Here is a 115,343-nt window from a genome sequence, read left to right as displayed (position 1 = left end):
CGACTGGTTCCTGTCGACCGACCTCGGCCTGTCGATCCAGGCCACCGGCAACAACGAGCAGATGATCCGCAGCTTCGGTGTAAACACCGATGGCACCAAGATCCTGACTCTCGCGCTCTCGAACGGCCTCGTCGGCCTCGGCGGCGCGGTCGTCGCTCAGTACCAGGGCTTCGCCGACATCAGCATGGGCGTCGGCCTCATCCTCGTCGGCCTCGCCTCGGTCATCCTCGGCCAGGCGGTGCTGGGCCACCGCGGCCTCTTCATGGCGAGCCTCGCCGTCGTCTTCGGCGCCGTGCTCTACCGCATCATCATCTTCGGCGCGCTCAAGGTCGGGCTCGACCCGCAGGACATGAAGGCGATCACCGCGATCCTCGTGATCCTCGCGCTGCTGTTGCCGCGCTGGGGCTTCCTCAAGAAGATCCCGTCGCTGCGAAACCGCGGCGGGCGCGTACCTCCGAAAGAGGCCGCGACCGAGACGACCGCCCCCGCGACGGCACAGGGTTAAGGAGCGATCGCCATGCTGAGTATCGACACCATCTCGAAGACCTTCTTCCCCGGCACGATCAACGAGCGCCGCGCGCTCGCCGACATCTCGCTGCACCTCGAGGAGGGTGACTTCGTCACCGTCATCGGCTCGAACGGCGCCGGGAAGTCCACGCTGCTGAACTCGGTCGCCGGCCGCATCCTCGTCGATTCTGGCGAGATCAAGATCGACGGCAACCGGGTGAACAAGCTCAAGGAGTTCCAGCGCGCCCGCTATGTGGGCCGCGTCTTCCAGGATCCGATGGCCGGCACCGCCCCTGACCTCACGATCGAGCAGAACCTGGCCCTCGCCCTGAAGCGTGGGCAGACCCGCGGCCTGAGCCGCGGCGTCACCAAGGCGCGTCGCGCGCGGTTCGCCGAAGAGCTGCGGGCGCTCGAACTGGGCCTCGAGAACCGGTTGAGCGCGAAGGTCGGACTGCTTTCGGGTGGCCAGCGCCAGGCGCTGTCGCTGCTCATGGCCGGGTTCACCGAGCCCCGCATTCTCTTGCTCGACGAGCACACTGCGGCGCTCGACCCGCAGCGGGCGGCGCTCGTGACCGCACTCACTGAGCGCATCGTCTCCCAGGGCGGCCTCACCACGCTCATGGTCACGCACAACATGGAGCAGGCGATCGCGCTCGGCAATCGCCTCATCATGATGCACGACGGGCGTATCGTCTTCGAGGCGAGCGCCGAACAGAAGCAGCAGCTGACCGTGCCGATGCTGCTCGCCGAGTTCGCCAAGATCAAGGGCGCGAGCTTCGACGACCGGGCGCTGCTCACGTAGCTCCCGGCTCGCCGCGGCTCTGCAGGATCCCGTCGCCATCGGCCAATACAGTGGGCGTATGACGAGCGAATTGGGCAGCGCACCGCACACCGACGCAGGCCTCTCAGGCCTCGCAGACGAGGCGAATGCCCTGGTCGGCACGTGGATCGAGAGCGTCGCAGAGGCGCGTGCCGCGGGCGTGAGCACCGCCTCGCCCACCGCGGCACTGCTGAACGAGGCCGAGGGCTTCGACTTTGGGCGAGACTTTGTCGACCTTGTGGCGAGCCCCGACGACGCGTTCGTGGCCGCCGAGGGCCTCCGGCAGGTCTCGCGCGAGGTGCCCGAGACACTTCCGGTGCCGCTCAGGCTTGCGCTCCGCGCCGGCGGACTCGTGTCGCTCGGGTTGCCGTGGGCGATCGTCCCACTCGCGAAGCGCCGCTTGCGGCGCCTCATCTCGCCGCTCGTGGTGACGGCCGAGCCACGAGGGCTTTCCGCGCGCCGCGAGTTGACGCGCGACCCGATCGCCCGGGTGCTCGCAGAGACGCTCGAGCTCGGCTGCGAACCCGGGGCTTCCCTGCTCGGCGACCCCGTACTCGGCCCGGACGCCGCCGCGGCCAGGGTCGCCGGGATGACGCGCTTGCTCGAGACCCCCGGGCTTGCGGCCCTCTCGATCGATCCTGCCGGGGTGCTGCCCGAGCTGGGTGACCCGCGCGACGCGGGCTGGTCGCAGGACAGCGCGGCGTCGCGCGCGGCGGAGTTGCTGGCCCCGCTCGTTGCTCGGGCCGCTGAGCTCGGCGTCGCCATCACCCTCGAGGCCCACTCGTACCGGGCGGCGCTGCTTGTCCCCGAGCTCGCCGAACGGCTGCTGGCCGCCACTGAAGCGGACGTTGACCTCGGCATCACCGTGCTCGCCCAGCTGCCCGAGTCGCTCGGCATCATGGAGGGTTACGCGGGGCTGGCCCATGCCCGCGCTGAGGAAGGCAGGGCCCCCCTGCACGTGCGCGTCACCCGAGGCAGGATCGCGGCCGAGGAGGTCGCTGCGGCGATCATTTCCGGGCTCAGCGTGCCCAATCTCGACACGCGTGAGGCCGTCGACGCGCAATTGGTGCGCCTGCTCGAGTTCGCCCTCGCGCCCGAGCGCGCAGCAGTCCTGCGGCCCGTTCTTGCGACGCGAGAGCCGCACACGATCGCCCTCGCTCTCGCGCTGGCCGAGCGACGCGGAACCGCGCAGCACCTGATCATCGAACAGACCCGGGGCAGCGGCGCGGCCACCCTGCAGGCGCTCGTGGACTCGGGCGCGCGGCCACGGCTGCTTGCGCCCGTCGTGCCCCCGGGGGAGTTTCGTGGAGCACTCGCGCTGCTGCGCGACCTGCTCGAGTTGCGGGCCGCGGACGGCTCGGCGTTCGAACGCGCCGACGCCGCGCTGTTCGACCCGGCGGCGCGGGAGGCGGGCAATGAGCGTGCCGAGGCCGCACTCGCGGCGGCGCAGGAGGCGCCGCCCGAGACGCACCGCCTGCAGCAACGGGCGCGCGAGTGGGACCCGTCCGAGCGCGACAGCGCCCTGTTCTACCGGCCCCCGGCCGACGCCGACCGCTTCGACACCGGCGGACTCACGGCCGCCGTGCTCGGCCTGACTCGTGGTTCGACGGGTGCGGTGCGTCTCGAGGCGGCCGGCCCCCCGATCCGTGTGCCGGCGATCTCGGTGACGGGGTTCGCGAACGAGCCGATCACTGATGCGACCCGCCCCGAAAATCGCGCGTGGATGCGCGAGGTGCTTGCCGGCGCGGCCGACAGCTTCGACGGCGAGGACCGCGTCGCCGAGGCGCGCGAGGCCGCGGGAGACATCGATGCCCTGGTGGGCGGCGCCTTCGCGAGCGGTCACGCCTGGCGCCAGACGCCGCCGCACGAGCGGGCGACGCGCCTGCGGCGGGCGGCGCTCGGCACGGTCGCCGCCCGCGATCGACTGTTCCAGGTCCTGGCGGCCACCACCGGCCGTCCCGCGAACGAGCTCGACGCGGAGGTGAACGACGCGGTCGACGCGGCGCGCTACCTCGGCCAGCTGGCCGACGGACTGGGTGCCGTGCGCGGCGCCGAGTTCCAGCCAGACACCCTCGCCCTCGTGGTGACCGCGCCCGAGGCGCCGCTCGCCCGCGCCGCCGAGGCCGTCGCCGCCCTGCTCGCCGCGGGCAGCGCCGTCGTGCTCGTCGCGCACCCGGCCGTCGCGCGGGCCTCAGCGGTCCTGCTCGAGGAGTGGGAGGCGACGGGGCTGCCCGAGGGCCTCGTGCGCCTCGCCGTGGCGGAGGCCGCGGACGGCGCGCACTCGGATCTCGCGGCCGCCCTTGCGGCGGACGAACGCTTCGACCGCGCCCTGTTCTTCGGGACCGCGGCGGATGCCCGTGCGCTCGTGCGTCGTCGGCCGTCGCTGCGGATCGCCGCCCAGCTCGCCGCCCGGGGCTCGATCCTCGTCACCCCGAGCGCGGACTTCGCTCTCGCGGCGCGAGACATCGCCGCCTCCGCCTTCGCGGGTGCCGGCCGTGACCCGGACGCCGCGCGCCTCGTGATCCTGCTCGGCAGCGTGGCCCGCTCGCCGAGATTTGCCGAGCTTCTGGCCGACGCGGTGCGCGCCATCGAGGTCGGCGACACCGCTCACCCGGGCGACGTAGACCCCCTCACGTTCCGGATGGGCCCGATGCCCGCCGAGCCGACCAACTCCGAATGGGCGGCGCTCACGGCGCTCGATCCGGGCGAGAAGTGGCTCGTGCAGCCCAAGCCGCTGGACGAGTCGGGGCGACTCTGGAGCCCCGGGGTGCGCACCGGAACCCAGAAGAGTTCGGTCTTTGTGCGCGACTACCCGGGTGTGCCGGTGATCGCGGTACTCACGGCGCACACGCTCGGCGAGGCCATCGCGCTGCAGAACGCACACGGCACCGGCGCTGTGGCTGGCCTGCACTCCACCGACCCCGACGAGATCGGGGCCTGGGTCGACCAGGTCGAGGCCGCGACGCTCGCCGTCGGCCGGCCGACCACGGGCCTCCGTGTCGAGCGCCAGCCGAGCGGGGGCTGGAACGAAGCCGGGATGGGCGCTCAGCCACTTGCCGGGGGTCCCTCCCGGCTCATCCCGCTCGGCTCGTGGACCGCGCGCGAGGGCACGCAGAGCAGCACCCTGCACCTGCGGGGCCTCGACCCAGAGGTGCAGCTGTTGATCGAGGCGGCGCAGGCGTCGCTCGACTACGACGCCTTCGACCGCGTGCGCCGTGCCGCCCTGAGCGACGCGCTCACCTGGCGTACTTCACTTGGGCTCGTCACTGATCGGGTCGGACTCGGCGTCGAGGGAAACCTCTTGCGGTACTGGCCGGTCGCCTCGCACATCCGCATCGCCGAAGGCGCCGAGCTGGCCTCGCTCGTGCGCGTACTTGCCGCGGCCTTCATCGTGGGGGCCCCGTTCACCCTCTCGACCGGCGACCCGTTGCCGCGCGAGATCGCCGAGGTGCTGGCCACGCAGGGCATCGAGGTGAGTCTCGAACGCGATGCCGACTGGCTCGAGCGCCTCGCGGCGTCCGGCGCCCCCGGCCCGGGTGTGCCCGCGTTGCGCATCCGCCTGATCGGGGGAAACCCTGTCCAGGTTGCCGAGTGGCTCGGGGGGCTCGAGCGCACAGCGGTCTGGGCGGAACCGGTCACGATGGCCGGCCCCGTCGAGCTGCTGAGCTTTTTGCGCGAACAGTCCATCTCGATCTCGGCGCACCAGCGCGGCATCGGCACGGGCATCACGCTCGCGCTCTTCCCCGCCGGCGCAGTCGCCGGTGCGCCGCGATGATTGGCCGATCAGGGCGTGCGGTGGCCGGCGCCGCGATCCTGCTCGCGGGGGTGCTTTCGGTGATGCCGGGGTGTGCCGCCGAGACACCGGCGCCCGAACCCAGCCCGAAGGCCTTGCCGAGTCCCGAGCCGACCCCGCCGCCCGAGCCGTCGTTCGACACGTCGGCCCACTCAATCGACGACCCGAACTCGATCTGGGTGGTCTCGAACAAGCTGCGCCCGCTGCAGCCCGTGGACTTCGCCCCGGCTGACCTGTCGATGCCCGCGGGCGTCGGCAACCAGTATGCGCAGCCGCTGCGCGAGCCCGCAGCGCGCGCGGCCGAGGCGCTCATCGGGGCCGCCGCGGCCGCGGGCCACGACGTGTGGATCATCTCCGCCTACCGCGACTACGCGACCCAGATATCGCTCTACCAGGGATACGTCGATCGCGACGGCCAGGCGGCCGCCGACACCTACTCGGCGCGCCCCGGCCACTCCGAACACCAGACGGGCCTCGTGATCGACCTCGACGATCATGGATCCTGCTACCTCGAGGCCTGCTTCGGCCAGACCCCCGCGGGGATGTGGCTCGCCGAGCACGCCGCCGAGTACGGCTTCATCATTCGCTACCCCGAGGGGAAGACGGACGTGACCGGGTTCATCCCCGAGCCGTGGCATTTCCGCTACGTCGGCACCGAGCTGGCGACCGAGATGCGGGCCACCGGTATCGCGACGCTCGAGGAGTTCTTCGGGCTGCCGCCGGCGCCGGGATACGCGCAGTAGCGGCGACCCGCCATAGCTTCGCGGACTAGGGTATTTGCATGAGTGGCCGCGATTTTGACCCGTTCGGTTCCTTGGGACCGATCAACCCCCAGGACCCGACCGATCCCGACGCACCCGTCGACCCGCGCGCGGTGGAACTGCCGCGAAGCTCCGATGCGGGGCAGGATCCGGGCGCCCAGGGCGTCGGCGATCTCGCGCCCTGGAAGCCGCCGGCCCGCCCGGCCCGTTCGCCGTTCACCCCCGTGCCGGGCGCGCCCGAGGGTCGCACCGCCCGGGTGTACCCCGCGGCAGGATCCGTCGGGACGGGGGAGCCGTCCGCTCCCAGACCCGAAGCCCCGGCGCCGGGCATCGTGCCCGAGGCCGTGGCAACACCTGAGCCCGACCTCATATTCTTCCCGGTCCCCGCGGCGGCCGACGCGGGTGCGTCGCCCGAACCGACCGGTTTCGACGCCGCGCTGGACGGCCCGGCCGAGCCGGAGAACGAACTGAATGTGGCGCCCGACACCGCATCAGTGCCCGAGGCAGAGCCCGAGCTCGCTATCGGCGAGACCGTGGCGCCCGCGTCCGCCGAGGCCGAGCCGTCCGCGGACCCCGAGTTCGAGGACGCGGCCGAGTTCCTGAGGTCGCTGACCGAGGAGCTCGAGATCGATCCCGCCGGTCTCGACGACCCGCGCTGGGCGAGCGACGCGGTGAGCGACCAGGCGGTCGACCCGGTCGCCGAGTCCGAGGCAGAGCTCGAACCCGAGCCGCCGCTGGTCGCCCCGGTGGCTCTCGTCGTGCCGGTTGCCGCGGAGCCCGAGCCTCGGTCGGCGGTTGCCGCGGAGCCCGCCCGCGCAGCGGTCGCGCCCGCACTCGCCGCTGATGCCGGCGCCGAGCCCCGCGCAGGAGACGCGGACACCCCTCCGACTCAGGGGGCCCGTCGTTGGCTGCCCTACGCGGCGGCTGTCGTGATCCCGCTCTTGTTCGGCGGCGCCGTCTGGGCGACCTCCGGTGGGCAAACGGCCGCGACGAACCCGCCCGCGGCCCAGCCCTCCGCCGAGGCTGCGCCCGCCCCCACGGACGAAGGGCCGATCCGGGTGCTGGCCATGGGCGACATGCTGCCGCACGACTCGGTAAACCAGAACGCCGTGCAGGCCGATGGCAGCGTCAATTTTTCGCCGTTCTTCGACGGCATTCAGCCCAACCTCGCGGGTGCGGACGCCGTGTTCTGCAACCAGGAGGTGCCCAGCGCCGGCGTCGACTTCGGCATCAGCGGCTACCCGACTTTCAACACCTACGCGGAGTTCTCGCGCGACCTGCGCCAGGGCGTCGGCTGCAATCTGGTGAACCTGGCGACGAACCACTCGGCCGACAAGGGTCCCGAGGGCATCGCGGCGACGCGCGGTCAATGGGAAGGCCTTGAGGCGCTCTCCGTCTCGGGCGCGAACCGCTCGGCGGAGGAGCAGAACGCGATCCAGTACGGCGAGGTGCGCGGCGTCAAGACGGCCCTCGTCTCGTTCGCCGAGTACTCGAATGCGTCGATCGACGACGTGTCACTGAATTTCATGGGCGACGACGCGCTCGTCGAGCGGCTGCTCACCGAGGCGCGCGCGAACGCGCAGCTCGTTCTCGTCTCGGCCCACTGGGGCACGGAGGACTCGCACGAGGTGAACGACGCGCAGCGAGCCTTCGCGCAGCGCGTGGCCGATCTCGGCGCCGACGTCGTGCTCGGCACCGGGCCCCACGTGTTGCAGCCGGTCGAGTGGGTGCCGCGCGCGGACGGCGGTCAGACCCTCGTCTGGTACTCGCTCGGCAACATGCTCAACACCCAGCTCGGCCTCGACCAGCGCACCGGCATCATCGCCTCGTTCGAGGTTGTGCCGGGCGCGGACGGCGGCCCCGCGACGGTGGCGAACCCCGCCGGCGTGCTCACCTGGATGCACTACGACTGGACGCCCGAGGAAGAGGCTGCGCTGCAGCTCGATGCGCGCCACGCGCTGAGCATCCAGCCGCTCGCCGCCTCGGCCGACCTGCTCGCGCGCACCACCTACGGCGTTTCGGTCGAGCAGATCGCCGAGCAGTCGGCCGCGATCCTGGGCCCGCTCGTCGCGTTGAGCCCCGGGGTTTAGCTTCGCGCGATAGCCTCTAATGGTCGGGCGCCCAATTCGCGCCCAAACGCACCCGCACCGCAGCGGCCACGGCCGCGCCCAGACACAGGAGGACCCCATGGTCGCCACCGTTTACCGCAACGCCGTCGTCTTCACCGGCGATCCGGCCGCCGAGACCGCCGAGGCGTTTGCGGTGGAGGACGGCAAATTCACCGCGGTGGGCTCGCTCGCGTCGGTGCGGGGCGCTGTGGCGGATGCGACCGAGGTCGACCTTGCCGGAGCGTTCGTGGCCCCCGGCGCGATCGAAACCCACGCCCACCTCATGATGTTCGGCGAGTCGCTGAGCAAGGTGCAGCTGCGCGATTGCAACACGGTGGCAGAGATCCAGGATCGCCTCGTCGCGGCCCGGAACGCCGCCCCCGAGGCGAAGCGGATCCTGGGGGTGAGCTGGCGCTTCGAGCCCATCTCGGCCGCAGGCGCGGATCAGCCCACCGCCGCAATGCTCGACGCGGTGCTGCCCGACGTGCCGGTGTACCTCGACGCGAACGACCTGCACTCGGCCTGGGTGAACTCGGCGGCGCTCGCCGAGATGGGCATCACGCGCGACACCCCGAACCCGGTCGGCGGCGAGATCGTCCGCGACGAGAACGGCGACGCCACCGGCTTCCTCCTCGAGACCGCGGCAGTGCAGTACGTATGGGGCTTCCTGCAGGAAGCAGCCACCGACGCCGATCGCGACCACGCGCTCGACCTGGCGTTTGACGCCTACCTGGCTACCGGTGTCACGGGGGCCGTCGACATGGCGCTTATGGAGCCCGACTTCGACGCGGTCATGCGCCGCCTCGACCGCGACGGCAAGCTGCCGTTCCCGTACTACGCGCACTGGATGCTGACCGCCACCGGCGAGGAGGCGACCGACGTCGCGCAGATCGAGACCGTGGTGCGGATGCGCGACAAGGTTGAGGCCGCAGGCTACAGCGAGTGGTTCCGCATCATCGGCGTGAAGTTCATCCTCGACGGCGTGATCGACGCCTGCACGGCCGCGATGCGCGCGCCCTACAAGAACGGCGACGAGCCCGGCCCCATCTGGACCGCCGAGCGCGCCCGCCCAGTCGCCGTGGCCGCAGACAAAGCGGGCCTGCAGATCGCGATGCACGCGATCGGCGACGCGGCGAGCGACATCGCCCTCGACGCCCTCGCCCTCGTCGCAGAGGTCAACGGACCGAACGAGAACCGCCGCCACCGGATCGAGCACCTCGAGTACGTCGCCGAGGACTCCATCCCGCGCCTCGCCGAGATCGGCGTGATCGCCTCGATGCAGCCCGTGCACTGCGACCCCGCCGTGCTCGAGAACTGGAAGGCCGTGCTCGGCGACGAGCGCGCCGAGAACGGCTTCCCGTGGCGCAAGCTCCGCGAGTCCGGCGCCCACATGGCGCTCGGTACGGACGCCCCGACGGCGCCGTACCAAATGCCTCAGAACCTCTACATCGCGCTGACTGGCGGCTCGGCCATCGACCCGACGCTTGCGCCGTACCACCCGGAGCGCGCGTTCGCGCCGGGCGAGGCCATCGCGGCGCAGACCTCGGGGGCCGCCTACGCGTCGCGCATCGAGCACGAGGTCGGTCGCATCGCGCCGGGCCTCATTGCCAATGCATACGTGCTCGACGTGAACCCGCTGGTGGCCGCGCCCGAGGCGCTGCTCACCGCTCGCGTGCTGCGCACCCTGGTCGCGGGTGACGAGGCGTTCGCGCTCTAGCGCCCAAGATCGACCCGGAACGGGCCACACCGCGAGGAGATTCGCGGTGTGGCCCGTTTTCGTTGGGTGGACACGCGCCAGTCTCGATTTGACAGTCAAGAGCCTTGTCATGCACGCTGACAATGCAGGTGATTTTGATTCACCTGCAGATCGGGCCGGAACGAGCCGGTTCGAGAGGCGGCAGTGGTGCCGCACCAGAGAGGATCCTGGTGAGCAACGTAGCAACGAACCAGCGCACAATTGAAAATCCGCGAGTGACGTTGGGGCTGCGCAACGGCAGTGCCACGTTCGTCATCGCCATGGTGGGATTGCTGACGGCAAATATCGTCCCCCTCGTCATCACGGTGTTCACCGATCGGCTGGGCTTCGGCCTCGTGAAGACTGGCGAAATCGTCACCTGGAGCCTCGCGGGCTCGGCGGTCGTCGGTCTGTCCACCGCGCGCTGGGCCTCGGGATCCCGCCGCCGCCTCGTCGCCCTCATAGGGCTCTCAATCTCCGTACTGGGCTTTGGAGCCGCGGCCCTCGTGCCCGACCCGGCGGTCGTCGTCGCTGGCTTCATCGCCGGCGGCATCGGGGCGGGCGGGGCACTGTCGAGCTCGGGCGCGGCGATGGCCGCGATTCAGAACCCGAACCGCGTCTCGGCCACCTCGGGCTTCGTCAACCGCGTGGTCGTCATGATCGCGCTCGTGTTGCTGCCCCTCATCGGCCTCGCGCAGGTGACCGTGTTTGGCGCCCTTGCCCTGATCGCCGCAATCGGCCTCGCCCTCATTCCCTGGCTGCCGAACACCCCCGAGCTCGCCGAGCCCGCCGACGTCACGGCCACGCTGACCCTCGCTGCCCCGCGTCGCATCACCATCGCGGGCATCGCGCTGCTCATTGTCTTCCCGTTCTGGGGCATGAGCGAGGACTCGGTCTACGCGATGACCGGCGTCATGACCGTCCAGCTCGGCATTAGCGAGGCCCAGTTCGGCGCGATCCTGGGAGCCGCTTCCATCGTGGGCGCGGTCATGACCGGCCTTCTGCTTATTGTGGGCAACAGGATCGGCCGGGCGCTGCCGCTCGGCATCTCGCTCGGGATCGCCGGGTTCACGAAGCTCCTGATCGGAACGGCGACCGACCCGACGGCGCTCTCGGTGCTCATCGTCGTGGACAACGCGAACTTCGGCGTCGCCATGGTGTTCTTCCTCGCGGCGGCGGCGGGCCTCGATGCGCGCGGCCGCTGGTCGGCGCCCCTGCTGAGCGCCTACATCGTCGGCTCGAGCTTCGCTCCGCTCTTCGGCGCATTCCTGGCCGAGACGTTCGGGGTGCGGGGGTTCGGCATCGTCGCGGCGATCATCTGCTGGAGCGTCCTCATCCCTGCGGTCATCATCGCGCGCGTCTCAACCGGGGCCGAGCGCGCCCTCGTTCGCGCCGCTGAGCGCGCGGCCGAAGAAGAGGCGAATTTCACCGAGCGTAACCGCGAGCGGGAGTTGGCGAGCGAGGCCCAGTAGTTCAGGCAGGATCCTGCCCGCCGAGCACCACGTTCTCGGGCGTCTCGCCCGCGAGCAGGTGCCCGATCTGGCGCCGCACGAGGCGCGCCATCCGCGGGATCATCGCCGTGGAGGCGCCGCCGACGTGCGGGCTGACGAGCAGGTTCGGGCAGCCCCACAGCGGGTGCTCCGCTGGCAGCGGCTCCGGGTCGGTCACGTCGAGGGCCGCCCGGATCCGGCCGCGGGAGAGTTCGGCGACGAGCGCCCCGGTGTCGACCACGGGTCCGCGCGCGACGTTCACGAGCAGTGCGCCGTCGGAAAGTCGCGCGAGTGCGGCCGCGTCGAACAGGCCGCGGGTCTCGGCGGACAGCGGCACCGCGACGATCACGATCTCAGCCGCGGCAAGGAGCGCGGGCAGCTCGTCGATGCCGTGCACCGGCACCTCCTCACCAGCATCGTTGTGCGTCGTACGCGCCGTCCGGGCGACCCGGGTGAGCTCGACCTCGAACCCGGCGAGACGCGCCTCGATGGCCCGCGACACCCCGCCGTAGCCCACGAGCAGCACGCGTCGGTCGGCGAGGCTCGCGTGGCGTGCCGGGGCCCAGCGCCCCTCGTCGCCCGCGCGCACGAAGTCAGGAAGTCCTCGCTGCATCGCGAGCGTGAGGCCGATCGCGAGCTCCGCGGTCGACGTCTCGTGCACCGTCGCGGCGTTCGCGAATGGCATCCCGTCGGGCAGGAAGTCGGCGACGCCGTCGAAGCCGATCGACTGGCTCTGCACGAGCCCGACCGAGACCCCCGCGAGCGCGCGCAGCACGGCCGGGCCGTCCATGTATGGCGGCACGACGATGTCGAAGCGGTCGCGCGGGGGCGGGGTCGATAGGTCCCAGCGCACGATCTCGGCGCCCGCGATCTCGCCCACGGCGCGCTCGAGCGTGGCCCCGGGAAGGGCGACGACGAGGCGAGGCGCCGCCGCGCCGGGCCGGGCCGCGCCGGCAGGATCCTGCCGGAGTGCGCGCAGCGCCGTGACGAACCGCGCAATCGTGTCGGCGCACGCGCGGGCCGCCGCGGGCGACTCGGTGGGCCGATTGAGGTAGCCGTGCACTGTGCCGGGTTCGAGCTGCAGATCGACAAAGACGCCCGCCGCGCGCAGCTGCTCGGCGAACTGTTCGCCCGAGGCCCGCAGCTCGTCAAGCTCGGCGTTCACGATGATGGTCGGGGGGAGCGTGCTGAGGCGCTCGGCACCCTGCTCGCCCACCACGATGGCGTCAGCGGGCGGCGCCTCGCCCAGGTAGTCGGCGTAGATCGCCGCGATCCTGCTGGGCGAAAAGCGCCGCGCCTCGGGCAGCGCCGCGGTGAGGGCCTGAATCGCGGGGTCGGGCCGCTGTGCGCGGTGCAGGGTGGGGTAGAGCAGGAGGAGCGCCGCCGCCCCCGGGCACGTGAGGGCCGCCTGCACGGCCAGGTTGCCACCCGCGCTCGCGCCGCCGACGAAGACGGGGGCGTCGTGCCGCGCGAGGGCCCAGGCGAGCACCGCCGCGACGTCTCGTGCGGGGGCGGGGGCCGAGACCTGCGGCCCCGCGAGCACGTAGTCGACTGAGTAGACGCGAATGCCGGCCTCGGCGAAGCGCCGGGACACCCAATCGGCCTCGGGCCAGTCGAGCGTGCCGCGCACGAACGAGCCACCGTGGGCCCAGACGAGCGTCGCCCAGGCGTCGCCAGCGGGTTCGTAGCATCGCACGGGGACCTCGGCGCTGCCGAGGCGGTTCGTGCCGCCGCCGGCCGCGGAGCGGGGCTCAGCAGCTCCGGCAGCGGGGCCGGGAACGCGCAGGTCGGTGGGGGAAATCGGGGCGGCGGCTGGGTTCGACACGCGGCCAGTCTACGGCGGAGCGGCTCGGGGGCGCCGAAGCCGTCGCATTAGGCTCGACCCATGAAGCAGCGCGCGCAGCAGCCCCGGGACCGCCTGCCGCCGCCCGACTTCTTTGACCTCGCGGGCTCGGACCCCGAGCTGCTGAATTCGCAGCGCATCCCCGACCCGCAGCCCGCGCACACGCCGCTCTTCCGCTGGCTCGCGAGGGTGCTCACCGCGATCGAAGCGCGCCTGCGTGCGCGCGGTGCGCCCGCGCTTCGCGGCACCATTCGGTTCGCGTGGCTGGGGGTCATGGCGATTGGCCTCCTGCTCATTTTCGGCCCGATCATCAACAAGCCCATGGACTTCGACGACGTCATCGCCGCGGCCGACGTCCACGAGGTGGATTGGGTCGCCCGCGACACGAAGATCGACTATTCGGTCGAGCGCGCGGCGGATGGCACCTTCGTCACCGCGGTGTCCGAGCGGTTCAACGCCGACTTTATCAACGGGCCAGAGACCGCCGTGACGCGCACCCTCGTGACCGAGTTCGAGGGGCACGATGTCGAGTTCGCGCTGCGCGGCGCGACCATCGATGGAGTCGATGCGGAGGCCGCCACCGTGCGCCGCCCGACCACAACTGAGCTGCGGCTCACTCGACCGGACGGGGCGCAGCTCGAGGGCACGCAAGAGGTGGTGCTCACATACGAACTGCATCACCTCATCGCGGTCGAGCCCGATGCCGCGACCGGCCAGCGTGCCGACCGCTTCGATTGGCCCCTGTTCGCCCCGACCTGGCCGCAGGCGACGAAGGGGATCGAGGTCTCGCTCACCCTCACGCCCGAACTCAACGACGCGCTCGTGCGGCCGCCGAAGGGCAGCGTCGGATGGTTGTTGCTGAGCAGCTCGGCCTGGTTGAGCGTTGAAGGCACGACCGCCGAGGGCGTGCGGTACGCGTTCGAGAACGATCAGGCGCTGCCGCCCAACGCGGATGTCTGGCTCACCGCCACGTTCGAGCCCGGAACCTTCGCGCTTCCGCCCAAAACGGCGCTGTTCTGGGTGCAGACCTACGGGCCGATCCTGCCGATGCTGTTGCTTGCGGCACTGCTGCTCGCCGCACTCGCAGCCCGCCGGGTGGTCTGGGCGGACAGCGCCGGCGAACCGTGGTTCTTGCCGCGGAGCACACCGCCGGCCGGTTGCAGCCCCGAGCAGGCCGCACGGCTGCGCGGGAAGGCGCGCCACGCGGAGCTCGTGCAGGCGCTCGCCGAGAAACCGAAAGGTTCCCGGAAGAAGCCGGCCACGAAGCTCAGCGTGCCCCGGGGGCTCTGGATGTACGACCTCGCCCGCGCGGCAGCCCGGGCCGGGCGCCTCGGCAACATGCCGACGGTTTGGAGCTGGCGGAGCAAGTGGTCCAAGGACGACACGGTCGTCGAGGAAAAGCTGCGCTGGGTGCCGGACGGCTACGTCCGCCAGGCACTGCGCCTGGCTCCGATCGGGCTCGTGCTCGTGCAGTGGGGCCTGCTGCGCCAGCTTTCGGAGCAGGTCATTCTCTCGGTCGTCTGGTGGCCCTTTGCCTTTGTCGTGATCTCGACGGCGCTCGCGCTCGCGATCCTGCTCGTCACGGGCCGTCCGCGTCCGCTGACCCCTAAGGGTGCGCGCCTCATGCAACAACTTCGGGGCATCGACGTCTACGCCGAGACGACGCGGCTGCTTGAGCGCGGCCCCCTCACCGATCCCGTGCTGCCGTACGCGCTGCTCGGGGTCAGCCCGCGCCGCGCCGGCGACGCGATCGCCCAGCAGGTGGTCGCCGAGACGGGGGAGCGGAACCCTCGCCGGGGCTGGCGCACCGCGAACTTCGTGTCGGTGCCGGCGCTCGCCGCCTTCGCCGCCGCCCTCGCGGTGTTCGCCGGCTCAATCCTGCTCGTCTCGACGACCTCGCCGCCGTACGACTCCGATCGGTCGCTCATCTCTGAGAGCGGCGACCTGCCTGGGACGGTGTCGACCCAGATCGAGGGGTTTACGGCGGAGGCCGCTCTGAGCCGTGACGCCGAAGGCCGCGGACTGCTTCGGGTGACTGAGCGCACCACCGTGAACTTCGCCTCGAACGGGAGCGTGCCGCAGTTGGTCCGGGAATGGCCGAGCGAGCGGGCCGATCAAGACCTCGGCCTCACCGTTTTCTCGGTGCGTATCGACGGGGCACCCGTGCCGTACCGGGAGATTCCGCAGGAGTGGAGCCTCGCGGTCGTCACGCAGCTCGCAGAGGTACTGCAGGGCCCGCACGAGGTCGAGATTGTCTACGAGCTGGCGGCGCCCGCGGTGGACCCGGTGGACGGTACTCACCCGGGCCAGCAGGTGCGCTGGGCGGCGTGGCTCTCGAACTGGGAAGACGAGTTCTGGGTGAACCCGCTGAACCCCTACGACGGGCGTGAGCCGCTGCGTCCGCTGAGCGTCCAGCTCACGCTGAGTGAGGATTTGGCGGGTGAACTCGTCTCCGGGGGATGGATCGACTCTGACTACGATCGCCCCGAGCCGCCGGTAGAGGTGCAGTACGAGGTGGGGAATTGGTTCGCGCCCTGGGTGCACGACTTTACGTACGCGGGGGAGACGCTCGAAGACGGCCTGCAGGAGGGCTCGATCGGGTCGCGCACGGTCCAGGCTGACGGCTCCATCGTCATGACGCTCGACTTTTCCGACACTGACGCGGCGGCGGGAACCACCGTCGGCAAGTACGACGTCGGCCTGTCGCAAGACCTCGGGGTCCTGCTCAACTTCGCGCCGGGGACCTTCGCCGGGGTCGATCCCGGCGGCCACGAGCAGTATCAACGCAGCTACGACCTGCCGAACTGGCTGGCGCTTGGCCTCGCGGCGTTCGTGACGCTCGCCGCGCTCGCCTCGGCCGCGTTCGCGTTCGCGTCCCGCCGGCCCGCCAGTAGCTCGCAGACGCTCGTCGCGTTCGGGGCCATCCCGCTCGCCGCCATCGCGCAGACCATCCTGTTTTTCTGGACGTACATGTCGATGGACGGGGACGACGTGCGGATGATCCCGGCCCTGCTGCTCGACGCACCCATGTGGGTCGCGGTCGTGGCCCAGTGGGTGATGGTCTCCAAGCGCGGCTCATCGCGGCCGGGCAGCTAGGAAATCGAGCTGCTAAGCTGGGATTTTGCTGGGGACTTTCGCCAACGTTGACGCTTCTGCACGGTGCCCGGCACATTGACCAGAAAGGAGCCGCACCCCGGGCCACTCGCTGCAGCACGCACGCACGCAGTAGCCCAGGTTCGTATCTACCCAGTGACTACTGAACAGAATTTCTCGGCGCCCGCGACTGCGGCCCGTCTTATTCCCTCGACTTCCCTCCGACTCGTACGCTGCGGTCCCGCGACCGAGCTCCCGCTTCCGACCTAGCGACTCTCTCGTCTCCGTGATCCGCGATTTCATCGCATCCCAACGAGAAAGAGAGACTCCCACTTGGATACGTTCCAATTACTTTCAGGGCCCGTGACGGTCCTGCTCATGCTGTTGTTCTTCGGCGGCAGCCTGTACATGTCGATCCGCATCTCCAAGAAGAAGGAGAACGCCGACGGCTTCATGACGGGCGGCGGCAAGATCGGCTTCGGCATCTCCGCGGCCTCGATGACCGCGACCTGGATCTGGGCGTCGTCGATGTACGCCTCGGCCACGTCCGGCTACACCTACGGCATCTCCGGCCCCGTCCACTACGGGCTCTGGGGTGCCCTCATGATCCTGCTGATCTACCCCTTTGGGCGCAGGATCCGCGCGGTGGCACCGCGCGCCCACACCATCGCCGAGGTCATGTTCGCGCGGCACGGCCGTTCGAGCCAGCTCATGCTCGCCGGCTCGAACGTGCTCGGCAGCCTGATCAGCCTCACGTCGAACCTCATCGCGGGCGGCGCGCTGATCTCGATGCTCTCGCCGTTCAGCTTCACGCAGGGCATCATCGCGATCGCCGCGGGCGTGCTGCTCTACACGCTGTGGTCGGGTTTCCGCGCCTCGGTGCTCACCGACTTCGCGCAGGTGCTCGCGATGCTGGGTGCCGTCGCGGTCATCATTCCCGTGGTGTTCTTCGCCGCGGGCGGCCCCGGGCTCTTTGAAGCGGGCGCCGAGAATCTCACGCGCGAGCAGCAGAACTTCTTCTCGTCTGACGCGTTCTTCAACCAGGGTGCGCCCTACATCGCCGCGGTGCTCGCCTACGCGATCGGCAACCAGACGATCGCGCAGCGCCTCTTCGCGGTCCGCGAGGACCTCATCAAGAAGACGTTCGTCACGGCGACGGTGGGCTACGGCGCGACCATCATCGGCATTGGCATGCTCGGCGTGATCGGGCTTTACGCCGGGGTCACTCCCGCGGGCGGCGACCTGAACAACCTGATCCCGCAGATGGCGTCGATGTACCTCGGCCCGATCCTGATCTGCGTGTTCTTCGTGATGATCATGGGCTCGCTTGCCTCAACCGCCGACTCGGACATGACGGCGCTCGCGTCGATCATGATGGCCGACGTGTACGGTCAGAACATCGCGGGGAAGAGCCGCGCAAACCCGCGGACCATGATCCTGGTGGGCCGCATCACGATGATCGTCGCCACCGCGATCGCGCTGGGCTTCGCCTCGATGCAGTTCAACATTCTCGACCTGCTCGTGTTCGTTGGTGCACTGTGGGGCGCGCTCGTGTTCCCGGTCATCGCGAGCTTCTACTGGGGCCGCGTGACCAACCTGGCCTTCGTGTCGGCGGTGCTTGCCGCGCTCGCGCTCTTCCTCCCGGTGCGGTTCGAGTGGATCGAGCTCTCGGGCGGCGTCGGCATCTTCATCGACGTGCTTGCGGTGCTGGGCGTCGGGGTCGTGCTCGCGCTCATGGCGTTTGGGTTCTTCGGGATGAAGCCCGCGATCGTCATCGGCGTCGTCTCGACGCTCGCGGTCGCGCCGTTCGGCATCGGCTTCCTGCACACCTACCCGGTGCTCGCGGGATCGCTTGTCGCCTACGCCGTGAGCACTCTGGTCTGCGTCGCCCTCACGATGGCGAACCGCGGGCCGGCGTTCGACTTCGCGCTGATCAAGGAGCGCACGGGAGATTTCGACCCGGCGAGCGCGGCAGCGCGGGACGAGGCGGAACTGCGTGACCTCGAGCGCGACCTCGACCCAGACCCGACGATGGAAAGGAAGTTCTGATGGAAACGATTTGGCTGACGATCTATGTCCTCATCTGGCCCGTGGTGGTCGCGGGCACGCTCTTCGTAATCGTGCGCGCGTTTTACCGTGACTGGAAAGAGTCGCGCCGCGAGGGCCGCGACCTGATTTAGTGCCCGGGGGTGTCCGAGTGATCGGGCACCCCGCGTGCCGGAAGCGTGCGCCGACGTGTCCCAGGCCCCACAATGGGGGCATGGCGAACGAATCGGGCAAGACACAGGTCACGCGGCAGGACTCGAGCTTCATCGACGCGCACGGCGTCGAGATCCGCACCTACTCGTGGGTGCCGCAGCAGCCGCACGCCGTCGTGCAGATCGCGCACGGCATCGGCGAGCACGCGAAGCGCTACGAGCACGTGGCGCAGGCGCTCGCCGCCAACGGGTTCGCGGTCTACGCCGACGATCACCGCGGGCACGGCGAGACCGGCCGTCTGCAGACGGGAGGGGTGCTCGAGAACCTCGGCAAGCTCGGGCCCGGGGGCCTGCGCGCCGCCGAGGCCGCGATCCTGCAGTTCTCACATGCGATCAAGCAGGCGCACCCGGATCTGCCCCTCACATACCTGGGGCACTCGTGGGGCTCGCTCATGGGGCAGCGCATTCTCAACCGCCACCCGCGCGAATACGCCGCGGTGATCCTGTCGGGCAGCGCCTACCGGGTGCCGGGCTCGATGGAATCGGGCGACCTGAACAAGCACCACAAGCACCTCGGCACCACCGGGTTCGAATGGCTGAGTCGCGATCCCGAGGTCGCGCGCCGGTTCGCCGCCGACCCGCTCTGCTTCGACGCCGACGTACTGAAACTGCTCGGCCTCCGCGACGGACTGCGCCTGTTCGGCAGGCCCGCAGGCGGCCTCGACCCGAGCATGCCTCTGCTCATCGTCTCGGGGACCGACGACCCGCTGTCGGTCGGCGACTCGATCCGCAAGCTGGCCGACGCGTACCGCGGGCGCGGGCTCAGGGACGTCACGCTGCGCACCTACGCGGGGGCGCGGCACGAGATCTTCAACGAGACCAATCGCGACGAGGTGATCGCCGACGTCGTGACCTGGCTGCTCGAACGGTTCCCCAGCCGTTAGGGCCGAGCTGCACTAGCCTGAAACCATGGCGATGCACGGTGAGTACAAGGTTCCAGGCGGCAAGCTGGTCGTCGTCGATTTCGACGTCGTGGATGGGCTGATCCGCGAGTTCCGGCTGTCGGGCGACTTCTTCCTCGAGCCCGACGAGGCCCTCGACGACATCAACCTGGCGGTCGAAGGGCTGCCCGCGAACTCGAGCATCGAGCACGTGGCGACCGCGATCCGCTCGGGAATCGACCCTGGGGCGCAACTGCTTGGCTTCGCGCCGGACTCGGTCGGCGTCGCGGTGCGTCGCGCGATGACGGGGGCCGCCCAGTGGCGCGACTACGACTGGCAGATCGTGCACGAGCCGCCGTTGTCGCCGGCCCTGCACCTGGCGCTGGACGAGGTCCTTACCGCCGCGGTCGGGCAGGGCGAGCGTCAGCCGACCCTGCGCATCTGGGAGTGGGCAGAACCCGCAGTCATCGTCGGCAGCTTCCAGTCGATGCGCAACGAGGTCGATGAGGTGGCGGCTGAGGCGGAGGGTGTCCGCGTCGTGCGGCGCATTTCGGGAGGCGGCGCCATGTTCGTCGAGCCCGATTCGGCCATCACGTACTCGCTCTACGTGCCCGGCGAGCTTGTGCGGGGCATGAGCTTCGAGGCGTCGTACGCCTTCCTCGACGAGTGGGTGCTGGAGGCGCTGCAGTCCTTTGGCATCGACGCGGTGTACAAGCCGCTCAACGACATCACGAGCCCGCAGGGCAAGATCGGGGGCGCCGCGCAGAAGCGGCTCGGCTCGGGCGCGGTGCTGCACCACGTCACAATGTCGTACGACATGGACGCCGAGAAGATGACGCGCGTGCTGCGTATCGGGCGCGAGAAGCTCTCGGACAAGGGCACGACGAGCGCCCAGAAGCGGGTCGACCCGCTGCGCTCGCAAACGGGCGAGACGCGCGCCGCGATCATCGAGCGCCTGATTCAGACGTTCAAGCAGCGCCACGGCGGCACAATGGGCTCTGTGACCGACGCCGAGTACGCGGCAGCGGAACTTCTGGTCGCCGAGAAATTTTTGACCGAGCAGTGGCTGCGGCGGGTGCCGTAGGCCTCACCTTTCCGTTCGGCCGCGCGGCGCAGGCAGGATCCTGCCGTCAGCGCTTGGCTGCGGGCTCGAGGAGGACTTTGCCGGTGGTGCGCCGTCCCTCGAGCGCCGCGTGCGCGAGCCCGGCATCGGCGAGGGGGAAACGGGCGCCAATGCGCACGTCGAGCGCGCCAGCCTGGACCGCTGTGAAGAGCTCGCGATAGCGCCAGGCCCGCTCTTCAGGCGTGGCCAGGAAATGGGCGAGGGTGGGGCGCGTGAGGCTGAGGGAGCCTCCCGCGTTGAGTCGCTGTGGGTCGACGGGCGGCACCTGCCCGCTCGCGCCGCCAAACAGCACGAGGCTGCCGCGGATGCGGAGGGCCGCGAGGGATCCGTCGAACGTGTCTCGGCCCACGCCGTCGTAGACGACCGAGACCCCGGAGCCGCCCGTGAGCTCGCGGGCCCGCTCGGCGAAGTCGGCGTAGCCGAGCACCTCCTCGGCCCCGGCCGTGCGACTGAGTGCGGCCTTCGCGGGGGATGATGCGGTGCTGAGCACGCGCACGCCCTGCGCGGTGAGCAGTTGCGTGAGCAGCAGCCCAACGCCGCCCGCCCCGGCGTGCACGAGCACGGTATCGCCAGCCTCGGGCTGCGCGATTGAGCGGGCGAGGTAGTGGGCGGTGAGGCCTTGGAGGGGGAGCGCGGCCGCCGTTTCGAGCGACACTCCCGTCGGCACACGGGCCGCTCGCTCGGCGGCGATGACGAACTGCTCGGCATAGGTCGCGTGACCCTCTGCGGTACAGACGCGGTCCCCCGGCGCAAACCGAGTGACGCCCGCGCCGACCGCGAGGACGGTCCCCGATGCCTCGCCGCCGGGGATGAACGGCAGCGGCAGCGGGTAGACGCCCGCGCGCTGATAGGTCTCGATGAAGTTCAGTCCCGTGGCGTGCGTCTGCACGAGCAGCTCCCCGGGGCCGGCCGCGGGGGCGGCGGCGTCGAACAGCCCCAGCTTCTCGGGGCCACCGGTCTCGTGAACGTATATCGCGCGCATGGGCACTCCCTGCTTGGCCTCTGTACAGTCTATGGAGAACTCGCCGGATCCGGGCCGGGTGCTTCGCGCGGGATGCCCGCGACGCGCCGTAAAATATTTGGTCACAAAACGGTAACGCGTCTCAGTATGCTGGAGCCACCGCGCGACGAGGCGTGGCACGACGTCCGGGCAAGGGGGCCCCGCATGGCACAGTTTGGGGACACCCAGGGCAGCGGCGTCGTCCGCGTGGGCCTGCTTGCCTGGTTGCTGGCCACGCTGCTCGTGGTGGTTCCCGGCGCGACGCCGTATGCCACCCCTGCGAGCGCGCTGCAGGTGCACGGGGCGCTGCAGCGGGAGTCCGGGGTGGGCATCATCTCGCACCGTGGGGCGGCCGCTCAGGCCCCCGAGAACTCCCTCGCAGCGATGCGCCTCGCGATCGCGGAGGGCGCCGAATTCGTGGAGACCGACGTGCGGTTGACCTCGGACGGCGAGCCGGTGCTGATGCACGACCCGAGGGTGGACCGCACGACCAACGGGACCGGGCGGGTTGCCTTCCTCTCGCTCGCCGAAATCCGCGCGCTTGACGCCGGCAGCTGGTTCGATCCGTCCTTCGCGGGAGAGCCGGTGCCGACGCTCGCCGAGTTCATCGGGGTGCTCGACCCGACCCCGACGCGGGCGTTGATTGAGTTAAAGGGAAAGTGGACGCCCGAACGCATTGACGATGTGCTGGCGCTCCTGCGCGAGCACCAGATGGTCAACCGGGTCGTGCTGCAGTCGTTTGAGCTGCCGACGCTGCGCATGCTGCAGGAGGAGGGGCCGGAGTTCGCGCGACTGCTGTTGACCCGGGGACTTACCGATGAAATGGTCGCCACCGCGGTCGAGCTCCAGGTGTCGGCCGTCGGGGCCCGAGACGATCGCTTCCTGCAGGCCCCCGACTTCGTGGCACGCTTGCGCGCGGTCGGCATCGGCACCGCCACCTACACGCTGAACGCCGAGACGGAATGGGACTCGGCGGCAGAGCGCGGCATCGACCTGGTCGTCACCGACGACGCGGTCGCCTTGGCCGCCTGGCGGGACTCGCGGCAATAGGCTCGAGGGGTCGCGCAGTGATGCGCCGTTCATTGACCTCGGCGAAGGAGCCCAGCCCATGACCCAGCCCACTTCGGTTCGTATCGGAACCTCGGACCTCGCGGTCGCCCCGCTCGCCCTGGGCGGGAACGTGTTCGGGTGGACGGCCGACCGCGACACCTCCTTCGAGGTGCTCGACACCTTTGTCGCCGGCGGCGGCGACTTCATCGATACCGCTGACGGCTACTCGGCGTGGGAGCCGGGCAACACCGGGGGAGAGTCCGAGACCATCATCGGCGAGTGGCTGGCTGCCCGGGGCGGCCGCGACGGCGTGACGATCGCGACCAAGGTCTCGAGCCACCCAGAGTTCTCGGGACTCGCGGCGGCGAACGTGCTTGCCGCGGCCGATGCGTCGCTCAGCCGCCTCGCGACCGACCGAATCGACCTGTATTACGCCCACTTCGACGACGCCGATACCCCGCTGGAGGAGACGGTCGCCGCGTTCTCATCGCTGGTCGACGCGGGCAAGGTGCGCGCGATCGGCGTCTCCAACTACACCGCCGAGCGGGTCGCCGAGTGGTTCCGGATCGCGCGGGACGGCGGCTACCACCTACCCGTGGCGCTGCAGCCGCACTACAACCTGGTCGAGCGTGGCTTCGAGACCAACGGGCTGCGCGCGGTGGCTGAGGTCGAGGGTCTCTCGGTGATCCCGTACTTCTCGCTGGCGGAGGGGTTCCTCGCCGGGAAGTACCGGAGCGATGCAGATGTGACCGCGCCGGGCGCGAGCGCGCGGGCAGGGGATGCCGCGGTGTACCTGAACGACCGTGGCCGCATGGTGCTCGCCGAGCTCGACCGCGTGGCAGCGGCGCACGGCGCCCCGGTGGCTTCGGTCTCTCTGGCCTGGTTGCGCCAGCAGCCGACGATCGTGGCGCCGCTCGCGAGTGCCCGGGTGCCGTCACAGCTGGAGGCGCTCCTCGCCTCGATGACGCTCGAGCTGACGGGCGATGAGGTCGCCGCGCTGAACGCCGCCTCGGCGTAGGCCAGATCGCGCTTGTTCGTTTCCCGGGCCTCGGCGGGTCAGTCCAGGGGGAGACCGCGCGCGGGAAGCCTCGCGCCGACGAGCGCGCACGCCTGAGCCGCGGCCTCGGCGAGCAGCTCGGGCGTGCGCGGGGTGAGCTCGTCGAGCGTGGCCGGCCCCTGGGCGATCGAGAGGGCCGCGGTGAGCCCCGCGGCGCGGCATTCGCGTGCGCTGAGCGCGAGCGATCCGACGACGGCAAGTACCGGGGTGCCGCGGCGCACCCCGGACAGGATCCGCGAGAGCACCTTCCCGTCCAGCGACTGGGCGTCGAGGCGCCCCTCCCCGGTGATGACGAGCGCGGCCTCGGCGAGCGCCGCGTCGAGGCCGACAGCCCGGGCGACCAGGTCTGCGCCAGGGGTCACCTCGGCGCCGAGCACCGCGACGAGCGCCAGGGGTAGGCCGCCCGCTGCCCCCAGCCCGGCCCGGCTTTCGAGCCCCGCATCGGGCGCCAATACCCGGGCGAAACGGCCAAGCGCGGCATCGATAGCGACGATATCGTCCGGGGTCGCGCCCTTCTGAGGACCGAACACGGCGGCCGCGCCCCGCGGGCCAGTGAGCGGGTTGTCGACGTCGACGGCGACGCGCCACCGTGCGGCCCGGGCGGCCGGGGAAAGCCCGGTGAGATCAACGCGATCGAGCTGGGCGAGGCCGCGGGGCCCGGGGGCGAGCTCGTTCCCCGCCGAGTCGAGCAGGCGGGCACCGAGGGCGACGAGCAGCCCCGCCCCGCCGTCGTTCGTCGCGGACCCGCCGACGCAGAGCAGGATCTCGGTGGCACCGGCGCCCAGCGCCGCGAGGGCGAGCAGCCCGACACCGCGGGTGTCGGCGCCGAGCGGCTGCGGTGCGACATCGCTCACGTGTGGCAGGCCGTTCGCCTCGGCAGCCTCAATGATGGCGGTGCGGCCGTCGGCGCTCAGCCCGAAACGTCCGTCGCGCGGGCGACCGAGCGCGTCTGTCGTCGGGGCGGTACGCACCGTCCCGCCCCACGCGGTAGTCAGGGCATCGAGCGTGCCCTCGCCGCCGTCGGCGAGCGGCAGCTCGCGGATCCTGACCGTCTCACCCAGCGCCTGCCGCACCCCGCGGGCGAGCGCGCTCGCGGCCGCCACCGAATCGCAGCTGCCCTTGAACGAGTCAGGGGCGACGACGACGAGCGGCAGTGAATCGGTCATGTCTGCGAGTGTAGGGCGTGCGAACGCGGGTGTTCCCGGCGCGTGGGGCCTGCGACAATGAAGTCGTGACTGACTCGCCAGAGACCCCGCCCGCTCCCCACCACGAGCGCACCACCTCGGGCGTTGGGCCGTGGCCAGGTGGGCCGGACGAATGGCCGGAGGAGGCGCACTTCGACCCCGAACTGCTGCGCGATGGCGACACCCGCAACGTGATCGACCGCTACCGGTATTGGCGCATGGACGCGATCGTCGCCGACCTCGACACCCACCGCCATCCGTTCCACGTCGCTATCGAGAACTGGCAGCACGACATGAACATCGGCTCGATTGTGCGCAGCGCCAACGCCTTTGCCGCAGACACCGTGCATATCGTCGGGCGCCGCCGCTGGAACAAGCGTGGGGCGATGGTCACCGACCGGTACCAGCACGTCGTGCACCGCCCGGACATCGACGCCCTGGTCGACTGGGCCGCCGACGAGGGAGTGCCGATCATCGCCGTTGATAATGTTCCCGGCTGTGTCCCGATCGAGACGTTCGACTGGCCCGAGCGCTGTGTGCTGCTCTTCGGCCAGGAGGGACCGGGGCTCACTGACGAGGCAATCGGCGCGGCGGAGGCGGTCGTCGAGATTACCCAGTTCGGGTCGACGCGTTCGATCAACGCCTCGGCTGCCGCGGCGGTGGCGATGCACTCGTGGGTGCTGCAGCACTCGCCACTCGTTCCGCGACGCGCCCGGTAGTCGCCCAGAAGGGGCCTCGATTTCCCATTCGCTGAGACATCCGGTAATGTTTCTCTGGTTGGTAAAACAACGAATGCGCCCGTAGCTCAGCTGGATAGAGCATCTGACTACGGATCAGAAGGTCAGGGGTTCGAATCCCTTCGGGCGCACCACGGAAACCCTCGTCGCGAAAGCGCCGGGGGTTTTTTGGTGTTTGGGGCGAGGGCGACGCGGCTGGGATTTGGGCCAGGCGGGGCATCGTCGCAAGTTCCGCAGTGAGAGTAAGGCGGTCCTCCCGTGAGTATCCTCCCGTCGACCGCGGTGCGTCCAGCCGCTAGTCTGCTGCTCAGCGGCTGCGCCGCGAGCACGACGGCGCTGCAGGAGAAGACCGGGATCGACTCTTCCATCAGCGCGGTCGTGCAGTAGGGGGAACCGTGATCAGCTACGAGAGCTTTCTGCAGTTCGGCCGCGAAACGAACTCGTCCGCGCAAGTGAGCCGAGCGGCGACCGGGCTCCTCGACGTCACCGCGTTCGCAAGCGTGGCGGTGACCTATGCACCATCCGGGGTCAACCGGCACCAAGTGCTGTTCTCGCACGGGTACTCACGTGACAATATGCTGCATCTCAGTACCGACTATGTGGTGAGTGATCCCCACTATCGACAGATCGCTGCGGCGAAGGTGCCGCCGACCTGGCGAGATACTGGCTTCGGAACGAGCTATAGCGCCCGGACTTGGCTTATGCCGTCCGGGTATCGAGACGGCGTCTCGATGGCGATACACGATGACGAGTTCGGCGAGGTGGGCTCGGTGCATGCGAACTCCTTTGACGATGGGATCGACGAAGTTCAGGTCGGAGCGGTGCTCGCGCTTGGAAGCTACCTCTCGACGCTCTTTCACGAGCGGCGACGAAGTGATCAGTTGCAGCTGACGGCGCGCGAGATTGAAGTGATCGGTCTCGTCGCGCAGGGTGCGAGCAACCCGGAGATCGCCGAGCAGCTGCACCTATCGCGCAGCACCGTCGGCACTCATATCGAGAATATCCTCCGCAAGACGGGCGCTCGTTCGCGAGTCGATATCGCGGTGGACGCGGTGCGTCGAGGCCTCGTCTAGACGCCATCTGTGCGCTTCTGCGCGCAGAATTAGGTCAGTTGACCGATTGAGTGCAGCGACGGTGTCTGGCTCAATAAGTGGTGCCCAAGACAATGACGTCTGCTGCACGAAGGCTGTGCTGCAGCCTGAGCACTATGGAGGCCCTCGTGGGGCGCACACTCAAGAACACCGACCGCAGGATCCACGCAAGGCGCGTGCTGACCGCGCTCGCCGCAGGCGCAGCACTCGCCCTGACCGCGTGCACCAGCGCGGCAGATGTCAATACCAACGCTGCAGGGAGCGACGCGGTCGCGGCCCCGACCTCGAAGAAGATTGCGTTCGATTACCCATTCACCTCGCTCGCCCTGTACTCGAGCCTCGTCGACATGATGACTGAGCGGGCCGAGGAGCTCGGGTACACGGTCGTGACCACCGATGACCAGGCCAGCCTCGACAAGCAGATCACCAACCTGAACGGGCTGGCGACCTCGGACGTCGCGGCGGTCGTGTCGTTTCCGATGGAACCTGCCGCGGTGACCAACATCATGACCCAGATGCAGGGCAAGGGCATCAAATGGGTGACCTACGGAACGCACATTGACGGCGAGGACGGCTCGATTGACTTCGCCGGTGAAGCGACTGCACGGGCACAGGTCGAAGCCTTCGTCGCCTGGGCTGCGGAAAATGACGTGCAGTCCGGGACCGTCCTGCTGACCGTGTTTGAAAACGACGACCTTGGCCGGAGCCGGTCCGTAGGCATGCGCGAGGCGATGGCAGAGCTTGCCCCGCAATTCACGGTCGTGGAACAGTCCGCGGCGAACTCCGAGGACGGGCTGGCAGCGGGCCGCGCTGAGCTCGCGAAGAACCCGGACCTGGTCGGCGCGCTCGGTCTGAACGACGATGCGACCCTCGGGCTTGCGCAGGCGAGCAAGGAATTTGGCAAGGTGCCGAGCGACGTGTTCTATCTCGGGGGAAACGATGGTTCACCTCAGGTGCTGGAGATGATGCAGCGTGGTGACTCCGTCATTCGCTCGACGATCGCACTGGATACGGCAGCCACCGGCCGTGCGCTTGCGGAAATGCCTATCGAGCTCATCGAGGGAACCGGGCCGGGCACCTTCGTTGCGAAGTTCGAGCTGGTCACCGCAGGAAGCCCCGAGCTGGACAAGTTGCTCGGCGCGGCCAGCTAGAACATCAATCCGTCGAGCGGTGAACAGGGAGAAGTGCCACCTAGTGGATGAAGATCGGGGAGCTGCGCCGTTGCTGGTGGCGAGCGGAGTGACGAAGTGGTTTGGAAAGAACCCGGCGCTGGGAGGCGTGGATTTCACGGTGACCAGCGGGAAGGTGCACGCGCTGCTCGGCCATAATGGCGCCGGCAAGTCGACGCTCATTTCGCTCCTTTCGGGGGCGCAACAGCAGGATGGCGGAGAGATCGTCGTGCAGGGGGCCACGCCTGATCGATGGACTCCGGCTTCCGCGATCGAGCACGGCATCGCTGTGATCTATCAGCATCTCTCGCTCATCGACAGCCTTGACGTGGCAGACAACATCTTCCTGGGGCGAGAGCGTCGTTCCCGCTGGGGCATTGACCGGGCGACGCAGCATCGCGAGGCTGCGGCAATGCTGCGCCGCCTGGGCGCGACCTGCGACACGAGCAGCCTGGTGGGCTCGCTCACCACCGCCCAGAAGCAGCTCGTGGAGATCGCGAAGGCGCTGCAGCGCGACGCTCGGGTGCTCATCCTCGACGAACCCACCGCTGCCCTATCCAATCAGGAATCGGATGCGCTGGGCGGCCTCATCGAGACGCTCAAGGCACAAGGGATGGGGATCGTGTACGTCACCCACCTGATCGGCGAGGTACAGCGCCTGGCCGACGAGGTGACCGTGCTCGAGGGCGGCAAGGTGCAGTTCCATGGCGACATCGCTGAAATCGGCTTCGATGCGCTCGTTGCACTCCTGAGTCATGGCAACGCCCGGTCTGCACCGCTCGCCGAGCGGTCACTCGGTGTCGCCGCCCTTGAGGCCACCGCGATCCGGGGCGACGGCTTCGGGCCAGTGGACCTAGCCGTCCGCGCCTCCGAGATCGTGGTGGCGTTTGGGATGCTCGGCTCGGGACGAGGTGAGATGCTGCGCGCGATTGCGGGTGCCCAGCCTTTCACTGGCCAACTCGCGACCCAGGCAGGGCCGCACCGCCAGCTATCGGTGCGCAGCGCCCAGGACGCGGGAATCTTCTATGTCGGCCCAGACCGCCGAAGGGACGGCCTCTTTCGCACCAACAGCACCTTCGACAACCTGCTCATGAGCAGCTTCGCGCCGCTCGCTCAGGGGCTGCGATCGAGCGGACGTGAGCAGGCGCACTGGGAGCGCGCCCGTGCGGCCGTCGCGCTCGCGGACATCCCCGAGACGCCGGTGGGAAACCTCTCGGGTGGGAACCAGCAAAAGGTGGTGGTGGGCCGAGTGCTCGCTGGCGCCCGCACCCCGAGCGTGCTCCTCCTCGATGAACCGACCCAGGGCGTCGACATTGGTGCGCGCGCTGACATCTATCGAGCCATCGCCACCGCGTGTGAGCGAGACCAGGTCGGGGTCATTGTCTCGACAAACGACCCGGAGGAGGCAGTGCTGCTCGCAGACCGGATCCTGGTCTTCGGCGGGGGCCGGATCACTGCAGAGCTTCGCCGAGGCGAATTTGACGAAACACGAATTGTCGCACTGGCCTCTCAACCCAGCGGCGCAGAACCAGAAGGATCACTGACATGAGCACCACAACTGACACGCGGGTCCGCAGCAGCATCGCGAGCAAACTGTTGGGTGCCGAGTTCGCCCGGCGAAACATCTTGCTCATCGGGCTGATCGTCCTCGTGATCGCCTTCCAGAGCATCAACAGCGTCTTTCTCACGGTGGGGAACGTGCGCGGGATCCTCCTGGATCTGTCGATTCTGCTGATCCTCTCAGTTCCCGCGGGGCTGCTGCTCATTGCGGGGTATGTCGACTTCTCTGTGGGCTCCGTCATTGGGCTCTCCGGAGTGACGGCTGGGCTACTCATGACGAAGGCTGGCGTGCCAGTGATCCCGGCAATCCTGCTCACGCTCCTCGTTGCCGCTGCAGTGGGGGCACTGAACGCATACCTCGTCACGATTCTTGGGTTCTCTCCCATCATTGTCACCTTCGGCACGCTTGCCCTGGTCAGCGGTATCACCCTCGGCATTGGCGCGATCCCTACCGTCGGATACCCCGAGGCCTTCCAGAACATCGGCGGGGCCCAGGTCGCGGGCGTGCCGGTGCCGGTGCTGATCGCCCTCGCGGTGCTCTTGGTTGGCGCGTTCGTCATGTGGAAGCTGCCGGTCGGCCGTCACATCTACGCCATCGGCTCGAATCGCGAAGCAGCGTATCTCTCGGCCCTCAAGGTGCGCAGCATCCCGTTCGGCCTCTACGTGTTGACCGCAGTTGCCGCGGGGCTCGGGGGCATCATCATGGCGGCTCGCCTGAACACCGCATCGTCCGGGACGGGCAGCGGTTTTGAGGTCACGCTGCTCACCGCGCTGTTGCTCGGTGGCATCAGCTTCTTTGGCGGCTCGGGGTCGCTCTTTGGCGTCGTCGTCGGCGTGCTATTTCTGGGCGTGCTGCAGAACGGCCTCGTGGTGCTCGGCGCGCCGAGCTTCGCGCAGCAGGCGGCGACGGGCATCGTCCTGCTCGGCGCCGCGGCCCTGAACTACCTGTCCGAGAAACGTCGCTAGCGCCGCGCAGACGGCTGACCCACCCCTCACTACAAACTGGAGAAGACTCTTGGATACCGAAATTCACTGGCTGCCCGCCACCGAGCTGGCCGAGATGGTGCGATCGGGCGACCTCTCCTCGCGCGATATTGCAGAGGCGCTCGTGGCACATGTTGAGCGCGTAAATCCGCAGGTGAACGCGTTGATTACCTGGGATCCCGAGCAGGTGCTGCGCGACGCGGCTTGGCTCGACGAGCACCAGGCGAAGCACGGGGTCAGCGGTCCGCTGCACGGCGTGCCCTACACGATCAAAGACCTGACGGCGGTGGCGGGGCTCCCGCTCACCCAGGGGATCGTGACGCTGAAGGATAACGTTGTCGACCACGACGCCCCCATCGTGGAGCGAATGAAGCGCGCGGGTGGCCTCTTCCTCGGGAAAACCAACACGCCCGAGGCTGGCTACTGTGGCAAGACGTCGAACCACCTGTTCGGCGCCACACGGAACCCGTGGAACCCGGCGATGTCGGCGGGAGGGTCGAGCGGGGGCGCCGGAGCGGCGGTTGCCGCGGGCCTCGGGCCGCTTGCGGAGGGCAGTGACGGGGGCGGCTCGATTCGCGTTCCCGCGGCGTTCAATGGGGTCGTCGGCTTCAAGCCATCGACCGGCAGGATCCCGCACACCTCGGGCAGCGCGCGGTACGCGACGAACATCTTCCACGGTCCGCTGACACGCACCGTCGCTGACACCGCGTTGATGCTCGACGTCACCGCGGGGGAGGACCCGCGAGACCCATTGTCGCTGCCCGACCCCTTGGGCTCGTATCTGGAGCGTCTCGACGGCGAAATTTCTGGCTGGCACATTGCCTATTCGCCTGACCTGGGCTTTGCCCACGTCGACCCAGAGATCACCCGGATCGTGGAGTCGGCGGTCGGTCGCTTTGCTGACGCAGGCGCCATCGTGGAAGAGGCGACGCCGGACTGGCCACACCCCGACGATGCGATGTGGAATGGTGTGTGGGTGCCGGGGCTTGCTTCGCTCAGCGGAGCGTTTGACCTAGACCAGATGGCGGGCCTGCTCGACGACGAGTTGATTGAATTGGTCCGTGCGGCCGATGCGCTGACCGCGACGGACGTGGCGCTTGCCGACGTCGTGCGGGGCCAGATCTATGACGCCTTCGAGCGGTTCATGCGGACCTTCCGGATCATCGCGTCGCCGACGACCATGACCGCCACCTATCCCGTGGAACGCTTCAATCCCGCGCATCTGGACGGCCTCCCCGTGCGCGACCGCCTGCTGGGTTGGTCGATGACGCACATTTACAACCTGACCACGACCCCTGCCATTTCGGTTCCCTGCGGCTTCACGGCCGACGGCCGGCCCGTCGGGTTGATGCTCGCGGGACGCCTGCATGCTGACGGCGACGTCCTCAACGCGGCGCGGGCGTTCGAGCGACTGCAGCCGTGGGCAGAGCTGCGTCCCGCGCTCGCTCGCTAGCACGCACAGGTCAGCCGGGGGTCAGGCATTTCATGCTGGCGGCGGGCGCGTGTCCGCTTCTAGACTGTGGCCAAGTACGGGGCGACTCGTGTGCGCGTCGTGGCGGGAGACGGAATGAAGCGAATTGCCATCACTCTGGGTACGTGCGCGCTGCTCGCACTCGCGTGGCTCGCCCCCACGGCTGCCTCGGCTGCTGAGCCCCCGGAGTTCAACGGCGGCTACGTGATCGATGACACCTCCGCGGGGGTGCTCGGGTCGGAGGTGGGCGACCTTGAAGGGCAGGTGCGCGCCTTCGCCCAAGAGCACGGTGTGCAGTTGTTCGTCGTCTACGTTGACGAGTTCAGCTCGCCGGCCGACCCAGAACAGTGGGGTGCGGCGACCGCGCAGAAGAACTTCCTCGGGGACGATGGGGTGCTGCTGAGCGTGGCGGTGCAGGATCGCCTCTTCGACCTGAACGCCGCCGAGAACCTCGTCTCCGACGAGCAATACGAGACGCTGACGAGCGAGTATGTGCGGCCCGCTCTCAAAGACAGCGACTGGTCGGGGGCGATCACCGCGACCCTCGATGGACTCGAGAACACGGTCGTGAACCCGCCGGCTGGCGGCTCGGGGACGGGCACGGTGGTTGCAGTCGTCGGCGGGGTGGTGGTGGTCGGCGGCATCGCCGCCGGCGTCACGATCGCCCGGCGCACGCGCAAGAAGGCTGCGCAACAGGCGGGTGACGCCCCCGCGCTGACGCTCGACGAGCTCGAGGCGCAGGCCAGCGGTCTACTCGTGCGCGTCGATGACGACCTGCGCAGCAGTGAACAGGAACTCGGATTCGCCCAGGCGCAGTTCGGTGAAGCTGTCGCCGAGCCGTTCTCGGCGGCCATCGCCGCAGCCCGCGCCCAGCTACAGTCCGCCTTCCAGCTGCGGCAAAAGCTCGACGACCATCTCCCCGATTCCGACGAGGACCGCCGTGCCTGGCTGGAAGAGATCATTCAGAACTGCACCGCGGCGAAGGAGTCCCTCGACACGCACACCGAGTCGTTCTCGCGGCTGCGGGAGGTCGAGCAGCGCGCGCCCGAGGTTCTGGCGCGGGTGCAGGCGCAGCTCGCGGAGGTTTCGGCGGGCCTGAATGCCGCCGAGGCGACCGTTGCAGCGCTCGCCGCCGAGTATGCGGATTCGGTTGTGGGGCCCCTGCGAGCGGGCATCGAGGAAGGGGCGACGCGCCTCCGCTTCGTCGCGGAGTGCGTGGACTCGGCGACTCGCGAGCTGGGGAGCGGAGACAACGCCGCCGCCGCAGTCACGCTGCGCGCGGCAGAAGCGGCGCTCGAGCAGGCGCGCCTGCTCGCGGCTGCGCCGGAACGCCAGCGAGGAGAGCTCGCGGAGGGGACGCGTCAACTCGAGGCCGCCTACACCGACCTGCGGTCGGACCTCCAGCTCGCCGGCCAGTTCGCGGCCACCGCGACCGAGGCCGACCGGCAGGCGATGCGGGCCGCCGCGCAGCAGGTCACCGCGGTGCTTGAGGCCGGCGCCCAAGGTGATCCCGTTCGTGCACTTGCCGCCGCGGCAGCAGCCAACGTGCAGATCGACTCGGCCATCGGCGCCGCCCGCGAGGCGGCGGAGCGCCACCAGCGCGCCGCGGCCGCCCGCGACGAGGCGCTCGCCTCGGCACGGGCCGAGGTGCTCGCCGCCGAGCAGTTCATCGAGACGAGGCGCGGTGCCATCGGCGCCCAGGCGCGCACCAGGCTGTCGGAGGCGCGCCGGCAGCTGGAGGCTGCGGAGCAGGTTGCCGAGAGCGACCCAAACCGCTCGTACCAGAGCGCTCTGCAGGCGAGCCAGTACGCGCGCGCCGCGTACCAACTCGCCTCGTCCGACGTCAACGGCTGGGGCGGCCCCGGCGGCGGCGGGACCTGGGGCGGCTCGGGTGGCACCGTCGGCGGAGGGTCGAACGGCAGCTTCGGCGGTGCGGTACTGGGCGGGATCCTCGGCGGAATCTTGAGCGGCGGCGGATCGGGCAGCTCGGGCGGCAGCTGGAGTGGCTCCAGCGGCGGCTTCCGCGGCGGCTGGAACGGCGGCGGCTCGATCGGCCGGGGCAGCTCGGGTGGCGGCGGGCGCCGCGGCGGCGGCGGGCGGTTCTAGCCCGGGGCACCCCCACGGGAAGTGACCGCACACAGTGCTTCGCCTGCCAGGCCGGTAGGCGAGAGAACCTCCTCCGAATGGGTTCGGTGGAACAAGAGGAAAGGAAACCGACATGGCAAAACAGTCAATCCTTGGTCGAATCGCGCAGCTTGCGAAGGCAAACATTAATGCGCTCCTGGACGCAGCCGAGGACCCGGAGAAGATGCTCAACCAGATCGAGCGCGACTTCAAGAACAGCATTGCTGACGCCGAGAGCTCGGTCGCCCAGACGATCGGCAACCTGCGCCTGATGGAGGCTGACCTGGTCGAGGACCAGCAGGCGATCGTCGAGTGGGGCACTAAGGCGAAGGCCGCCTCGGCGCAGGCCGAGAAGCTGCGCGCCTCGGGCGATGTCGCTGACGCGGACCGTTTCGATAACCTGGCCCGGGTCGCGCTGTCCAAGCAGATCTCCTTCGAGAAGGAGGTGGCGAGCGCGGAGCCGAGCGTGCAGGCGCAGCAGCAGGTGGTTGACCAGCTCAAGACCGGCCTGCAGACGATGCGAGAGAAGCTCGTGCAGCTGCAGGCGAAGCGCGACGAGCTCGTCTCGCGCGGAAAGGTCGCGCAGGCGCAGGGGCAGGTGCAGGACGCGGTGAAGAACTTGGACGTTCTCGATCCGACGAGCGAGCTGGGCCGCTTCGAGGACAAGGTGAAGCGCCAGGAGGCGATGGTGCGCGGTCAGGCGGAGCTCGCCGCCTCGACGCTCGACGCCCAGTTCAACGAGCTCGACGATCTGGGCTCGCTGAGCGAGGTCGACCTGCGACTGCAGGCACTCAAAGCCGGCGAATAGCTCGGCGGCGCCGCGCGGCACTGATGATGCGGGTCGGATGGGGGCGAGAGTGCTCCGAATCCGGCCCGTGTTTTCAATCCCCGAGTAGCATGACCTCATGGCGATCACCGATGATACGTGCCGTAATGGGGAACCGCTGAGCGCGCAGCGGGTTCAAGAGCGTGGCCGGTGACGAACGCAGCGACGGGCACCCCGATCCACATTCGCGGCGGTGTGGTGGTCGACGGCCGCGGCGAGCCCGCGGTGCGCGCCGACGTCTGGGTACGCGATGGTCGGATCGAACGGGTGCTCACGCCCGGGCGACGCCTGGATCGAGACGCCACGGTGATCGACGCGGGCGGACTCGTCGTCGCCCCCGGCTTCATCGATCTGCACTCGCATGCGGACTACACGGTCGAAACCGAGGCCGCGGCATCGGGGCAGCTCGCGCAGGGAGTGACGAGTATCGTGACCGGCAATTGCGGGTGGTCGCCGTTTCCCGTCGCTGACCTGGCGGCGCTGCGCGACTGGAGCGCATTTCTCGGGGGCGGCCCGAGCTACAACTGGCGGGACCTGTCGGGCTTCGCGGATCGCGTGGACGCGGCAGCTCCAGCGCTCAACGTCCTGCCCTTGCTCGGCCACGCCCCAGTGCGCATCGCGGTGCTCGGCGGCGAGCGACGAGCGCCAAGCGCCCAGGAGCTGGGGTCGATGCGGGGCATCGTCACGGCATCGCTCGACCAGGGCGCCTGGGGTCTTTCCACGGGCCTGATCTATGCCCCGGGGTCATTTGCCGAGCCGGCTGAGGTGGCCGAGCTGGTGCGCGTCGCGGCCCTGCGCGGGGCGCTCTATGCGAGTCACATCCGAGATGAGACGGGTCGCCTGCTCGAGGCGGTGGATGAGGCCATCGCCGCGGCCGGGGCGGCGACGGGCTCCGGCAGTGCGCCCCGGCTCCAGATCTCGCACATCAAAGCGATGGGGCCGGCGAACCACGGACAGGTCCCGCTCGTGCTCGAGCGCATCGACGCCGCCCGCGCCGCGGGCCTGGACGTGGCCGCGGACGTCTACCCGTACACCGCCTCGGGCACCACGCTCGCTTCGCGGCTGCCGGTCTGGGCGCTCGACGGGGGTGCGGAAGCGCTGTGCGCGCGGCTGGGGCACCCCGAGACCCGCTCGCGGATCCAGACCGCCCTGGCAGAGCGCTTCGACGCCGGTGATTTCGACCCCGCCGGGATCGTCATCAACCAGCTCTCGGCCGGGCGGTTTCTGGCCGCGCGGGGGTCGACGCTCGCCGAGATCGCGGGCACGCTCGGGGTGGCGCCCGCCGAGGCTGCCCTCGAGGTGCTCGCCGCCCACGGCGGCGTGGCAGGGATCATCAACCACGCGATGCGGGAAGACGACCTGCGGTCCGCGATCGCGCACCCCCAGGTGGCCATTGCGAGCGATGGCGGGCCGCTCGAGCCCACGGGGCACGGCACGACGCACCCGCGAGCGTTTGGGACGTTCCCTCGGGTCTTTGCCCAGTACGTGCGCGAGCAGGGGGTCATCTCGCTCGAGGAGGCGGTGCGAAAGTGCACTTCGCTCCCGGCGTCCCGGCTGGGCCTGACCGACCGCGGCATCGTTCGGGCGGGCGCGGTCGCCGACCTGACGCTGTTCGATCCGGCGGGCATCGCGGACCGCGCGACCTTCGCGGAGCCCTGGCAGCTCGCCACCGGCGTGGACGCGGTACTCGTGGCGGGTCAGCTCGCGTGGTCGGGCGGTCGGGCCACGGGAGCGCGGGCGGGCGGCGTGCTGCGGCGTGGACGGCCGGGGGCCGCGGGGCTGGATCGGTCGGCTCCGGGCGGCTAACGCGCGGGGAACAGCGCTCCGGCGATAGCCCGGATGAGCGCCTGAGCGCCCTGCGCCTCGAACCCCTCCGTGCAGATGGCGAGCACTCGGAAGTCGTCCGCGCCGGGCGTGCCGATCGCGGCCACGTCATGCCGAATTGCGTCGACCCAGCCGCTCTTGGACGCCCACGGTGAGCCCGCGGGGAGCGCGTCGGCGATCATGGGGAACCGCTGCGCGCGAAGCACGCCGATGAGGTGCGCGCGCGACGCCTCGGAGAGGCACGGGCCAGCGGTCACGGCATACATGAGTCGCGCGAGATCGAGCGCCGACGCCGCGTGCGTGTAACCGGCCTCGCGCGCCGCGTAGTCGCCGATGAGGCGGGTCATCCGTGCGCCCGGCACCCCTAACTGCTCGCAGGCGACGCGCACCGCGTCGAGCCCGAGGGTCTCGACGAGGAGGTTCGTGGCCTCGTTGGACGAGACGATGAGCATCCGCTCCAGGCACCAGCCCAGGCTGACCGGCGTGCCCGGCACGGGGAAACCCGGGTCGACCTCGTCCCAGTCGAAGGCGAAGTCGGGGGCGCCGGGAATCCTGCTCGAGAAGACGCTGCGACTTGGCACGGTCTGCGCGAGACTCAGCGCACCCGCGTCGACCGCGAGCAGCAGCGCCGCTGCCACAGCGAGCTTGATGGTGCTCGCCGCGTAGAACTCTCGGCCCGGCTCGTGCCCGGCCAACGGCACGCCGTCCGCCCCGAGCAGCGCGAAAGACGCGATGGGTGCGTTCACTGTGCCGGGGTAACGCGCAGGGTCGGGTCGCTGAGGAGCGCGGCGGTGATCGCTTGAATGGCAGCCTGGTACTGCGGGCCGAGATAGGCGCGCGTGCAGATGCACAGGCAGAGCATGCGGCCGTCGATGTTGAGGAAGGCCAGGTCGTGCCCGATCCCCTCCACGCTGCCCCCCTTGCCGCCGGTGTCGAGCTGCCAGCCGTTCGCGGCGGCGAGCGCCGCGGCAGACACGCCGATCACCGGATCCACGCGCTCGCGCAGCAGCTGCATGGCGTAGGCGGTCCGCTCGGCATCGAGGAGCTCGCCTCGGACGAGCGCGGCCATAAATCGCGCCAGGTCGAGTGCCGTGGTGCGATTCGTGAGTCCGGCGCGCAGGCCCGCCTCGTCCGAGTAGGGACGCTGCATGGCGGTGTGGTGTACCCCCGCTTCGGCGAAGGCGGTGGCGATGGGGTCCGGCCCGAGCGCCTCGAAGCACATATTGGTGGCGCAGTTCGCGCTCACCACAATCATCCGCTCGAGCACCCGCGCCAGGGTGACGGTGTGGCCAGGGGAGCCAAGCGTCGGCTCGGTCTCCTCGACCTCCATCACGTAGCGCCCGGCGCCCGGCGCCATGCTGGTGAACTCGTGCGTCACCTGCCACTCGTCGTCGAGGTGCCACGTGCCGCGCTGCACCTCGCGCAGGGCGGCGACGAGCACGCCGATCTTGACGGTCGACGCGGAGTAATACGAACGCTCGGCGTCGTACGCGCGCAGCACGGCGCCGTCCGCGTCCACCAGGGCATAAGAGATCATGGGCACGCCGTCGGAGTAGTCGCTGACCACCCCGCCCGCGGCGTCACCGAGACCGAAATCGGGTTGGTTCACAAGATCCTCCTCTTACGTATCGCAACATTGCGTCGCCCGAGCCACATGAGCCCCCGCAAACTCATTGAAACGGGAACAAATGCGTGCTTGAGCCTACACCTCGACCGCAAGATACGTAGCCTATAGTGGGCGAGAGATCAGTGTTGTTCGACCGGAGGAGTCCCTCGCAATGCCCGATTCCGACGCCGCACCGCACGGCCTTCACGCGCTCGCCGCCGCACGCGAAGCCCCCGCAACCCTGCTCGCGGTCGAGCGACCGGGGGTCGGCGCCCTGCTCGCCGCCCGGGGCGACGCTGGTGATGGGAGCGCGCCCGATCTCGATACGAGTTTCCGCATCGCGTCGTGCACCAAGTCCTTCACGGCGGCGCGCGTGCTGCAGCTGCGCGACGCCGGGTTGCTCGACCTCGATGACCCGATCGACCGCCACCTCCCAGTGGCCCCGCTCCTCATCGGCGATGGCCATCCGGTGATCACCGTGCGCGCGGCGATGTCTATGTCGGCCGGGCTGCCAACCGACGATGCGTGGGCCGACCGGCAGGAGTCGATGGCTCCGGGTCTCCTTGACGCGCTCGGCGCCGACGGCGTGCGCCTGGTGCGGGCGCCGGGCAGCGGCTACGAGTACGCCAACCTCGGCTTCGCCTGGCTGGGGCGGGTGTGCGAACACCTTGACGGGCGACCGTTCGCCGAGCAGGTCCGTGATGAGCTGGTCCTGCCGCTTGGCCTGGGGGAGGTGACGTTCTCGGAGCCGCGCACGGGCCGCGTCGCGACGGGGTACGCGCGGGTCGGGGGTGAGTGGAGCGCTCAACCGGTGAGCGGACCCGGCGCCTTCTCTGCCATCGGCGGGATCTTCGCCTCTGGTGCCGCGCTGCTGCGTTGGTCACGCTGGCTGCTCGAGGCCTGTGGTGACGCCGTCGGCCGTGATGACCGTGTGCTCTCGGCCGCGAGCCGCCGCGAGATGCAACGGCCGCAGACGCTCATTTCGTCCGCGGGGACGGGCTCCAGCGCGGCCTACGGTTTCGGGTTGGTAATTGAGGCTGATGAGCGACTCGGCACCGTTGTCTCGCACTCGGGCGGGTACCCGGGCTTCAGTGCGCACATGCGTTGGCACCCCGTCAGCGGCATCGCGGCGGTGGGGTTCGAGAACGCCCGCTATAGCGGGGTCTCAAGGATAGTGACGCAGGCGCTCGCGGAAGCCGTCGGGGCTGCGCAGACTGCGGCCGAGCCGTGGCCCGAAACCCAGTCGGCGGTGCGCGCCGTCACCGCGCTGCTCGCCTCTGGGGGCGGCGACGACTGGCTGCGCTTCCTCGAGCGTGAGTGCGATCCGGTGGTCGCCCTCGACGACTCGGCCGACGATCGGCGGCTGCGCGCCGCGGCGCTGGTCGGAGATGGCGCTCGGTCGGCGCCCCCGACGTTCCCCACCGCGGCGAGCGCCGAGTGGCAGGTAGAGGGGGCCGCGGGCTCCGCGCGCGTCGTGCTTGAGCTGTCGCCGCTCGAGCCGCCGCGCATCCAGCGACTCGAGATATCGGCCGCGTCGGTTACACCTTGAGCAGGAAGTCGCTCAGGATCAGCTGCCCGCCGTTGACCGACGCGACTGGGATGCGCTCGTCGATGCCGTGCACGCCGGCGCTCGTGCGGCCTTCGGGGTCCGCGGTCTGCGGCGTGAATCCGAAGCACTCGATGCCGAGCGTCGCGAATGCCTTGGCGTCGGTGCCGCCGCCCATGCAGAACGGGACCACGGCCGACTCTGGGTCATAGCGCAGCAGCGCGTCGCGCATCGCGGCGAACCAGGGGGAGGCTGAGGAAAACTGCGTGGGTCGGCTCGGATCGGTAAAGCTCCACGCAACATCCGGACCGATTAGTTCGGCGAGTGTCGCCTGGGTGGACTCGAAGGTGCCGGGGAGGCAGCGAACGTCGACCTCGGCCTCGGCCACCCCGGGGATGACGTTGACCTTGTAGCCCGCGCTGAGCATCGTCGTCGTCGCCGAGCAGCGGATGGTGACCCGCGCCACCTCGCCCGCAGCGCCCATGCGGGCTATGGCCGCCTCGACTCCCGCCTCGGTGTCGAGGTCTGCGACGTATCCCAGCGCGGCGTTCGTGCCCGCGATGTACTCGCGCACGGGCTCGACGAGGTGGAGCGGCCACCGGTGCGTGTTGATCCGGTGGGCCGCCCCCAGCAGCTTCGTGACGGCACTGTCGGGCGTGGGTCGCGACCCGTGGCCCGCCGGCCCCTCGGCGCGCAGCTTCATATGGAGCGTCCCCCGCTCGGCCACGGCGATCGGGAACACCGTGACCTCGGGGCCCGCGGCGGAGGGCAGGCACATGGCGTTCCCTCCGGACTCGCCGATCGCCGCGGTGACCCCGGCGAAGAGCTCGGGGTGGGCGTCCACAATCCAGTGTGATCCCCAGGCCCCACGGTCTTCCTCGTCCGCGATGAAGAGGAAGAGAATGTCGCGTTGCGGGGCGATCCCGTCCCGCGCCCACTCGAGCAGCGTCACGATCATCATCGCGACGGTGCCCTTCATGTCGCTCGCGCCCCGCCCGTAGACGTAGCCGTCGCGAATCTGGCCCGCAAACGGCGGGCTTGCCCACTGCGACGGCTCGGCAGGAACGACGTCGAGATGACCGTGCACCAGCAGGGCGGGCAGGGCAGGATCCCGGCCGTGCACCCGCACCGCCACCGACGCGCGATGCGGCTCGGGGGCGTACAGCTGGGGCGCGTAGCCTGCGGCGCGCAGGATCCGCGCGATCTCTTCGGCGAGGGGCGTCTCGCCGCGGCTGTCGCCATCGCCAAAGTTCGATGTGTCGAACGTGATGAGGTGCGCGCACAGCTCGGCCGGGGTCATCGATGGTTTCACGCCTAGCCATCCTCTCTGAGGGCTCGGGATGGGAATCTGTGTCTAGCGGGCAGAAAGTTACGTCACATAACACCAGCGTGTCGGGGTTGCCTGTGCTCGCGTCTTTCGCAATCTTATTGCTGCTTCTCGAAGAATGGGGTACTTGCGGCGGGCTTCTTATGATTCGTAAGATGAGGGAACTGGTGGGCCACCTGCGCGCAAATGCGCGAGGCACCATCAGGAAATCCGTCTCAAAGGAGCGACATGACCGAGAACGCCCGCATCGCCGCCGCGCTTCGCCCGCTGCAACCGGGTGACCGCTGTGCGCTGATCAGCCCGTCGGGAGCCTCTGAGGAGGAGGCGATCGCCAAGGGAGAGGATCTCCTGCGCTCCTGGGGTCTCGTGCCCGTGCGGGCCCCGCACGTGGCCGACCGTCACGCCAGGGCAGACTACCTGGCGGGTGCGGATGAGGACCGGGCGGCAGACCTCACCTGGGCGTGGACCGACCCTGAGATCAGCGGAGTGTTCTGTGTGCGCGGTGGCTACGGCGCGATCCGGGTACTCGATCACCTCGACCCCGAAGCGCTCGCGGCGGCAACCCCGAAGCCGCTCTTCGGTTCCTCCGATATCACCGCGCTTCACGAGTATTGGCAACAACACCTTGGCGTCCCGACCTGGTTCACCCCCATGATCGCCACGGGCGACTTGCTCAATAGCCCCGAGAACGTCGACGCGCTGCGCCGCGCCGTGCTCGGTGATGGGCCGCTCGAGGTCGCGAGCGACCTCGAGACCGCGACCCTCGTGCCGGGCGTCGCGCACGGCGAGCTGACCGGCGGAAACGTGAGCCTGCTCGCGATGAGCACGGGGTCGCATCCCGGCACGCGGACCCGCGCCGAGGGCCGGATCGTGCTGCTCGAGGAGATCCACGAGTCGGCCTATCGCCTGGATGCGCTCATGCAGATCCTGTTGCGCTCGGGCTACTTCGATGGTGCCGCAGCGGTCGGCCTCGGCACCTGGGTCGACTGCGGCCCGGTCGAGGACATCCGCGCTCTGATGGAGGAGCTTCTCTCACCGCTCGGGATCCCGGTCGTCTGGGGGCTGCGCTTCGGCCACGGGGCGCGGGTGTCGTCCTTCCCAATCGGGTGCGGTCTCACCGCGACCCTCACGGCCGACGACCAGCCGCGGCTGGTCTTCGATCGCGTGGACGCCCGCTCCGCGTGATCAGGCTGGCCCGTTAGTCCGCGAGGACGATCGCGGCGTCCAACTCGAGCAGCGCGTCGCCGCGCAGGTGCAGCTGCGTGACGAAGTCGTCTACCGCCTGCTTCGCCTCGGAGTCGGGCGGCAAGTCGTCGCCCATCGCGAAGACCGCGAAGACCAGGTCCGTCCCGCCGACGGTGCGGACGATGCCGGCGAGTGAGTGCACGCTCTCGATGTAGCCAGTCTTGCCGCGCACGGCGCCGGCAACGACCGCGTTGTCCCCGGTGAAGCGGGTCTTCGACAGGGTGCCTTCCGGCCCCGAGCGCGTGAGCCGGTCGTCTAGCATGCCCAGCACGCCCTCGCGCAGGCGAGCGCGCCGCAGCAGATCGGCGACGGTGGCCGCAGGCACCCTGATCCCGGCGCTCAGGCCGGAACCGTCGAGCAGCTCCACGCCGTCGAGCGGGACACCGAACCGCGCGAGCTCGGCCTTGAGGGCCCGCTCCAGGCCGGCAAAGCTTGCGTCCTCGCCGGCAGCTAGCGCCGCGAGCCGAGCGAGCGCCTCCGCGAGCGCATTGTCCGAGCTGCGCAGCGTCTCGGTGACGAGCGCCTCGACGGGTGGCGACGACACCGAGGCGAGACACTCGGCTCCCGCCTCGGCGCGACCGCGCACGATTTCGGGGTCTCCGCCGAGCAGCGCCGCAAACTCGGCACCGGCGCGGCCGGCGGGGTCCGTGCTGCGGGGACTGTCATCAGCGACCGGATCCGCGCGGTCGCCGTCCGTTTGTAGTGCGGAGATGCGGGGGATGTATCCGCCGGGGTCGCGATCTTCCTCGAGCCACTGGTCCTCGCGCCACTCGCTCTCCGCGAAGAGGGAGTCGTCGAGCACGATACGGCTCGGCGGGGTACCGCCCAGCGCCGCAAGCGTCCGCGCGGCCAACTGGTCGAGCCGCGCGGGGGCGGGGTAGAAGGTCGCCCCGTCGCCGGGGACGCGGCTCAGCGTGACATCGCCCCCGCCGACGAGCACGATCTCGCCGGACCGGCTCCCGCGAAGCACGCGGGTCTCGATCCGGTGCGCGGGTCCGAGGGTGCTGAGCGCCGCGGCGCAGGTGATCGTCTTCATGACGCTCGCGGTCTCGCCGGGACGCCAGGCCGCGCGCTCGAGGAGCGAGCGGCCGCTATCGGCGTCGAGCACCTGGATGCGGCCGGCGCCCAGGCGCGGATCCTGTGCCTGCGCGCTGAGCGCGCTCAGCGCGTCCTGCGTCAGCTGGGGGGTGTTCATGCGCCGCTCCGTTCCGAGGCCTCTGGGGCGCCCATCGTGGGTACGGCAGCAAGGAGCTGCCGGGTGTAGTCGTGCTGGGGCGACAGGAGGACGTCCTCCGCATTCCCCGCCTCCACGATCTTGCCGCGGTGCATAACGAGCACCCGGTCCGCGATGTTCCAGGCCACGCCGAGGTCGTGGGTGATCACGAAGCAGCCGAGGCCCAAGTCCCGCTTCAGGCGCAGCAGAAGCGCCAGGATCTCGCCGCGGACGGAGGCGTCGAGGGAGGCCACCGGTTCGTCCGCGATGAGGAAGTCCGGCTCGAGCGCGAGGGCGCCCGCGATCACGACGCGCTGGCGTTGGCCGCCCGAGAGCTCCTTCGGGAGCTTGGTGAAGAAGCGCTCTGGCGGGTACAGCTCGGCTGCGAGCAGGGCTTGTCGCACGCGCTCGCGCTCGTCGCCGCCGAAGCCCTGGATGCGGATTCCCTCCGCGATGATCTCGTAGACCGTGTGCTTCGGGTTCAGCGCGGACATGGGATCCTGCAGCACAAACTGCACGCTGCCGCGATAATCTCGGAGATCGCGCGCCCGGCGGCTCAGCGGCTGACCGCGGTAGCGCACCGCGCCACTGCTCGGCGGTTGCAGCCCGAGCACCGTGCGCACCAGGGTGGTTTTGCCGGATCCCGACTGCCCCACGAGCACCGTGATCTCGCCCTCGCGGCAGCTCAGGTCGACCCCGTCCACTGCGGTGACGTTCCCGACCCTCGTGTGGAAGCTCACGGTGAGATCGTCGGTGCTCAAGATCTCGGCACCGACGCCCGAGGCGATTACCGGGAGTGCTGTGGTTTCTCCCGGCGCGCTCTGCTTGCGGCTTGCCGGGTTGAGGCGGCTCTTCGGATCTCCAATCACGGGCACCGCGTCGGTCAGGGCGCGCGTGTGGGGGTGTCGGGGGTTCGCCAGGATCTCGCGGGACGGTCCGGTCTCGACGATCTCGCCCTGGTACATGACCGCGATCTCGTCGCAGGTCCGCGCGAGCACGGAGAGGTCGTGGGTGATCATGAGCAGCGACAGGCCGCGTTCCTTGACGAGTTTTGTGAGCAGGTCGAGCACGCGCTCCTGCACGATGACGTCGAGTGCGGTGGTGGGCTCGTCGGCAATGATGATGTCGGGGTCGCACGCGAGCGCCATGGCGATCATCACGCGCTGCTTTTGCCCACCCGAGAGCTCATGGGGGTAGGCGTTGATGGTGTGGGGGAGCAGATCGACCTGCTCGAGCAACGCGAGGACCTGGGGCCGGTAGTCGTCCCGACCCGAGCGGCGGGCATTCGGGTCATGCAGCCGGATCGCCTCGGCGATCTGGCGCCCGACGCGCTGCACCGGGTTCAACGAGTGCATGGCTCCCTGGAAGATAATCGAGGCTTCGTTCCAGCGCACGGCCCGCACCTGGCCCCAGCTCAGCTCGTTCATGTCGTGATCGCCGACTCGGATGCTGCCGGAGACCGTGGCGCTGTCGGGGAGCAGACGGAGCGCCGACATGATGAGCGTCGATTTTCCGGAGCCGGACTCGCCCGCGATGCCGAGCGTGCCCTTTCGCGGCAGGGTGAGGTTGACGTGCTTCACGGCCGCGTAGTCGAGCGGCGCACCGTCGCTGTCGCGGGTGCGGTAGGAGATCGAGACGTCTTCGAACTGCAGCGCATACATTAGCGGTCTCCCAGAGTCGGGTTGACGACGGTTTCGAGCGCCCGGCTGACGAGCGTAAAGGCGAGCACCACGACGAGGATCGCGAGGCCGGGGGCGACAATGAGCCACCAGAATCCCGCCACCGCTGCGCCGCTGCCCATTGCCTGCTGGAGCATCGTGCCCCAGGAGATCCCGCCGCCGTTGATCCCGAGGAACGCCAGCGTCGCCTCAGAGATGATCGCGATGCCGACGGCGAGTGAGGTGTTGGCGAGCACGAGCGGCATTACTCCCGGGAGGATGTGCCGCCAGGTGATGTGCGCCTGCGACGCCCCGAGCGCCCGAGAACGCTCGACGTATCCGCGCGACTCGAGCGAGAGTGTCTGCGCCCGGATCATGCGGGCGGTGCCGGCCCACGAGGTCACGCCGATCGCAACGACGATCGTGAAGGTGCTCGATCCCAGCACCGCGCCGAGCACGATCGCGAGCACCAGCCCGGGAATTACGAGGAAGAAGTCGATCACGCGCATAATGACGGCCGATCGCCAGCCGCGCATGGTGCCGGCGAGCAGTCCCATCAACGTGCCGATGACCATCGACATGATCGTGGCGGCAATGCCGACCGTGAGCGAGGTGCGCGCGCCCCAGATGAGCAACGGCAGCACCGGGCGCCCGAGATGATCGGTGCCGAACCAAAACTCGGCCGACGGCGCTTCGAATGGCCTGCCCGGGGCCTTCGTCGGGTCGAGGACGGAGACGTCGGCGATGACCGGGGCGAAGACCGCGAGGAGCGTCACGATGACGAGCACCACGAGCCCGAGGAGACCTCCCGGCTGTCGCGCGAAGGCGCGCCAGTTGGCGCGGAACGCGTCCGCCCGCCGTCGGCGCGCGAGCTGCCGGGGGCTGGCAATTGCCACGGTTGCAGTGTCCATAGTCGTCTCGCCTCTCATGCTGCGCGCACCCGCGGGTCGATCGCCCGGTACAGGATGTCGGCGAAGAAGTTCATGAAGATCACGATCGAGGAGAACACGACGAACGTGCCCTGCAAGACCGGGAAATCGGGGCCCTGGATCGCCTGGAAGGTGAGGTATCCAAGCCCCGGCCACGAGAACACGGTCTCGACCGTGACAGCTCCGCTGATGAGCCCTGCGAGCTGCAGGAAGATCATGGTCACGGTCGGCAGGAGCGCATTCGGAAGCGCGTGTCGGCGCCGCACGAGGTCCTCGGGAAGGCCCTTGGCTCGCGCAGTGACGAGGTAGTCCTGCCCGAGTTCCTCGAGCAGTGAGGAGCGCATGATGAGGACGTACTGGGCGTACGAAGCGATCGAGAGCGCCAGGACCGGGAGCACCAGGTGGCGCGCGACATCGAGCACGTAAGCCCACCCGGTGTAGCCGGCGCCGACCGTGGTCATGCCGCTGCTCGGGAAGAGTCCCGTGCCCGAGAAGACGAGGAGGAGGAGGAGCCCGAACCAGAAGGTGGGCATCGACCAGAAGAACAGCGAGGTCCAGGTCGCGGAGCGGTCGAACCAGCCGCCCCGCTTCCACGCGGCACGCTGACCGACCCAGACCCCGATGCTGACGGTGAGGACCATCGAGACGCTCATGAGCAGAAGCGTCGGGCCGACATACTGCCCCATGAGCTGCGTCACGGGGGTGCGGAACACGAAGGAGTCTCCGAGGTCGCCTTTGAGAAGGCCGACGAGGTATTCCCAGAACTGGACCAGAATCGGGCGATCCAAGCCGAGCTGATCTCGCAACTGGGCAATCTGCTCGTTCGTGACCTGGCGGCCGCGGGTCAGCACGGCCACGGGGTCGCCGGGAAGGACCCGGAATGCGAAGAATCCGAGCACCACCACCATCAGGAGGCTCACTGCGGAGCCACCCGCCTTCACCAGGAGGTATCTCCAGGTGCTCCCGGTGTGCCGGACGTCCGCCGCCTCGTCGCTTGCGCGGGGAGAGTGCGGCGGTGCCCCGGTGTCGGGGGCGGTGGTGCTCGGATTCTCGCGATTCATTTCGGGCCTACCTACTTCCGGTCGTCGACGCTCTTCTTGCGACGAATCGCGAAGATGAGGCCGCCGGCGAGAACGACGGCAGCGATGCCGACGCCGATCGCTACCGCGGGGACCCCGGATCCGCCGTCGCCGGACTCGCCTTCGGCGCCCTTGATGGTGGCCTGAGCAATCGAGAATCGGTTGTTCGGCGAGCCGTTGACCACGAGCAGGTTGTCGAGGCGGTCGGAGTTGTAGGCGCCGAGCGCGTCGTCGTAGTAGAACATCGCGGTGTTGCCATACTCGTAAATCATCGTCAGCGCTTCGGTGACGAGTTCCTTACGCTTCTCGGGATCGAGCTCGGTGTGCTGCGCCTCGAAGACCTTGTCGTACTCGGGGTCGCACATGCCCGACTGCGACGAGCTCGACACGCCGGGCTCGTCGGGCAGCGTGCTGCACACGTTGATCGAGAGCATGTAATCGGGATCCTGCGAGACGCCCCAGCCATCGATGTAGGTGTCGTAGTCACCCTTGGGGATCAGCTCGCCCATCTCGTCCCAGTTGGTGTTCTTCAGCTCCATCGCGATGCCGAGGTCCTTGAACCACGACTCGATGAACTCGGACGCCGCCGTGTTTGAGGTGCTGCCGCCGTTGAACATCATGCGCAGCGTGATGGGGGCGCCGTTCTTGTCGAGGCGGTTGCCGTCAGCGTCGGTGGTGTACCCGGCGGCCTCGAGCGACTTCTTTGCCTCTTCGACGCCCTGCGGGAGGGCGACACCCTCGAGCTCGGTGAAGAATCCGCCGGGGCTTCCCGGGGGCAGGATGGTCGGGCCCTCGCTGCCGAGGCCGTTGATGACCTTCTCGACGAGCACCTTGCGGTCGATCGCCTGGCCGATCGCCCGGCGGAACGCCTGGTCCTCGAGGACCGGGTTCTGCGTGCCGTAGGCCTCGCCGCCTGTCGTCTTCCAGCCACCGTTGAGCGTCAGGTTAAAGAAGTGCTTCGACTCCACCTGATAGGGCTCGATGCCGTCGACCGAAGCGAGTGAGTCGAACTGGGCAGAGTTGAGGCCGCCGAGCATGTCGATCTCGCCATTGCGCAGCGCGAGCACGGCGGCGTCGGTGTTCTTGAAGCCCACAATGTGCAGCTTGTCGACGCCCGTCGGGCCGTTCCAGTAGTGCTCGTTCGACTTCAGCGTGATCGAGGTGCCCTGCTTGTACTCCTCGATGATGAACGGGCCGCTGCCGACGACGTCCTCGGTGTTGGGGTATTCCTCGGGGTTGTCGATCTTCTCCCAGATGTGCTTGGGCACGATGGGCAGGATCCCGGGGTGCAGCGGGGTCGGGGCGGCGGTTTCGATCTCGACGGTCTTGTCGTCGACCGCGGTCACCGAGCTGATGTTACCGACGGACTCGCCGTTGGCCACCTGCAGGGGCTTGCTCCCCATGACCGCCTCATACGTCCAGACCACGTCGTCCGCGGTGACCGGCTCGCCGTCGGACCACGTCGCCTTGTCACGAATGTGATAGGTCCAGGTGGTGTTGTCGACCGAGAAGTCGTCGGCCAGGATCCCGCCGTAATCGCCGGTCTCGTTGATGCCGGCGAGCGGCTGGTACTCGTAGTCCAGCACGATGAGCGCCTCGTTGAACACCGCGGTGAACGGGTTGAGGGTGTCGATCTCGTCCATTGAGCTCGAGAGGCGGAGCGAGGACTCGGTGGGTTCATCGGCGGCTTGTGCCGCGGAGAGGGGCGCGGCGATGATGGCGAGTGCCGCCGCCATGCCGACCAGAGCTTTCACTGTTTTCATACCGGATCTCCTTTAATGCGGTCGTGGTCAAACGGGTTAGTCAGAGTGATTCGGGGGCTGCGGGCCAGCGGGGTGGGGCGCGTGCGGACGGTCGGGGTCGGGCGGGCCACGTTGCTCCGCCTGGCTTGACCGTATTCGCGCATCGTCCACTCCATCATGACCGTGCTGATTCAAAGATATGAATCGTAATTTCTCGTACCGAGGTACCCCGATAGTAGGGTGCGCCGCGGCGGCTTGTATAGCTTTCTGGTGGTTTGGGCTCTCGTGATCGGCGTGTTATGGAGGGATCTTGTCGGTGCCGTGCCGGCCATCGCGTGAGGCGGCGCCCCGGCGCTGATCCGGCCTTACGATTCGGATCATGGCATCAGCACCGCCACCAGGAGCTCGATGCGCTCGTGCAGCGAATCGATCAGGACGTGCTCGTTCTCGGCGTGAGCCCCGCCGCCTCGCGGGCCAAATCCGTCCAGCGTGGGGTGGCCGAGGGAGCCGAGCAGATTGGTGTCGCCGGCGCCGCTGGCCGGGCGCCCCTCGACGCGCTGATCGACGCGGAGCGCGGCAGTGCGAACCGTCTCGAGTAGCGCACGGTCCGCCGCGGAGGCCAACCACGCGGGCCGGTGGCTGAGCTGTTCGCAGTCGAAGGTCGCCCCGGAGCGGACCGGGGTCAGCGCGGCGATCGCCCGCAACACGTGTTCCTCGGTCGCCGGATCGCCGAATCTCAGGCCGATCTCGGCGCTTGCGCTGGCGGGTACGACGTTCGTGAGGGCACCGCCGCGGATGACACCGATGTTGCTGAGCACCGGCGAGGGAAGCTCGGGCGAGGCCGTGATCGCTCGGATGTGCAGGAGCTGATCAATGAGCTCGTCGATCGCTGATACCCCGAGTTCCGGGTCGAGCGCCGCGTGTGCGGCCCGTCCACCGGCCGTGAGCTTGATACGCGTGCTGCCGAGTCTGCCGATTTTGAAGGCCCCATCGGGGTGGGGGGACTCGAAGCCGAGGGCCGCCACAGTTCCGGCGCTGGCCTCTCGCAATACCGCCTGGCTGGTGGGGGAGCCCACCTCTTCGTCGCACACGAGAACGATCCGCACGGCGCGGTGTGGCGTCCCTGCGAGCCGAGAGAGCGCGGCGTGCATGACGACAATCCCGCTCTTCATGTCGTAGACCCCGGGGCCGGCGAGCTTGCCGTCCGTCTCGCGCCAGGGCATTGCCCCGGTGAGGGTTCCGACCGGCCACACCGTGTCGGTGTGGCCGACGAGGAGGAGGGGTTCGCCCACCCCGGGAGCGGTGATGATGAGGTTCGTCCCGGCGGAGGTCGGACGCAGCGTGACTTCGGCGCCGATCTCAGTGAAGTGCGAGGTGAGCACCTCGGCGATCCGCGCGCTCGCGGCGACATTCAGCGAGGGAGTCTCAATATGGACGAGTTCCCGCAGCAGGGAGACCGCGGCGGCGTTGCCACGTTTGCTCGATGCGTTGGTGTTCATGTTACGAAACGTATCTGACACTTGAATGTCTGGCAATAGCCCCATAACATTAGCCATCAAACGCCGATCATCCGATTTATAGGAAACATATAATGATCATTTCGTCCCCGGTGGGTGCCGCAATTGTCGCGCACCTCGACCCCGCCGGCGCGGGCGGAGCGTCGGGGCGCCCCGGGCTGATCGGCCGCGAACTCCTGAGGTTTGAGGACGTGCAGGCGGCCAACGAACTCTACGGCCGGGTGTTCGCGTACCAGGACCCCAGCTTCGCGCTGAACCCGAACCTGCTCTTCGCGCTGAAGGACAACGGTGGCTCGGTGGTCGGAGTATTCACGGCCGACGAGCGGCTTGTCGGCTTCGCCTACGGGTTTGCGGGGAAAGATGCCTCCGGGAGCGAGTACCACTATTCGCAGGCGACGGTGGTCGACCCCGAGTTCCAGGGCAAGGGCCTCGGACGGCAGCTGAAGATGCTGCAGCGCCGGGTCGCCGAGCGTTGGGGGCACCGGAGCATGCGGTGGACCTTCGACCCAGTCCTGGTGCGCAATGGACACTTCAACTTCTCGACGCTCGGTGCGATCGGAACCGACTACCTCGCCGACTACTACGGGCGCCCGGGCACGGACCGTCTGCTGGCTGAATGGGCGCTCGGCACGGGTGCCGACCACGCGAGCGACCTGCGCGAAACTGCCGCGCCGCTGCTCGACCGCGGCAGCTGGGGCCAGGCGGTGCCGCAGGGCGAGGCAGTCTGGGTGCCGTTGCCCGCCGCGGCCGGCGCGGCCGAGCACCTGCGTACGCGCCTCGCGGACACGCTTCGCGCCCAGTTTGCGGCGGGACGGGTGATCATCGACTGTCGGCGGCTCGAACCCGAAACGACCGCGTACCTTTTCGTTCCGCGAACCGCGCTCGCCGCGGACCACCCTTCACCAGCAGTACCTCGACAGGAGCAATCATGAATTCGGATGAGAACGGTGACCTTGACCGCTCCCTCGTGTCACCCCGCGACCGGTTCGGCGAGCGATTTCGCACGAACCTTTCCGCGGAGGGCATTCAGGCGCGCGTCATCGAAAGCGAGGTGCGATCGCTGACGCAGACGCTCGATGAGCTCGCCGCGACGGGCGAGATGCCGCGGGCCGCCGCACTGATCCTGGGTGCTCGCCGCCGCTACATCGGCGGCGAAGGGAAGGCCGCGGCGTACGCGCAGCTGCTCAACGCGGACCTGTCGGCCACCCTGTCGAACGTCTTCCTCATTGACGGGCTCGGGCTCACCCCGATCACCGTGCTCACCGATGTGCGCTCGAGCGACGTCCTTGTGGTGTTCTCGATGCGCCGGTATCGCGAGGAGACGATCCGGCTCGGACGGCTTTTCCATGAAGCGGGTGGGCAGCTTGTGGTCATCACCGACAGCGAGGACGCGCCGCTCGCCCCCTATGCGAGTGTGCTGATCCGCGTGCACACCGGATCGGCCTCGTACGCCGACTCGCCGACCGCGGTGGCCGCGGTGTGTCACCTGCTCAGCACGTTGACGACGGCGAGTGCGAAGGGCGCCCGTCGGCGTCTCTCGATGCGGGACAAGTACGCCGCCGAACTCGGCCTGTATCGCCCCGATCCCGACCACGAGGTGCCGCAAGAATGACGCCGCCGATGCGGATCGATCGGGTGCGACTGTTTCTTTTGGGGCTGCCGCTCCTGCACAGCTTCCAGACGAGCTCGCACCGCAAGTCGGCCATTGCCCACGTGCTCGTCGAGCTCACGGACGCCGACGGGGCCGTCGGCTGGGGCGAGATCGCGTCGCCGAGCGACCCCTACTTCTGCGCGGAAACGACCGAGACCGCTTGGGAGATCGCCACGCGCTACCTGGTCCCGGCCACGCTGGGCGCGGAGTGGAGTCGCCCTGAGGACTGCGACGCGGCGTTTGCGAAGGTGCGCGGGAACGAGTTTGCGCGGGCCGGTTTCGTCGGTGCCGCTTGGGATCTGCACGCACGCAGACGCGGCGTATCGCTCGCGGCGGCGCTTGGCGGCACCCGCACCGAGGTCGTCGCGGGGGTGTCTCTCGGAATTGAGTCGTCGATCGACGCCCTGCTCGTGCAGGTGGCGGCCCAGCTCAAGGCCGGGTACGGGCGCGTCAAGCTCAAGATCGCGCCGGGTTGGGACGTCGAGGTCGTCCGTGCCGTGCGCGCGGCCTTCCCCGGCATCGACCTCCACGTCGACGCGAACGGCGCCTACCCGCGCACCGCGGAGTCGACGGCGGTCTTCCGGACGCTCGACGAGAGTGCGCTCACCATGATCGAGCAGCCGTTCGGGGTGCGCGACTTCCTCGCCCATGCCGAGCTGCAGGGTCAGATTGATACGCCCGTCTGCCTCGACGAGTCGATCGTCGGGGTCGAGGACATCGAGACGATGCTGCGGCTCGACGCGGGACGAATCGTGAATATCAAGGTCTCCCGCATGGGCGGCTTGACCCAGGCGAAGCGGGCGCACGACGTCGCTGCCGCCGCCGAGGTGCCCGTGTGGTGCGGGGGCATGCACGAGTTCGGGGTGGGCCGGGCGGCCAACGTGGCAATCTCCTCCCTCCCGAACTTCTCGTTGCCGTCCGACGTATCGGGTTCCGATAAGTACTACGCGAGCGACATCGTCAGCCCGCCAGTGCGCGCCCTGGGCGGCCGAGTTCCGGTGCCCCGGGCCGCCGGCCTCGGGCACGAGGTGGACGTGGAGCGAGTGATTGAGTGGGCCAGTCGGAGCTTCGACTCGGCGGCGGTCGACGAGCTCTCGACGCAGCGCAGGGTCCGCTCGTGAGCGCACTGATACCCGTGATCGACGGACACAACGACCTGGCATGGGCCTGCCGGGAGCTGCGCGGCTACGCCACCGGCGGGCTCGACGAGTCGGTGCCGAGCCTGCACACCGACATCGCTCGCCTCCGGCTGGGCGGGGTCACCGGGCAGTTCTGGTCGGTGTGGGTCGACCCGGTGCTCGCGGGCGCCGAACAGGTGGTCGCGACCCTCGAGCAGATTGACTTCGTGCAGCGGCTGATCGACGCGTACCCGGAACACCTGCGATCGGCGCGGACCGCCGCCGAGGTGCGCGCGGCGATGCGCGACGGGCGTATCGCGTCGCTCATCGGGGTCGAGGGCGGGGAACAGCTCGGCGGCTCCCTCGCCGTACTGCGCCAATACGCGCGACTGGGCGCCCGGTATCTGACCTTGACCTGGTCGCGGACGACCGGGTGGGCAGACTCCGCGACCGACGAGTCGCGACACGGTGGCCTGTCCGACTTTGGCAGAGCGGTGGTGCGCGAGATGAATCGCGTGGGCATGCTGGTCGACCTCGCCCACGTGGCCCCGGCGACGATGCGTCACGTGCTGGCGGAAAGCCGGCGCCCGGTGATCGTCAGTCACTCCGGGGCGTGGGAGCTGTGCAAGCACCGCCGTAACGTGCCCGACGACGTGCTCGCGCTGATTGGCGCGTCCGGGGGTGTCGTCATGGTCGCCTTCGTGCCCTCGTTCCTCACAGAAGCGCGACGGCAGTGGGTCGAGGCGGGAGAGACCGGCGATCCGCCACACGTGGGGGTCGCGGACGTCGCGGATCACCTCGATCACATCCGCGAGGTGGCCGGGCCGCAGGCGGTCGGCATCGGCGCGGACTACGACGGAACCGACTCGATGCCCGACGGGCTCGGCGACGTGTCCGGGTACCCGGCGCTGTTCGCGGAGCTCCGCGGCCGAGGCTGGTCGGAGGACGAGCTGCGCGGCCTGGCCAGCGAGAATGTGCTGCGCGTGCTGGAGCGCGCCGACCCGGACTACGAGGCCTTCCTCGCCGGGAGGGCCGGCGAACCGGAACCGGCAGCGATTGTTCCGGCCGTCGATACAACAATGAAACTGGAGAGAAGACTTGCCTAACGCGCCCCGCATTCTTGTTGTGATCAACCACCCGGACTCGGGCCCCCGGAGGCTGGGCACCTGGCTCTCGGACGCGGGCGCCGATGTGCACGAGGTGTTTGGCGGGGACGGCCTGCCCGCGGGCCTCGCGGGTTTTGATGGGCTGGTGCTGCTCGGTGGCGGGTTCATGCCGGACGACTACGCGCACGCACCGTGGTTGGTGCAGGAGCGGGCACTCGTGCGCGAGGCGATCGATCGGGACCTTCCCACGCTCGGCATCTGCCTCGGGGCGCAGGTCATCGCTGACGTCGACGGGGGTGAGGTGCGCGCAAACTACGGTCCGAAAGAGCGCGGCAGCACTGTCATTCGCCCGACCGCGCGAGGTCGCGAAGACACGCTGTTCGTCGGCTTTGGCGCTGCGGCCCCCATGATCGAGAATCACGAGGACATGATCACTCGGCTGCCCGAGTCGGCGGTCCTGCTCGCGTCGAGCGACGCGGTCGAGAACCAGGCCTTTCTCATCGGCGCGCACGTGCGCGGGGTGCAGTTCCACCCAGAGGCTGGCGCCGCGAACCTCGCGAATTGGGACGACGCGGCGCTCGGAGATGAGGGCTTCGACCGGGCCGAGATGATCCGTGAAGCCCTGGCCGTGGATGACGAGAACACCGTCGTCAGCCGTGCTCTCGTCGAGGCGTTCGCCGCGGAGGTCCGCGCCGCCTCGCTGCTCGAAGCCGCGCGGCCAACACGCGGTGCCGCCTCGTGACGGGCCAGCATGTGATCGTCGTGGGCGGCGGCCTGATTGGTCTGTGCTCCGCCTACAGTTTGCTGCGCGACGGGCACCAGGTCACGATCGTCGAGCGGGACCGGCTCGGCAGCGGCGCCGCGACCGGCAACGCCGGCGAGCTCACTCCGCAGCAGGTGGCCCCCCTCGCCTCGCCGAACACTGCGAGGGACGTCATTACGGGCGTGTTTACGCGCTCGTCCTACCTCTCGATCTCGGCGCTCGCGCTGCCCCGCCTGGCCGGCTTTGGCCTCGGGTTCCTGCGCTCCTCAGGCCGGGTGCGGGCGCGTGCGGGTGCCGTGGCGCTTGCGCAGTTCTCGGACGGGCTGCTGCCGGCGTTGCACCAGATGGCCGCGGACGGTATCGACACCTCCGGCGGTGGCGACGGCTTTCTGATGACCAGCTCGAACGAGGGGATCCTGCTCGCGGGGCACGCGTCGTACCGGGCGCGCGCGGCGAACGGGTGGGGGACCGCGCCCGGCGAGATCCTGCGGGGTGAACAGCTTGCCGCGCACGAGCCTGCGCTCCAGCCCGGGGTGACTGGCGGGTTCATGCTGCCGGGGGAGTTCTCGCTCGACCCCGTCACCTTTACCGCGAGCATGATCGCGCACGTTCAGGCGGCCGGCGCCCAGGTGCGCACCGGACTCGAGGCCCGCCGGCTCGGCGCTGGCGCGAGCGTGGTGTGCATGGACCGGACGGGCGCCGAGGTGACCGTCTCGGGCGACCGGGTCGTCGTGGCGGCAGGGGCGTGGACAACTCCGATCCTGCGCCGCTCCGGCATCCGCTCGGCCCCCGTCGTCTCGGGGAAGGGGTACAGCTACACCGTGCCGGTCGCCCAGCTGCCACGCACCCTCATCCACGCGATGGACCTCCACTGCGTCGCGATTCCGATGCACGGGCGACTGCGCATCGTCGGCATGATGGAATTCGACGGCCACCCCACGCGACTCAACCCGGCGCGCATTGAGGTGTTGACGCGGTTTGCCTCGAAGCTGGTCGCTGACGCCGACTGGGGTGCCCGCACCGAGGAGTGGGTCGGTGCCCGCCCGATGACCGCCGACGGGATGCCCCTGCTGGGCGCCGTGGCGGGCCGGCCCGAGGCGATCGTGGCTACGGGGCACAACATGCACGGGCTCTCGCTCGGACCGGTGACCGGGGAGGTTGTCGCCTCGCTCATCGCCGGCCGAGCCGTCGAGAGTGGCGGCCGCCCCATCGACCTGAGCCCCTTCGCGGTGCGGCGCTAGCCGGCCGCGAGGTGCTCGGCCGAGCGGATCACCGACTCGACACCCCGAACGAAGATCTCGCGATCGTCGAGCCCGTTGAGCTGCGCGGTGAGCTCCATGATGCGCGGGTGCAGCCGCGGGTCGCCGAGCACCGGGCCGTCGAACCAGGGAGAGTACTCAAGGTCCCCGCCGCGGTGGGCGAAGTGACCCTCGGCGCGCGCGCGGGCGATGCCGGACGCGGTGGAGAGTACGTGTGAGGACAAGAGTGCGTAGTGCTGGACGACCTCATCGGGGTCGAGCCCTGCCTCGGTGAACGCATCGAGCATGAGCTCGATCGCGGCGAGTTCGCCCGGGCCGTGCGTGGTGAGCACCATCGCTTCAGCGGCGATCGCCGGGTGGGTGCAGAACTCGACGAGAGTGGCATTGGCAAGCTGGCGCAGCCGGTCCTGCCACTCGCTGGGCGGCGCGGTCACCGCGGCCAGGCTGCGCAGGCTGAGCTCATCGAGCAGCGCCTCCATGAGCTCGCCCTTATTGCGGAAGTGCCGGTAGATCGCCGTGGGGTCGACCCCCAGGTGGGCGCCGAGCGCCTTTGCGGAGAGCCTGATGGATCCTGAGCTCGCCGTGACTTCGAGGGCCGCGGCGATGATCGAGGGGGCGTCGAGGCGCACCTTGGTGGCTCCCGGCGAGGGCTGTTCCTGCAAGGCGGTGGTGTCGAGTGCCATCGTGTCTCCTTCTCGCGCAACGTTGCACGTCAATCGTGGCACAGAGTGTGGGCGAACTTTCTCACACCTGATTACCCTCAAGATTACGGTTCGCACACGAGTTGTCAATTGCGTTGACAAGCAGATTGTTTTCTGGTTACGCTCACGACATCTGTTCAACGATGAAATGAGACGACAATGGCTGTCGATGTGCTGTTCACCGGAGGCGAAGTGTTCGCCGGGTCCGGACTGCCGCTGAAGGGTGTCGCGGTCGGTGTGACTGCCGGAACCATCGTCGCGGTTGTCCCCGAAAACGAGGCCGACGGGCTCGTCGGCCCGGACACCACCCGGGTCGATCTCGCCGGGAAACTGCTCGCCCCGGGCTTCCAAGACGCGCACATTCACCCCGTCGGCGGCGGCGTCGAAATGCTGCAGTGCGACCTCACCGGTGGCGAAAGCGCCGACGAAGCGGTCGCGATCGTCGCCGCGTACGCCACGGGGAACCCCGACGAGGAATGGATCCTCGGCGGCGGCTGGTCGATGGACCACTACCCGGGCGGGGCGCCGACCCGCGCCCTCCTCGACGCGATCGTTCCCGATCGCCCCGTGCTCGTCTCGAGCCGCGACCACCACAGCGCCTGGGCGAATACCGCCGCGATCCGCCTGGCGGGCCTCGACGCCACCACGCAGGATCCTGCCGATGGGCGGATCGAGCGCGAGGCGGACGGTTTCCCCGCAGGCACCTTCCACGAGGGCGCGATGGAGCTCTTCGCTGAGGTGCGCCCACAGACGAGCGACGAGCTCGCGTACCGCGGCCTGCTCCGCGCGCAGCAGGAACTGATCGCGCTCGGAATCACCGGCTGGCAGGACGCCATGCTGGGGGAGAATGGCCCCGGCCTGGGCGGCATCGAGGCCTACGAGCGCGCGATCAAGGAAGACACGCTGCTCGTTCACGTCGTCGGATCGCAGTGGTTCGACCGCGAGGGCGGGCTCGAGCAGATCGACGCCATGCTGCGTCGCCGAGACGAGCGCGGCGCGAGCGGCACGGCTGACCGTTTCCAGCTGGGCACCACCAAGATCATGGTCGACGGCGTTGCCGAGAACTTCACCGCGTCGATGATCGAGCCCTACCGCGACGCCGACGGGCACGACACGTGCAACCACGGTATCTCCTTCATCGACCCGGAGATCCTGCGCGAGGCCGTCACCCGCCTCGACGCCGCGGGTATGCAGGTCCACTTCCACGCTCTCGGCGACAAGGCAGTGCGCGACGCGCTTGACGCGGTCGGTGCGGCGCGTGCGGCGAACGGCCCGAGCGACGGCCGTCACCACCTCGCCCACCTGCAGGTGGTGGCGGAGGCCGAGGCCCCGCGATTTGCCGAGGTAGACGCGGTCGCGAACCTCCAAGCGCTCTGGGCGACGCACGAAGACCAGATCGACACCCTCACCCTGCCGTTCATGCAGGAGGGGGCGGTCGCCCGCCAGTACCCGTTCGGCGACCTCGTGCGCGGCGGCGCCCGCCTTGCCGCCGGCAGCGACTGGCCGGTGTCCTCGGCCGACCCGCTGCTGGCCATCCACGTCGCGGTGAACCGCGTCGTCCCCGACTACGACGCCGGCCCGCTCGGCGGCGAGCACCAGCGCCTCGACCTCGCGACGGCGTTCGCCGCGTACACGTCAGGATCCGCCTACGTGAACCACCGCGATCACGACACCGGCTATGTCCGTGAGGGCTATCTCGCGAACCTCGTGGTCATCGAGCCCAACCCGTTCGCCCTCGCCGACGAGGACCTGCACACCGCGCAGATTGACTCGACGTGGATCGCCGGAGCCCCTGTTTTTACCCGTACCGCCTCACTCAGCTAGGAGCAAGAACATGCGAACTATTGCCCAGACCCGCGTCCGTCGCGGGATTACCCTCGTCGCCGGGGCCGCTGTTGCGGCCCTCGCGCTCTCGGCCTGCGCCTCCGGCGGCACGGCTGAAGGCGGTACTGCCGCCCCTGTCGAGTGGGAGCTCACGGCAACGACGCCGGCGCCCTCGGGCGACATCGACTCGATTACCTGGGCGAGCTACGCCGAGCCGTACTCGCTCGACTACGCCTACGCGTTCGACTACGCCGACAACTCGGTGCTCGCGAACGTCTGCGAGTCGCTGCTGCGCCTGAACCCGGATTTCACCCTCACCCCGGGCCTCGCGGAGTCGTTTGAGAACCCCACCCCCACCACCTGGGTGTACAACATTCGCCAGGGCGTTTCGTTCCACGACGGCACCCCGCTGACCGCGGACGACGTGGTCGCCTCGATGAGCCGCATCCTGGACCCCGAGGTGGGTTCGGCGTGGTTCAGTGTCTACCAGAACGTCGCGTCGATCGAGAAGACCGGCGACATGCAGGTGACGGTGACCACCACCATCCCTGACTCGCAGTTCAACCAGGGCCTCGGTGGTTCGGCTGGCGTCATCGAGTCGGCAGCCACCCTGGAGACGCTCGGCGCCGACTACGGCAACTCGACCGGTGGCGTGAACTGCACCGGTCCGTTCCAATTCGACTCGTGGAAGTCCGGCGAGTCGATCACGCTGAAGAAGTTCGAAGGTTACTGGGACAAGGAACTCGTCGCGAAGTCGGACGAGTTCAAGATCGTCTTCATGAACGACGCCACGGCGCGCATCAACGCGCTGAAGTCGGGCGAGGTTGACGGCTCGTGGATGGTCCCGCTCGACGCAGTTTCGCAGCTGCAAGAGGGCGGCTCGGGAGACATGCTCTTCGGCTTGAACACCGCAGTGTCGAGCTTGATCGTCTCGAACCTGGACGGCCCGCTGGGCGATGTCCGCGTGCGCAAGGCGCTGCTGATGGCGCTTGACCGCGAGGGCATCTCGCAGGCGGCCAACGCTGGTATCGGCGACGTCACTGATGCTCTGACGACGAAATCCGTCTGGGGCCAGTCCGGCGATGCAAACACCGCCGCGGCCTTTGACGGACTCGAGGAGTACCCGTTCGACGTCGAAGCCGCGAAGAAGCTCATTGAAGAGGCGGGTGCAGCTGGTCAGGAGATCACCCTGGTCACCGCACCGATCTCGCAGGAGTTTGCGGTGGTCTCGCAGGCGGCTGCCGCCGCCGGCAAGGCGATCGGCCTGAACATCAAGATTGAGACGGTCACTCCGAACGCGTACACGGCGCTCTTCTCCGACCCGGATGCGCGCGCCGGCGTCGACCTCTTCTACACGTCCTGGTACCTCTCCAGCCCAGACCCCCTCGAGATGTACGGCGTTCTGCGCACGGGCGAGTTCAGCAACTACGCCAACTGGTCCAACCCGGAGTACGACGCGCTCGTCACCGAGGCAGGCCAGACGATGGACCCGGATGCGCGCGGCGCACTGACCGCGCAGGCCCAGCAGATGGCCAGCGCCGAGCTGCCCTGGCTACCGCTCTACGAGATTCCGATGTCGGTCTACATGGGTGAGCGAGTGACGGGCCTGAGCCCCTCGATCGCACACCTGTACTTCCCGTGGGCTGCCCAGCTGGGCGCTCGCTAAGCACCACCTGTTCGCGTCGGTCGGCGACCTCCTGGCCGCCGACCGACGCATCATTTCGGAGAATTTACGATGACCTACGCGCGACGCATCGCATCCAAGCTTGGTGCACTGCTTCTCACGCTCTTCCTGGCCTCGCTGCTCGTGTTCTTCTCGCGGTTTATGGTTCCCGGCGATCCGGTGAGCTTCCTGCTGCGCGGACGCAAGCCGAGTCCCGAAGCCGTGGCGGCAGTGACCGAACAGTTCGGGCTGAACTTGCCCCCCTGGCAGCAGTACCTCAACTGGATCTTCGGCATCTTCAGGGGCGACTTCGGTCGCTCTCTCCAGTTCCGCCAGGATGTCACCACCGTCATCGGTGACCGGCTCCCCGTGACGCTGACGCTCGTGGTCATGGCCGGGCTGATGATCGCGATCGTCGGTCTCGCCGGCGGCATCATCGCCGCGTTGAATCGCGGCAAGCTCGCGGACCGCGCCATCCTGATCACGATGACCGTGTTGGGGGCGATCCCATCCTTCGTGGGATCGATCGTGCTGATCGCGATCTTCTCCGTGGGGTTGGGGTGGTTCCCCACCTTTGGCTCCGGCGAGGGTTTCTGGGACACGGTGTACCACCTGATCCTGCCCGCCGTCGCTCTCGCGATCGTGTTCGTCGTGCTCGTGGGCAAGGTGACGCGTTCGGCGATGGTCGAGCAGATCGGCCGTGAGCACGTCGAGGTCGCGACGAGCCGAGGCCTGACTCGGGCTTCCGTCGTCCGCCGCCACATCTTCCGCAACTCCCTCGGGCCGATCCTGACCGTCGGCGGCCTGCTGATCGCCGGCCTCCTGGTCGCGAGCACCCTCGTCGAAGCCGCGTTCAGTATTTCCGGGCTCGGCTCGCTGCTCGTGCAGTCGGTCGATCGTCTCGACTTCCCCGTCGTGCAGGCCATCGTGCTGCTGATCGTCGCCGCGTTTGTGATTGTGAACGCCATCGTCGACCTACTCGAACCCTGGATCGACCCCCGAGCCGCCGCTGGAGCTGATGCCCGATGAATGCCACGCTGAACCCCACCTCTGCGGTGCGCGTGATCCGCGCGCCCCGCAAGCCCCGCTCGAACCGACTGTTCTGGGGCAGCGTCATCGTGATGGCGATCATCACCCTCGCAGCGATCTTTGCGCCGTGGGTGGCCCCGTACGACCCCGACGCGGTTGACTTCCTCGCTTTCTATGGGGCACCGAGCCCCGCGCACTGGCTCGGCACGGACGGCCTCGGCCGCGACATTCTCAGCCGGATGATCTTCGGCGCTCGCACCGCCCTCCTGGGCCCGCTGCTCGTCGTGATCTTCTCGACGGTCGTCGGGATCCTGCTCGGACTACTCGCCGGCTGGCGCGGCGGCTGGATCGATGCGGTGCTGAGCCGCTTCTTCGAGGTCATCTTCGCCTTCCCCGCACTGCTGATCGCCATCATGGCGGTCGCCCTGTTCGGGAAGGGCCTCGTCGCCCCCGTCATCGCGATGAGCATCGCCTACGCGCCGTTCGTGGCGCGGCTGACCCGCTCGCTCATCATGGCGGAGCGGAATCGTCCCTACGTCGCGGCCTACCGCGTGCAGGGCTTCAGCGGTCCGTGGATCGCGCTGCGCCGGGTGCTGCCGAACGTCACTCCCGTGGTCGGCGCGCAGTCCACGCTGAACTTCGGCTACGTGCTCGCCGAGCTCGCCGGCCTCTCGTTCCTGGGTCTCGGTGTGCAAGCGCCGCAGGCCGACTGGGGCGCGATGATCAACGAGGCCCAGACCGGCCTCGTCGGCGGGCACTTTCTGCCGGCCATCGTCCCCGCGGTCGCGGTCGTCATCGTGGTGGTTGCCGTGAACATCATTGGCGAAGAACTTTCGGAACGAATTGGAGGAGGTGTCTCAGCATGACCTTGCTCGACATTTCATCACTCACGCTTGACTTGCCCAATGGGAAGCGCTTGCTGGACGGCATCTCCATTCAGGTGGCGGCCGGCGAGACGATCGGTCTGGTCGGCGAGTCCGGCTCGGGTAAGTCGCTGACCGCCCGCTCGGTGATCGGGCTGCTGCCTCGGGGCGCCCGCATGGGCGGCGGGATCACGATCGACGGCCACGACGTGCTGCGTGCCGACAAGGCCGAACTCCTCGAGGTGCGTCGCACGAGCGCCTCGATGATCTTTCAGGATCCGCGCGCGGGCATCAACCCCATGCGCACGATCGGCGACCACATGACGGAGTCGCTCAGGCTTTGCCTCGGGGTGCCGAAGGCGGAGGCGCGCGGCGTCGCACTCGAGCTGCTGCGGGCCGTTCGCCTGCCGCGCCCGGAGGAGCACCTCGACCAGTTCCCGCACGAGTTCTCGGGCGGCATGTTGCAGCGCGTGATGATCGCGGGGGCGCTCACGAGCTCGCCCAAGCTGCTCATCTGCGACGAGCCCACGACGGCGCTCGACGTGACGACGCAGGCCGAGATTATCGACGTACTCGCAGAGCAGCGCGCCGCGCGGGGCATGGGCATGCTCTTCATCACGCACGACCTGAACCTCGCAGCGTCCATCTGCGACCGGGTGTACGTGATGAAGCAGGGCCAGCTCGAAGAGCAGGGCACCGCCCGCGAGATCTTCCTGCACCCCACGGCCGAGTACACGAAGAAGCTCATTGAGGCGACCCCCACGGTCGAGGCGCGCGAGGCGGATCCTGCCGATCCCGCCGCAGCTGCCGCAGAGGTTGCGGGGCTGACGGATGTCCCCGAGCCGATGCTCTTCACGCGCGACCTCGCAAAAACGTATTACCCCAAGGGCCGGGGCGCGGTCAAGGCCGTCGTCGGCGCCTCAATTGCGATCCCGAAGGGCGGCTCGCTGGGCCTCGTGGGCGAATCCGGTTCGGGCAAGTCGACGCTCGCACGCATGATCGTCGGGCTCGAGCCCGTCGACTCGGGCGAGCTGCGCATCGGCGGCGAAACGCAGGAGCCGCCGCGTAACCGCGCGGAGCGCCTGGCCCGTGCGCGCAGCGTGCAGATGGTCTTCCAGGATCCGTACCTGTCGCTCGACCCCCGGATCGCCGCCGGCCGCGCCATCGAGGACACGCTGCGGCTGCACACGCAGCTCAGCGACTCCGACGCGAAGTCGCGAGTGATCGAGCTGCTCGAATCCGTGGGGCTCTCGGCGGATCATGCCCAGGCGTTGCCGCGCACCCTCTCCGGCGGCCAGCGGCAGCGTGTGGCGATCGCGCGCGCGATCGCCATCGATCCGGCGCTCATCGTGATGGACGAGGCGACGAGCGCGCTCGATGTCTCGGTGCAGGCGCAGGTGCTTGACCTGCTTGCTCGGGTGCGCGAAGAGCGCGGGCTGACCGTGCTGTTCATTAGCCACGACCTCGGGGTGGTGCGCCGGGTGTGTGACGAGACCATCGTGATGCGCCGTGGCGAGATCGTCGAGGGCGGCCCGACTGAGTCGCTGTTGAGTCACCCCAGGCACGAGTACACCCAGCTGCTGATCGATTCCGTCCCGAAGCCCGCCTGGGCATAGCGCCACCGAGTTCCCAGACCGTTCACAGAAGTTACAGGAGTACTCCAGAGTGCGAATCATCATTGCCGGCGCCGGCATCGGCGGCCTCATCACGGCCCTCAGCTTGGAAGCCGCAGGGTTTCGCGACATCGTCATCGCAGAGCGCAGCCGCGAGATTCGCGGTCTCGGGGTCGGCCTGAACCTGCTGCCGCACGCGGTACGCGAGCTCACCGAGCTCGGCATTGCGGACCGGGTGGCCGAGCTCGGAGTTCAGCCGGGCAACCTCGCGTACTACAACCGGCAAGGCCAGGAGATCTGGACCGAGCCGCGCGGGCAGGACGCGGGCTACGAATGGCCGCAGCTCTCGGTGCACCGCGGGCGCCTGCAGGTGTTGTTGCAGGAGATCGTCGCCGAGCGCCTCGGTGACGTCGTGCGGCTGGGCCACCGGCTGGTCGGCTACGCCGACACGGCGGACGGGGTGACCGCCGACTTCGAGCTCGCGGACGGAACCCGCACGCAGCTGTCGGGCGATGTGCTCGTGGCTGCCGACGGCATCCACTCGGCCGCCCGCGCGATCGCCTACCCGGGCGAGGGCGCGCCGCCGTGGAGCGGCCTCACGCTCTGGCGCGGCACCGCTGTGGTTCCGGAGTACCTCGACGGCCGCACCATGGTGATGGTGGGCGACGCCGAGCAGAAGTTCGTGGCCTACCCGCTCGAGGCGCCGGGGGAGCACGGGCGCGTCCGCGTGAACTTCATCGCGGAGAAGCGAGTGCCCGGCAGCGGCGACGCTGACTGGAACCGGGAGATCGATCCGGCCCCGATCGCCGAGCTGTTCGCCGGCTGGACGACCGATTGGCTCGACATCCCCGGTGTCATTGCCGATGCGGAAGAGCTGCTCGAATACCCCATGGTCGACCGCGATGCGATCCCGAGCTGGACCTTCGGGCGCACCGTCTTGCTGGGCGACGCCGCGCATGCGATGTACCCGAACGGGTCGAACGGCGGCTCGCAGGCAATCTTGGACGCGCGCACGCTCGCCTATCAGCTGGCCACCGCCGCGAGCATCGACGAGGCGCTCGCCGCGTACGAGGCGGAGCGGCGCCCGGCGACGGCGCGCCTGCTCGAGCTCACCCGCCAGACGGGGCCGGAGAAGGTCATGCAACTCGCCCGCGAGCGCGCCCCCGAGGGCTTCGCCCACGTGCACGAGGTGATCAGCCGGGAAGAACTGGAATCGATCGCGGCAGAGTACAAGCTCGCGGCGGGATTCCACCCCGATTCGCTGAACGCTCGCTCGTCGCTGACCCCTCGATCATGAGTGCGGCAGCACCGCCCGCCCCGCAGCTCGTGCCCGTGCTCGAGTTGCGGGTGCGGGTCAGCGCCCCCGTCGAGGGCGAGCAGACCGCCCGAGGCCAGCGGCGCGAGACCGCCATCCTGGGCGGGGAACTCGCGGCGCTGGACGGGGCGGCCACGCTCGGGCTCGCTGGGCTTGGCGGCACGGTGCTCCCCGGCGGTGCGGATCAGCAGCTGGTGCGGGCCGACGGCACGATCGAAATCGATGCGCAGTACCTCGTGGAGACGCGCGCGGGCGCGCTGATCGCGGTGCGTGCCCGCGGGATTCGCAGGCCCTCGCCCGACGGCGTGTACTTTCGCGTCGCGCTGAGCTTCTCGAGTGGGGCGGACGAGGTCTCTGCGCTCACCCGCGCGGTCTTCGTCGCGGACGGCGTGCGTGAGGCCGACGAAGTTCGGCACACGGTCTTCCTCGTCGGGTAGAACTGCGGCCCGGGCTCGCGGGGCTACCGCGGCGAGATCGAGTCCAGGATCGCCCCGACGCCGGCGCGGTACACGTCGAGGGTGCTCAGCGCGCGCAAGGCGCTCTGGCGCGCATGCACGCGCGGGAACTGCGCGAGCGCGTGCGCGTCCAACGCGGTGATCCAGGGACGCGGCCCGGTGCCGGCCGGCCCGGGCGTAGCCTCGCCCGCCTCCCCGGCCCGGCCCGCCTCGCGCGCCATTCCGGCGGCGAGGGCCAGGGAGTGCCCGGCGAGCGCGCTGTACGCGGCGATGATTTGGGGTTCGTCAAGGCCAGCCTGCTCGAGCGCCTCGAAGGCAAAGTCGATGGAGGCGAGCTCGCCGATGCCGCGGCCGTCGATGAGCGGGGCGAGCTGCCCGATCGCGGGCGCTTCGAGGAAGACCTCGACGAGGGCGTCGGAGTACTGGGTGAGTCGGGCGCGCCACGACGGCTCGGCGCGATCCACCCGGGCGAGCGCCTCAGTGTAGAGCCGATCGACGCCGGCGCGGAAGAGTTCGTCCTTGTCGCGGAAGTGCCGATACACGGCGGTTGCGTTGACCCCGAGGGCCGAGCCGAGCGTGCGAAAGCTCACCTCGGCCCCCGGTGACCTGCGGGCCTCGGCGAGGAGCGCGTCGACGATGATGTCCCGCGAGAGCCGCGTGCGCGCGGGTGCCGCTTGCGTCGTCGTCATCTCTTCGCTCCTCAAACCGAGTCCAACAGGTGTGCAGTGGTGAGGCTACACGGCCTGCGCGGTGCGCTGCCCGTAGGCGGGGCGCTCAGCCTCGTCCTGGTACCAGGCGCCGCGGCCAGCCTCGAGGGCTGCGCCGACGTCAAACACGATTGCCTCGGCGTAGGGTGCGCCGACCACCTGGACGCCGATCGGCACGTCGTCCGCCGAACGCGCGACCGGGACCGCGAGCACGGGGTTGCGGTTCGCGATGTTAAAGATCGTGGTCGGCGCGACGGACAGGTACTGCTCGAAGTGCGTGCCGTCGATCGTAATGCCGTCCGTGTAGTACTCGTCGGCGAGCAGCGCGGGCACGCCGGCCACGGGGCACACGAGTGCGTCGTACTCGGCGAAGATCTTGGCGATCTCCTCGTGAACTTCGACCTCGCGGGCGAGCCCGCCGAGCACGCCGTGCTTCGCGAACGCCGCGCGGGATCCCTCAATAGCCTGCACCGTGTACGGCTCGAGCATGTGGGCGTTTTCCTCGCCGACGACCGCCTCGATCCAGGGCACGAAAATCGACCCGAAGTGGGTGAGGGCGGTCTCGAGCACGAAGTCGTGGTTGATGGGCACAGTGATCGGGGTGACGGTCGCGCCGGCAGCCTCGAGCCAGGCCTGCGTCGCGGCGACCGCCTCGCGCACGTCCTGCTGCACGCCGTAGTTGCCCACCGTCACGGCGAGCGCGATGCGCTTGCCGGTGAGGTCGCCGTTCGGCACCAGCGTAGGCGGGCAGGGCAGGCTTACCGGGTCGTCGGGGTGCTGGCCCGAGATGACATTCTGTAGGAGTGCGACGTCGGCAACCGTGCGGGCCATCGGGCCGTCGGTGCAGTAGCGATCGAGGTTGGTCGGCGCGGGGGCAGGGTTGCGGCCATACGGCGGCTTGTACCCCACGACCCCGTTAAACGACGCGGGGATGCGGGTGGATCCGCCGATGTCGGAGCCCGTGGCGAGCGGGGCGTAGCCGGCCGCGAGCGAGGCGCCCGAGCCGCCCGAGGACCCGCCGACGGCGAACTTCGGGTTCCAGGGGTTGCGTGTGATGCCCCAGAGCTTGCCGCGGGTGTACCCGGCGATGCAGAACTCAGGAGTGGTCGAGCGCACGAACGGGATGCCGCCAGCCTCGGCGATGCGCGTGATGATCGGGTGCGTCTCCTCCGCGATGTCGTCCGCGAAGAGGGGGCTGCCGTTGGTCTCGGGGTGGCCCTTGATCGACTGCTCTTCCTTCAGCACGACTGGCAGGCCCTCAAGCGGACGCGCGGTGCCGTCGGCGTAGCGCCGATCCGCCTGAGCGAGCGCCTCGTCGATCGGGAGGCGCTCGCCCGTGGTGGCGTTGATCGTCCCCTCGGTGGCGTTGATGTGCGCCAACAGCTCGGCGGCGTAGGCGGAGGGCGTCAGGCTCCCGTCGCGAAAGCGCGCGAGCACCTCGCTCGCCGAAAGGTAGATGTGGGGGGTCGTCGACATTGGTGACTCCTGTTCGTGGGTGCCCGGGCATCGGGTATGGTGCTGAGTCTACGAATCAGTAAGAGGCGTTGTCAACACTGTTCACATAGAGGCGCCTGCCTCGTTCCCGCGCCGGCTGTCGTCGGTTCGCGCGGGATTGCCGAGCCTCGCCCAGAGACGCCGAAGGGCGCGCGAGCAATGCTCGACGCGCCCCCTCGGCTGCGGTGCAAATTGCGGGCTAGGAGACCTCGCCCTGCGCCTCGCGTCCCGTTGCCTCGCACCTCATTGCCTCGCTCAGACGAGCCCGCTTGGCGCGGTGCAGGAACAGCAGTCCACCCGCTGCAAGGAGCAACGCCGCGATGGCCGCGATACCGGTGATCTCGGCGCCGGTCGCCGCAAGGCCGTTGCCCTGCGTCCCGGATCCCGAGCCGCTTCCGCCCGCACCAGAATCCCCGCCACCCGGCATCTCAGCCGCGATGACGGTGAGTGGGTGAGACAGCTCCGTGCCATCCGCGCGGGTCACGTACACCCGGTGCTCGCCCGCCGTCACATCGGCAGGAACGGTCACCGTCGCCGAGAGCGCACCCGTGGCGTCCGCCCGGGCGTCGCCCAGCGGGGTCGGGGTCGAGCGCAGCTCGAAGGCGAGCTCCTCGTCGGCGATGAATCCGCTGCCCGCGATGGTGATCTGCTCACCCGCGGTGACGCTCGCCGTACTCAGCACGATCTCGGCAGGGGCTGGCAGCTCAGGGTCAACCGTGGCCTCGGCAGGCAGCGGGACGTCGATGTGACGGATCTCGCTCGTGGCGCCACCCGCGCCGAACGAGTAGGCGGTCACGCGTAGGCGATCCTCGTAGAGCGCTGCGCGCAGGCCGACCGGGTCGGCGCCGCCCACGGCGGTCTCTCCCCAGTCGCCGCTCGGACCGTACATCGTGGTCACCGCGGCGGTGTTCACGAAGGTCGGCGCGAGGGCCTGTGCCGGGTCAAAACGCTGCTCGACGCTCCAGTCGTTGAGCAGGGGCGACCAGTGCGTGTGGCTGGTGAGCAGCGTCACGTGCGGGTTGTCCGCGATGAGCGCCTCGAGGCGTGCCTGGTCGGCCCCAAACTCGTTCTTCGTGAAGTTGATGTAGGTGCCCGAGACCGAGTTCGCGAAGACATGGTGCGAGAACAGCAAGACGGGCATGTTCAGCTCGCGGTAGTGGGCGAGGCGATTGCTCAGCCACCAGAACTGCTCGTCGCTCATCTCTACGAACGGGCCCGATCCGGTCTGCTTCGGGTAGTCGTGAAACTCGCTGCCGATCCAGAGCACGGGCAGCACGCCGTCGATGAGCTCTTCACCCCAGAGGCCGCCCTGGCCGCCCACGTCGCGCATTTCGGTGCGATCCAGGAATCGGTTGATGTAGTTCGCTGAGCCGCTCGAGCCATAGAATTCGTGGTTGCCGATCGTCGAGATGCTGGTGCCGTACTCGGCCCCGCCGCCGGTCGCGAACGCGTTCAGGTATGAGTCGTACTGCGCCGTCGTGCCGTTGCTCGTGAGGTCGCCGTTCGAGACGATCGCATCAGCCTGGGGCTGCATCGCGCGGAAGCCAGGCAGCACCTGATTCTGCAGGCGGGCGTCGGCGCCCTGCACGTCGCTGAAGACGTCAACGAGCGCGCGCGCCTGGGCGTCCGCGGGTAGCGGCGCGAGCGGGCGAACTACCTGCACGTCGTCGATCATCCAGGATCCTGCCCCCGCCTCGGCAGCGAAGCCAAACTCGAAACGCACCGACGTCGCACCGGCCGGCGTGGTGAACGCGAGCCGCGGCTGGGCGGACTCCTCGCTCTGGGTACCCCACGCGCGCAGCTCAGCGCGCTCGCCCGAGTCGAAGACCGCCGTGACGTGACCGCGCTGGGCGCCGCCGCGACCCCGGTAGTGGCTGTCGAAGCGGAGCTCGAGCGCGTCACCCGCGATGACCGCGACGGGGGCGGAGGTGAGGGCGCCGTCGAAGGGGGCCTGCGACGCCTCGGCGACCGCAATCGTGCCCGAGGCGCGGGTGAACGCGTGGCGCCGGTCAGTGCCGTAGGCCTCGACGGTCGCTGCGCGGGTGGTGAGTTCCCAGCCGTTCGCCTCCCACTCACTGGGCTGCGCCTCAAAGCCGTCGAACCACACCTGTGGTTCGGTGGTCGTGCCCGCTTGCGGGGCCGAAGTGAGTACCGTGATCTCGATCGACGCCGGCGCGATCCCGGCGCCGCTCAAGTGCAGTGGCACGGTCCCTGCGGGTTGATCGCCCGGGAGCACGACGTCGAACGAGACGGTGCCGTCGGCGGCGGCTACGGGGATCCCGGCGACGGGAGTGCCCGTCGTTGCATCGCCGAGGGTTGCCGCGAGTTGCTGGCCCGCGCGCAACCCGCCGACGCGTACCGTCGTCGTCCCACCAGCGCTCAGCACTGGCTTCCTTGCCGACAGGATCGCCGGGGCGACATCCGCGGGGGTGGTCTCGGAGATCGAAACGTTGTCAATCATCCAGAACCAGTTGTTGCTGCTCTGCAGGTATGACCAACCGAACTGCACGTTCTGCGCACCAGCGGGCACGTCGACGGTGTACCCGGTGGACTCGTTCAACCTCGCCGAGGAGAAGGCCGCGACCTGCACAGGCGCTCCGCCGTCGAATTTGGCGAGCAACGTCGCGGTCTGGGGCGACTGCCCCTGCTTGTAGTGGCTGTCGAAGGCGACGCGCACGGCGCCCGAGCCCACAGTGAGCGGAACCGCGGCGGTCCAGAGCGTCGAGTCGAATGTGCCGCTCGTCGGCCGATTGGTGTCGGACTGCACCACCGCCACGATGCCCTGTGCCCGACCGAACGAGCTGCGATCGCCGCCGCCGCCGAACTGCGCGACGACATCGGCTGTCGTGTGAAAGGTCCAGCCGCCCCAGTCAGGCCGCATCCCGGCGATGTTGCGATGCTCGACAGACCAACCGGCGGGTGCCGCAGTGGCCGAGGTGGAATCGAAACCCTCCGTCATCGCGGCGGCGGCGGCCGGGCTCACTGGGGCTATCAATGCGGCGGAGGCGAGCGCGAGGAGCACTCCGGTGGAGAGCGCCGCGGTGCGGCGGCGGTGTGAGTGTGGGGAGAGGTGTGGCATCAGTCTTCGTTCTGTGTCGGGAAAACGCGCGGACAGCGAAAGGATGGGGGCGCGGGCGCGACTACTGCAGGCGCTTTCGGATCCAGGCCGAGGCCTGGTCCACCGCGATGATGAGCACGAGCACGATGAGCAGGTAGGTGAGCATCTCGTCGAACTGGAACGTCTTGATCGCGCGGTTGATCAGCAGCCCGATGCCGCCCGCGCCGACGAGGCCGAGCACGAGCGACGAGCGCACGTTGACGTCGAACCGGTACAGCAGGAGGCCCGTGAGCTGCGGCAGCACGGAGGGGATTGTGGCGTTGGCGACGACCTGCCAGCGGCTGGCGCCTGCGGTCCGCAGGGCCTGCTCGGGGCCAGGATCCACGTCCTCCATCGCCTCGGCCCAGAGCTTGCCCATCACTCCCGTGTTGTGGCAAATGAGCGCGAGCACTCCAGCAAACGGTCCAAGGCCGACGGCGGTGATGAAGATGAGGGCGAACACGATGTCCGGCACCGCGCGGAAGAACGACAGGATTCCGCGAGCCACCTGGTAGACGAAGCGGTTGGGGGTCGTGGTGCGGGCGCCGAGTACGGCAAGCAGGAGCGCGCTCGGGATCGAGACGGTGGTGCCGATGAGGCCGATCCACAGGGTGGTGAGCGCGCCCTGAATGCCGGCGGTGACGACCTCGCCGCTCAGGTCGGGAGGGATCGCCTCGGCAAGGAAATTGAGCATCCCGCGGGCGCCCGTGACGAGCGCCTCGGGGCGAAAGTCCGTGGCCTGGAAGGCGACGGCGTGGAGCACGGCGAGCACCGCGACGATGGTGACCCAGGTTCCCGCTCGCTTCGCCGTCCGGGGGTCGCGGGGGACCGCGAGCGAGCGTGGTGGGACGGCGCGGGCTGGCCGCTCGGGCGCAGAGGTGTGGGTCACGATGGGGTCCTTAGAGGTACAGCGACGCGAGCTCGGCGTCGTCAATTTCGTCGGTGGGGGCGTCGAAGACGAGGCTGCCGCCGCGCAGGCCGATCACGCGATGCGCGTACTTCCGAGCGAGCTGCGGCTGGTGCAGCACCGCGGCGACGCCGAGCCCCTCGGTCACGGCGAGCTCGTGCAGCAGCGACATCACGTCGTCGGCGGCGCGCGGGTCGAGCGCAGAGACGGGCTCGTCCGCGAGGATCATGCGCGGGCGCTGACAGAGCGCCCGGGCGATCGCGACGCGCTGTTGCTGGCCGCCCGACAGGCTGCTAGCACGGTCGTGCGCGCGATCGGCGAGGCCGACGCGCTCGAGGCAGGCCATGGCTTCCTCCATCAGCTCGCGCCCGAACAGCGGCGGGATGGAGCGCCACGCGGGGAGCCGTGAGAACCCGCCCGCGCACACGTTCTGGAGGGCGGTGCGCCGGGGTACGAGATGGATCTTCTGGAACACCGTCGCAGCGGTGTGACGGGCCTCGGCCCGCCGGGCCGCGCTGGCCTCGTTCAGGCGGACCCCGGCGATCGTGATGTCGCCGGAGTCCGCCTCGGTGAGTCCGTTCACCGCGCGCAGGGTCGTCGACTTCCCCGAGCCGTTGGCTCCGAGAAAGGCGACGAGTTCGCCGGCGTGCACCCGCATGCTCATGTCGTGCAGCACCGTCCGGTCCCCAAAGCTCTTGGAGATCTGGCGCACGTCGAGCAGGACTTCCCGGGTGTCCGCGCCGCCGGCCTGGGTGGCCGGCGCGGTGGCAGCCGCGTCCCCGCGCGCGATGAGGGCGGTCATTACACGTCTTCCTCGGTGAGGCCCATGGTCTTGGCCAGGTCGAACAGCGGCTGGTAGGTGTCGACGGTCACCGGGATCAGCGGTCCGGCGGGGTCGACGCCGAGGAAGGCGCTGACCTCGGCGACGTCGTCCGCGTCGAGGCTGAGCAGCGCCTCGGCGACGGCGTCCTTGAACTCCTGCGGCAGGTTGCCGCGCACCGTGATCGGGTCGTTCGGAATCTCCTCGGACTTCCAGACCTGACGGAACGCGCTCGTATCGATCGTGCCCTCGGCCTCGGCTGTGGCGAGCGTCTGCGAGTTGATCTGAGCCGCGTCGACCGTGCCGTTGACGAGCGCCAGCAGCGCTTCGGGGTGGCCCCCGGCGTAGTCCGCGGTCACCTCGTCGGCGATGCCGGCGTCGGCGAGCGCCGACATCGGGAGGGCGTCACCCGAGGTCGAGCCGGGGCTGCCGAGCGCGAGCGTGTGTCCGGGCAGGTCCTCAATCGTCTTGATGGGCGAGTCGTTCGGCACCCAGATGCCGCCCGTGTAGGTCGTGGGCTGGCCCTCGGCGTCGCCGAATGAGGCGAGCGGGACGGCGTCTGCGCGCTGGTTCGCGAACACGAAGCCGAGCGGGCCAAACTGCGCGATCTCGAGCGAGTCGTTCTCCATCGCGAGCACCTCTGCGGCGTAGTCCTCGGTGATGATGACCTCGACGGGGCAGTCGAGCTTCTCGGACAGCGCGGTCGCGAGTACCTGGTAGGCCGGTTCGAGGCGCTCCGGATCCTCGTAGGGCAGGATCCCGAAGCGGATCTTGCCGTCGGGGCACGTTGCCGAGGCCGAGCCTGCGGCGGCCGAGTCGGCGGGCGCGCACCCGGCGAGTCCGAGGGCGAGCAGCATCGACGCGGACAGCGCGAAGGTGGTGGACTTGTTCACGATTCTCCTTGGTGTGGTGTGGTGTGGTGTTGAGTAATGAGGGAAAGAGTGGCTAGTGGTGGGGCGAGAGCGCCGCGACGGTGCGGGCGCCGAGCGCGAGCCCGACGGTCATGCCGACGCCCGTGCTGAGCGTGACGACGTGCACTCCCGGAAGCGGTTCGGCTGTCAGGACGTCCTGGGCGTCGCTGGCGGCGTAGACGCCCTGCCAGCGTTCGAGTACCGCGAGCTCCGGGACGCCGAGCAGTCCGGCCGCCTCGTCCAATAGCGCGCGCGTCCACTCCTCGCGGAGGAACGGGGGAGCGCTGTCGAAGTACTCGTGGGTGTCGCCGAGCAACAGCGTTCCGTCCGGCTGGTGCGTGAACATGACGTTGGCGCCCATGGTGAGCAGTTCGGGGCGCTCTCGCTGGACGACGGCGCGCAGGGCGTCGGCCTCGGGGCCGGCGAACGCCCCGTAGCGCAGCATTGAGGTGCCGGTGACGACCGCGGGCCCGAGCGGCAGGCTCCGCGGGGCCTGCACGCGGGTCATCTGGAGGGCGCACTCGCGCACCCTTCCTGCTTCGGCGACCTCGGGCAGTAGGCGCCCGATGAGGTGCCCAGCGGCGACCACGATGACGTCGGCCTCGATCACGCCGCGGCTGGTCGTGAGGCGGCCGGTGTCGGCCGCGAGCGCCGTCGTCGCGAAGCGAACGTCTCCGCGCTCGTGTGCCTGCACCCAGGACGCGATCCGGGCGACGGTGGTGCGCGGGTTCGCGGTGAGGTCGTTCGGAAGCAGGATCCCGCCGAGGGGCGCGTGTGCCGTGCCGGCGGTGCCGAGCAGCTCGCCTGCTTCGGCGGCGGTCACGAGGCGCGAGTCCTGGGTCGTCTCGCGAGCGGCGAGCGCCTCGACAACAGCGAGCTCCTCCGCCGAGCGCGCCACCGCCAGGGTTCCGGAGACGCGTACTTCAAGGGCAGCCCGCTCAGCGAGGCGCAGCCAGATCTCGCGCGCCTCGTCCGCAAGGACGCCGAGCGATCCCGACTGTTCCGAGGTGCAGACGTGGCCGAAGTTGCGAACGCTCGCGGTCACCGCGGCGTGATCCTGCTCGACCACGGTCACCTGATAGCCGGCATCGAGAGCGGCAACGGCGTGGGCGAGGCCGATGATCCCGGCGCCGACAATCGCCATGCGTGGAGCTGAGTTGGATGTGCTGGTCATGGTTCGAGCATGCGGGCCCAAAAGTAGTCATGACAACTTTTCGCGCCGCTGTTTTGCGACCGTTCACGCAGCGCCGATTTGGACGTCAGTTGCTCACAAACTGTTCACTTTCGGCCCCCAAAACGAGGGCAAAACCAGTACAGACAACTTGTACGCTGTGGCCATGAACCCGAAGCAGCCGCTGCACGCACAGCTCTACGACGCGATGTTTCAGCGCATTCGCTCGGGTGCGTGGCGGCCCGGCGACCGTGTGCCGAGCGAGAAGTCGTTGGTCGCGGAGTTCGGGACGTCGCGGGGGCCAGTGCGCCAGGCCCTTGCCTCCCTGCGCGCCGAGGGAATGATTGGCGGCGGCCGCGGCGCCCCGCCCCGGGTGCAGCGCCCGGTGCCCTCTCAATCGTTCGGGAGTTTCCTCTCGTTCACCGAGTGGGCGAACGCGTCGGGGTTCACCCCGGGTCAGCGCGTCATCGAGGCGGCCCGGCGGCCGGCGACCGAGGAGGTCGCGCTGCACCTGGGGGTGCGGCCGGACGACCCGATCATCGAGATCGTGCGGCTGCGCACCCTCGACGGGGCACCCGCGCTGCTCGAGCGATCCGCCTTCCCGTACGAGGTCGGGCTCAGCCTCCTCACCGCCGACCTCGACGCCGGCAGCATTTATCGCCACCTCGCCGAGCGGCAGATCGTGCCGGTACGGGCTCGCCACGTCATCGACGCCGTCGCGGCGCACGCACTCGATGCCGAGTGGCTGCGCGTCGCGCCGGGCTCGCCGCTGCTGCGCGCGCGCCGGGTGTCCTATGACCAGCAAGGCTCGGTGATCGAGTTCGCGGACGACCGCCACCTGCCCCGCATGACCACGTTCGTCATCGAGAACACCGCAACCCACCGCACACCCCTGGTCCGGGAATCAACCGGGCCCACAGCGATCGCTGCTGCGAGCTAACCGGTCGCGGCGACGGGGAAGAGCGTGGGCGACGGGCGCACGCGTCGAGGTAGAGGAAGAAAAAGGGACGGGCCCTCGAGGAGTGTCAATTCACTCCTCGAGGGCCCGTGTGGCAGATGCCTCGCTTAGAGGCAGGTGGCTGCGTCTTCCATCAGTGCCGAGGTGACCTGCTCCTGGAACGCCGTGATGTCAAGGTCCGGATCGTCCAGGATCGCCGCGGGGTCGCGCGTGAGCTTGGCGAGCTTCGAGTACAGCTCGGCGTTCGCGTCGGACGGGGTCGTGGCCGCGAGGCGCTCGTAGGTGTCAGCAACCGCTGCCGGGTCATCGACCGAGAGCGAGGCCGATTCTTCGAGGATGCCGCAGAAGTCGGTGGCCGAAGGGACGTCGCTCGTGTCGGGGGCCGGGGTCTCGGTGATCTCCGAAGAGGTGTCGCCGAGCTGGCTCTCAAGCTGCTTCTCGAACTCGTCCTGGGCAGACCCGGCCGCAGCGGCGCCAGCGATCAGGGCGATGACCAAGAAGATGCCGGCGATGATCTGGCCGGCGAGGGCGACGTAGCCGATGATCGTGCCGGCGAGGGCGAGGCCGCGGCCGCGGGTCCCGTCGCGCTTGATCTGCTTGAGCGCGATGTGGCCGCAGATGATGCCGACGAGGCTGACGAAGAACGAGCCGACCAGCGAGACGATCGCGAGGGTGTTCATGGGGGCCTGCGCGCCGGGCTGCTGAGCTGCACCGTAGGGCGCGCCGGGAGCGACGGGCGGCACGGGCGCGCCGTAGGCCGGGGCCTCGGGTGCGCCGGGGTAGGCCGGGGCAGCCGGATCTGCGGCCGGGAAGGCCTGGGTCGCGGCGTTCGGGTCAACCGGGGGCAGCACCTGCGTCTCGGCGGGGGTGAAGGGCTCGGCTGCGGGAGCGATGGGCTCCGATGCCAGCGGCGTCGACTCGGGGAGCTCGCTTGCCGGGGGAAGCTGCGTCGGCTGCGGGGCGGCTGCGGAAGTCTCGTCAGGGGTGATGGGGTTCTCGGGCGTGGGGGGCTGTTCCGGATTCGACATAAACGTCTCTCGCTTCAGTTCTCGTGCAGTGTGTGCAGGTATTCCGAGCCCACTCTAGTTGCCCGGCCTCGGGGGCAAGCAAGCACTGGGGGGTGAATTGTCGCAGACGAGGGTGCCGAGTGCGAGAGAATGAAGTAATGTTCGCCACGCCTCAGAGCCCAGAACCCTCCGCCGCCGAGAGTGCGGGCACGACCGCATTCCGGGCGGCGCGCGACCACCTGTTGCACGCCGCGCAGGATCCGGCTGGCGCCCGAGAGGCGTTCGTCTGGCCCGACGTCGGCGCCGATTTCAACTGGGCGCACGACTGGTTTGACGTGCTCGCCCGCGGCAACCAGTCGATCGCATTGCGCATCATCGAGACGGACGGCGCCGAGGCCGCGTACAGCTTCGATCGGCTCCGCCGCCGCTCGGATCAGGTCGCGAACTGGCTGTTGGCCCTCGGGGTCGAGCGGGGCGACGTGTTGATGCTCATGCTGGGCAACCGGGTCGAGCTGTGGGAGATCATGCTCGCCGCATTCAAGATTGGGGCGATCGTGCTGCCGACGTCGGTCGTGCTCGCCACGGCCGAGCTCGCCGACCGCGTGGACCGGGCGCACGTGCGCTTCGTAATGGCCGCCCCGGAGGACGCGGCGAAGTTCAGCGAGGTCCCGGGCGACTACCGCGGCATCGCTGCGTGCGCCGCGGGCATGGCCCCAGAAGGCTGGGCCTGCTTCGCCGACTCCGAGACAGCCCTAGAGGCCCCGGTCGAGAAGACCACGCTGACCGACGACGCGGCCCTCATCTACTTCACCTCGGGCACCACCAGCCTGCCGAAGATCGTTGTGCACACGCATGCGAGCTACCCGGTGGGGCACCTGAGCACGATGTCCTGGATCGGCGTGCGGCCGGGCGACCTGCACCTCGTCATCAGCGCCCCCGGCTGGGGCAAGCATGCCTGGTCGAGCTTCTACGGGCCCTGGAACGCGGGCGCCACGATCTGTGTGGTCAATGCCGCCCGTTTTGATCCTGCGGAGCTCGTCGCGCAGCTGGACCGGGCCGGAGTATCGACTTTCTGTGCCCCGCCCACCGTGTGGCGCATGCTGATCCAGAGCGAACAGCACCGCCGCCCGCGGGCGCTGCGCGAGGTCGTCTCTGCCGGGGAGCCCCTGAACCCCGAGGTCATCGCCCGCATCAAGGAGTGGTGGGGGCTCGAGATTCGCGACGGCTACGGCCAGACCGAGACGACTGCCCTCATCGGGACGATGCCGGGCGACCCCGTCGTCCCCGGCGCGATGGGACGGCCGCTTCCGGGCAACCGCGTGGTGCTGCTTGATCCGTTGAGTGGCGCAGAGCGCGATGAGGGCGAGATCTGCCTGCCGCTCGCGGATCGGCCGCTCAACCTCATGGCCGGCTACTTCGAGAATCAGGTCGCGACCGAGCGCGCCTGCGCCGGCGGCTACTTCCACACGGGTGACGTCGCGACCCGTGCGGCAGACGGCACGCTCACCTTCGTCGGCCGCACCGACGACATCTTCAAATCGAGTGACTTCAAAGTCTCGCCGTTCGAAGTGGAGAGCGCGCTCATCGAGCACCCGGCTGTGGCCGAGGCGGCCGTCGTGGGGGCGCCCGACGACACCCGCCTGAACATCACGAAGGCGTACGTCGCGCTCGCCGCGGGTTGGGCCCCGGACGCGGAGACCGCGCGCGCCGTGCTCGCCCATGCCCGGGTCGCGCTGCCGCCGTACATGCGCGTGCGGCGCATTGAGTTCGCCGAGCTCCCCAAGACCACCTCGGGCAAGATCCGCCGCGTCGAGCTGCGCCGCCGCGAGGTGGACGCGCACGCCGCGAACCTTCGCCTCGAGGCGGAGTGGCGCGAGGACGACTTCCCGAACCTGAAGGGCCCCACCTCGTGACCCAAGGGTTTTCCGGCAAGTTCCGACTGATCGTCGGCGCGTTCGGGATCCTGATGCTCGCCGCGAATCTGCGGACCGCGATCACCGCGGTGGGGCCGGTGCTCGGCGACATTCGGGAGGACCTCGGCCTGTCGAGCCTCGCCGCCTCGGGGCTCATCACCATCCCGCTGTTTGCGTTTGCCGTGTTCTCGCCGATCGCCCCGGTGATCGGGCGCCGGTTCGGGCTCGAGCGGACGCTCGCGGCAGGTGTGCTCGCGCTCGTCGCCGGAATTGTGCTGCGCTCATTGCCGGTGCCGGGCCTGCTCTGGGTCGGCACGATTCTGCTCGGGGCCGCGATCGCGACGCTGAACGTACTCATCCCCGCCCTGGTGCGCCGCGACTACCCGAACAACGTCGGGCAGCTCACCGGGATCTATCAGGTGGTGCAGACCGCGGCCGCCGCGCTCGCCTCGACCCTCGCGGTGCCGATCGCCGGGTCAGTCCCGGGCGGCTGGCGCACCTCTCTGGGTATCTGGGCGGGGCTCGCGGCGATCGCGTTTGTCGTGTTCTGGCCGTCGGTGCGCAAGGCCGGACCGGTCGTGGCTACCGGCCCTATCGGCATCCCGGGAGGTTCGCGCCCTCCGGTGTTCTCGCCGTGGCGCTCGGCCATCGCCTGGCAGGTCACGCTGTTCATGGGCGTGCAGTCTGTGTTTTTCTACACGGCGCTGACCTGGTTCCCGTCGATCGATGTGGCGAACGGGTTCACTCAGGCCGAGGCCGGGGTGCACCAGGGCGTCTTCCAGGCGTTCGGGATGCTCGGCAACGTGTTTGCCGCATTCATGCTGCAGCGGCCATGGCGCGACCAGCGCATCGCGCTGCTGACGAGCGTCCCGTTCGGGGTGGTGAGTGTGCTCGGGCTCCTGCTCATGCCGAGCTGGAGCCTCGGCTGGAACGCGGTCGCCGGGCTCGGTGCCGGGTACACGATCGTCACGGCGCTCGCTCTGATCGGTCTGCGCTCGCGCGATCACCGCGAGGCGGCGAGGCTGTCGGGGATGGCGCAGTCCGCCGGGTACCTCATCGCGGGCATCATCCCGATGGTGCTCGGTGCGCTACACGACGCGACCGGCGGCTGGACGGTCGTCCTCGTCTCGCTGCTGGCGCTGCAGGTGGCGCAGGCCGTTTTCGGGCTGCTCGCCGCCCGCAACCGCTACTACTCGGGCGGACCCGCTCGCGACTGATCGCGGCGCTGAGCGCAGGCGGGCCTTGAATTGCACGATTCGTGCATTATGCTGCACTCATGGATGCACAGGCAGCGACGCTCGCCCGCACGATCGGCGTGCGCGTCAGAGCGGAGCGCACCCTTCGGGGCTGGACGCTCGATCAGCTGGCCGCTGCCGCCGGGGTGAGCCGCCGGATGGTCGTGAACGTCGAGCAGGGGACGGTGAACCCCAGCGTCGGAACCCTCCTGCGGCTGAGTGACGCGCTGGGCGTCGGGCTGCCAGCCCTGGTGGAGCCTCCCGCCTCTCGGGAGCCGCAGGTGACGCGCCGGGGCGACGGTGCAGTGCTCTGGTCCGGGGAGTCGGGCGGGACGGGAGTGCTCGTCGCGGGCACCGAGTCGCCCGACGTCGTCGAGCTCTGGGACTGGACGCTCGCCGCGGGGGAGCGGCACGCGAGTGAGGCCCACGCGGCGGGGACCCGCGAACTGCTCCACGTGCTCTCGGGCGCGATCCGGGTCGAGGCCGCTGGCGCCGTGTTCGAGCTCGGAGCGGGGGACTCGCTCTCCTTCCGCGGCGACGCGGACCACGCGTACGCGAACCCGCACCAGGATCCTGCCCGGTTCTCGCTCGCGGTGTACGAGCCCGGCGTCGGCGCGGGCCATCGCTCGGAGGCCGCTGATGCGTAGGCCAGGGGTAGAGGTGCCTGCGTGGTCGATGGCGATCGTCGCGATGCTGTTGATCCAGGTGTCGAACGCGCTCTCGGTGGGCGTCATCGAGCACGTGGGGGCCGCCGGGACCGCCTGGCTGCGGATGTGTTTTGGGGCAGCGTTCCTCTGGCTGTTCGCGAGGCCGTCGTGGCAGACGATTCGCTCGCTGCGGCCGCGAGACGTGCCGGCACTGCTCGCGCTGGGGGCGGCCACGGGATTCATGACCACGTTCTTCCTTGCGGCGATCGAACGGATCCCGCTCGGCACCGCGGTGGCCATCGAGTTCCTGGGCCCGCTCACGGTGGCCGCCTTCGCAAGTACTCGTCGTTGGGGCTACGCCTGGCCTCTGCTCGCCTTCGCCGGCGTCGTGCTGTTGACGGAGCCGTGGCGCGGAAGAGTTGACCTGCTCGGCGTCGGATTTGCCCTGCTCGCGGGGGCATGCTGGGGCGTGTACAACGTCCTGACCCAGCGAATCGGCGACCGGTTCTCGGGCATCAGCGGGCTCGCGCTCACCATCCCGATTGCCGCGGTGTTCACCGCGGCGGTGGGGCTACCGCAGGTGCTCGGCGGGAGCGAGATCTGGTGGGCAGTCCTGATGGCCGCCGGGATCGCCCTGATCACCCCAGCGCTCTCGTTCGGGCTCGAGATGCGGGCGCTGCGCCGCATGACCCACACCGCCTTCGGGACATTGCTCGCGGTGGAACCCGCGTTCGGGATCCTGATCGGGCTGCTGCTGCTGAGCCAGCAGCCAACGCCCGTGCAACTGCTCGGCATCGCCTTGGTCGTCACGGCCGGTGCCGCCGCGCAGTTCGGGGGAGCCCGCACTGCTGCACCAATTGCTCAAGTCCCTCCCCGATCTCCCCAGGAGTCCGCATGACCACGAAAATGAAGTTCAGCTCGACGTTCATCTTCGAGACGGGAGAGCTCACCGACGAGTTCCACCGCATCGACAGCGAGATCGCCCGGCGAGCGCGCACGATTCCCGGCTTCCTGGGCGAAGAAGCCTGGCATAACAGCGAGACGGGACTGCACTCCGAGGTCTACTACTGGAGCAGTATGGATGCCCTGCGGGAGCTCGTCGCCATGGACACCCACCAGCTCGCGAAGAGCCGGTACGGGGAGTGGCTGGGCGAGTACCGCGTCGTGATCGCGGAGGTGCAGTCCGTCTATGGCAACCCCGCGCTCGGCCTCGAGCACGTTCCGCAGCCGGCATCGCAGGATCAGCCGTGAGCCTGTTCACCGGCCTTAGCGCATTCCCGCTCACCCCGCTTCGCGACGATGTCGTGGACGAAGCGGGGTTCGCGGGCCTCGTCGGGCGCCTCGCGGCAGCAGGCGTTGACTCGATCACGGCGCTCGGCTCGACCGGGTCGTACGCGTACCTGACGACGGCAGAGCGCGCCCGGGTCGCCCGCCTCGCCGTCGAGCACGCCGGTGCTACACCGGTGATCGTGGGGATCGGGGCGCTGCGCACCGCGCACGTCCTCGAAAACCTGGCGCAGGCTGAGGCGGCCGGCGCCGCGGCCGTGCTGCTCGCGCCGATGACGTACCAGCCGCTCACGGCGGACGACGTGCTCGCGCTGTTTCGCACGGTGACGGAGCGCACCGCTCTGCCCGTGGTGGTCTACGACAACCCGGGCACGACGCACTTCACCTTCACGCCGGAGCTGTACGCGCGCATCGCCGAGCTCCCCGGGATCGCCTCGATCAAGATCCCTGGGGTACCGACGGACCCGGCCGCGGCGCGCGAGCACGTGGTGAAGATCAGGGCGGTCGTCCCCGCGCACGTCACGATCGGTGTCTCGGGCGACGCCTCAGCGGTCAGGGGCCTCGCGGCCGGCTGCGACGCCTGGTACTCCGTGATCGGGGGTACGCTGCCCGAGACGGCGCTGGCGCTCACGCGGGCTGTTGCCGAGGGGCGGCACACGGACGCGGCGGCCGAGGATGCCCGGCTCGCGCCGCTCTGGAACCTGTTCGGCGAACTGGGAGGAAGCCTGCGCGTGGTCGCGGCCATCGCCGAGCACCTCGGGCTCGCCCCGAGCGGTTGCCTCCCATTGCCGATCCAGGGGCTCTCGCGCGAAGAGCGCGCACGGGTGGCGGCGGTCGTGGACGAGCTGGGACTCGGCTAGCGACCTGCGACCTCGGCGCGGGCGTGATCCGCGCCGGGTCCCCCTGCCGCCTCGCCGCGCTCGGCGAGCACCGTCCAGCACCGCTCGATCCGGTCTCGCCACCACCGCTCGCGCTCGGCGCTCGCCGCATAACGGGTCAGCAGCCGCGGCTCGGCGCTCACCCGGCCGACCGGGATCGAGCCGTCCTCGGGCACGAGCGGGCGCGCCACGACGTCGCCGGCCAACAGCGCGACCGTGCCGAGCCCGCACGCGCCGTCGAGCACTCCCGCGGGGAGCGCCGCAGCGAGGCGGGCCCCCATGCTGATGCCGATCGAGGTGTCGAGCGCGCTGGAGACCACCACGGGCAGCCCGGCGTCCGCGATGATCTCGAGGGCGCGGCGAATGCCGCCGAGCGGTTGCGCCTTCACCACGAGCAGGTCGGCTGCGCCGGCCCGCGCCACGGCGAGCGGGTCGGCCGCGCGGCGCACGCTCTCGTCGGCGGCGATGCGCACCATGCCTTGATCCGGCCCCGCCGCGAGCCGGGAACGCACCTCAGCGAGGCCCGCGATGTCCGCGACCGGCTGTTCGGCGTAATCGAGGCCGAACGGGGCGAGCGCTGCGAGCGCCGTCATCGCCTCGTCGATGCCCCAGCCGCCGTTTGCGTCGATGCGCACGCGTGCTTCGTCGCCCATCGCCTCACGCACCGCGCGCACGCGGGCGACGTCCTCGGCAAGGTTCTGGCCGGGCTCGGCGACCTTGACCTTCGCCGTCCGGCAGCTGGGGAAGCGGGACAGGATCCCGGCGACGTCCGCCGCCGGCACCGCTGGCACGGTGGCATTGACCTCGATGCGCGCGAGATGCGCAGCGGGCGGTTCAGACCACCCGTACTCGAGCGCCGCGGCCAACCAGGCGGCGGCCTCCGCGTCGTCGTACTCGGGGAACGGTGAGAACTCGGTCCACCCGAGGGGACCCTCGATGATCGCGGCCTCGCGCACGCTCACTCCGCGAAAGCGGGTGCGGGTCGGGATCGCGACGACGCGGGTCGCCGCCAGAAGCTCGTCGATGGACGGCAATAGGGCGGATCCTGCGCGGGAGGTCATGCCCGAAAGGCTACCCCTCGCGCAGCACCCGATACCCGGCGGCGGCGTCGAAACCGTGAATCTCGCGGGTGTCGAGGACCGCCATGAAGTCGAGCACCTCGCGGCTCACGACCTGGCCCGGGACGAGGACGGGGAAGCCCGGGGGGTAGGGCGTGACGAAGCCTGCCGAGACCGGGCGCTCGCCCGCCTCGACCCGGCGGCGCAGCTCGGCGGGCGAAACGTACTCGACGCCCGTGCGGCGCTGACCCGCGTAGAACGCCGAGCGAATGTCGCCGTCCGGCAGGTCGCCCGTGCCCGCGTGACCGGGGGCGCGGAACCGCTCGGCGAACGCGCTGAAGTCGGGCAGCGGGGGCATGACGTCCGCGGGCTCCGCGGAGAAGCCTCCGCCGAGCGCCTCCTGGCTCGCACGGTGAGAGCCGAGCGGGGCGAGCCCGAGCGAGTCGCGGTCCTCCTCGAAGCGTTCGGCGAGCTTGACGAGCACCTCGATCAGGTAGGCGACCGCGCTGCGCGACGTGCCGATGTTCGTCATGAAGAGCACCGTGTTGCGGCTCGTCTTGTTCACCTGAATGCCGTAGCGGTCCATCAGGTGCTCGTGCTTAAACGTGTCACCGTCGACCCCGGTGCGGCTGATCTCGATCGTGATGCGGCTGGGGTCGACCACGAACTCGTCGCGAGTCCAGGCCGCCCACATGGTCGCGAGGCCGTCGCGCAGCGGCATCGGACGGTTCGTCTCGCGGTACTCGGCAGGGATCAGCTCGTGCGCACTGAGCACGCGGAACGTGCGGCGCAGCAGGGGGTGGCGGGCGACGGCGCTCGCGAGGCTCGTCGCGAGGTCAAGCTGGCGCTGCACCAGTTCAAAGCCCTCGAGCTCGACCTGGCGCCGGCCGAGGTCGAGCGAGGCGAGGATCTGGTAGTTCGGCGAGGTCGACGTGTGCGTCATGTAAGCCTCGTGGAAGGACTCTTCGCTGTCGAGGCGCCAGTCCTGGTCGCGTACGTGGATCATCGACCCCTGGCGCAGCGCCGTCAGCGTCTTGTGCGTTGACTGCGTGGCGTACACGCGTACCCGGGCGTTCGGGCTCGGCAGCAGGCGCTCGGCGAGCCAGGCCTCGTCGGCCGCGGGCTTCCCCGTCTTCGCGTCGAAGAGACGCGCGCGCTGCTCGGCGTACTCGGCGGCGTGCTCGGCGCTCTTGAGACGCTGCTCGAGCCGTTTCGCCGCCGCCATCGCGGTGCGGTGGCGGGTGACGGGGTGGAAGGCCGCGAACGCGAACCAGGCCTCGTCCCACAAGAAGACGAGGTCGGGCTTGATCGCGAGGCACTCCGCCATCACGCGCTCGGGGTCGTAGACGATGCCGTCGAAGGTGCAATTGGTGAGCGTCACCATGCGCACCTCGTCGAGGCGTCCGGCCGCGCGGTAGTCGAGCAGCAGCTGCTTGATTCGGTTGATGGGCACGGCGCCGTAGAACGCGTAGTCGTTGAGCGGGTACGCGTCGAGGTAGGCGACGCGGGCGCCCGAGAGCATCAGCGCGTGATGGTGCGACTTGTGACAGTTGCGGTCGACGATGACGACGTCGTCGGGGGCGACGAGCGCCTGATGCACGATCTTGTTCGCGGTCGAGGTGCCGTTGGTGACGAAGAAGGTCTGCTTCGAGCCGAACGCGCGGGCCGCGAGCTCTTGCGCCTTCTTGAGGGTGTGGACCGGGGCGAGTAGCGAGTCGAGGCCGCCCGAGGTGGCGCTCGTCTCGGCGAGCAGCAGATTGAGGCCGTAGAAGTCGACCATGTCCCTGATCCACTTCGAGCCGGCGACCGAGCCGCCGCGCGAGATCGGCAGGGCGTGGAAGACGCCGGCCGGGCGGCGCGCGTGTTCCTGGATCGCGGTGAAGAAGGGGGTGTCGTAGAGGTGCGAGATGCGGCGCAGCAGCGAGAGGTGCAGCTCGAGGCGGTCCTCGCGGCGGAACACTCGGCGGAATCGGCGCGTGAGGGCACCCGCAAGGTCCTCGATGTGCGCGCCGGCGACGAGGTACAGGTCGAGCTCGGGGCGGATCCCTGCGAGCGTGTCGGCCAGGCGCATCACGCGCTGCACCGACGAGAGGGCGGTGGTCGAGCGCGCGTCCTGGCTCGTGTTCTCCGCGGCGGCGAGCGCCAGGGTCTCGCGCAGGTCGCGGCTGAGGGGCTGGCGGCTGCGGGTCGAGAAGCCGGGGCGGATCACGCAGGCCTGGATGTTCGGGTTCGTGAGCGCGGCGGCGAGCGCGTCCTCCGCGCTCGGCACAATCACGAGCTCGTAGATGAACTGGTCGCCGGGCGCGCGCATGCGCATCATCTCGGCCTTGAGAGCGTCGCGGTCGGTGGCGCTCATCTCGTCGACGACGAGCACCTCGAAGCGGTGCCGGCCGCCCCCGAGGTCTTCGGGAGTCTCGGGGTCGTCGGGCAGCTCGGTGGTGAGCTCGTCGCGGTCGATCGAGTCGAGCGAGCCCGCCCCGCGCATGCGCTGCATGACGGCACCGATGCGGTCGAGCGCAGTGAGGTACTCCTCGGCCTCGATGAGCTCGCCGATGGCGGCCACGTAGCGCTGACCGAACCCAGCCCAGTACATCTCGATGGTTTGAAGGGCGCGCAGCGACCTGCGGATCTCGCTCTGGCCGGCGTTGTCGCGGGCGTCCGCGTCGCCGAGCGCGAGCAGCTTCACCGCATAGCGGAGGTACTCCCAGGCGTCGCTGCGCAGGCGCCAGGTGCTGGACGGCATGCCGGGATCGCGCTCGAGCACGTCAGCGCCGCGCTCGGCGGCGGCCGCGGAACGAGGGGACCGGACGGCGTACGATTCCGGCGTCAATGCGGTCGGCTCGACAGGATCCTGCCCGCCGCCGGGGCGCACACCCGCCTGCGGGGCGCTCTCGCGTGCCGGCTTGCTCGCCGCGGTCTCGTTCAGCATGGGCAGTCCTCTTTCCGTCATTGGATCTCGCGGTCGACGCCGAGCGCGAGAAGAAGGTGTGCTGCCCAGACACAATTGCGATCGGCCCCAGCATACGGGCGAAGCATTCGCTTGGTGGCATGTGTCGCCGCGTGGCGCTCCCCGTAGGCTTAGGGGCATGACGCAGGTATCCGAACTCTTCGACCCGTCCGTCTGGCAGCCCGCTCCGGGATCTGCGGGCTACACGGACATCACGGCGCACCTCAGCCTCGACGGCCGGATCGCGCGGATCGCCTTCAACCGGCCCGAGGTGCGCAACGCCTTCCGGCCGCACACGGTCGACGAGCTGTACGACGCGCTCGAGCGGGCGCGTGTGAACTCGAAGGTCGGAGTGGTGCTGCTCACCGGGAACGGCCCGAGCCAGAAGGACGGCGGATGGGCGTTCTGCTCGGGCGGCGACCAGCGCATCCGGGGCCGCGACGGGTACCAGTACTCGGACTCGGACTCGGCGGAGGGCGTCGACCCCGCGCGCTCCGGCCGCCTACACATCCTTGAGGTGCAGCGGCTCATCCGGTTCATGCCGAAGGTCGTCATCGCGCTGGTGCCCGGCTGGGCGGCCGGCGGCGGGCACTCGCTGAACGTGGTGTGCGACCTGTCAATCGCTTCGCGTGAGGAGGCCCGGTTCAAGCAGACCGATGCCGATGTCGGCTCGTTCGACGCGGGGTACGGCAGCGCCTACTTCGCGAAGCAGATTGGGCAGAAGAACGCCCGCGAGATCTTCTTCCTCGCCCGCGAGTACTCTGCGCAGCGCGCGTACGAGATGGGCGCGGTGAACGCGGTCGTGCCGCACGCCGAGCTCGAGGCCACCGGCATCGAGTGGGCCCGCGAGATCCTCGGGAAGTCGCCCACCGCGATCCGCATGCTGAAGTACGCGTTCAACGCGGTCGACGACGGGCTTGTCGGGCAGCAGCTGTTCGCGGGGGAGGCGACGCGGCTCGCGTACGGCACCGACGAGGCCGTCGAAGGGCGCGACTCGTTCCTCGAGAAGCGCGACCCCGACTGGTCGCCGTTCCCGTACCACTACTAGCGCGCGGCGGGGGCGACCCGACCCGCCGCCAGAGCGGTTCCTGCCAGCCACCCGCGCTTCGCGGCTAGCCTGGAAGGGTGAACGAGCAAATGCCCCTGCGGGCAGTTTCTGTTGATGACCGTCCTGGCCTCCTGTGTGCGTTGCGGGAGGCACTCGCGGGCGGCACCCCCGTTCTCCCGGTCGCGGCCGGGCAGGATCCCGCCGCTGCGCTCGCGGCCGCCTGCGGGCCCGACGGCGCGGTTCCGCCCGGAACAGCGCTGGTTATCCGGACCTCGGGATCGAGCGGCGTGCCGAAGTCGGTGGCGCTCTCGGCCGCCGCCTTGCTCGCGAGTGCCGAGGCCACGCACGAGCGGCTCGGCGGGGTGGGGCAGTGGCTCGTCTCGCTGCCCACTCACCTCATCTCCGGGGTGCAAATGCTGGTGCGCGGCATCGTCGCGGGCGCCGATCCCGTGTACCTCGACGGCGGCTTTGATCCCGCAGCCTTTTTCGCCGTGGCCACTCAGCTGACGCACGAGCGCCGTTACGTGTCGCTCGTGCCAGTGCAACTGAGTCGGTTGCTCGACTTCGCCGAATCTGCACCGAGCGAGGCCGAGCGCGAGGCGCTCATGTCGACCCTCTGCCGCTTTGATGCTGTCCTCGTTGGTGGCCAGGCCACGCCGCTCGCGCTGCGCAGTCGCGCGCACCGCTACGGCATTGCGCTCCGCCGCAGCTACGGCATGACCGAGACGGCCGGCGGATGTGTCTACGACGGCGTCGAGATCGGCGACACGCTCGTCCGCGTCCGCGGCGGCGAGGTGCAGCTGGCGGGGCCGACGCTCGCCCTCGCGTACCTCGGCGACCAGGCGCGCACCGCCGAGGCGTTTGTCTATGACGGGGGAGTGCGGTGGTACCGCACGGGCGACGCGGGCGAGCTGCTCGGCGGCATGCTGACGGTGACCGGGCGGCTCGATCGGGTGATCATCTCGGGCGGCATGAACGTCTCGCTCGACGAGGTTGAGCGCGTCGCGGGCGAGCAGCCGGGCTGGGCCGGCGCCGTGGCCGTGGGGGTCGCCGACCCGGAGTGGGGCGAGCGGCCGGTGCTCGTGCGCGCCGAGGGGGCATCGGTTGAGGGGTTCGAAGAGCCCGCGCCGTTCCCCGAGGTGCGCGAGGCGGTGCGCCGGGCGCTCGGCGTCGCGGCGGCGCCGGAGCGCGAGGTCGTGCTCGACGATCTCCCGCAGCTTGCGGGTGGCAAGCCCGATCGCGCGGCGATCCGCGAGCACGTGGCCCGGGGATAGACGTCCGCGGCTCACGCCGCTTCCACCACCGCTTCCACCACCGCTTCCGCTCTCGCCGTTACCGCCGTCATCGCCGAGAATGCACCCCGCCGGCAGGGTATTTCACTCGAACACCCTGTCGGCGGGGTGCATATTCTGTGCGCGGACTAGAACCCGACGCCGGCGCCGAGCGCGATGCCGTACGCGAGGCCCGTGAAGCTCGTGAGCTTGAGGACCAGGATCAGCTCACGGGGCGTCTTCGCCATCACCATGATCACGCAGGCGGGCAACGCGAGCGCGAGCACCAGCCACCCGAGCACGAGGCCCGGGTAGAACAGCCCGAACACCGCGAAGAACCCGAACGGCACGATCATGCAGACGCAGTAGAGCACGCGCGAGGCGCGGTCGCCGATGAGCACCGCGAGCGTGCGCTTGCCCGCGAGGCGATCGGTCGGGATGTCCCGGACGTTGTTCGAAATCAGCGTCGCCACGGCGAACAAGCCGATGCCGATGCCCGCGAACCAGGCCTCCTGCGGCACGATGTCGCTCTGCAACCAGACGGTGCCGACGGTCGCGACGAGGCCGAAGAAGATGAAGACGAAGAGCTCACCGAGGCCGAGGTAGCCGTAGGGGCGCTTGCCACCCGTGTAGAACCAGGCGGCGATGATCGCCACCGCGCCGATCGCGAGGAACCACCAGCGCTCGCTGATCAGCACCGCGGCGAGTCCCGCGACGGCCGCGAGCCCGAAGAACACCAGCGCGGTGACGAGGACTCGGCGAGGCGGCACGAGTCCGGACGCGGTGAGCCGGGCCGGCCCGACCCGGTGCTCGTCGGTTCCGCGGATCCCGTCGGAGTAGTCGTTCGAGTAGTTCACGCCAATCTGCAGCAGGACCGCGACGGCGAGGGCCAGCAGGGTGAGGGGGAGCGAGAACGAACGCATGGACAGCGCGATGCCGGCCGCGGCCGCGATCGGCGCGAGCGCGAGGGGGAGCGTGCGAAGCCGCGCCGCCCCGACCCAGTCGCGCCAGGTGATGCGGGCGGACTCGCCGAGCTCCACGCGGTGGTCGGCGGCCGCGCGACGTGCCGGGTTGCCGGATCGCCGCGGATCCTTGCGCTGGTGGGTGTGCCCGCCATCCTGCCGAGTGCTCACGCGTCGTCCCTCCGTCGTGCGCGAGACCGGGTACCGCGCAATCCCTCTATTCTGCCGTGCTTGTGGCGCGCATGCGTCGATCGCGTTGGCCGCGAGCGACCTGCGCCGGTGTACGCAGCGCGATCAGCGTGAGCACGGCGGACAGTGCGACGACGATCGCGCCGATGGTCGACGTGAGCGTCACGCCGCTCGCGAAGGCGTGGTTGGCGGCCACCATGAGCTCGTCGGCGAGGCCCGCTGGCAGGTTGGTCGCCACGTTCACCGCGCCGCCGAGCGTCTCGCCCGCGAGCGCCTGCTGTTCGGCGCTGAGCCCGGCGGGGAGCTCGATTGCGCCGCGGTATGAGGCGGTGATGATGCTGCCGAGCACGGCAGTGCCGAGCACCGCGCCCACCTCGTAGGCGGTCTCGGAGATGGCCGAGGCCGACCCCGCGCGGGCCGCGGGCACCGCCGAGATGATGGCGTCGTTCGACAGGGTCTCGGCTGCGCCGATGCCGATGGCCATGACGAAGAAGGCGACGGCGATGCTGAGCGCGCTAGCGCGATCGCCGACGAGCGTCAAGATCAGGTAGCCGAGGCTCGAGAGCACGAGGCCGCTCGCCATGACGCGGTTCACGGGGATCCGGCGAACTATGCGGACCGCCGCGAGCCCCGCGAGGACCATCACGACGGTGCCGGGAAGCAGGACGAGGCCGGCGATGAGTGGGCGGATGCCGAGCGCGAGCTGCAGGTACTGCGAGGCGAAGTACAGGAAGCCCGTGAGCGAGAACACGGCGAGCAGGTTCGCGGCGACCGACCCCGCGAACGGGGCGTTCGTGAAGAGGCGCAAATCGAGCAGCGGGTGCTCGCGCGTCAGCTGCCGGCGTGCGAACCAGAGGCCGGCGATGATGCTGATGGCGGCCGAGATGAACACGGTCGGCGTGAAGCCGTGGCTGCCGATCGTCTTGATCGCGAGCACGGCCGGGCCGAGCGCCGCGATCGACAGGAACATGTCGGGGAACGAGATCGGACCGGGGTTCGGGTCGCGAGACTCGGGCACGAAGATCGGCATCAGGATCAGCATCGGCACGAGCACCGGGATCGCGAGCAGGAACACCGAGTGCCAGTGGAACGACTCGAGCAGCACGCCGCCGAGCACGGGGCCGAGCGCGGCGCCAGATGAGAAGCCGCCGGCGAAGATCGCGAGGGCGGTGCGGCGCTCATTCCGGTCGGTGAATAGGTTGCGGATGAGCGAGAGCACGGCGGGCATGAGCATCGCGCCGAAGACGCCGAGCAGCGCACGCACGGCGATCAGACCGGCGGCAGACTCAACGAAGATCACCGAAACCGAGACCGCGGTGAAGCCAATGCCGCCCAGCAGGAGGAGGCGACGGCGCCCGAAGCGGTCGCTCAGGCTGCCCATCGTGACGAGCAGGCCAGCGAGCACGAGCGGGTAGGCGTCGACGATCCACAAGAGCATCGTGCCGTCTGCCCCGAAGTCAAGCGAGATCTGGGGCAGGGCGAAGCCGAGCACCGTGTTGTCGATCGCGATCAGCAGTACCGGCAGCATGAGCACGGCCAGCGCCATCCATCGTCGCCAGGCGGGGCCGGGAACGAGGAGGGGCTGGGTGAGGGGGGCGGACTGCGTGGGTGCCGAGGCAGACATGATGAGTTTCCGGGTCAGTGAGGTCGCCGGATTCCCGGCAATTGTTTTACTGTACCGGCTGGACGGTTAAGTACGCAAGGGGCCCGCGGGTCGGGTAACTACTGCTGCGAGGCCTCGGGGCGGGCAGGATCCACGCCGTCGATGGCGGCGTCCTCGGCAATGTCGTCCGCCGTGCGGTCCCGATTGCGCCACGCGTAGATGCTCTCGGAAGCCGCCGAACGCTGCTTGTGCAGCACCAACACCGAGAGCGCAACCGCGATCAGCGTGGCGACGAGCAGCGCGAGCCACCAAGCCCAGCCGATTGCGTACAGGACGCCAAAGGGCACCGCGAAAAAGGCGATGCGGAGCAGGGAGTAGGTCAGCCAAGCGGAGCGGGAGTTCACGAGCACCATTCTACCGAGGGGACGCTGAGCCTTCCCGGGTAGCATGGGGCCATGGTGAGGTTCGGAATTATCGGCATTGTGGTGGGCGTCGCTTTTACGCTCTACGCGCTCGTGGACGCGGCGATGAGCGACGGCTCCCGGGCCCGCGGTGTCTCCAAGCCAATCTGGGTGGTGCTCATCGTGGTGCTGCCCGTGATCGGCGGCGTGCTCTGGTTCCTGATCGGCAAGGCCCGCGGCGATGCACCCAGCTCGTCCGCGCCCGACGACGACCCGCGGTTCACGGGCCGTTCCGGGTCGCAGCGCGAGGTTGACGCCCGCCTGAAGGACCTCGAAGCGCAGCTCAAAGCACTCGATGATGAGGTGTACCCCGGCGAGGTCGCTCCCGGAGATGCGGCCCCGGGGGACGGCCCGCGTCCCACTGGCCCCGATGCCGGGCCGATTGATCCGAACCGCGACCCGAACCACTCGTGAGTGTTGGCTCGTCCGCAGCTCCCGCGTCACTGTTCGCCGCGGGGCTGCTTGCGGAGCTGATCCAGCGGGGCCTTCGCGACGTCGTGGTGTGCCCCGGATCTCGCTCGCAGGCGCTCGCGTTTGCGGCCGCCGAGGCTGAGGCGCTCGGCGTCATTCGCCTGCACGTGCGCATTGACGAGCGCAGCGCCGCGTTTTTGGCGCTCGGGCTCGCAAAGGAATCAGGGGTTCCCGCAGCGGTCGTCGTGACGAGCGGCACCGCCGTCGCCAACCTCATTCCGGCGGCCGCCGAGGCGCACCACTCGCGCGTCCCGATGCTGCTGCTCACGGCCGACCGGCCGGCGGACATGCGCGGCATCCGTAGCAATCAAACCACGGTGCAGGCCGGGCTGATCTCGGCGTACACCCGGATCGAGCGTGACGTCGCTCCGCCCGAGGACGCCGGCTCGGCCGACGCTGCCTCGACCGACCCCGCCTCGGCGGGCGCGGCACTCGCAGCGGAGGCGTTCCTGGCCGCCACGGGCCGGACCGGGCCAGCGCCCGGCCCCGTCCACCTGAACCTCGCGTTCCGCGAACCCCTGTCCGGCGGCCACGGGCTGGTCCAGGCCGCGCTTGACGCGGCCGGGCACGGTCCCGCTGCCAGGGTGCGTGCCGCGGCGCCCACCGCCGAGGGCGATATCTACACGCACGACGGGGACTCGCTCGCCGTCGTCGTTGCGGGCGCTGGGGCGGGCGACGAGGCCGAGGCCTTCGCTCACGCTGCCGGGCTCCCCCTGCTCGCCGAGGTGGTCAGCGGCGCGCGCTTCGGGCGCGAGGCCATCGCGAACGCCGCGCGGCTCGCGGGCGACGAAAACCTGGGCGGGCTGGTTGAGCGCGCCATCGTCTTTGGCCACCCGACGCTGAGCCGACAGCTCCCCGCTCTGCTCGTCCGCGACGACGTCGAGACGATCGTGGTGGATCCTGCGGGGGAGGGCATCGAACGGTACAACCCCGGCCGCTCCGCGCGCATCGTGCGTGCCGCACGCGTGGGTGAAGCGCACGATCCGAGCGCGATGCGCCGCTGGCTCGGGGCGTGGGTCTTGCGAGATCGCGAGCTTCAGGCCGAGCAGTCGACCGTGCACGCGCCCGACCTCGAGGCGGCGCGTGCGACCGGGTACAAGGAACGCAACGCCTACGCGCGCGCCGAGGTGGCCGCGATGCGCGAGCCCGTCACGCGCGAGCTGCTGGCCGAGACGATCTGGCGGGGGACGTGGCCGCACGACCGCCTGGTGCTTGCCGCGTCGCGGCTCGTGCGCGTGCTCGACGGGATCGCCGCGCCGCGGAAGGTACGGGTGCACGCAAATCGCGGCCTCGCCGGGATCGACGGCACGATCGCGACCGGGCTCGGCATCGCCCTCGCCAGCCAGTCCAGCGAACTGCCCAGCCAGGCTGCTGGTGTCACCCGCGTGCTCATCGGTGACCTCGCTCTGCTGCACGACGCGGGCTCGCTCATGCTGACCGAGGGCGAGCCGCGGCCGCGCATCCAGATCTTCGTCGGCAACGACGGCGGCGGCGGAATTTTCTCGGGGCTTGAGGCCGGGCAGAGTGCCGACCGTGCGGCGTTCGATCGCGTGATGTTCACCCCACAGCATGTGAACATCGAGCAGCTCGCCGCCGCCTACGGCTGGGAGTACGCGCGCGTCGAGTCGCGATCCGAGCTCGAACGAGCGTTTACGGTGCCGGTCGCTGGCCCGTGCATTGTCGAAATTCCGCTGACGCGCTAGACCGGGCGGCGTGCGCCCCGATTAGCATGGGGGCAATCCGCCTCGCACTGCGTGCGGCGCACAACCACGATTCGCCGTCAAGGGAGACGCCCGTGAGCACCGATTTCTGGAACGCCCCGCTCGGCCCCCTCCTGCGCGTCGACGCCGAGACCCGCCTCGCCGAGGTCGACCCAGCGGGAACCCCAGGGACGACGGCCAAGAAGGCCGAGGCGGTCCAGGAACTATCGCGAGCGGGCGACGAGCTCAATGCGCTACAGGAACGGATGTACGCCGCGAGCCAGCTCGGCTCGCCCGATCGCGTACTGCTCGTGCTGCAGGCGATGGACGCCGCGGGCAAGGGCGGCATCGTGAACCACGTGATCGGCCGGATCGAGCCGTACGGCGTGCAGATCGCCGCCTTCAAGAAGCCCACCCCCGAGGAGCGCGCGCACGACTTTCTCTGGCGCATCGAGCCTCGCGTGCCAGGCCCAGGCGTGATCGGGGTCTTCGACCGCTCGCACTACGAGGACGTCCTCATCCAGCGCGTGCGCGAGATGGCGCCGGCGCAGGAGATCGAGCGCCGCTACGGCGCGATCGTCGACTTCGAACGGCGCCTGGCCGTCCAGGGAACCCGAGTTGTGAAAGTCATGCTCCACGTCAGCCCCGAGGCGCAGGCGAAGCGGCTGCTTGAGCGGCTCGACACTCCTGAGAAGCGGTGGAAGTATGAGCGAGGCGACGTGACTGAGCGGGTGCTCTGGCCCGCCTATATGTCCGCATTCGAGACGGTGTTCGCGCGCACGAGCACCGATGGCGCGCCGTGGCACGTCGTGCCCGGCGACAACAAGTGGTACGCCAGGGTGGCGGTGCAGCGGTTGCTCATCGAGGCGCTTGAGGCCATCGGCCCGGAATGGCCGGAGCCAGACTTCGACGTCGCCGCCGAGCGCGCGCGCGTCGAGGCGACGCTGGGCCTGCGCTACCCCGACAGCCACGAAAAGGCGATGTAACGACTCGCTGGGTTTTCTTGTCGGCACACCCAACGGGGCTGCCGGGAAAAGTTCTTCGCGCAAGCTCCTGACGCAAGCCCTTGCTCGCGATCGTGATCATTTCGTGACCCAAAATCATCAATGCACGTCGTGCAGTTACGCGCTTTTGTGATTTACTTCCCTAGTGACTGCACCGAGTGCAGTGAGCGCGTTGCTGGAAGTGGGGGCCTCCGATAGTGCGCAAGCCGCGAGATGTTCTGCGGCGGTCATGACTCGTCATGGCTCCAACAAGAGGACAAGCCACTGCAGCAGGGGGATGGAAATGCGTACCTTCACGCGCCAAAAATCAGCACGACAGATCGGCGCGCGTCGTTCGCTCCGGGAACGCCGCGCACAGGAACGCCTGCTGACGGTGCGTCGCCGTTGGATTGCCGGCGGCCTGGCGGTGCTGCTCTCGGGCGCCGTTGTCCTCCCCGCCCAGACCGCCCTCGCGGTGGATTCTCCGCCCCCGACGGGAACCGTGTCCGAGCCTGAGGGTGAGGTCGGTACGACACCCGACACGGGAACGGACCCGGCGACCGAGCCGGAAGAACCGGCAGGCCCTGCTGTCGAGCCGGGGGAGCCGAGCACCCCGGAGGCGGGGGAAGCACCGATTGCCGAGAATGCTCCGGAAACACCCGCCGAGCTCTCGGATCCCGGGATCGCGCCGCTCGCGATCACGGGCCCGGTCGCCCATCTCGTCGTGCACGTCGGTGGCGAGCGCGACTCCAACAACCGGGCGGTGGTGCTGCCTCCGACTGACGGCGCGGTGTACATGGCGCGCGAGTACAAGCAGCCGACCTCGCCGTCCTACGAGTGTGCGCTGGTCGCGGGCACCTGCACGATCGACGTTCCCGCGGGCAAGCGATGGCTCGTCTGGGCGAAGATCCCCGATACCATCCCGCCCGGGCAGAACGCCTATCCCGTCACGTCCGACTACTACGCCACGCGAACGCTCGGCTTCGGTGGGATGAATAGCGTCGATGCCAAGCCGTACCAGTTCCTCACGGCTATCGCCGGTAACGGGAAGACCCTGCACGTCTCCGGTGCGAGCTTCGGCAACGTCGACACCAACTACTACGACGACACCCGAGACGGTCAGTGGACCGCGGACAATCGCTTCTCGGGCAAGCTGGCCCTGTCGATGAATAACCCCGCGCCGCGACAGGTGTGCGGGCAGAACATCGCGCTCGTGCTCGACACGTCCGGATCGATGTCTGGTGACCGGATCAGGAATCTCAAGGCAGCGGTCAAGAGTTTCGCCGAGGTGCTCCGCGGCACGCCGTCGACGATCTCCCTCTACTCCTTCAGCGATGTCCCCGGCACTCGGAAGCTCGACTTGTCCATGCTCGTCGCCGACGACATTGCCGCTGTCGGCGCCTATGCGAACGCCCTCACGGTCGGCGGCGCGACGAACTGGGACGCCGGGCTCAACCAGGTCGGCACGGGCTACGACTCGGTCATTGTCCTCACGGACGGCAACCCGACCGTCGATGGCGGAGGCGCTGGAGCCGGACAGTACAGCCGATTCGCATACGTCGAGCAGGCCATCTTCTCGGCGAACAAGATCAAGTCGACCGGGCAGCGCCTGATCGGCATCGGCATCGGCCTGCAGGGCAGCGACGTCAACCTCGCGGCGGTGGCGGGGCCGCAGCGGAACTCAGACTACTTCCTCGGATCCAACGAGAACTTCGGCGATATCCTGCGCAACCTCGCGGAGGGCATGTGCCCCGAAACGATCACGGTGCAGAAAAAGATCGCGGACGCCTCGGGAACCATCATCGAGAACGCCCCCGAGGCGGATGGCTGGAACTTCACGGCAAGCAGCACGACCCCCGAGACAATCATCGGAGCCTTCCCCGCCACGAGCTCGATTGAGGGAACGACCGGCATGACGAGTGCGACCTTCGAGGGACGCGCCGGAACCACCCCCCAGGTGACGATCACGGAAGAACCGGGCCTCCCGGGATATGTCCTCGATACGACCCAATCGGTGTGTCTCGTCCGCGGGGAACCCGCGGACATTACCTGGTCGGGCACCTCTGCGACCTTTGACGCCATCGCCGGCGCGAGCATTCACTGCACCTTCGTGAACAAGGCTCCCCAGCTCTACTCCGTGACCGTGGTCAAGGACTGGGTCAACAGCATTCCTGGGGATCAGGCCATCGTCTCGCTCACCGGCAGCGCCGGGGGCACGTCGACCGCCCCGGTCGACGGCGTCGTGGTCTCGCAGTCCTACCCGGCCGGTGTACCGGTCACCGTCGCTGAGACACTGGCCGGCAATCCGCTCAAGGGTGCCTACTCGGCAGCCCTGGCCTGTGACAACGGTGTCGTCCCGGTAAATGGCCAGTTCACGACGATCGCGGCTGACATCACTTGCACGTTCACGAATACCAACGCGACCCGGCAGGTTACGCTCACCAAGACCTGGATCGACGGGGTGCGTGGCGATACCGCGGAACTCACGATCAACGGCGGCACCGGCAAGACCTCGACCGTGACGGCGGGGCACACGAACGGCTCGTGGACGGACGCCGCGAACACCGTGACCAAGGCGAACATCGCGGTCGGGTCGGCAGTGACCGTCGCCGAAACGCTCGCTGGCGCGGGCAGCTACACCACCACCTGGTCGTGTGGCGCCGCAGGCACGGAGACCACCTTTGTGATGCCGAACGCTGACGTGCACTGCGACGTGACCAACGCGGCACGCGCGCAGACGCTCACGCTCGAAAAGGAGGTCGACAACTCCGCCGGAGGCGTGTCGACTGCAGACCTGTGGACGCTGACCGCCGCCGACGGCGCCACTCGAGCCATCAACGGTGTCGGTACGATCACGACCCCCGACGTGGCGGCCATCAGCGGCCGGGTCATTGCCGGTGTGACGTACACCTTGAGTGAGGCGGGCCCCTCGGGCTACACCGCCGCTCCCGCCTGGGTGTGCGTGGAAACAGGCACCCAGACGAGCGTTGCGGTGACCGGCGGGAACAAGGTCACGCCCGCCGCAGGCCAAGATCTTACCTGTCGCATCGTGAACACCGCCATCGCAGGCGAGGGCACTATCTCGAAGAGCGTCGTCAGCAACGTGCAGAACGCTGACGGCACCTGGACGATCACCTACCGTGTGACGGTCGTCAACCTCTCGAGCACCTCGACCTACCGCTACAACCTCGTCGATGAGCTCAAGTTCGGCACCGGCATTGACGTGAGTTCGGCGACTGTGGTTTCAGCGCCAGGCGGCGTGACGCTCGTGCCCACGTGGAGCGGGCTGCCCCCGAACACCAGACTGGCCAGCAACGTCGAGTTGCTCGCCGCAACCGGAAGCCACGTCTACGAGATCGCGGTCAACGCCGCGGTGCGCATGGAGGCGTTGGAAGGATCCCACGCGGTCTGCGACGTCGGGTCGGCCGCCCCAGAGGCGGGCGGCTTCCTGAACACCGTGCAGTTGTACAAGGCGGGCGAGATCAAGATCGTCGGAGAGGCGCACGCCTGCGAACCCCCGGAGTTTCCCGAGGTGAACAAGCGCGGTCACGTGTCCACGCAGAACCCGGACGCCTCGTGGAACACCAGCTACACGATTGAGGTACGAAACCCCAGCAGCGTCGAACTGCAGGCCACCTTGAGCGACCAGTTCCCCGCCGCGCCGGCGGGCTGGACACTCGTCGGCGGCGCCTGGAACGTCGCGGCCGCCGCAGGATCTCCTGCATCCCTGAACTCCGCCTACCCGGCAGGTGCCGGTGTGGTCTGGGAAGGCAGGATCCCCGCCGGGACCACCTACACCTACACGGTGGCCGGCGTGATCCTGCCCACGGCGGGGGCGACGCCGCTTGAGAAGTGCGAGGTCACCGATGGGGGGCTCATCAACCGGGCCATCGTCCAGTCCGGCGACATCACGCGCGACGACACCGGCTGTTCCGGCGGAGAGACGCCCCCGGTCACTGTGGACAAGTCTGACGGTGCCGTGCAGCAGCTCGCCGACGGCACCTGGCAGATCGACTACAACGTCGTTGTGAAGAACACCTCTTCGACGTACGCCACTGTCTACACCTTGACGGACCTTCCCGACCTCGGCCTGGGGTTCACTCCCGTGAGCCACGGGTGGTTCGGCGCCGCTCCTGCGGCCGACACCGTCATTGCGGTCAGCGGTCAGCACAGCTACGTCTATCGCGTGATCGCCGCCTTTGACGCGACGGTGGCAGATCCGGAGCTCACGTGTACGCCGGGAGACGGCGGCGCGTTCTACAACGTCGCGACCGTCACCTTCCCTGGAGGAACCGACTCGGACGATGCCTGCGGTGAACCGCGCGGCCCGAAGATCACCAAGAGCGCCGCTGCGCCGAGCGTCGGCACGAACGGTGCGTGGAACCTCCGCTACACCGTGCGTGTCACCAACACCAGCGGGCTCCTGCTTGCCTACACGGCGACCGACGCGCCGGCCGAGCTGCCCGCGGGCGTGACGCTCACCACTCCCTGGTCGGTGGCCGGGCCCGCGATCTCGCCGGCAGGCGGCGGGTCGGCGACGCTTACCCCCGGGTGGGATGGCGCCGGCCAGACCGAGATCGCGCGGGGCATGATCCCGAGCGGTGCGACGCACACCTATACGGTCACTGCGGCGGTTCTGCTGTCTGCGGTGGTCGACCCTGAAGCCCTGCGCTGCTCGGCGACTGCTGAGGACGGAACCGGTATCTGGAACCGCTCGACGGTGACGAACGGGGTCTTCGACGACAACGCGGAGGCCTGCACGGAGCCGGTTACGGTTCCCGTGTCCGTGGAGAAATCTGACGCGGACGTTACCCAGCTCGACGGTGGCGCCTGGCAGCTCGACTACACCGTGACGGTCACGAATGCGCATGCGCTGCCCACGGTGTACTCGCTGACGGACACCCCCCGGTTCGCCGAGGTCTACGAGATTCAGTCGGAAGGATGGGTCGATGAGCCGAACCTGACGGACGTGCAGATCGGCGCTAACGGCATTCACCAGTACGTCTACCGCGTGACTGCGACGGCGGAGACCGACCCGGTCCCCCCGAGCGGACTGGTCTGCGCGGGCCCGGACACGGCCTTCTTCAACACTGCGACCGTCACCTATCCGGGTGGCACTGACAGCGACGATGGCTGCGGCACCCCCGCGAGCCCAGTCGTCGACAAGGTCGCGCTCGCCGCAGTGAGCAATGCGCTCGGGGAATGGACGCTGAACTATCAGTTGACGGTGACGAACCCGGCTCCGATCTCTCTGTGGTATTCCCTGACGGACACGCCCGATGCACTGCCCGCCGGCCTGAGTGGCGGCGCGTGGACGGTCGGCGACCCGACGATCTCCGCGGAGGGGTCGGCGACCCGGAACCTCGCCTGGAACGGCGGAAGCGACACCCAGGTGGCAACCGGAATGCTCGCCGTGGGCGACACGCACGTCTTCACCGTGTCGCGCACGGTCTCGGTGTCGCCGTCAGTCGATGCCGATGTGCTCGACTGTGCGACCCCGGGCGGCGGAGGCGTCTGGAACAGCGCGACGGTGACGAACGGGGTCGGTGGGAACACCGACGAAGCCTGCACGGATATCGTGCGCCCCGGCGTTGACGTCGACAAGACGGTCGCGTCGACGGAGCAGCTTGTCGACGGCACCTGGCGGATCATCTACGACGTTGTCGTGACCAATCAGTCGAGCACCCTGCCGGCCGTGTACGACCTCACGGACGAGCTGACCTTTGGGGGCGACATCGTGGTGACGGATGCTGCGTGGAGCGGCCCGACTTCGGGCGTGTTCAGCGGCCCGACGTGGCGGGCGCAACTCGCTACCGGGCGCACGCTTGCGCCACTCACCGGCGAGGCCGGAGTCGAGACCTACCAGGTGACGGCACACGCCACTATCTCCGCCGAGGGCTGGGAAGGCGACACGCTGGTCTGTCTGGGCGGCGAGGGGATGGGCGCGAGCGGCTTCCTCAACGTGGCCCAGGTGACCGCAAATGGCGAGTCTGATTCAGCGGAAGCGTGTGCGCCGCCGCGGCTGCCGGTCATCGAAAAGCGTGGGGTCTCAGCAATGCAAGACCCGCTCGACGCGTCGCGCTGGGCCGTCTCGTATGACGTGACCGTGACCTCGGGTGGCGACGCGACCTTCTATTCGGTGATGGACCAGCCGTACTTTGCTTCGGGCATCACGCGCCTGTCGGCGACGGCCCAGCGCACTGACGCTGGGGCCTCCGCACCCGTCCCGGTATTGCCGGTTGTCGAGGGCGAGCCCTTCGTCGTCGACCATCCGCTGGGGGCGGCTGAAGTGCACGTGTATCGGGTCGTCTGGGTGGTCGAGATCACCGACGAGTTTGTACAGGAAACGGGCGTGTGCGCGGGCGAGGGTACCGGCTTCTTCAACAGTGCCACCTTGACGGTCGGCCTGATCGACCGCACCGACGCGGACTGCCTGCCGACCGAGCAGCGTGTGTACCCAGGGGTCACGAAGACCGCGCGCAGCGTGGCCCAAGACCCGGCGACCGGTGAATGGAGCGTGCTCTACGACCTCGTGGTCACGCTGGCACCGCAGGGTGACGCAAACCCCGAGGGGCGCTCGGCAAAGTACGACCTGTCGGATCGACTCGCATTCGGGGAGGGAATCACCGCGCGAAGCGCCTCCTGGACGGGGGCAGGGACGGGCACGTTCGCGGACGTGAGCGCGTCGCAGTCCCTGGCGAGTGGGAAGAACATCGGCGCCGGTCAAACCCACACGTACACCGTGCGGGTGGTCGCATCGGTGACCGACGAGGCGCTTGAGGACGGCACCACCGCGTGCCTGCCTGACGGCGACCCCGGAGGGTTCCTGAATACGGGTCTGTTGAGCTCGGGAGGCCGGACTACGCCGGTTGCTGCCTGCGCTGAACCGCACTTCCCCGAGGTGGAGAAGACGCTGAGTTCGGTCGTCGACCACAAGGACGGCACTTGGACGTTGGCGTACCAGGTGGATGTGACCTACCCGGCCACCACCCTGGTGCCGCTGCCGAGCCCGGTGGCGTATGACCTCACCGATGCCCCTGAGCTTCCCGCAGGCGTCGAACTGACCGGCAGGTGGGCGGCGGCTGCGGTCGCCGACACCCCGGCACCGACGGCCGCAGAGTGGGATGGTCGCGGAACGTGGACCATCGTTTCGGGCGGCGAGCTGACTCCGGCGGATGCCCTGCATTCCTACGCCGTGTCTGCCAAGGTTCGGGTGACCGCGGCGGAACCGGACGCGATCGGCGTGTGTGACGGGGCCCCGGGCATCATCGTCGGGAACAACGCGACCGTCACCTCGGGGGACTACTCCGACACCGACGACGCCTGCGCTCCCGTACAGCTTCCCGACGTGGGGATCGAGAAGACCGCGAGCGGCCTCGGTGCCGACGGCGCGGCCGAACCGGGTGAGTCGTTCGACTACGTGCTGACGGTGACGAACCACGGCACCACGGCGGCAACCGAAGTCCGCGTGACGGACGACGATATCCACGACCGCCTGCAGATCACGGGCCTGACGGTGGGCACCGGCGTGACCTGGGGCAGCGCTCCGGGGTACACCAACGCCCCGAACAATGTCGACCTGACCCTTGACTCACTCGCGGTGGGTCAATCGGTGGCGGTCACCGTGACCGTCGTGTTTGTGCCTGAACCGGTCGGAGTCGCCGAAGTGACGCCGGGGAGCGCCCCGGAGGCGCCAACGGTGGTGGATACCTTCACGAACATCGCGTGTGTGGCGATGGAAGCGGACAGCAACCCCGACAACAATTGCGACGAGGCCGACGTCCCCGTCAAGGACGTCCAAGCATTTGTCTACGCCACGTGTGTTGCCGATGCTCCGCGTCTGGGCTGGGTCGTCTCGAAGTCAAAGCTGTTGCGGGATACGCCGATCGACCTGCTGTGGGCACCGAACGGCGCGACTACCGCGACGGCCCCGGGTCAGGTATCGATCTCCCAGCCGGGCGGATCTGCGTCTTGGCGCGCAGACGCAGCATGGCCGGGCACCGCGTTCTCGGCGTCAGGCGTCGCAACGGACTACCCCGGATGGCGGCCGTTGCAGGCTGCTGACTATGCTCCAAGCGGCGGCTACCACCTGCCGGGCACCGCGAAGATCATGACGCAGCCTGAGCAGGCCATGTTCGTGAAGAACGGCATGATTGTGGATCCGAGCGAGCTCGACTTCGCGTGGCGAGGAGCCTCGACGGTGACGTTCAGCGTGAACCCGACGCTGAGCTTTGATGTCGCGTTCCCCGAGCTCACGGCCGACTGCGCCTCGCCGCGGCACGCGGACGTGGAGATCGAGAAGACGGCCAGCACGAACCGGGTTGAGGCGGGCGAGGCGTTCACGTACACGCTCGCCACGCACAACCTCAGCACCGATACCGCCGCGGACGGTGTGGTCGTCACTGATAAGGTGCCGGCTGACCTCAAGGTGACCGAGGTGAACTGGCCGGGCAAGGGCGACAGCTCGGTGTTCCCGAACTGGGAGAGCTGCTCCGTCGAAGGCGCGAGCGAGCAGGGGTACGGCGGCATGCTGACCTGCACCCTGTTCGGGCCGCTGCAGCCAGCGGGCGCGGGACTCGGGGCGTCGGCCGCGCCGACGATCACGATGCACGTGACCGTGTCGCCCGAGAGCAAGGCCACGAAGATCGTCAACGTCGCGGTGGTGGACTACTTCACCTTCGGGAACCCAGACGATGCCGGCCGCGACACCGACGACGCGAGCGTCCTGCTCGGCGTGCTCGCGCTCACCGGCGCGATCCTGCCCTGGGTTGCCGGCTTGCTCGCGCTGTTGGCGATCGCGTGTGGCGCGGCAGTGCTCGTGCTGAGTCGGCGCAGGACCGCAGAGCAGCGCCTGCCTCAGAGGGTGTAGCCAGCGCGTTTCATTGAATGAGCGGGCGCGTGGGCTCCGTGAAAACGGGGACCACACGCCCGCTCATTCGTGAGCGCTGACTCAGATCTCGCCGTGGGCAATGACAGCGAAGACATCCATTCCGAAGGCGCCGGAGCGGGCATGCTCCGTGAGGGCCGGGTCGCGTGCCGCGAGCACCGAGGAGTGCCAGACGAGAAATACGGAGAGCGCTCGCGCGGCGGGCAGGGGTGAATTTACCGGCACGGCAATGCGCCGCGCGTAGTCCTCAGCGATTCGGCCCTGCGCGCGGATCCAGCTCTGAAACACGTGGCCGGCGATCTCGGGCGAGCCCGCCACGAGGTGCTCGACGAAGGGGTTCACCTCGCCCTGGCTCTCCGCGGCATCGATCCAGCCGTTCTGCGCCATGCTGAGCGTCGTCACCCGCGTGCTCTCGAGGACGGGTTCGTCCACGGGACGCAGGAGAAAGAGATCCGTGAAGGCATCGAGCCAGTCGTCGAAGTACGCCAGCAGGATCGCTGCCTTTGAGGCGAAATGCAGGTAGACGGTCCGCTTCGCGATTCCCGCCGCCTCCGCGATGTCGTCGACCGACGTGTGCTCATAGCCTCGTGTGGTGAAGAGCGTGTCCGAGGCGGCGAGAATTCGGGCGCGCGTTTCGATCTTGCGCTGCTCACGCTGGAGCTCGAGCTTGCTCGGGGGGAGTGGCATACCCAATTTTACGACGCGGGGTGCGCTGGCGGGGCGAACGCCTCAACTACGGGGCGAAACTTTGACACGGTCTCGGCGAGCTCGCGGTCAGGATCCGAGCCGGCCACGATGCCCCCTCCCGCCGAGGCGGTGACGTGCCGAGCCCCGGAGGACGCCGGCCCGAATTGCGCGCAGCGCAGCGCGATCACCCACTCGCCGTCGCCCGCGGCGTCCGTCCAGCCGACGGCGCCCGAGTAGCGGCCACGATCGAACGTCTCGATTTCCCCGATCGCGGCGACCGCGACCGGGGTCGGGGTGCCGGCGATTGCGGCGGTCGGATGCAGCGCTCCCGCAAGCTCGATCGAGGTGGCGTCGTCGGCTAGGCGGGCGCCCAGGTCGGTGGCGAGATGCCAGACATTCGGCAGCTCGAGCGCGAACGGCTGTTCGCTGGCGTGCAGCTCGCGGACGTGCGGTTCGAGGGCAGCGACGACGCTGTCGATCGCGAATGCGTGCTCGTGCTGATCCTTATCGCTCGTGAGGAGGGCATCCCGCGAGTGCGCATCGGTGATCGCGTCAGCCCCGCGCGGGCGAGTGCCCGCGAGTACGCGAGCGGACACGGCGCCTCCCGTCGAGCGAATGAGCGTCTCGGGGCTCGCGCCCACGAGCCCGTCGATTGCGAACGTCCAGCAGTCGAGGTAGCGCTCGGCGAGTCGGCGAATGGGCACGCGCAGGTCTGCGTCTGCGGCGACCGCGCCGTGCAACTGGCGCGATAATACGATCTTCTCGGCCTCGCCGCGGGCGATGCGAGCGGTCGCCTCCACGACGGCCGCGCGGAAGTCGTCTTCGCTGCCCGGGGCGGGGTCCACCGCGGCGCCGGGCCAGGATCCTGCCGGAATGTCTGCAGGAACGTGGGGAGCCGCGGCCTCCTCTGCCGTATCGCTCACGAGCGTCACCCAGGCGGTTCCGCGGTGCTGCGCGACGAGCACGCGCGGGACGATCAGGACGCTCTCGGCCGCGCTGTCGTCGGCGAACGCGAACGTGCCGAGGGCGACGAGCCCCGAGCCGGGAAGCTGCACCGGGTCGTCGATGGTCGCCTGCTTTGCGACTTCGCGCCAGGCGTCCGCCGCGCGCGCGAATCGGTCGGGCCCGGTGAAGCTCAGGCGCAGGGCCTCGCCGATGCCCACGCAGCCGCGGTCGCCCCGGATCCAGGCGAGCGGTGCCGCAGGGTCCGCCAGGGCGAGGAGGTCGGGAATCTCGCTGAGGGGTCGCGTGACGGCGCGCAGTCGCGGGAAAAGGGGCTCGCTCGTCACCCCACTAATCTACTCGTCCGCGACTGAGCGCCGCCCGCCCGCGGCATGCGCTTGCCCGTAGAATCAGCCAAATGCGTGAGCAACTCAGCCTTCCCGAGGCCCGCCGTGTCGCGGTCGCCGCCCTCGTCGGCACCGCGATGGAGTGGTACGACTACTACCTCTTCGGGCTTGCCGCCGCGCTCGTGTTCAATCGGCTGTTCTTCACGGAGCTCGACCCGTGGGCCGCGTCGCTGGCCGCCTTTGCCACGTTCGGCATCGGTTTCGTCGCGCGCCCGCTCGGCGCGGTGATCTTCGGGTCCCTCGGCGACCGGATCGGCCGTAAGCCCACGCTGATTCTGAGCGTGGTGCTCATCGGCATTGCGACCGCGCTGATCGGCGTGCTTCCCGACTTCTTCGCGATCGGTATCGCCGCGCCGATCCTGCTCGTGGTTCTGCGCCTTGTGCAGGGGGTGGCCGTCGGCGGCGAGTGGAGCGGCGCGATGACCATCGCGATCGAGCACGCGCCGAGGGAGCACCGCAACCGGCTCGCCGCCCTGGTGCAGCTCTCCTCGCCGATCGCGACCCTGCTCTCGAGCGGCGCGTTCACGATCGTCCTGCTGCTGCCCCCCGCGTCGTTTGACGCCTGGGGCTGGCGTGTGCCGTTCCTGCTCGCGATCCCGTTCCTGCTCGTCGCGGTCTTCCTGCGGCGCAGGATCGAGGAGTCGCCATCGTTTAGGGGCCTCGTCGCCGAGGGCAAGCGCGTCCGCGTGCCGATGCTCGCGGTGCTGCGCCGCACCCCTGGCCGGCTCGGTGTCGCGATCCTGGTGTCCCTGCTCGGCGTCGGCGGGTTCTACTTCATGAACACCTTCCTCGTGAACTTCGGCGCGAACGAGCGCGGCATCGACCGCCAACTCATGGTCAACGCGACGCTGGTGGCCGCTGTCGTTCAAGTGGGCGTCACGCTGCTTTCGGGGCGACTCGGCGAGCGCTTTGGCCCCGGCCGAGTGACGGCCTGGGGCGGCATCGCCACGGCCCTCGTCGCCTTTCCGGTGTTCTGGCTCATGGACCAGCGTTCCGGTGTCGGAGCGTTTCTTGCGGTTAGCCTCGGCCTCTCCGCGGTGATCCTGGCCTATGGCGTCGCGGGCCCGGCGCTGACCCTGCTCTTCCCGACGGAGCTGCGCTACTCGGGCGTGAGCCTCGGCTACAACCTGGCCGCCGTGGTGGGCGGGTTCCTGCCGCTCGCAGCACAGGCCTCGCTCGGCTGGTCGGGCGGCGCCTCGTGGGGACCGGCGGCGCTGTTCGCGCTCTTTGGCCTTGCCACCGCGACCGGTGGAGTGCTCGCGCACCGCCTCATTCGTGCGGCGTCATGACCGTAGCTGAGGCATGTACGGAACGCGCACGGGTACACGGGATACCATGGCAGGCGTGACTCGACCCGATGCCGTAACGAAGTCGTCGAGCGATGTCTCGGCGATGTTCGACGAGATTCCGCACCGCTACGACCTAATGAATGATGTGCTGACCGTCGGGATCACCCGGCTGTGGCGTATTGCGACCGTTCGCGCGGTCGCCCCACGCAAGGGAATGCGCATCCTCGACCTTGCCGCGGGCACAGGCACCTCGAGTGCCGCGCTGGCCGAACAGGGCGCGCACGTCGTCGCCGCCGACTTCTCGAACGGCATGCTCGACGAGGGGCGCAAGCGCCAGGCGGGCAACACGCGCATCGAGTTCGTGTGGGCCGATGCAACCGAGCTTCCCTTCGAAGACAACAGCTTCGATGCCGCCACGATCTCGTTCGGGCTGCGCAACGTCGACCGGCCGCAGGTCGCGCTCGCCGAGATGCTGCGCGTGACGAAGCCGGGCGGACGCGTCGTGATCTGCGAGTTCTCGACGCCCGCGGCGGCTATTCGCGCGCCCTACACCTGGTACTCGCGTCAGGTGCTGCCGCGCGTCGCCGGCCTCGTGACCGGGTCGAAGCAGGCCTACGAGTACCTCAACGAGACGATCGAGCAGTGGCCGGATCAGCCCACGCTCGCGCGTTGGATGCGCGAAGCGGGCTTCGAGCGCGTGGCCTACCGGAACCTGACCGCCGGTATTGCCGCCCTGCACCGGGGATTCGTGCCCGCCAAGGCCGCCGCCGCCCCCGCGCACGAGGAGCAGGCGTCGGCCAAGCCCGAGGCCAAGCCCGCGGCCGCCAAGAAGTCGGCGAAGCCCGCTGCGGCGAAGTCTGTTCCGGCGAAGCAGGCCGAGAAGAAGCCCGCCGCTAAGGCTCCCGCCAAGCCCGCCGCCAAGCCCACGGCGAAGCCCGCCGCCAAGCCCGCGGCACAGCCAGCCACGAAGGCAAAGGACAACGGATGATCCGGCCACTCGCGGAAGACACCGCGACCCAGGCGCTCCCGCTGCGCCTCTTCCAGGACGTGCAGGACAAGCGTCACGCGAAGCGCCTGCAGGACGAGCTCGAGCTCGTCGAGTCGGGCCTTGCTGAGCAGCTCTCGTTCGCCTCGCCGATCGCAGACGCGCCGGGCCGCTATCTCATGGAGGCGGGCGGCAAGCGGATCCGGCCGTTGCTGACCCTCCTCACGAGCGAGCTGGGAGAGGGCCCCAACGAGCTCGTGCGCCGCGCGGCACAGGCCATCGAGATGACGCATCTCGCATCGCTCTACCACGACGACGTCATGGACGACGCGAAGCTGCGCCGGGGCGTGCCCGCCGCGCAGGCGGTCTGGGGCAACAACGTCGCGATCCTGGCCGGGGACCTGCTGTTCGCGCGCGCCTCGACCCTAGTGTCGGGCATGGGCGAGGAGGCGATCCTGTTGCAGGCACGCACCTTCGAGCGCCTGTGCCTTGGTCAGCTCCACGAGACGGTCGGTCCGCAGGAGGGTGACGACGCGATCGCCCACTACATCCAGGTGCTCGCGGACAAGACGGGTGCGTTGATCGCGACCGCGGCCCGCATGGGCGTCATGTTTTCGGGTGCCCCGGCGGAGTACGCCGACCCGGTGACCGAGTACGGCGAGAAGATCGGCGTCGCCTTCCAGCTCGTTGACGACGTCATTGACCTCTCGCCCCAGGCCGAGCGGACGGGCAAGCGAGCCGGGACGGACCTACGCGCGGGCGTCGCGACGCTCCCGATCTTGCTGCTGCGCGAGCGCGCCCCGCAGGATCCCGAGGCGGCAGCGCTGCTCGCCCGCATCGATGCCGGCCTCGCACAGATCGAAGCTGGCGCCGACACCTCGGTGCTGGACCCGGAGGTCATCGCGCTGCGCGAACATGCCGTGACCCAGGAGACCGCGGACACCGCCCGGCAGTGGGCCGCCGACGCCGTGGCTGCCCTGGCCCCGTTGCCGCGCTCCGCTGTCACGCGCGCGCTCGCTCGCATGGCCGATTCCATCGTCGAACGCGAAGGCTAGACCCGCGCGTTCACGCGACCACAGACACCCGTGCGCGGCGACCCGCGCGAGCTGAGAAGAAAGAAGCACCAATGACTGAAGCCGCACCGAACCCGATGCGAGTGGCGATCGTGGGTGCCGGCCCGGCTGGCATCTATGCCGCCGACCTGCTGCAGAAGGCCGAGCGCGACTTCGAGGTCTCGATCGACCTCTTTGACCAGCTCCCCGCGCCCTACGGACTTGTGCGCTACGGCGTCTCGCCCGACCACCCGCGTATCAAGGGCATCATCAACGCCCTGCGCGACGTGCTCGACAACGGCGGGATCCGCTTCTTTGGAAACGTTCGCTACGGTGTCGACCTGCAGCTCGCCGACCTCGAGCGCCACTATCACGCGGTGATCTTCTCGACCGGCGCCATTCGCGACGCTGCCCTCGACATTCCCGGCATCGACGCCGAAGGCTCGTACGGCGCCGCCGACTTCGTGAGCTGGTTCGACGGGCACCCTGACGTGCCCCGCACCTGGCCGCTTGACGCCCGCCAGGTCGCCGTCATCGGCAACGGAAACGTGGCGCTTGACGTCTCGCGCATGCTCATCAAGCACGCGGACGACCTGCTGGTCACCGAGATTCCCGACAATGTCTACGAGGGGCTGAAGGCGAACCCCATCGAAGAGGTGCACGTCTTCGGCCGTCGCGGTCCCTCCTACGTGAAGTTCACGCCGCTTGAGCTGCGCGAGCTGGGCGAGGTGCGCGATGTCGACGTCGTGATCGACGAGCGCGATTTCGATCGCGAGGACGCGTATGCGGACGAGCTCGTAGCGAAGAACAAGCAGGCCCTCGTGATGACCCGCATCTTTGGCAAGTGGCGCGCAGAGCAGGCCGAGCGCGAGGCCGCTGGCGGGCCCGGTGCGAGCCGCCGCCTCTTCCTTCACTTCTGGTCGAAGCCGGTCGCCGTCGTCGCCCCGGACGGCCGCGTCGAGGGTCTCAAGATCGAACGCACGGCCCCCGACGGACACGGCGGTGTCGTCGATACCGGCGAGTTCGAGGTTATCCCGGTGCAGTCGCTGTACCGCGCCGTCGGCTACTTCGGGTCCCCGCTCGACGCGATCCCGTTCGACGACGCGCGTGGCGTGATCCCGAATGACCGCGGCCGCGCGCTCGACGAGTCGGGAGAACAGATCCCCGGCGTCTATGCGACGGGCTGGATCAAGCGCGGCCCGATCGGCCTGATTGGGCACACGAAGTCTGATGCCCTCGAGACCCTCGAGAGCCTCATCGCCGACCGCGAGAACCTGTGGCGTCCGACCGACCCGAGCATCGAGGCGATTCCGGCGCTGCTTGAGGAGCGCCAGGTCCCCGTGACGACGATCGAGGGCTGGCAGCGTCTCGACGAGCACGAGCTCGGCCTCGGTGAGGCGGCGGACCGCACCCGCATTAAGGTCGTCTCGCGCGAAGAGATGACCCGAGTTTCCCGCGGCGAGTAGGGCCGGGCCATGGCGGGGCAGCACAGGCAGGATCCTGCCAGTGAGTCGCGCCGCGACGCGGAGAACACGTCGGAATCGATTGATGCTCACGCGATAGATCGACTCGTTGCCCTGGCGCAGGATCGGCCGATTGCGGCGCTCACCGGCGCCGGAATCAGCACCGACTCGGGTATTCCCGACTACCGGGGAAAAGGTGCGCCGCCGCGTACGCCGATGCGGGTCGAGCAGTTTCTCGGGGACGCAGCCGCGCGGCAGCGCTTCTGGGCGGGAGCCCGGCTAGGTGCTGGCGCCTTTGGCGAGGCCCGGCCAAACCCCGCACACCTCGCGCTCGCGGCGCTCGAGCGAGCGGGGAGGCTGAGCGGCGTCATCACTCAGAATGTCGATGGCTTGCATCGCCTCGCCGGGACCCAGCGTTTGGTCGAGCTGCACGGCAACGGCGCGATGATTCGCTGCGTCCCCGGCGGGCACCGATTTGCGCGCACCGAGGTGCTCGGGTGGATCGACCAGGCAAACCCCGAACTTGCGGAGACTGCCGCGCGAGCGGTCGCGACACCAAACCCCGACGCGGACGCCGAAATCGCGGGGCTCGTCGACCTCGAACGGGTGACGGTGCCGCATTGCCCCATCTGCGGGGGTTTGCTGCGCCCGGATGTCGTCTTTTTCGGCGAGTATGTGCCCGCGGAGACGTTCCAGGCCGCCCGTGAGGTCGTCGCGGCGGGCGGCGTCCTGTTGGTGGTGGGCTCTTCGCTCGCCGTCAATTCCGGCATCCGCCTGCTGAACCAGGCGGAACAGGCGGGTACGCCGATCGCCATCATCAACCGCGGGCCGACCAAGGGCGATGCCCGCGCTGCCGTCCGCATCGAGGGGGGAGCGGCCCTCACCCTCACCGCACTCGCCACCAGATTGCGCATCGACGATCCAATACACGTGGAAAGTGCGCTGGAACGCGGTACCTTTGGCTGAGGGGACCCGGTTGGCGGTACGGCGAGTCAGCGGGTGAATATTGGGGGGAAGCGTGACCATGCGGCAAGAGCAACTGCTCGCACGCCTTGATGGTCCCGCGCGCGCGCTCGTCGTGCATGCAGAGCCCGGATCCGGCAAGACCGCGCTGGCGGCTGAATGGGCACGCACGCGGCAGGCCGCCGGGCGCCCCACTTCCTGGGTCCTGATTGATCCCGAAGCGGCCAGTCCGCGACAATTTTGGGCGCGCGTCGCGACCGGCCTTCGCGCAGTATTGCCTGAACCGGCGGGGGCCGTCCTTGTCGCGGTCCAAGGTGGCGCGCTTCCAGTAGGCGAGGCGACCGCCGCAATTGCGAGCGCCCTCGTTGCCGCGCCTCGCTCACTTGCCCTGGTTATTGACGGCCTGGACTGCGCAGAGGAGGCCGCTCAGGCGCAGCTCGTGGCATTGATTGGCCGCGTCCCCTGGTTGCGCGTCGTCGTGACGACACGCAGGAGTACCGCGCTTGAGACGCCCGCGAACCGGGTGACGCTCGGCATCGATGTCATCGACTCGGCTGACCTGGCCATGACCGCCAGCGAGATCTTGGCGCTTTCCGATTCTGTGGGGGGCGACCTGACTGCGGCCGAGGCAGAGGGGCTTCGCCGCGTCACACGCGGGAGCGCGCTTGCGGTCCGGGTCGCGCTTACGGAGTGCCGGCCGCTGTCACCGGGGGCGGGCACCTCCCGATCGCGCGCGCGCCGCATTAGCGAGGCGCTTTCCGTTGCAGCGATCGGCGCGCTCGATGTGTTTGTCGACGATGAGGAACGCCAGACCGCGCGCCGCTTCTCGCTGAGTCCCGAGCTTGACGCGCCTCTCGCCGCCGAGATCGCCGAGTCGCGGGGTGCGTGGGAACTCGTCGAATCATTCGCCCAGCGTGGCCTCGGTCGCATCGAGACGCGACCCCGTGGCCGCAGCGTGTTTACGTTCTATGCCCTGCCGCTGGCCGGGCTTCGAAGCGAAGCCAAACAACATCTTCCGCTCGAGGATCGACGCGCCGTGCGGGTCAGGGCCGCACGACGGCTGGCCGCCCTCGGCGACCCCGTCGATGTCCTTCGGCTTTTGGTGGAGGCTGGGCTCGACCGCTCGGTGTGGGGCCAGTTTGTTCGCCGACTGGGCGAGATCACCGTCGATCGGCGCGATGAGATGTTGGACCTGCTCTACGGTCTGTCCAAGGAACGCATCGAACAGGATGGCACGCTCGCCATGGTGCTCGCGATGGTGATGGGCGATCGGGCTTTGCGACCCTCCGGACGCACCGAGCGGCTGATTCGCTCTGGGCTGACGGAGCTGTTGTCGCGCCAGATACCTGACACGGCGACCGACCGCTTCCTGCTCGAGGTAGCGCGATTTGTGGGCCATCGCGTGCTGCGAGAGTACCCGGAGGCGCGATTGATCGCGCAGCGCTTGCTTCCGGGAACGGTCGAGTTCGAGACGGCCGCGGCGGCCCGTGCCGGCGCGAGCAGCTCGCTCCTCATCGACTTCACGGTGGTCAACTTGCTCGCCGGTGATCACCAAGGCGCCATTGACGCGGCGAACCTCATCACGGACGAGGTGTATCCGGCGCTCGTGCACCGCCGGAATGCGTTGCTCGCGTTGAGTCACACGATTCGTGGCGACCTGCAGTCGGCCGATCGGGCGCTCGCGCCCATCCCCGACTCAGTCATGCGCGAAGCGGAGGGCACGCTCGAGGCGGCCGCGTGGCGGCTCGCGCGCGTGCACCTACTCCTGGAGCAAGGCGCGGTCCTCGACGCCTTCGTCGAACTCGATGGGCTCCGCGACCGGCTGCACGAGTGCGAGCTCTGGCCTGCGACGGTGTGGACCAGTGCGTACACGCGACTCGTGACCGGGGCTGCGGAGCGAGGCGCGGCCGAGCTCGAGCGAGCGCTCGAAGGGATGCGCCGGATGGGGCTTTCCCCCTCATGGGAGGAGCGGCTTCGCGCGATGCGCGCTGACCTCCTGCTCGCTTCGGGCGCCGCGGCAAAGGCGTCAGAGGCGGCGTATGGTCCGGCGAAGAGCGCCCCGATGCTGTGCACACTCGCGCGGATCGCGCTCGTTGTCGGGCGCCCAGAGGATGCGCTTTCTCGTCTCACCGTGCTGGGCGAGCGAAGCCTGCGGCCGCGCGAGGCCGCCGAAGTGCACCTGCTCCTGGCCACCGCTCAGCTCCGCCTGGGTCGGACGGAGATCGCGAAGCATGCGCTTGAGATGGCGCTGCACCGTATTCGTGAGACGCGGCTGCGCTCGCTGCTCTCGTTCATCACCGTGGAGGACCTCGCCGACCTGCGACCGTTGGCGCCGGCGAAGCTTTGGCTTGAGCCGCTCGCTCAGCCGTTTTCACTCACCGCCCTGGGTGAGGCGCTCACGGAGCGCGAGGCGCGTGTGCTCTCGGAGCTCGTGGTGGGCGACCAGATCGCGCAGATCGCCGAGCGTCTGCACGTCTCGCCGAATACGGTGAAGTCGCAACTGCGCAGCGTCTATCGCAAGCTCGGGGTGTCTGGGCGAGAAGAAGCGATCCGCGCGGCAGCCGACCACGGCCTGCTCTAGCGCCCGATTTCCCGGCGCTATGCGACGCCGAGACCGACGCTGAAATGCCGAAGAGCGCCCTCGATTTCCGTTCCCCGCAAAGACGTACTATTCTTGACTCTTGGTCGCACTTGTGCGGCCACTGGCGAGTTACCCAAGCGGCCAAAGGGATCTGACTGTAAATCAGCTGTCATCGACTTCGTGAGTTCGAATCTCGCACTCGCCACCATGAGAAAAGCCCGCGTTCACACGCGGGCTTTTCTGTTTCTCCCGGACACCTCTGCCGTGTCGGTAGCGCTACTCGCGTACGCCACGGGTCGGGAACACTCTGTTGGCAGAGTGCATCGGATCGCGGATTCGACACTTTCAAGCAATCAACGCTGCGGGCGGGCCTGGGGCCGCGGCCATTGACAACGGCAGTGATGCGTGAGCTCCGGCTGCTTCGCCTGCTTCTGAGCCTGGCACGCCCGGGATTTAGGTCGAAATCGGTGTTTCTGGCGACTTTTGGCCGGATTGGCGCGGTTGGGGTGGATCGTCCGGGTCGGCTCGGGTTTGTAACTTCCGCGTGTTTCCGGGGGGACACGCCCGGCGGCGGGGCGTGATTTGCCCGCGGGCCGGATCGAACGTAATGTTATCCCTTGTCAGCACGGCAGTGCGGGACACGGAATGTGG

86 protein-coding genes and 2 tRNA genes (1 of these 88 running past the window's edge) are annotated in these 115,343 nt (G+C 69.2%); 60 read left to right on the top strand and 28 right to left on the bottom strand.

The window, feature by feature from the left end:
* The 7 genes from KOE53_RS05515 to KOE53_RS05485 form a co-directional block, all read left to right on the top strand.
* Positions 1 to 505, top strand: the 3' portion of a protein-coding gene (locus KOE53_RS05515) for an ABC transporter permease (protein ID WP_188057706.1). The gene continues 434 nt to the left of window position 1, outside the view; the window shows 505 of its 939 coding nt (coding positions 435-939); the start codon falls outside the window, past its left edge; its stop codon occupies positions 503 to 505.
* Positions 506 to 517: 12 nt separating this feature from the next.
* Complete coding sequence (locus tag KOE53_RS05510) at positions 518 to 1,309, top strand: ABC transporter ATP-binding protein (protein WP_188057705.1); 792 nt, start codon at positions 518 to 520, stop codon at positions 1,307 to 1,309.
* A gap of 58 nt (positions 1,310 to 1,367) precedes the next feature.
* The gene (locus KOE53_RS05505; protein WP_251364168.1) at positions 1,368 to 5,102 is read left to right on the top strand and encodes a proline dehydrogenase family protein; all 3,735 of its coding nucleotides are present in this window, start codon (positions 1,368 to 1,370) and stop codon (positions 5,100 to 5,102) included.
* Entirely contained in the window at positions 5,099 to 5,863 is a 765-nt protein-coding gene (locus tag KOE53_RS05500; protein ID WP_188045861.1) for a M15 family metallopeptidase, read from the top strand. The genes KOE53_RS05505 and KOE53_RS05500 overlap by 4 nt, the downstream gene beginning before the upstream one ends.
* A gap of 38 nt (positions 5,864 to 5,901) precedes the next feature.
* Positions 5,902 to 7,971 carry a CapA family protein gene (locus tag KOE53_RS05495; RefSeq protein WP_188057704.1) on the top strand — a complete coding sequence of 690 codons (2,070 nt, stop codon included), beginning with the start codon at positions 5,902 to 5,904 and terminating at the stop codon, positions 7,969 to 7,971.
* 97 nt (positions 7,972 to 8,068) lie between these two features.
* Positions 8,069 to 9,706, top strand: coding sequence for an amidohydrolase (locus KOE53_RS05490; RefSeq protein ID WP_188045860.1), 1,638 nt, complete (start codon positions 8,069 to 8,071; stop codon positions 9,704 to 9,706).
* Between the two features lie 209 nt (positions 9,707 to 9,915).
* A complete protein-coding gene (locus KOE53_RS05485) occupies positions 9,916 to 11,196 on the top strand; it encodes an MFS transporter (RefSeq protein WP_188045859.1) in 1,281 nt (426 codons plus the stop codon).
* 1 nt (position 11,197) lies between these two features.
* Here the strand turns inward: KOE53_RS05485 and KOE53_RS13795 are convergent, their stop codons facing one another.
* Positions 11,198 to 13,039 (bottom strand): NAD(P)-dependent oxidoreductase, encoded by a 1,842-nt coding sequence (locus KOE53_RS13795; protein ID WP_353055588.1) that lies wholly within the window; start codon positions 13,037 to 13,039, stop codon positions 11,198 to 11,200.
* A 60-nt stretch (positions 13,040 to 13,099) separates the two neighbouring features.
* Here KOE53_RS13795 and KOE53_RS05470 point away from each other — a divergent pair, with 60 nt between their 5' ends.
* The 5 genes from KOE53_RS05470 (at position 13,100) to lplAB (ending at position 20,373) form a co-directional block, all read left to right on the top strand.
* Complete coding sequence (locus KOE53_RS05470; protein ID WP_188057703.1) at positions 13,100 to 16,153, top strand: hypothetical protein; 3,054 nt, start codon at positions 13,100 to 13,102, stop codon at positions 16,151 to 16,153.
* Positions 16,154 to 16,528: 375 nt separating this feature from the next.
* On the top strand, positions 16,529 to 18,199 hold the full coding sequence (locus tag KOE53_RS05465; protein WP_188057722.1) for a sodium:solute symporter family protein: 1,671 nt from the start codon (positions 16,529 to 16,531) through the stop codon (positions 18,197 to 18,199).
* Positions 18,199 to 18,330 carry a putative transporter small subunit gene (locus KOE53_RS05460; RefSeq protein WP_215401671.1) on the top strand — a complete coding sequence of 44 codons (132 nt, stop codon included), beginning with the start codon at positions 18,199 to 18,201 and terminating at the stop codon, positions 18,328 to 18,330. Before KOE53_RS05465 ends, KOE53_RS05460 begins: the two co-directional genes overlap by 1 nt.
* A gap of 80 nt (positions 18,331 to 18,410) precedes the next feature.
* Positions 18,411 to 19,292 carry an alpha/beta fold hydrolase gene (locus KOE53_RS05455; RefSeq protein ID WP_188057702.1) on the top strand — a complete coding sequence of 294 codons (882 nt, stop codon included), beginning with the start codon at positions 18,411 to 18,413 and terminating at the stop codon, positions 19,290 to 19,292.
* Between the two features lie 31 nt (positions 19,293 to 19,323).
* Positions 19,324 to 20,373 (top strand): lipoate-protein ligase LplAB, encoded by a 1,050-nt coding sequence (gene lplAB / locus KOE53_RS05450; RefSeq protein ID WP_188057721.1) that lies wholly within the window; start codon positions 19,324 to 19,326, stop codon positions 20,371 to 20,373.
* A 46-nt stretch (positions 20,374 to 20,419) separates the two neighbouring features.
* On the opposite strand, the gene KOE53_RS05445 is transcribed toward lplAB, so the two are convergent.
* Positions 20,420 to 21,394 (bottom strand): quinone oxidoreductase family protein, encoded by a 975-nt coding sequence (locus KOE53_RS05445; RefSeq protein WP_188057701.1) that lies wholly within the window; start codon positions 21,392 to 21,394, stop codon positions 20,420 to 20,422.
* 183 nt (positions 21,395 to 21,577) lie between these two features.
* Between KOE53_RS05445 and KOE53_RS05440 the strand changes: the two genes are divergently transcribed.
* Together KOE53_RS05440 and KOE53_RS05435 are read left to right on the top strand one after the other, a co-directional pair.
* Complete coding sequence (locus tag KOE53_RS05440; protein ID WP_188057700.1) at positions 21,578 to 22,462, top strand: glycerophosphodiester phosphodiesterase; 885 nt, start codon at positions 21,578 to 21,580, stop codon at positions 22,460 to 22,462.
* 58 nt (positions 22,463 to 22,520) lie between these two features.
* Positions 22,521 to 23,480 (top strand): aldo/keto reductase, encoded by a 960-nt coding sequence (locus KOE53_RS05435; RefSeq protein WP_188057699.1) that lies wholly within the window; start codon positions 22,521 to 22,523, stop codon positions 23,478 to 23,480.
* 38 nt (positions 23,481 to 23,518) lie between these two features.
* On the opposite strand, the gene KOE53_RS05430 is transcribed toward KOE53_RS05435, so the two are convergent.
* The gene (locus KOE53_RS05430) at positions 23,519 to 24,685 is read right to left on the bottom strand and encodes a glycerate kinase (protein ID WP_188057698.1); all 1,167 of its coding nucleotides are present in this window, start codon (positions 24,683 to 24,685) and stop codon (positions 23,519 to 23,521) included.
* Positions 24,686 to 24,750: 65 nt separating this feature from the next.
* On the opposite strand from KOE53_RS05430, the gene KOE53_RS05425 reads away from it, so the two are divergent.
* The 11 genes from KOE53_RS05425 (at position 24,751) to KOE53_RS05380 (ending at position 36,471) form a co-directional block, all read left to right on the top strand.
* Positions 24,751 to 25,422, top strand: coding sequence for a TrmH family RNA methyltransferase (locus KOE53_RS05425; protein ID WP_188045852.1), 672 nt, complete (start codon positions 24,751 to 24,753; stop codon positions 25,420 to 25,422).
* Between the two features lie 75 nt (positions 25,423 to 25,497).
* Positions 25,498 to 25,574: transfer RNA gene (locus KOE53_RS05420), tRNA-Arg, on the top strand.
* Positions 25,575 to 25,698: 124 nt separating this feature from the next.
* Positions 25,699 to 25,827: a hypothetical protein gene (locus KOE53_RS13700; protein WP_255499186.1), complete on the top strand. Its 129-nt coding sequence runs from the start codon at positions 25,699 to 25,701 to the stop codon at positions 25,825 to 25,827.
* Between the two features lie 8 nt (positions 25,828 to 25,835).
* On the top strand, positions 25,836 to 26,513 hold the full coding sequence (locus tag KOE53_RS05415; RefSeq protein WP_241095487.1) for a response regulator transcription factor: 678 nt from the start codon (positions 25,836 to 25,838) through the stop codon (positions 26,511 to 26,513).
* A 134-nt stretch (positions 26,514 to 26,647) separates the two neighbouring features.
* Positions 26,648 to 27,682, top strand: coding sequence for a sugar ABC transporter substrate-binding protein (locus KOE53_RS05410; RefSeq protein WP_188046484.1), 1,035 nt, complete (start codon positions 26,648 to 26,650; stop codon positions 27,680 to 27,682).
* 43 nt (positions 27,683 to 27,725) lie between these two features.
* Positions 27,726 to 29,249, top strand: coding sequence for a sugar ABC transporter ATP-binding protein (locus tag KOE53_RS05405; protein WP_188057697.1), 1,524 nt, complete (start codon positions 27,726 to 27,728; stop codon positions 29,247 to 29,249).
* Positions 29,246 to 30,226 carry an ABC transporter permease gene (locus KOE53_RS05400; protein ID WP_188046482.1) on the top strand — a complete coding sequence of 327 codons (981 nt, stop codon included), beginning with the start codon at positions 29,246 to 29,248 and terminating at the stop codon, positions 30,224 to 30,226. The genes KOE53_RS05405 and KOE53_RS05400 overlap by 4 nt, the downstream gene beginning before the upstream one ends.
* Positions 30,227 to 30,275: 49 nt before the next feature.
* Positions 30,276 to 31,697, top strand: coding sequence for an amidase (locus KOE53_RS05395; RefSeq protein WP_215401670.1), 1,422 nt, complete (start codon positions 30,276 to 30,278; stop codon positions 31,695 to 31,697).
* 114 nt (positions 31,698 to 31,811) lie between these two features.
* On the top strand, positions 31,812 to 33,821 hold the full coding sequence (locus KOE53_RS13695; RefSeq protein ID WP_188057696.1) for a TPM domain-containing protein: 2,010 nt from the start codon (positions 31,812 to 31,814) through the stop codon (positions 33,819 to 33,821).
* A 112-nt stretch (positions 33,822 to 33,933) separates the two neighbouring features.
* The gene (locus KOE53_RS05385; protein ID WP_188046480.1) at positions 33,934 to 34,647 is read left to right on the top strand and encodes a PspA/IM30 family protein; all 714 of its coding nucleotides are present in this window, start codon (positions 33,934 to 33,936) and stop codon (positions 34,645 to 34,647) included.
* A gap of 168 nt (positions 34,648 to 34,815) precedes the next feature.
* Positions 34,816 to 36,471 (top strand): N-acyl-D-amino-acid deacylase family protein, encoded by a 1,656-nt coding sequence (locus KOE53_RS05380; protein ID WP_215401669.1) that lies wholly within the window; start codon positions 34,816 to 34,818, stop codon positions 36,469 to 36,471.
* Here KOE53_RS05380 and KOE53_RS05375 read toward each other — a convergent pair.
* Together KOE53_RS05375 and KOE53_RS05370 are read right to left on the bottom strand one after the other, a co-directional pair.
* Positions 36,468 to 37,235, bottom strand: a complete 768-nt coding sequence (locus tag KOE53_RS05375; protein ID WP_188057695.1) for a serine hydrolase — start codon at positions 37,233 to 37,235, stop codon at positions 36,468 to 36,470. The two genes, KOE53_RS05380 and KOE53_RS05375, sit on opposite strands and share 4 nt — an antisense overlap.
* Positions 37,232 to 38,098, bottom strand: coding sequence for a serine hydrolase (locus KOE53_RS05370; RefSeq protein WP_188046478.1), 867 nt, complete (start codon positions 38,096 to 38,098; stop codon positions 37,232 to 37,234). The genes KOE53_RS05375 and KOE53_RS05370 overlap by 4 nt, the downstream gene beginning before the upstream one ends.
* Before the next feature lie 169 nt (positions 38,099 to 38,267).
* Here KOE53_RS05370 and KOE53_RS05365 point away from each other — a divergent pair, with 169 nt between their 5' ends.
* Entirely contained in the window at positions 38,268 to 39,644 is a 1,377-nt protein-coding gene (locus KOE53_RS05365) for a serine hydrolase domain-containing protein (protein ID WP_188057694.1), read from the top strand.
* Here the strand turns inward: KOE53_RS05365 and KOE53_RS05360 are convergent.
* The gene (locus KOE53_RS05360; RefSeq protein ID WP_215401668.1) at positions 39,634 to 40,953 is read right to left on the bottom strand and encodes a M20/M25/M40 family metallo-hydrolase; all 1,320 of its coding nucleotides are present in this window, start codon (positions 40,951 to 40,953) and stop codon (positions 39,634 to 39,636) included. The two genes, KOE53_RS05365 and KOE53_RS05360, sit on opposite strands and share 11 nt — an antisense overlap.
* A 243-nt stretch (positions 40,954 to 41,196) precedes the next feature.
* Here KOE53_RS05360 and KOE53_RS05355 point away from each other — a divergent pair, with 243 nt between their 5' ends.
* Positions 41,197 to 42,153 carry a S66 peptidase family protein gene (locus KOE53_RS05355; RefSeq protein WP_188057693.1) on the top strand — a complete coding sequence of 319 codons (957 nt, stop codon included), beginning with the start codon at positions 41,197 to 41,199 and terminating at the stop codon, positions 42,151 to 42,153.
* A gap of 13 nt (positions 42,154 to 42,166) precedes the next feature.
* Here KOE53_RS05355 and KOE53_RS05350 read toward each other — a convergent pair whose 3' ends face one another.
* The 6 genes from KOE53_RS05350 to KOE53_RS05325 form a co-directional block, all read right to left on the bottom strand.
* The gene (locus KOE53_RS05350) at positions 42,167 to 43,408 is read right to left on the bottom strand and encodes a D-alanyl-D-alanine carboxypeptidase/D-alanyl-D-alanine-endopeptidase (RefSeq protein WP_188046475.1); all 1,242 of its coding nucleotides are present in this window, start codon (positions 43,406 to 43,408) and stop codon (positions 42,167 to 42,169) included.
* Positions 43,405 to 45,087, bottom strand: a complete 1,683-nt coding sequence (locus tag KOE53_RS05345; protein ID WP_188057692.1) for an ATP-binding cassette domain-containing protein — start codon at positions 45,085 to 45,087, stop codon at positions 43,405 to 43,407. The genes KOE53_RS05350 and KOE53_RS05345 overlap by 4 nt, the downstream gene beginning before the upstream one ends.
* Positions 45,087 to 45,995: an ABC transporter permease gene (locus tag KOE53_RS05340; protein ID WP_188057691.1), complete on the bottom strand. Its 909-nt coding sequence runs from the start codon at positions 45,993 to 45,995 to the stop codon at positions 45,087 to 45,089. Before KOE53_RS05340 ends, KOE53_RS05345 begins: the two co-directional genes overlap by 1 nt.
* Before the next feature lie 14 nt (positions 45,996 to 46,009).
* Positions 46,010 to 47,074, bottom strand: coding sequence for an ABC transporter permease (locus tag KOE53_RS05335; RefSeq protein ID WP_188046472.1), 1,065 nt, complete (start codon positions 47,072 to 47,074; stop codon positions 46,010 to 46,012).
* 11 nt (positions 47,075 to 47,085) lie between these two features.
* Positions 47,086 to 48,855 (bottom strand): ABC transporter substrate-binding protein, encoded by a 1,770-nt coding sequence (locus KOE53_RS05330; protein ID WP_188057690.1) that lies wholly within the window; start codon positions 48,853 to 48,855, stop codon positions 47,086 to 47,088.
* Positions 48,856 to 49,211: 356 nt separating this feature from the next.
* Positions 49,212 to 50,333: a M20/M25/M40 family metallo-hydrolase gene (locus KOE53_RS05325; protein ID WP_188057689.1), complete on the bottom strand. Its 1,122-nt coding sequence runs from the start codon at positions 50,331 to 50,333 to the stop codon at positions 49,212 to 49,214.
* Between the two features lie 92 nt (positions 50,334 to 50,425).
* On the opposite strand from KOE53_RS05325, the gene KOE53_RS05320 reads away from it, so the two are divergent.
* Genes KOE53_RS05320 through KOE53_RS05295 form a run of 6 tightly spaced genes read left to right on the top strand, consistent with a single transcriptional unit; the run spans position 50,426 to position 56,230 of the window.
* The gene (locus KOE53_RS05320; protein ID WP_188046469.1) at positions 50,426 to 51,283 is read left to right on the top strand and encodes a GNAT family N-acetyltransferase; all 858 of its coding nucleotides are present in this window, start codon (positions 50,426 to 50,428) and stop codon (positions 51,281 to 51,283) included.
* On the top strand, positions 51,280 to 51,963 hold the full coding sequence (locus KOE53_RS05315; RefSeq protein ID WP_188046468.1) for a MurR/RpiR family transcriptional regulator: 684 nt from the start codon (positions 51,280 to 51,282) through the stop codon (positions 51,961 to 51,963). The genes KOE53_RS05320 and KOE53_RS05315 overlap by 4 nt, the downstream gene beginning before the upstream one ends.
* A complete protein-coding gene (gene menC, locus KOE53_RS05310; RefSeq protein WP_251364167.1) occupies positions 51,960 to 53,123 on the top strand; it encodes an o-succinylbenzoate synthase in 1,164 nt (387 codons plus the stop codon). The genes KOE53_RS05315 and menC overlap by 4 nt, the downstream gene beginning before the upstream one ends.
* Entirely contained in the window at positions 53,120 to 54,226 is a 1,107-nt protein-coding gene (locus KOE53_RS05305) for a dipeptidase (protein ID WP_353055587.1), read from the top strand. The genes menC and KOE53_RS05305 overlap by 4 nt, the downstream gene beginning before the upstream one ends.
* Positions 54,219 to 54,968, top strand: a complete 750-nt coding sequence (locus KOE53_RS05300) for a type 1 glutamine amidotransferase (protein ID WP_188057688.1) — start codon at positions 54,219 to 54,221, stop codon at positions 54,966 to 54,968. Before KOE53_RS05305 ends, KOE53_RS05300 begins: the two co-directional genes overlap by 8 nt.
* Complete coding sequence (locus KOE53_RS05295) at positions 54,965 to 56,230, top strand: NAD(P)/FAD-dependent oxidoreductase (RefSeq protein WP_188057687.1); 1,266 nt, start codon at positions 54,965 to 54,967, stop codon at positions 56,228 to 56,230. Before KOE53_RS05300 ends, KOE53_RS05295 begins: the two co-directional genes overlap by 4 nt.
* Here the strand turns inward: KOE53_RS05295 and KOE53_RS05290 are convergent.
* Complete coding sequence (locus tag KOE53_RS05290) at positions 56,227 to 56,931, bottom strand: TetR/AcrR family transcriptional regulator (protein WP_188057686.1); 705 nt, start codon at positions 56,929 to 56,931, stop codon at positions 56,227 to 56,229. The genes KOE53_RS05295 and KOE53_RS05290 overlap by 4 nt on opposite strands.
* A gap of 177 nt (positions 56,932 to 57,108) precedes the next feature.
* Between KOE53_RS05290 and KOE53_RS05285 the strand changes: the two genes are divergently transcribed.
* From KOE53_RS05285 to KOE53_RS05255, 7 genes are all read left to right on the top strand, one after another.
* Positions 57,109 to 58,773: an amidohydrolase gene (locus tag KOE53_RS05285; protein ID WP_188057685.1), complete on the top strand. Its 1,665-nt coding sequence runs from the start codon at positions 57,109 to 57,111 to the stop codon at positions 58,771 to 58,773.
* A 10-nt stretch (positions 58,774 to 58,783) separates the two neighbouring features.
* A complete protein-coding gene (locus KOE53_RS05280) occupies positions 58,784 to 60,439 on the top strand; it encodes an ABC transporter substrate-binding protein (protein WP_188057684.1) in 1,656 nt (551 codons plus the stop codon).
* A gap of 69 nt (positions 60,440 to 60,508) precedes the next feature.
* Positions 60,509 to 61,465 carry an ABC transporter permease gene (locus KOE53_RS05275; RefSeq protein ID WP_188046462.1) on the top strand — a complete coding sequence of 319 codons (957 nt, stop codon included), beginning with the start codon at positions 60,509 to 60,511 and terminating at the stop codon, positions 61,463 to 61,465.
* Positions 61,462 to 62,331, top strand: coding sequence for an ABC transporter permease (locus KOE53_RS05270; protein WP_188046461.1), 870 nt, complete (start codon positions 61,462 to 61,464; stop codon positions 62,329 to 62,331). The genes KOE53_RS05275 and KOE53_RS05270 overlap by 4 nt, the downstream gene beginning before the upstream one ends.
* The gene (locus KOE53_RS05265) at positions 62,328 to 63,944 is read left to right on the top strand and encodes a dipeptide ABC transporter ATP-binding protein (protein WP_188057683.1); all 1,617 of its coding nucleotides are present in this window, start codon (positions 62,328 to 62,330) and stop codon (positions 63,942 to 63,944) included. The genes KOE53_RS05270 and KOE53_RS05265 overlap by 4 nt, the downstream gene beginning before the upstream one ends.
* A gap of 49 nt (positions 63,945 to 63,993) precedes the next feature.
* The gene (locus KOE53_RS05260) at positions 63,994 to 65,238 is read left to right on the top strand and encodes a flavin-dependent oxidoreductase (RefSeq protein WP_188046459.1); all 1,245 of its coding nucleotides are present in this window, start codon (positions 63,994 to 63,996) and stop codon (positions 65,236 to 65,238) included.
* Complete coding sequence (locus tag KOE53_RS05255; protein ID WP_188046458.1) at positions 65,235 to 65,693, top strand: DUF3237 domain-containing protein; 459 nt, start codon at positions 65,235 to 65,237, stop codon at positions 65,691 to 65,693. The genes KOE53_RS05260 and KOE53_RS05255 overlap by 4 nt, the downstream gene beginning before the upstream one ends.
* Positions 65,694 to 65,716: 23 nt before the next feature.
* Here the strand turns inward: KOE53_RS05255 and KOE53_RS05250 are convergent, their stop codons facing one another.
* The 7 genes from KOE53_RS05250 to KOE53_RS05220 form a co-directional block, all read right to left on the bottom strand.
* Positions 65,717 to 66,400 carry a TetR/AcrR family transcriptional regulator gene (locus KOE53_RS05250; protein WP_188057682.1) on the bottom strand — a complete coding sequence of 228 codons (684 nt, stop codon included), beginning with the start codon at positions 66,398 to 66,400 and terminating at the stop codon, positions 65,717 to 65,719.
* A gap of 45 nt (positions 66,401 to 66,445) precedes the next feature.
* Positions 66,446 to 67,894, bottom strand: coding sequence for an amidase (locus tag KOE53_RS05245; protein WP_188046456.1), 1,449 nt, complete (start codon positions 67,892 to 67,894; stop codon positions 66,446 to 66,448).
* Positions 67,895 to 68,111: 217 nt separating this feature from the next.
* Entirely contained in the window at positions 68,112 to 70,991 is a 2,880-nt protein-coding gene (locus KOE53_RS05240) for a metallophosphoesterase family protein (RefSeq protein ID WP_188057681.1), read from the bottom strand.
* A gap of 61 nt (positions 70,992 to 71,052) precedes the next feature.
* Positions 71,053 to 71,898 (bottom strand): phosphonate ABC transporter, permease protein PhnE, encoded by an 846-nt coding sequence (gene phnE, locus KOE53_RS05235; protein WP_353055586.1) that lies wholly within the window; start codon positions 71,896 to 71,898, stop codon positions 71,053 to 71,055.
* A 10-nt stretch (positions 71,899 to 71,908) separates the two neighbouring features.
* The gene (locus KOE53_RS05230; protein WP_188057680.1) at positions 71,909 to 72,718 is read right to left on the bottom strand and encodes a phosphonate ABC transporter ATP-binding protein; all 810 of its coding nucleotides are present in this window, start codon (positions 72,716 to 72,718) and stop codon (positions 71,909 to 71,911) included.
* Positions 72,718 to 73,629 (bottom strand): phosphate/phosphite/phosphonate ABC transporter substrate-binding protein, encoded by a 912-nt coding sequence (locus tag KOE53_RS05225; protein WP_353055585.1) that lies wholly within the window; start codon positions 73,627 to 73,629, stop codon positions 72,718 to 72,720. Before KOE53_RS05225 ends, KOE53_RS05230 begins: the two co-directional genes overlap by 1 nt.
* 52 nt (positions 73,630 to 73,681) lie before the next feature.
* Positions 73,682 to 74,821, bottom strand: a complete 1,140-nt coding sequence (locus KOE53_RS05220) for a TIGR03364 family FAD-dependent oxidoreductase (protein WP_188057679.1) — start codon at positions 74,819 to 74,821, stop codon at positions 73,682 to 73,684.
* 163 nt (positions 74,822 to 74,984) lie between these two features.
* Between KOE53_RS05220 and KOE53_RS05215 the strand changes: the two genes are divergently transcribed.
* A complete protein-coding gene (locus KOE53_RS05215; RefSeq protein ID WP_188057678.1) occupies positions 74,985 to 75,758 on the top strand; it encodes a GntR family transcriptional regulator in 774 nt (257 codons plus the stop codon).
* 125 nt (positions 75,759 to 75,883) lie between these two features.
* On the opposite strand, the gene KOE53_RS05210 is transcribed toward KOE53_RS05215, so the two are convergent.
* Entirely contained in the window at positions 75,884 to 76,804 is a 921-nt protein-coding gene (locus KOE53_RS05210) for a DUF4190 domain-containing protein (RefSeq protein WP_188046451.1), read from the bottom strand.
* Positions 76,805 to 76,941: 137 nt separating this feature from the next.
* Between KOE53_RS05210 and KOE53_RS05205 the strand changes: the two genes are divergently transcribed.
* Genes KOE53_RS05205 through KOE53_RS05180 form a run of 6 tightly spaced genes read left to right on the top strand, consistent with a single transcriptional unit; the run spans position 76,942 to position 82,725 of the window.
* On the top strand, positions 76,942 to 78,696 hold the full coding sequence (locus tag KOE53_RS05205; protein WP_188057677.1) for an AMP-binding protein: 1,755 nt from the start codon (positions 76,942 to 76,944) through the stop codon (positions 78,694 to 78,696).
* Positions 78,693 to 79,913 (top strand): CynX/NimT family MFS transporter, encoded by a 1,221-nt coding sequence (locus KOE53_RS05200; protein WP_215401667.1) that lies wholly within the window; start codon positions 78,693 to 78,695, stop codon positions 79,911 to 79,913. Before KOE53_RS05205 ends, KOE53_RS05200 begins: the two co-directional genes overlap by 4 nt.
* 59 nt (positions 79,914 to 79,972) lie before the next feature.
* Positions 79,973 to 80,578 carry a helix-turn-helix domain-containing protein gene (locus KOE53_RS05195; protein WP_188057676.1) on the top strand — a complete coding sequence of 202 codons (606 nt, stop codon included), beginning with the start codon at positions 79,973 to 79,975 and terminating at the stop codon, positions 80,576 to 80,578.
* 13 nt (positions 80,579 to 80,591) lie between these two features.
* Positions 80,592 to 81,476 carry an EamA family transporter gene (locus KOE53_RS05190; RefSeq protein WP_353055584.1) on the top strand — a complete coding sequence of 295 codons (885 nt, stop codon included), beginning with the start codon at positions 80,592 to 80,594 and terminating at the stop codon, positions 81,474 to 81,476.
* The gene (locus KOE53_RS05185) at positions 81,473 to 81,829 is read left to right on the top strand and encodes an antibiotic biosynthesis monooxygenase family protein (RefSeq protein WP_188046448.1); all 357 of its coding nucleotides are present in this window, start codon (positions 81,473 to 81,475) and stop codon (positions 81,827 to 81,829) included. The genes KOE53_RS05190 and KOE53_RS05185 overlap by 4 nt, the downstream gene beginning before the upstream one ends.
* A gap of 2 nt (positions 81,830 to 81,831) precedes the next feature.
* Complete coding sequence (locus tag KOE53_RS05180) at positions 81,832 to 82,725, top strand: dihydrodipicolinate synthase family protein (protein ID WP_188057711.1); 894 nt, start codon at positions 81,832 to 81,834, stop codon at positions 82,723 to 82,725.
* Here the strand turns inward: KOE53_RS05180 and KOE53_RS05175 are convergent.
* Both KOE53_RS05175 and KOE53_RS05170 read right to left on the bottom strand, forming a co-directional pair.
* Positions 82,722 to 83,804, bottom strand: coding sequence for an o-succinylbenzoate synthase (locus KOE53_RS05175; protein WP_188057675.1), 1,083 nt, complete (start codon positions 83,802 to 83,804; stop codon positions 82,722 to 82,724). The two genes, KOE53_RS05180 and KOE53_RS05175, sit on opposite strands and share 4 nt — an antisense overlap.
* Before the next feature lie 10 nt (positions 83,805 to 83,814).
* Positions 83,815 to 86,730, bottom strand: a complete 2,916-nt coding sequence (locus KOE53_RS05170; protein WP_188057674.1) for an aminotransferase class I/II-fold pyridoxal phosphate-dependent enzyme — start codon at positions 86,728 to 86,730, stop codon at positions 83,815 to 83,817.
* A gap of 157 nt (positions 86,731 to 86,887) precedes the next feature.
* Here KOE53_RS05170 and KOE53_RS05165 point away from each other — a divergent pair, with 157 nt between their 5' ends.
* Both KOE53_RS05165 and KOE53_RS05160 read left to right on the top strand, forming a co-directional pair.
* Entirely contained in the window at positions 86,888 to 87,796 is a 909-nt protein-coding gene (locus KOE53_RS05165) for a 1,4-dihydroxy-2-naphthoyl-CoA synthase (RefSeq protein WP_188046445.1), read from the top strand.
* A gap of 77 nt (positions 87,797 to 87,873) precedes the next feature.
* Complete coding sequence (locus tag KOE53_RS05160; RefSeq protein WP_241095493.1) at positions 87,874 to 89,070, top strand: AMP-binding protein; 1,197 nt, start codon at positions 87,874 to 87,876, stop codon at positions 89,068 to 89,070.
* A gap of 146 nt (positions 89,071 to 89,216) precedes the next feature.
* On the opposite strand, the gene KOE53_RS05155 is transcribed toward KOE53_RS05160, so the two are convergent.
* From KOE53_RS05155 to KOE53_RS05145, 3 genes are all read right to left on the bottom strand, one after another.
* Entirely contained in the window at positions 89,217 to 90,200 is a 984-nt protein-coding gene (locus tag KOE53_RS05155; RefSeq protein ID WP_188046444.1) for a 1,4-dihydroxy-2-naphthoate polyprenyltransferase, read from the bottom strand.
* A gap of 46 nt (positions 90,201 to 90,246) precedes the next feature.
* Positions 90,247 to 91,842 (bottom strand): MFS transporter, encoded by a 1,596-nt coding sequence (locus KOE53_RS05150; protein ID WP_188057673.1) that lies wholly within the window; start codon positions 91,840 to 91,842, stop codon positions 90,247 to 90,249.
* A gap of 98 nt (positions 91,843 to 91,940) precedes the next feature.
* Positions 91,941 to 92,225: a DUF4229 domain-containing protein gene (locus tag KOE53_RS05145; protein ID WP_188046442.1), complete on the bottom strand. Its 285-nt coding sequence runs from the start codon at positions 92,223 to 92,225 to the stop codon at positions 91,941 to 91,943.
* A gap of 51 nt (positions 92,226 to 92,276) precedes the next feature.
* Here KOE53_RS05145 and KOE53_RS05140 point away from each other — a divergent pair, with 51 nt between their 5' ends.
* The 4 genes from KOE53_RS05140 (at position 92,277) to KOE53_RS05125 (ending at position 104,305) form a co-directional block, all read left to right on the top strand.
* Positions 92,277 to 92,696, top strand: a complete 420-nt coding sequence (locus tag KOE53_RS05140; protein ID WP_188046441.1) for a PLDc N-terminal domain-containing protein — start codon at positions 92,277 to 92,279, stop codon at positions 92,694 to 92,696.
* On the top strand, positions 92,693 to 94,456 hold the full coding sequence (menD, locus tag KOE53_RS05135; RefSeq protein ID WP_353055583.1) for a 2-succinyl-5-enolpyruvyl-6-hydroxy-3-cyclohexene-1-carboxylic-acid synthase: 1,764 nt from the start codon (positions 92,693 to 92,695) through the stop codon (positions 94,454 to 94,456). The genes KOE53_RS05140 and menD overlap by 4 nt, the downstream gene beginning before the upstream one ends.
* A 92-nt stretch (positions 94,457 to 94,548) precedes the next feature.
* The gene (locus KOE53_RS05130; RefSeq protein WP_370566939.1) at positions 94,549 to 95,439 is read left to right on the top strand and encodes a PPK2 family polyphosphate kinase; all 891 of its coding nucleotides are present in this window, start codon (positions 94,549 to 94,551) and stop codon (positions 95,437 to 95,439) included.
* Between the two features lie 301 nt (positions 95,440 to 95,740).
* Entirely contained in the window at positions 95,741 to 104,305 is an 8,565-nt protein-coding gene (locus tag KOE53_RS05125) for a DUF11 domain-containing protein (protein ID WP_188057671.1), read from the top strand.
* 81 nt (positions 104,306 to 104,386) lie between these two features.
* On the opposite strand, the gene KOE53_RS05120 is transcribed toward KOE53_RS05125, so the two are convergent.
* Both KOE53_RS05120 and KOE53_RS05115 read right to left on the bottom strand, forming a co-directional pair.
* A complete protein-coding gene (locus tag KOE53_RS05120; protein WP_188057670.1) occupies positions 104,387 to 105,010 on the bottom strand; it encodes a TetR/AcrR family transcriptional regulator in 624 nt (207 codons plus the stop codon).
* Between the two features lie 8 nt (positions 105,011 to 105,018).
* Positions 105,019 to 106,299 (bottom strand): isochorismate synthase, encoded by a 1,281-nt coding sequence (locus KOE53_RS05115; protein WP_188057669.1) that lies wholly within the window; start codon positions 106,297 to 106,299, stop codon positions 105,019 to 105,021.
* Between the two features lie 71 nt (positions 106,300 to 106,370).
* On the opposite strand from KOE53_RS05115, the gene KOE53_RS05110 reads away from it, so the two are divergent.
* The 7 genes from KOE53_RS05110 to KOE53_RS05080 all read left to right on the top strand — a co-directional run bounded on the left by KOE53_RS05110 (position 106,371) and on the right by KOE53_RS05080 (position 114,900).
* Positions 106,371 to 107,648: an MFS transporter gene (locus KOE53_RS05110; RefSeq protein ID WP_188057668.1), complete on the top strand. Its 1,278-nt coding sequence runs from the start codon at positions 106,371 to 106,373 to the stop codon at positions 107,646 to 107,648.
* A gap of 46 nt (positions 107,649 to 107,694) precedes the next feature.
* Positions 107,695 to 108,636, top strand: a complete 942-nt coding sequence (locus tag KOE53_RS05105) for a class I SAM-dependent methyltransferase (RefSeq protein WP_188057667.1) — start codon at positions 107,695 to 107,697, stop codon at positions 108,634 to 108,636.
* Entirely contained in the window at positions 108,633 to 109,688 is a 1,056-nt protein-coding gene (locus KOE53_RS05100; RefSeq protein ID WP_188046434.1) for a polyprenyl synthetase family protein, read from the top strand. Before KOE53_RS05105 ends, KOE53_RS05100 begins: the two co-directional genes overlap by 4 nt.
* 71 nt (positions 109,689 to 109,759) lie before the next feature.
* Positions 109,760 to 111,151, top strand: coding sequence for an FAD-dependent oxidoreductase (locus tag KOE53_RS05095; RefSeq protein ID WP_251364166.1), 1,392 nt, complete (start codon positions 109,760 to 109,762; stop codon positions 111,149 to 111,151).
* Between the two features lie 9 nt (positions 111,152 to 111,160).
* Positions 111,161 to 112,114, top strand: coding sequence for a Sir2 family NAD-dependent protein deacetylase (locus tag KOE53_RS05090; protein ID WP_188057666.1), 954 nt, complete (start codon positions 111,161 to 111,163; stop codon positions 112,112 to 112,114).
* Between the two features lie 58 nt (positions 112,115 to 112,172).
* A complete protein-coding gene (locus tag KOE53_RS05085; protein ID WP_251364169.1) occupies positions 112,173 to 114,692 on the top strand; it encodes a helix-turn-helix transcriptional regulator in 2,520 nt (839 codons plus the stop codon).
* 123 nt (positions 114,693 to 114,815) lie between these two features.
* Positions 114,816 to 114,900 (top strand) — tRNA-Tyr (locus KOE53_RS05080).
* The last annotated feature ends 443 nt before the right edge of the window (positions 114,901 to 115,343 follow it).

This window comes from Leucobacter sp. CX87, from assembly GCF_018682295.1.
Lineage (GTDB): Bacteria > Actinomycetota > Actinomycetes > Actinomycetales > Microbacteriaceae > Cx-87.
The sequence above is the reverse complement of the archived record's forward strand: the minus strand, read 5'-3'. Positions and strand labels throughout refer to the sequence as shown.

Excerpts from the sequence above, each read along its gene's own strand:
- KOE53_RS05215 (WP_188057678.1), top strand. The coding sequence starts at position 74,985 with ATGAACCCGAAGCAGCCGCTGCACGCACAGCTCTACGACGCGATGTTT.
- KOE53_RS05460 (WP_215401671.1), top strand. The coding sequence starts at position 18,199 with ATGGAAACGATTTGGCTGACGATCTATGTCCTCATCTGGCCCGTGGTG.
- KOE53_RS05385 (WP_188046480.1), top strand. The coding sequence starts at position 33,934 with ATGGCAAAACAGTCAATCCTTGGTCGAATCGCGCAGCTTGCGAAGGCA.
- KOE53_RS05100 (WP_188046434.1), top strand. The coding sequence starts at position 108,633 with ATGATCCGGCCACTCGCGGAAGACACCGCGACCCAGGCGCTCCCGCTG.
- KOE53_RS05285 (WP_188057685.1), top strand. The coding sequence starts at position 57,109 with ATGGCTGTCGATGTGCTGTTCACCGGAGGCGAAGTGTTCGCCGGGTCC.
- KOE53_RS05250 (WP_188057682.1), bottom strand. The coding sequence starts at position 66,400 with ATGACGACGACGCAAGCGGCACCCGCGCGCACGCGGCTCTCGCGGGAC.
- KOE53_RS05240 (WP_188057681.1), bottom strand. The coding sequence starts at position 70,991 with ATGCCACACCTCTCCCCACACTCACACCGCCGCCGCACCGCGGCGCTC.
- KOE53_RS05090 (WP_188057666.1), top strand. The coding sequence starts at position 111,161 with ATGGCGGGGCAGCACAGGCAGGATCCTGCCAGTGAGTCGCGCCGCGAC.
- menC (WP_251364167.1), top strand. The coding sequence starts at position 51,960 with ATGACGCCGCCGATGCGGATCGATCGGGTGCGACTGTTTCTTTTGGGG.
- KOE53_RS05195 (WP_188057676.1), top strand. The coding sequence starts at position 79,973 with ATGGATGCACAGGCAGCGACGCTCGCCCGCACGATCGGCGTGCGCGTC.
- KOE53_RS05165 (WP_188046445.1), top strand. The coding sequence starts at position 86,888 with ATGACGCAGGTATCCGAACTCTTCGACCCGTCCGTCTGGCAGCCCGCT.
- KOE53_RS05330 (WP_188057690.1), bottom strand. The coding sequence starts at position 48,855 with ATGAAAACAGTGAAAGCTCTGGTCGGCATGGCGGCGGCACTCGCCATC.
- KOE53_RS05440 (WP_188057700.1), top strand. The coding sequence starts at position 21,578 with ATGGCACAGTTTGGGGACACCCAGGGCAGCGGCGTCGTCCGCGTGGGC.
- KOE53_RS05445 (WP_188057701.1), bottom strand. The coding sequence starts at position 21,394 with ATGCGCGCGATATACGTTCACGAGACCGGTGGCCCCGAGAAGCTGGGG.
- KOE53_RS05400 (WP_188046482.1), top strand. The coding sequence starts at position 29,246 with ATGAGCACCACAACTGACACGCGGGTCCGCAGCAGCATCGCGAGCAAA.
- KOE53_RS05220 (WP_188057679.1), bottom strand. The coding sequence starts at position 74,821 with ATGACCAGCACATCCAACTCAGCTCCACGCATGGCGATTGTCGGCGCC.
- KOE53_RS05345 (WP_188057692.1), bottom strand. The coding sequence starts at position 45,087 with ATGTATGCGCTGCAGTTCGAAGACGTCTCGATCTCCTACCGCACCCGC.
- KOE53_RS05230 (WP_188057680.1), bottom strand. The coding sequence starts at position 72,718 with ATGACCGCCCTCATCGCGCGCGGGGACGCGGCTGCCACCGCGCCGGCC.
- KOE53_RS05110 (WP_188057668.1), top strand. The coding sequence starts at position 106,371 with ATGCGTGAGCAACTCAGCCTTCCCGAGGCCCGCCGTGTCGCGGTCGCC.
- KOE53_RS05325 (WP_188057689.1), bottom strand. The coding sequence starts at position 50,333 with ATGAACACCAACGCATCGAGCAAACGTGGCAACGCCGCCGCGGTCTCC.
- KOE53_RS05095 (WP_251364166.1), top strand. The coding sequence starts at position 109,760 with ATGACTGAAGCCGCACCGAACCCGATGCGAGTGGCGATCGTGGGTGCC.
- KOE53_RS05335 (WP_188046472.1), bottom strand. The coding sequence starts at position 47,074 with ATGAATCGCGAGAATCCGAGCACCACCGCCCCCGACACCGGGGCACCG.
- KOE53_RS05150 (WP_188057673.1), bottom strand. The coding sequence starts at position 91,842 with ATGTCTGCCTCGGCACCCACGCAGTCCGCCCCCCTCACCCAGCCCCTC.
- KOE53_RS05490 (WP_188045860.1), top strand. The coding sequence starts at position 8,069 with ATGGTCGCCACCGTTTACCGCAACGCCGTCGTCTTCACCGGCGATCCG.
- KOE53_RS05500 (WP_188045861.1), top strand. The coding sequence starts at position 5,099 with ATGATTGGCCGATCAGGGCGTGCGGTGGCCGGCGCCGCGATCCTGCTC.
- KOE53_RS05270 (WP_188046461.1), top strand. The coding sequence starts at position 61,462 with ATGAATGCCACGCTGAACCCCACCTCTGCGGTGCGCGTGATCCGCGCG.
- KOE53_RS05275 (WP_188046462.1), top strand. The coding sequence starts at position 60,509 with ATGACCTACGCGCGACGCATCGCATCCAAGCTTGGTGCACTGCTTCTC.
- KOE53_RS05105 (WP_188057667.1), top strand. The coding sequence starts at position 107,695 with ATGGCAGGCGTGACTCGACCCGATGCCGTAACGAAGTCGTCGAGCGAT.
- KOE53_RS05120 (WP_188057670.1), bottom strand. The coding sequence starts at position 105,010 with ATGCCACTCCCCCCGAGCAAGCTCGAGCTCCAGCGTGAGCAGCGCAAG.
- KOE53_RS05505 (WP_251364168.1), top strand. The coding sequence starts at position 1,368 with ATGACGAGCGAATTGGGCAGCGCACCGCACACCGACGCAGGCCTCTCA.
- KOE53_RS05495 (WP_188057704.1), top strand. The coding sequence starts at position 5,902 with ATGAGTGGCCGCGATTTTGACCCGTTCGGTTCCTTGGGACCGATCAAC.
- KOE53_RS05455 (WP_188057702.1), top strand. The coding sequence starts at position 18,411 with ATGGCGAACGAATCGGGCAAGACACAGGTCACGCGGCAGGACTCGAGC.
- KOE53_RS05315 (WP_188046468.1), top strand. The coding sequence starts at position 51,280 with ATGAATTCGGATGAGAACGGTGACCTTGACCGCTCCCTCGTGTCACCC.
- lplAB (WP_188057721.1), top strand. The coding sequence starts at position 19,324 with ATGCACGGTGAGTACAAGGTTCCAGGCGGCAAGCTGGTCGTCGTCGAT.
- KOE53_RS05470 (WP_188057703.1), top strand. The coding sequence starts at position 13,100 with ATGAAGCAGCGCGCGCAGCAGCCCCGGGACCGCCTGCCGCCGCCCGAC.
- KOE53_RS05205 (WP_188057677.1), top strand. The coding sequence starts at position 76,942 with ATGTTCGCCACGCCTCAGAGCCCAGAACCCTCCGCCGCCGAGAGTGCG.
- KOE53_RS05140 (WP_188046441.1), top strand. The coding sequence starts at position 92,277 with ATGGTGAGGTTCGGAATTATCGGCATTGTGGTGGGCGTCGCTTTTACG.
- KOE53_RS05365 (WP_188057694.1), top strand. The coding sequence starts at position 38,268 with ATGCCCGATTCCGACGCCGCACCGCACGGCCTTCACGCGCTCGCCGCC.
- KOE53_RS05350 (WP_188046475.1), bottom strand. The coding sequence starts at position 43,408 with ATGAACACCCCCCAGCTGACGCAGGACGCGCTGAGCGCGCTCAGCGCG.
- KOE53_RS05355 (WP_188057693.1), top strand. The coding sequence starts at position 41,197 with ATGACCGAGAACGCCCGCATCGCCGCCGCGCTTCGCCCGCTGCAACCG.
- KOE53_RS05245 (WP_188046456.1), bottom strand. The coding sequence starts at position 67,894 with ATGTCGACGACCCCCCACATCTACCTTTCGGCGAGCGAGGTGCTCGCG.
- KOE53_RS05435 (WP_188057699.1), top strand. The coding sequence starts at position 22,521 with ATGACCCAGCCCACTTCGGTTCGTATCGGAACCTCGGACCTCGCGGTC.
- KOE53_RS05255 (WP_188046458.1), top strand. The coding sequence starts at position 65,235 with ATGAGTGCGGCAGCACCGCCCGCCCCGCAGCTCGTGCCCGTGCTCGAG.
- KOE53_RS05125 (WP_188057671.1), top strand. The coding sequence starts at position 95,741 with ATGCGTACCTTCACGCGCCAAAAATCAGCACGACAGATCGGCGCGCGT.
- KOE53_RS05280 (WP_188057684.1), top strand. The coding sequence starts at position 58,784 with ATGCGAACTATTGCCCAGACCCGCGTCCGTCGCGGGATTACCCTCGTC.
- KOE53_RS05465 (WP_188057722.1), top strand. The coding sequence starts at position 16,529 with ATGCTGTTGTTCTTCGGCGGCAGCCTGTACATGTCGATCCGCATCTCC.
- KOE53_RS05085 (WP_251364169.1), top strand. The coding sequence starts at position 112,173 with ATGCGGCAAGAGCAACTGCTCGCACGCCTTGATGGTCCCGCGCGCGCG.
- KOE53_RS05290 (WP_188057686.1), bottom strand. The coding sequence starts at position 56,931 with ATGGCACTCGACACCACCGCCTTGCAGGAACAGCCCTCGCCGGGAGCC.
- KOE53_RS05320 (WP_188046469.1), top strand. The coding sequence starts at position 50,426 with ATGATCATTTCGTCCCCGGTGGGTGCCGCAATTGTCGCGCACCTCGAC.
- KOE53_RS05210 (WP_188046451.1), bottom strand. The coding sequence starts at position 76,804 with ATGTCGAATCCGGAACAGCCCCCCACGCCCGAGAACCCCATCACCCCT.
- KOE53_RS05510 (WP_188057705.1), top strand. The coding sequence starts at position 518 with ATGCTGAGTATCGACACCATCTCGAAGACCTTCTTCCCCGGCACGATC.
- KOE53_RS05185 (WP_188046448.1), top strand. The coding sequence starts at position 81,473 with ATGACCACGAAAATGAAGTTCAGCTCGACGTTCATCTTCGAGACGGGA.
- KOE53_RS13695 (WP_188057696.1), top strand. The coding sequence starts at position 31,812 with ATGAAGCGAATTGCCATCACTCTGGGTACGTGCGCGCTGCTCGCACTC.
- KOE53_RS05340 (WP_188057691.1), bottom strand. The coding sequence starts at position 45,995 with ATGGACACTGCAACCGTGGCAATTGCCAGCCCCCGGCAGCTCGCGCGC.
- KOE53_RS05430 (WP_188057698.1), bottom strand. The coding sequence starts at position 24,685 with ATGACCGATTCACTGCCGCTCGTCGTCGTCGCCCCTGACTCGTTCAAG.
- KOE53_RS05175 (WP_188057675.1), bottom strand. The coding sequence starts at position 83,804 with ATGACCTCCCGCGCAGGATCCGCCCTATTGCCGTCCATCGACGAGCTT.
- KOE53_RS05170 (WP_188057674.1), bottom strand. The coding sequence starts at position 86,730 with ATGCTGAACGAGACCGCGGCGAGCAAGCCGGCACGCGAGAGCGCCCCG.
- KOE53_RS05265 (WP_188057683.1), top strand. The coding sequence starts at position 62,328 with ATGACCTTGCTCGACATTTCATCACTCACGCTTGACTTGCCCAATGGG.
- KOE53_RS05410 (WP_188046484.1), top strand. The coding sequence starts at position 26,648 with ATGGAGGCCCTCGTGGGGCGCACACTCAAGAACACCGACCGCAGGATC.